Source organism: Bartonella pachyuromydis, assembly GCF_039543065.1.
Classification (GTDB): domain Bacteria; phylum Pseudomonadota; class Alphaproteobacteria; order Rhizobiales; family Rhizobiaceae; genus Bartonella; species Bartonella pachyuromydis.
The window spans coordinates 1-115343 of record NZ_BAABJA010000003.1; the positions used below are offsets into that span (position 1 = coordinate 1).

At 36.2% G+C, this 115343-nt stretch carries 94 protein-coding genes, 6 tRNA genes and 2 pseudogenes; 39 read left to right on the forward strand and 63 right to left on the reverse strand.

Annotation, left to right across the window (positions count from 1 at the left end):
- Positions 1 to 87: 87 nt before the first annotated feature.
- The 6 genes from ABD917_RS03050 to ABD917_RS03075 all read right to left on the reverse strand — a co-directional run bounded on the left by ABD917_RS03050 (position 88) and on the right by ABD917_RS03075 (position 6780).
- A complete protein-coding gene (locus tag ABD917_RS03050) occupies positions 88 to 312 on the reverse strand; it encodes a hypothetical protein (RefSeq protein WP_345118791.1) in 225 nt (74 codons plus the stop codon).
- A gap of 370 nt (positions 313 to 682) precedes the next feature.
- Positions 683 to 1165, reverse strand: coding sequence for a hypothetical protein (locus ABD917_RS03055; RefSeq protein ID WP_345118634.1), 483 nt, complete (start codon positions 1163 to 1165; stop codon positions 683 to 685).
- A 479-nt stretch (positions 1166 to 1644) separates the two neighbouring features.
- Positions 1645 to 3045, reverse strand: coding sequence for an amino acid permease (locus ABD917_RS03060; RefSeq protein ID WP_345118635.1), 1401 nt, complete (start codon positions 3043 to 3045; stop codon positions 1645 to 1647).
- Positions 3046 to 3521: 476 nt separating this feature from the next.
- Positions 3522 to 3887, reverse strand: coding sequence for a hypothetical protein (locus tag ABD917_RS03065; protein WP_345118636.1), 366 nt, complete (start codon positions 3885 to 3887; stop codon positions 3522 to 3524).
- Between the two features lie 417 nt (positions 3888 to 4304).
- Complete coding sequence (hutH, locus tag ABD917_RS03070) at positions 4305 to 5840, reverse strand: histidine ammonia-lyase (protein ID WP_345118637.1); 1536 nt, start codon at positions 5838 to 5840, stop codon at positions 4305 to 4307.
- 863 nt (positions 5841 to 6703) lie between these two features.
- Positions 6704 to 6780 (reverse strand) — tRNA-Arg (locus tag ABD917_RS03075).
- Between the two features lie 257 nt (positions 6781 to 7037).
- Here ABD917_RS03075 and ABD917_RS03080 point away from each other — a divergent pair.
- The gene (locus ABD917_RS03080; protein ID WP_345118638.1) at positions 7038 to 7811 is read left to right on the forward strand and encodes an NAD kinase; all 774 of its coding nucleotides are present in this window, start codon (positions 7038 to 7040) and stop codon (positions 7809 to 7811) included.
- Between the two features lie 145 nt (positions 7812 to 7956).
- Complete coding sequence (locus ABD917_RS03085; RefSeq protein WP_345118639.1) at positions 7957 to 9360, forward strand: DEAD/DEAH box helicase; 1404 nt, start codon at positions 7957 to 7959, stop codon at positions 9358 to 9360.
- 47 nt (positions 9361 to 9407) lie between these two features.
- Here ABD917_RS03085 and gltX (ABD917_RS03090) read toward each other — a convergent pair whose 3' ends face one another.
- The 6 genes from gltX (ABD917_RS03090) to rpiA form a co-directional block, all read right to left on the reverse strand.
- Entirely contained in the window at positions 9408 to 10787 is a 1380-nt protein-coding gene (gltX, locus tag ABD917_RS03090) for a glutamate--tRNA ligase (protein WP_345118640.1), read from the reverse strand.
- A gap of 11 nt (positions 10788 to 10798) precedes the next feature.
- Positions 10799 to 12460, reverse strand: a complete 1662-nt coding sequence (locus ABD917_RS03095; protein WP_345118641.1) for an NAD+ synthase — start codon at positions 12458 to 12460, stop codon at positions 10799 to 10801.
- A gap of 127 nt (positions 12461 to 12587) precedes the next feature.
- The gene (locus ABD917_RS03100) at positions 12588 to 13967 is read right to left on the reverse strand and encodes a class II 3-deoxy-7-phosphoheptulonate synthase (RefSeq protein WP_345118642.1); all 1380 of its coding nucleotides are present in this window, start codon (positions 13965 to 13967) and stop codon (positions 12588 to 12590) included.
- Positions 13968 to 14042: 75 nt separating this feature from the next.
- Positions 14043 to 15434 carry a glutathione-disulfide reductase gene (gene gor / locus ABD917_RS03105; RefSeq protein ID WP_345118643.1) on the reverse strand — a complete coding sequence of 464 codons (1392 nt, stop codon included), beginning with the start codon at positions 15432 to 15434 and terminating at the stop codon, positions 14043 to 14045.
- Between the two features lie 195 nt (positions 15435 to 15629).
- Positions 15630 to 16187 (reverse strand): DUF2059 domain-containing protein, encoded by a 558-nt coding sequence (locus ABD917_RS03110; protein WP_345118644.1) that lies wholly within the window; start codon positions 16185 to 16187, stop codon positions 15630 to 15632.
- A gap of 96 nt (positions 16188 to 16283) precedes the next feature.
- Complete coding sequence (gene rpiA, locus ABD917_RS03115) at positions 16284 to 16988, reverse strand: ribose-5-phosphate isomerase RpiA (RefSeq protein ID WP_345118645.1); 705 nt, start codon at positions 16986 to 16988, stop codon at positions 16284 to 16286.
- A 642-nt stretch (positions 16989 to 17630) separates the two neighbouring features.
- On the opposite strand from rpiA, the pseudogene ABD917_RS08865 reads away from it, so the two are divergent.
- Positions 17631 to 17708: pseudogene (locus ABD917_RS08865) on the forward strand (DUF4102 domain-containing protein); the annotation flags it as partial.
- A 1531-nt stretch (positions 17709 to 19239) separates the two neighbouring features.
- Here ABD917_RS08865 and ABD917_RS03120 read toward each other — a convergent pair.
- From ABD917_RS03120 to ABD917_RS03130, 3 genes are read right to left on the reverse strand one after another with little or no spacing between them, the layout of a single operon-like run.
- On the reverse strand, positions 19240 to 21075 hold the full coding sequence (locus tag ABD917_RS03120; RefSeq protein WP_345118646.1) for an FAD/NAD(P)-binding protein: 1836 nt from the start codon (positions 21073 to 21075) through the stop codon (positions 19240 to 19242).
- Positions 21047 to 22336 (reverse strand): YbfB/YjiJ family MFS transporter, encoded by a 1290-nt coding sequence (locus tag ABD917_RS03125; RefSeq protein ID WP_345118647.1) that lies wholly within the window; start codon positions 22334 to 22336, stop codon positions 21047 to 21049. The genes ABD917_RS03120 and ABD917_RS03125 overlap by 29 nt, the downstream gene beginning before the upstream one ends.
- On the reverse strand, positions 22240 to 23304 hold the full coding sequence (locus ABD917_RS03130) for an NAD(P)H-dependent flavin oxidoreductase (protein WP_345118648.1): 1065 nt from the start codon (positions 23302 to 23304) through the stop codon (positions 22240 to 22242). Before ABD917_RS03130 ends, ABD917_RS03125 begins: the two co-directional genes overlap by 97 nt.
- A 559-nt stretch (positions 23305 to 23863) precedes the next feature.
- Between ABD917_RS03130 and ABD917_RS03135 the strand changes: the two genes are divergently transcribed.
- The gene (locus ABD917_RS03135) at positions 23864 to 24175 is read left to right on the forward strand and encodes a DUF3987 domain-containing protein (protein WP_345118649.1); all 312 of its coding nucleotides are present in this window, start codon (positions 23864 to 23866) and stop codon (positions 24173 to 24175) included.
- Between the two features lie 1760 nt (positions 24176 to 25935).
- On the opposite strand, the gene ABD917_RS03140 is transcribed toward ABD917_RS03135, so the two are convergent.
- The gene (locus tag ABD917_RS03140) at positions 25936 to 28206 is read right to left on the reverse strand and encodes a ComEC/Rec2 family competence protein (RefSeq protein WP_345118650.1); all 2271 of its coding nucleotides are present in this window, start codon (positions 28204 to 28206) and stop codon (positions 25936 to 25938) included.
- 112 nt (positions 28207 to 28318) lie between these two features.
- Here ABD917_RS03140 and gltX (ABD917_RS03145) point away from each other — a divergent pair, with 112 nt between their 5' ends.
- The 8 genes and pseudogenes from gltX (ABD917_RS03145) (at position 28319) to ABD917_RS03175 (ending at position 36708) form a co-directional block, all read left to right on the forward strand.
- Positions 28319 to 29746, forward strand: coding sequence for a glutamate--tRNA ligase (gene gltX / locus ABD917_RS03145; protein ID WP_345118651.1), 1428 nt, complete (start codon positions 28319 to 28321; stop codon positions 29744 to 29746).
- A gap of 214 nt (positions 29747 to 29960) precedes the next feature.
- Positions 29961 to 31256 carry a citrate synthase gene (gene gltA / locus ABD917_RS03150; RefSeq protein WP_345118652.1) on the forward strand — a complete coding sequence of 432 codons (1296 nt, stop codon included), beginning with the start codon at positions 29961 to 29963 and terminating at the stop codon, positions 31254 to 31256.
- 688 nt (positions 31257 to 31944) lie between these two features.
- Positions 31945 to 32100: pseudogene (locus ABD917_RS08870) on the forward strand (amino acid ABC transporter); the annotation flags it as partial.
- A 335-nt stretch (positions 32101 to 32435) separates the two neighbouring features.
- Positions 32436 to 33188, forward strand: a complete 753-nt coding sequence (locus ABD917_RS03155; RefSeq protein WP_345118653.1) for a transporter substrate-binding domain-containing protein — start codon at positions 32436 to 32438, stop codon at positions 33186 to 33188.
- A gap of 410 nt (positions 33189 to 33598) precedes the next feature.
- Complete coding sequence (locus ABD917_RS03160) at positions 33599 to 34351, forward strand: transporter substrate-binding domain-containing protein (RefSeq protein WP_345118654.1); 753 nt, start codon at positions 33599 to 33601, stop codon at positions 34349 to 34351.
- A gap of 77 nt (positions 34352 to 34428) precedes the next feature.
- A complete protein-coding gene (locus tag ABD917_RS03165) occupies positions 34429 to 35148 on the forward strand; it encodes an ABC transporter permease (RefSeq protein ID WP_345118792.1) in 720 nt (239 codons plus the stop codon).
- A complete protein-coding gene (locus tag ABD917_RS03170; RefSeq protein ID WP_345118655.1) occupies positions 35148 to 35855 on the forward strand; it encodes an ABC transporter permease in 708 nt (235 codons plus the stop codon). Before ABD917_RS03165 ends, ABD917_RS03170 begins: the two co-directional genes overlap by 1 nt.
- Positions 35856 to 35934: 79 nt before the next feature.
- A complete protein-coding gene (locus tag ABD917_RS03175; protein ID WP_345118656.1) occupies positions 35935 to 36708 on the forward strand; it encodes an amino acid ABC transporter ATP-binding protein in 774 nt (257 codons plus the stop codon).
- 37 nt (positions 36709 to 36745) lie between these two features.
- Here ABD917_RS03175 and lpxB read toward each other — a convergent pair whose 3' ends face one another.
- From lpxB to ABD917_RS03240, 13 genes are all read right to left on the reverse strand, one after another.
- Positions 36746 to 37909: a lipid-A-disaccharide synthase gene (gene lpxB / locus ABD917_RS03180; RefSeq protein ID WP_345118657.1), complete on the reverse strand. Its 1164-nt coding sequence runs from the start codon at positions 37907 to 37909 to the stop codon at positions 36746 to 36748.
- 2 nt (positions 37910 to 37911) lie between these two features.
- Positions 37912 to 38775, reverse strand: a complete 864-nt coding sequence (locus ABD917_RS03185) for an LpxI family protein (protein ID WP_345118659.1) — start codon at positions 38773 to 38775, stop codon at positions 37912 to 37914.
- A gap of 1 nt (position 38776) precedes the next feature.
- The gene (gene lpxA / locus ABD917_RS03190) at positions 38777 to 39601 is read right to left on the reverse strand and encodes an acyl-ACP--UDP-N-acetylglucosamine O-acyltransferase (RefSeq protein WP_345118660.1); all 825 of its coding nucleotides are present in this window, start codon (positions 39599 to 39601) and stop codon (positions 38777 to 38779) included.
- 23 nt (positions 39602 to 39624) lie between these two features.
- Complete coding sequence (gene fabZ / locus ABD917_RS03195; protein ID WP_345118661.1) at positions 39625 to 40092, reverse strand: 3-hydroxyacyl-ACP dehydratase FabZ; 468 nt, start codon at positions 40090 to 40092, stop codon at positions 39625 to 39627.
- A gap of 1 nt (position 40093) precedes the next feature.
- The gene (gene lpxD / locus ABD917_RS03200) at positions 40094 to 41140 is read right to left on the reverse strand and encodes a UDP-3-O-(3-hydroxymyristoyl)glucosamine N-acyltransferase (protein ID WP_345118662.1); all 1047 of its coding nucleotides are present in this window, start codon (positions 41138 to 41140) and stop codon (positions 40094 to 40096) included.
- A gap of 63 nt (positions 41141 to 41203) precedes the next feature.
- A complete protein-coding gene (gene bamA / locus ABD917_RS03205) occupies positions 41204 to 43600 on the reverse strand; it encodes an outer membrane protein assembly factor BamA (RefSeq protein WP_345118663.1) in 2397 nt (798 codons plus the stop codon).
- Between the two features lie 207 nt (positions 43601 to 43807).
- Entirely contained in the window at positions 43808 to 44950 is a 1143-nt protein-coding gene (gene rseP, locus ABD917_RS03210; RefSeq protein WP_345118664.1) for an RIP metalloprotease RseP, read from the reverse strand.
- 20 nt (positions 44951 to 44970) lie between these two features.
- On the reverse strand, positions 44971 to 45780 hold the full coding sequence (locus ABD917_RS03215; RefSeq protein WP_345118665.1) for a phosphatidate cytidylyltransferase: 810 nt from the start codon (positions 45778 to 45780) through the stop codon (positions 44971 to 44973).
- Between the two features lie 537 nt (positions 45781 to 46317).
- On the reverse strand, positions 46318 to 46878 hold the full coding sequence (frr, locus tag ABD917_RS03220) for a ribosome recycling factor (protein WP_345118666.1): 561 nt from the start codon (positions 46876 to 46878) through the stop codon (positions 46318 to 46320).
- A 37-nt stretch (positions 46879 to 46915) separates the two neighbouring features.
- Entirely contained in the window at positions 46916 to 47635 is a 720-nt protein-coding gene (gene pyrH / locus ABD917_RS03225) for a UMP kinase (protein WP_345118667.1), read from the reverse strand.
- 151 nt (positions 47636 to 47786) lie between these two features.
- Positions 47787 to 48710, reverse strand: a complete 924-nt coding sequence (tsf, locus tag ABD917_RS03230; protein WP_345118668.1) for a translation elongation factor Ts — start codon at positions 48708 to 48710, stop codon at positions 47787 to 47789.
- A gap of 106 nt (positions 48711 to 48816) precedes the next feature.
- Positions 48817 to 49590, reverse strand: coding sequence for a 30S ribosomal protein S2 (gene rpsB / locus ABD917_RS03235; RefSeq protein WP_345118669.1), 774 nt, complete (start codon positions 49588 to 49590; stop codon positions 48817 to 48819).
- Between the two features lie 157 nt (positions 49591 to 49747).
- On the reverse strand, positions 49748 to 50572 hold the full coding sequence (locus ABD917_RS03240; RefSeq protein ID WP_345118670.1) for a cell envelope integrity EipB family protein: 825 nt from the start codon (positions 50570 to 50572) through the stop codon (positions 49748 to 49750).
- Between the two features lie 145 nt (positions 50573 to 50717).
- Here ABD917_RS03240 and ABD917_RS03245 point away from each other — a divergent pair, with 145 nt between their 5' ends.
- Positions 50718 to 51179 (forward strand): RidA family protein, encoded by a 462-nt coding sequence (locus ABD917_RS03245; protein ID WP_345118671.1) that lies wholly within the window; start codon positions 50718 to 50720, stop codon positions 51177 to 51179.
- A 126-nt stretch (positions 51180 to 51305) separates the two neighbouring features.
- Entirely contained in the window at positions 51306 to 51728 is a 423-nt protein-coding gene (locus ABD917_RS03250) for an HIT family protein (protein WP_345118672.1), read from the forward strand.
- A 7-nt stretch (positions 51729 to 51735) separates the two neighbouring features.
- Here the strand turns inward: ABD917_RS03250 and clpA are convergent, their stop codons facing one another.
- Positions 51736 to 54087 carry an ATP-dependent Clp protease ATP-binding subunit ClpA gene (clpA, locus tag ABD917_RS03255; RefSeq protein WP_345118673.1) on the reverse strand — a complete coding sequence of 784 codons (2352 nt, stop codon included), beginning with the start codon at positions 54085 to 54087 and terminating at the stop codon, positions 51736 to 51738.
- Between the two features lie 6 nt (positions 54088 to 54093).
- A complete protein-coding gene (gene clpS, locus ABD917_RS03260; RefSeq protein ID WP_345118793.1) occupies positions 54094 to 54465 on the reverse strand; it encodes an ATP-dependent Clp protease adapter ClpS in 372 nt (123 codons plus the stop codon).
- A 238-nt stretch (positions 54466 to 54703) separates the two neighbouring features.
- On the opposite strand from clpS, the gene ABD917_RS03265 reads away from it, so the two are divergent.
- Positions 54704 to 56050, forward strand: coding sequence for a D-alanyl-D-alanine carboxypeptidase (locus ABD917_RS03265; RefSeq protein WP_345118674.1), 1347 nt, complete (start codon positions 54704 to 54706; stop codon positions 56048 to 56050).
- A 33-nt stretch (positions 56051 to 56083) separates the two neighbouring features.
- On the forward strand, positions 56084 to 56362 hold the full coding sequence (locus ABD917_RS03270) for a hypothetical protein (protein ID WP_345118675.1): 279 nt from the start codon (positions 56084 to 56086) through the stop codon (positions 56360 to 56362).
- 318 nt (positions 56363 to 56680) lie between these two features.
- Here ABD917_RS03270 and ABD917_RS03275 read toward each other — a convergent pair whose 3' ends face one another.
- The 7 genes from ABD917_RS03275 to folE form a co-directional block, all read right to left on the reverse strand.
- A complete protein-coding gene (locus ABD917_RS03275) occupies positions 56681 to 56911 on the reverse strand; it encodes a hypothetical protein (RefSeq protein WP_345118676.1) in 231 nt (76 codons plus the stop codon).
- 434 nt (positions 56912 to 57345) lie between these two features.
- On the reverse strand, positions 57346 to 58743 hold the full coding sequence (locus ABD917_RS03280) for an L-serine ammonia-lyase (protein WP_345118677.1): 1398 nt from the start codon (positions 58741 to 58743) through the stop codon (positions 57346 to 57348).
- A gap of 728 nt (positions 58744 to 59471) precedes the next feature.
- Positions 59472 to 60152, reverse strand: coding sequence for a nitroreductase (locus ABD917_RS03285; RefSeq protein ID WP_345118678.1), 681 nt, complete (start codon positions 60150 to 60152; stop codon positions 59472 to 59474).
- Between the two features lie 350 nt (positions 60153 to 60502).
- A complete protein-coding gene (locus tag ABD917_RS03290; RefSeq protein ID WP_345118794.1) occupies positions 60503 to 61021 on the reverse strand; it encodes a hypothetical protein in 519 nt (172 codons plus the stop codon).
- 110 nt (positions 61022 to 61131) lie between these two features.
- Positions 61132 to 62334 (reverse strand): alpha/beta hydrolase, encoded by a 1203-nt coding sequence (locus ABD917_RS03295; RefSeq protein ID WP_425548544.1) that lies wholly within the window; start codon positions 62332 to 62334, stop codon positions 61132 to 61134.
- Positions 62335 to 62792: 458 nt separating this feature from the next.
- Positions 62793 to 62877 (reverse strand) — tRNA-Leu (locus tag ABD917_RS03300).
- A gap of 141 nt (positions 62878 to 63018) precedes the next feature.
- The gene (folE, locus tag ABD917_RS03305; protein WP_345118679.1) at positions 63019 to 63639 is read right to left on the reverse strand and encodes a GTP cyclohydrolase I FolE; all 621 of its coding nucleotides are present in this window, start codon (positions 63637 to 63639) and stop codon (positions 63019 to 63021) included.
- 125 nt (positions 63640 to 63764) lie between these two features.
- Here folE and ABD917_RS03310 point away from each other — a divergent pair, with 125 nt between their 5' ends.
- The 3 genes from ABD917_RS03310 (at position 63765) to thrS (ending at position 66642) form a co-directional block, all read left to right on the forward strand.
- Positions 63765 to 64193 (forward strand): iron-sulfur cluster assembly scaffold protein, encoded by a 429-nt coding sequence (locus tag ABD917_RS03310; protein WP_345118680.1) that lies wholly within the window; start codon positions 63765 to 63767, stop codon positions 64191 to 64193.
- Entirely contained in the window at positions 64194 to 64547 is a 354-nt protein-coding gene (yidD, locus tag ABD917_RS03315; RefSeq protein ID WP_345118681.1) for a membrane protein insertion efficiency factor YidD, read from the forward strand.
- A 118-nt stretch (positions 64548 to 64665) separates the two neighbouring features.
- Positions 64666 to 66642: a threonine--tRNA ligase gene (gene thrS / locus ABD917_RS03320; RefSeq protein ID WP_345118682.1), complete on the forward strand. Its 1977-nt coding sequence runs from the start codon at positions 64666 to 64668 to the stop codon at positions 66640 to 66642.
- A gap of 37 nt (positions 66643 to 66679) precedes the next feature.
- On the opposite strand, the gene ABD917_RS03325 is transcribed toward thrS, so the two are convergent.
- The 5 genes from ABD917_RS03325 to ABD917_RS03345 all read right to left on the reverse strand — a co-directional run bounded on the left by ABD917_RS03325 (position 66680) and on the right by ABD917_RS03345 (position 70579).
- On the reverse strand, positions 66680 to 67183 hold the full coding sequence (locus ABD917_RS03325) for a MerR family transcriptional regulator (protein ID WP_345118683.1): 504 nt from the start codon (positions 67181 to 67183) through the stop codon (positions 66680 to 66682).
- Positions 67184 to 67387: 204 nt separating this feature from the next.
- Positions 67388 to 67702 (reverse strand): integration host factor subunit alpha, encoded by a 315-nt coding sequence (locus tag ABD917_RS03330; protein ID WP_345118684.1) that lies wholly within the window; start codon positions 67700 to 67702, stop codon positions 67388 to 67390.
- Between the two features lie 78 nt (positions 67703 to 67780).
- Positions 67781 to 68755, reverse strand: a complete 975-nt coding sequence (locus ABD917_RS03335; RefSeq protein ID WP_345118685.1) for a beta-ketoacyl-ACP synthase III — start codon at positions 68753 to 68755, stop codon at positions 67781 to 67783.
- A gap of 79 nt (positions 68756 to 68834) precedes the next feature.
- Positions 68835 to 69869 (reverse strand): phosphate acyltransferase PlsX, encoded by a 1035-nt coding sequence (gene plsX / locus ABD917_RS03340; RefSeq protein WP_345118686.1) that lies wholly within the window; start codon positions 69867 to 69869, stop codon positions 68835 to 68837.
- A 152-nt stretch (positions 69870 to 70021) separates the two neighbouring features.
- Entirely contained in the window at positions 70022 to 70579 is a 558-nt protein-coding gene (locus ABD917_RS03345) for a YceD family protein (RefSeq protein WP_345118687.1), read from the reverse strand.
- A 223-nt stretch (positions 70580 to 70802) separates the two neighbouring features.
- Here ABD917_RS03345 and ABD917_RS03350 point away from each other — a divergent pair, with 223 nt between their 5' ends.
- A complete protein-coding gene (locus ABD917_RS03350) occupies positions 70803 to 71282 on the forward strand; it encodes an outer membrane protein assembly factor BamE (RefSeq protein ID WP_345118796.1) in 480 nt (159 codons plus the stop codon).
- Between the two features lie 52 nt (positions 71283 to 71334).
- On the opposite strand, the gene nusB is transcribed toward ABD917_RS03350, so the two are convergent.
- The 6 genes from nusB to glyA form a co-directional block, all read right to left on the reverse strand.
- Positions 71335 to 71802, reverse strand: coding sequence for a transcription antitermination factor NusB (gene nusB / locus ABD917_RS03355; protein WP_345118689.1), 468 nt, complete (start codon positions 71800 to 71802; stop codon positions 71335 to 71337).
- Between the two features lie 2 nt (positions 71803 to 71804).
- On the reverse strand, positions 71805 to 72263 hold the full coding sequence (locus ABD917_RS03360; RefSeq protein ID WP_345118690.1) for a 6,7-dimethyl-8-ribityllumazine synthase: 459 nt from the start codon (positions 72261 to 72263) through the stop codon (positions 71805 to 71807).
- Between the two features lie 75 nt (positions 72264 to 72338).
- The gene (locus tag ABD917_RS03365) at positions 72339 to 72956 is read right to left on the reverse strand and encodes a riboflavin synthase (RefSeq protein ID WP_345118691.1); all 618 of its coding nucleotides are present in this window, start codon (positions 72954 to 72956) and stop codon (positions 72339 to 72341) included.
- Positions 72938 to 74065, reverse strand: coding sequence for a bifunctional diaminohydroxyphosphoribosylaminopyrimidine deaminase/5-amino-6-(5-phosphoribosylamino)uracil reductase RibD (gene ribD / locus ABD917_RS03370; RefSeq protein WP_345118692.1), 1128 nt, complete (start codon positions 74063 to 74065; stop codon positions 72938 to 72940). The genes ABD917_RS03365 and ribD overlap by 19 nt, the downstream gene beginning before the upstream one ends.
- A complete protein-coding gene (gene nrdR, locus ABD917_RS03375; RefSeq protein ID WP_345118693.1) occupies positions 74058 to 74540 on the reverse strand; it encodes a transcriptional regulator NrdR in 483 nt (160 codons plus the stop codon). The genes ribD and nrdR overlap by 8 nt, the downstream gene beginning before the upstream one ends.
- A 13-nt stretch (positions 74541 to 74553) precedes the next feature.
- A complete protein-coding gene (gene glyA / locus ABD917_RS03380) occupies positions 74554 to 75867 on the reverse strand; it encodes a serine hydroxymethyltransferase (protein WP_345118694.1) in 1314 nt (437 codons plus the stop codon).
- A gap of 318 nt (positions 75868 to 76185) precedes the next feature.
- Here glyA and argC point away from each other — a divergent pair, with 318 nt between their 5' ends.
- Positions 76186 to 77121, forward strand: coding sequence for an N-acetyl-gamma-glutamyl-phosphate reductase (gene argC, locus ABD917_RS03385; RefSeq protein ID WP_345118695.1), 936 nt, complete (start codon positions 76186 to 76188; stop codon positions 77119 to 77121).
- A gap of 26 nt (positions 77122 to 77147) precedes the next feature.
- Here the strand turns inward: argC and ABD917_RS03390 are convergent, their stop codons facing one another.
- The 4 genes from ABD917_RS03390 to hfq form a co-directional block, all read right to left on the reverse strand.
- Complete coding sequence (locus ABD917_RS03390; protein ID WP_345118696.1) at positions 77148 to 78239, reverse strand: COX15/CtaA family protein; 1092 nt, start codon at positions 78237 to 78239, stop codon at positions 77148 to 77150.
- A gap of 119 nt (positions 78240 to 78358) precedes the next feature.
- Positions 78359 to 80131: a hypothetical protein gene (locus tag ABD917_RS03395; protein WP_345118697.1), complete on the reverse strand. Its 1773-nt coding sequence runs from the start codon at positions 80129 to 80131 to the stop codon at positions 78359 to 78361.
- A 140-nt stretch (positions 80132 to 80271) separates the two neighbouring features.
- Positions 80272 to 81615: a GTPase HflX gene (gene hflX, locus ABD917_RS03400; protein WP_345118698.1), complete on the reverse strand. Its 1344-nt coding sequence runs from the start codon at positions 81613 to 81615 to the stop codon at positions 80272 to 80274.
- A gap of 55 nt (positions 81616 to 81670) precedes the next feature.
- Complete coding sequence (gene hfq / locus ABD917_RS03405) at positions 81671 to 81910, reverse strand: RNA chaperone Hfq (protein ID WP_345118699.1); 240 nt, start codon at positions 81908 to 81910, stop codon at positions 81671 to 81673.
- A gap of 724 nt (positions 81911 to 82634) precedes the next feature.
- Between hfq and ABD917_RS03410 the strand changes: the two genes are divergently transcribed.
- The 8 genes from ABD917_RS03410 (at position 82635) to mazG (ending at position 95996) form a co-directional block, all read left to right on the forward strand.
- Positions 82635 to 87185, forward strand: a complete 4551-nt coding sequence (locus tag ABD917_RS03410) for a hypothetical protein (protein ID WP_345118700.1) — start codon at positions 82635 to 82637, stop codon at positions 87183 to 87185.
- A 639-nt stretch (positions 87186 to 87824) separates the two neighbouring features.
- Complete coding sequence (locus ABD917_RS03415; protein WP_345118701.1) at positions 87825 to 90143, forward strand: NADP-dependent malic enzyme; 2319 nt, start codon at positions 87825 to 87827, stop codon at positions 90141 to 90143.
- A 204-nt stretch (positions 90144 to 90347) separates the two neighbouring features.
- A complete protein-coding gene (locus tag ABD917_RS03420) occupies positions 90348 to 90632 on the forward strand; it encodes an acyl carrier protein (protein WP_345118702.1) in 285 nt (94 codons plus the stop codon).
- Positions 90633 to 90642: 10 nt separating this feature from the next.
- Positions 90643 to 91818: a beta-ketoacyl-ACP synthase gene (locus ABD917_RS03425; protein WP_345118703.1), complete on the forward strand. Its 1176-nt coding sequence runs from the start codon at positions 90643 to 90645 to the stop codon at positions 91816 to 91818.
- A 14-nt stretch (positions 91819 to 91832) separates the two neighbouring features.
- Positions 91833 to 93107, forward strand: coding sequence for a beta-ketoacyl-ACP synthase (locus ABD917_RS03430; RefSeq protein WP_345118704.1), 1275 nt, complete (start codon positions 91833 to 91835; stop codon positions 93105 to 93107).
- Between the two features lie 70 nt (positions 93108 to 93177).
- The gene (locus ABD917_RS03435) at positions 93178 to 94206 is read left to right on the forward strand and encodes a zinc-binding dehydrogenase (RefSeq protein ID WP_345118705.1); all 1029 of its coding nucleotides are present in this window, start codon (positions 93178 to 93180) and stop codon (positions 94204 to 94206) included.
- A 3-nt stretch (positions 94207 to 94209) separates the two neighbouring features.
- Positions 94210 to 95142, forward strand: a complete 933-nt coding sequence (locus ABD917_RS03440; RefSeq protein ID WP_345118706.1) for a lipid A biosynthesis lauroyl acyltransferase — start codon at positions 94210 to 94212, stop codon at positions 95140 to 95142.
- Between the two features lie 32 nt (positions 95143 to 95174).
- Positions 95175 to 95996: a nucleoside triphosphate pyrophosphohydrolase gene (gene mazG / locus ABD917_RS03445; protein ID WP_345118707.1), complete on the forward strand. Its 822-nt coding sequence runs from the start codon at positions 95175 to 95177 to the stop codon at positions 95994 to 95996.
- Between the two features lie 66 nt (positions 95997 to 96062).
- On the opposite strand, the gene ABD917_RS03450 is transcribed toward mazG, so the two are convergent.
- The gene (locus ABD917_RS03450; RefSeq protein ID WP_345118797.1) at positions 96063 to 96440 is read right to left on the reverse strand and encodes an iron-sulfur cluster assembly accessory protein; all 378 of its coding nucleotides are present in this window, start codon (positions 96438 to 96440) and stop codon (positions 96063 to 96065) included.
- A gap of 635 nt (positions 96441 to 97075) precedes the next feature.
- On the opposite strand from ABD917_RS03450, the gene ABD917_RS03455 reads away from it, so the two are divergent.
- Positions 97076 to 97152: transfer RNA gene (locus tag ABD917_RS03455), tRNA-Pro, on the forward strand.
- Positions 97153 to 97673: 521 nt separating this feature from the next.
- On the opposite strand, the gene ABD917_RS03460 is transcribed toward ABD917_RS03455, so the two are convergent.
- Positions 97674 to 98129: an Hsp20 family protein gene (locus ABD917_RS03460; protein ID WP_345118798.1), complete on the reverse strand. Its 456-nt coding sequence runs from the start codon at positions 98127 to 98129 to the stop codon at positions 97674 to 97676.
- A gap of 284 nt (positions 98130 to 98413) precedes the next feature.
- On the opposite strand from ABD917_RS03460, the gene ABD917_RS03465 reads away from it, so the two are divergent.
- The 3 genes from ABD917_RS03465 (at position 98414) to ABD917_RS03475 (ending at position 100608) form a co-directional block, all read left to right on the forward strand.
- Positions 98414 to 99331, forward strand: a complete 918-nt coding sequence (locus ABD917_RS03465) for a serine aminopeptidase domain-containing protein (protein WP_345118708.1) — start codon at positions 98414 to 98416, stop codon at positions 99329 to 99331.
- 741 nt (positions 99332 to 100072) lie between these two features.
- Complete coding sequence (cpdR, locus tag ABD917_RS03470) at positions 100073 to 100435, forward strand: cell cycle two-component system response regulator CpdR (RefSeq protein WP_004858948.1); 363 nt, start codon at positions 100073 to 100075, stop codon at positions 100433 to 100435.
- A 98-nt stretch (positions 100436 to 100533) separates the two neighbouring features.
- Positions 100534 to 100608, forward strand: a tRNA-Val gene (locus tag ABD917_RS03475).
- Between the two features lie 1212 nt (positions 100609 to 101820).
- On the opposite strand, the gene ABD917_RS03480 is transcribed toward ABD917_RS03475, so the two are convergent.
- The 5 genes from ABD917_RS03480 to ABD917_RS03500 form a co-directional block, all read right to left on the reverse strand.
- Positions 101821 to 101897, reverse strand: a tRNA-Arg gene (locus ABD917_RS03480).
- Positions 101898 to 101935: 38 nt separating this feature from the next.
- Complete coding sequence (locus tag ABD917_RS03485; protein ID WP_345118709.1) at positions 101936 to 102241, reverse strand: ETC complex I subunit; 306 nt, start codon at positions 102239 to 102241, stop codon at positions 101936 to 101938.
- Positions 102242 to 102328: 87 nt separating this feature from the next.
- Positions 102329 to 102405: transfer RNA gene (locus tag ABD917_RS03490), tRNA-Pro, on the reverse strand.
- A gap of 783 nt (positions 102406 to 103188) precedes the next feature.
- Positions 103189 to 103878 carry a DnaA regulatory inactivator HdaA gene (hdaA, locus tag ABD917_RS03495; protein ID WP_345118710.1) on the reverse strand — a complete coding sequence of 230 codons (690 nt, stop codon included), beginning with the start codon at positions 103876 to 103878 and terminating at the stop codon, positions 103189 to 103191.
- A complete protein-coding gene (locus ABD917_RS03500; protein WP_345118711.1) occupies positions 103875 to 105086 on the reverse strand; it encodes an AI-2E family transporter in 1212 nt (403 codons plus the stop codon). Before ABD917_RS03500 ends, hdaA begins: the two co-directional genes overlap by 4 nt.
- A 169-nt stretch (positions 105087 to 105255) precedes the next feature.
- Here ABD917_RS03500 and purM point away from each other — a divergent pair, with 169 nt between their 5' ends.
- Positions 105256 to 106341, forward strand: a complete 1086-nt coding sequence (gene purM / locus ABD917_RS03505) for a phosphoribosylformylglycinamidine cyclo-ligase (protein WP_345118712.1) — start codon at positions 105256 to 105258, stop codon at positions 106339 to 106341.
- Entirely contained in the window at positions 106338 to 106949 is a 612-nt protein-coding gene (purN, locus tag ABD917_RS03510) for a phosphoribosylglycinamide formyltransferase (protein WP_345118713.1), read from the forward strand. Before purM ends, purN begins: the two co-directional genes overlap by 4 nt.
- A gap of 916 nt (positions 106950 to 107865) precedes the next feature.
- Here the strand turns inward: purN and ABD917_RS03515 are convergent.
- Positions 107866 to 110406, reverse strand: coding sequence for a response regulator (locus ABD917_RS03515; protein ID WP_345118714.1), 2541 nt, complete (start codon positions 110404 to 110406; stop codon positions 107866 to 107868).
- A 209-nt stretch (positions 110407 to 110615) separates the two neighbouring features.
- On the opposite strand from ABD917_RS03515, the gene ABD917_RS03520 reads away from it, so the two are divergent.
- Positions 110616 to 111134, forward strand: coding sequence for a hypothetical protein (locus tag ABD917_RS03520; protein WP_345118715.1), 519 nt, complete (start codon positions 110616 to 110618; stop codon positions 111132 to 111134).
- Positions 111135 to 111188: 54 nt separating this feature from the next.
- Here the strand turns inward: ABD917_RS03520 and dksA are convergent, their stop codons facing one another.
- The gene (dksA, locus tag ABD917_RS03525; RefSeq protein WP_345118717.1) at positions 111189 to 111605 is read right to left on the reverse strand and encodes an RNA polymerase-binding protein DksA; all 417 of its coding nucleotides are present in this window, start codon (positions 111603 to 111605) and stop codon (positions 111189 to 111191) included.
- 327 nt (positions 111606 to 111932) lie between these two features.
- Positions 111933 to 112466 (reverse strand): flavin reductase, encoded by a 534-nt coding sequence (locus tag ABD917_RS03530; protein WP_345118718.1) that lies wholly within the window; start codon positions 112464 to 112466, stop codon positions 111933 to 111935.
- Between the two features lie 143 nt (positions 112467 to 112609).
- On the opposite strand from ABD917_RS03530, the gene rpe reads away from it, so the two are divergent.
- The 3 genes from rpe (at position 112610) to ABD917_RS03545 (ending at position 115231) form a co-directional block, all read left to right on the forward strand.
- A complete protein-coding gene (gene rpe, locus ABD917_RS03535) occupies positions 112610 to 113284 on the forward strand; it encodes a ribulose-phosphate 3-epimerase (RefSeq protein WP_345118719.1) in 675 nt (224 codons plus the stop codon).
- A 10-nt stretch (positions 113285 to 113294) separates the two neighbouring features.
- Complete coding sequence (gene purB, locus ABD917_RS03540; RefSeq protein ID WP_345118720.1) at positions 113295 to 114599, forward strand: adenylosuccinate lyase; 1305 nt, start codon at positions 113295 to 113297, stop codon at positions 114597 to 114599.
- Positions 114600 to 114682: 83 nt separating this feature from the next.
- Positions 114683 to 115231: an RBBP9/YdeN family alpha/beta hydrolase gene (locus ABD917_RS03545; RefSeq protein WP_345118721.1), complete on the forward strand. Its 549-nt coding sequence runs from the start codon at positions 114683 to 114685 to the stop codon at positions 115229 to 115231.
- The last annotated feature ends 112 nt before the right edge of the window (positions 115232 to 115343 follow it).

Genomic DNA, 115343 nt, shown 5'->3' on the forward strand with positions numbered 1-115343 from the left:
ATTTTGCCAAAAGATGTAACCATTTAAAAAGCCCTGTTAGAGAAGAAATATTTCTGCTGATTCTAACAAATCTTTTCAAAATTTTCTTCAATTATTGCGAATCAGCACTTCTTTTCGAGGGGTCTTTTTTGCCGTACCGGCTGTCCAAAGGATCTCTAATTCTAAAAAGTTAAAATCTTTAAAAATTTCTCTTACAGCATCACAATCATTCAAACTCAAGACAAATTTTCTTTGGACACCTTTGAGAATTTCTGCTGTGGTTATAAAATCATTTTTATCAAAGTCTCCGGAGCTATAATACTTTTTCTTCACAAAATAAGGAGGGGATAAATAAAACAAACTTTCGGGCGTATCAAAAAATTTAACAACACATTCTCACCAATAGCTTAAATAGTCGTACCAAGCAATTTTTACCTAACACGCCTCTTCCTTGATAAAACTTCTCGAGATTAGAATTAACGGGTTTCTTCTTGCCAAATTGAAAAGTAATCATAACATTAACAAAATCAGACAGCATATTAACAGGAGAAACTTTATTTAACTAATTGATATTATTATATTATCACACTCTCCCATATGCTATTCACCCAATCAAAGCAATTTTTTAGCCTTCTAAAACTTTTCTCTATTTTAGGAAGAGCGTTATTTTGTAGCTTTCTTCGATATAGTGCTTTTGATCCAGCTATTTTTTAAAAGATGTATGTGATGTTGAAGATTGCTTTTGTATAATTTTTTTTGTCTTTTGATGTTTTCTTTCATTCTCAAAATGCGTTAACAAAGCGCGTTCCTGTTTCGTTGCATTAGACACACCAAAGCGATCATTGTCCATAAACTGCTGATATCCTGCTATCATGAGATTAGTTAAAAGTGAGTCACTTCGTGGAGCTTGTACAAAATAAATCCCCTTTGAATCCTGCAACTTGTAGCGATAACCTGCTTTGGACATGCACTCATAAATTGATGCAAATTCACTCATACGTGAATCCATATTTTCAGAAGAAGCATAAACTGGTTTCCAGCCACATTTTGATAAGGCTTGTTGGATCATAACTCTATCAACACCTGGTTTTTCCCATAATGCCAGCGTTGATGGAGGTGGTTGATTAATGCATCCCGCTGTATTTAAGAGAGCCATGGTGCCCAATAATTTTAAAAATTTCTTCATTTTTTCCCCTCTTTTAATAAATTTATTTGCAATCGATAAAGCTTGTAAGCCTATTAATTCTTTATCCTAGTTTTCCAAAACAATCTAGAGCTGAATTGAATGATAGGGTAAACAAATAATCCTACACAAATAATAAAAGAAGGCGGAAATTATTAATGATCATTAGCAATAAAACTGAAAAGTGTATTATTTATATTGTTTCGAATATTTTTTACAAAAGAGCTACTTAAGCATTTTTAAATACTGCATTGAAAGACGATAGCACTATAGGATGATAAATGAAAAAATTCTTTTCTTTGGAAACAACGTGCATTGATTCTTAGGTTTCTATTTTCTAAGTTCTTCTTATGAAGACTTGGTATACTATATTCGAGTATTGCTTATCTCAGTAAAATGTCCATGAAGCTCTCTAATATTCCCTTAATTTCTGAAGTGCGATTAGAAAATATTTTTCTCCTTTGAAATTTCAATTCGTTTTTTTAATTTAATCCTTGCTCGTATTTTAATTTACCTTGCTTTTTCTTTAGATTGTAAATTTTAAGTACATAGAAACAAATAACAAGCCCAATAATCCAACTAACACCCACAATCAAAACTGGTCGCGTATCATCGAAAAACCATAATAGAATAAAGATAAAAATCATAAATAAAACAGAACACACTGACCCTATCGGCCACAATGGAATTGGAAACTTCAAACCACATTGTGCTTCTTTAGACATTTTAAACCGCATAAAAATTTGCGAAAGTAAAATCATCATCCAAACAAAAACTGTTGCAAATGTTGCCATCGCTGCAATAAGAAAAAAGAGACCTTCGTGGTAAAAATAATTAAGAACAACACCAAGAAGGAAAATGATAAAAATCAGCAAAATAACAAGAATTGGTATACCGTTTCTTGACAAATGTTGAAATTTTTTTAAAGCATAACCTTCTTGCGATAATCCATGTATCATGCGACAAGCACCATACATTCCACTATTCATTGCTGAAATAGCCGCTGTAACAATAACAATGTTCAAAATATTCGCTGCATATGAAATCCCAAGATTTTCAAAAATTGAAACAAAAGGACTATCCATAAGACCAATTTTATTCCAAGGATAAAGGGACATCAGAATAGCTAAAGTCATAATATAAAAAAGCAAAACACGAATTGGAGTAGAATTAATTGCCTTCGAGATTGTTTTATGGGGATCTTGTACTTCCATTACTGCCATCCCTATGATTTCTATACCACCAAAAGCAAAGATAACAACACTAAAACAAGCCAAAAAACCAAACCAACCATTGGGAAAAATACCACCATTTTTCCATAAATTGTGAATACTAACAGCAGAAGAATTTATATCTGTATTCCAACCAAATAAAATTATTGCTATTCCTAAAACAATCATTGCAATGATCGCGATAATTTTAATGGACGATAGCCAAAACTCTAATTCACCATATACTTCTACGGCCGCTAAATTAATTCCTGTAATGATCAATGTAATGCTAAGTGCCCATATCCAAGGCGCAACATGAGGATACCAAAAACCCATATAAGTCGCAAAAGCTGTAATATCAGCTAAACCAACAAGGATCATCTCAAATACATATGTCCATCCCGTTAAAAAACCAGCCAAGGGTGATATGTAATTCGCGGCATAACGGGCAAAAGAACCGGGCATTGGATTATAAATAATCATCTCACCAAGAGCTCGCATAACCATAAAAATAGCTAAACCAGCAATACAATAGGCAATTAAAACACTTGGACCGGCAAGCTTAATCGCTTGTGCAGATCCGTAAAAAAGCCCCGTACCAATAGCTGATCCAAGAGCTAAAAAAATAACTTGACGCTTGTTCATGCCCCGTTTCAATTCATTTGTTGACATTTTTTTCCTTCTTTGTTGAATTTGATAAAATTCGCACTGCAAGCACCAGCCCTGTGATAAATAAAGCTTCATATTTCTTTCACAAATATATTTCTAAAAGCATAGAATACTGGCCCGCCAGACACTTCGTCTTAGCCAATGAAGAATACTTTCATTACGAATGATTCAAGCTTTTTATAACTTACAATTGTGTATCATTTTATTGAGATAACGTGATAATGAATTTTTTTACAATTGTCATTAATTCGTTTCGTATTTTCTATTTTTTATAGAAAACCGAGATTTATTATAATATCCACTCCCCCCTTCTCTTCAGTATACTGAAATAGAATCTCTAAAATTCATACCATCCCATTGAAGTGTGAGTATGTTAAACTTTTTTGTTATTTTAAGAAAACTCTTTCTTATCCATTGATAACAGCAATAAATAATTCATGATAACGTAAAACAACTTCTAATACCAATGTAAAAGTAGCTTACTCATTGAAAAGTGAAGATTGCCAATTATAAAAAGCTTGCGAAAATCTAAGATCCACCCATTTCTTTAAAACTGTAATCGTCTTCAATGCAAATACTCCAAGAAAAGCAGCTATTGTAGCAAAAGTAATTGTTTTAACTTTTTCTCTTATAGTAAATTTATTATCTTCTTGAGCACTTTGATCTGAAGTAGTAGTGAACGCGCTATCTGTCCCCTGAACCAGAATATTTTTCTTTTGTGTATCCATGGTAACGAAAATACTTTCTTGAGATCTACATGCCCAAAGTTTTGCATTAACCTCTATAGTTTGTGAAAAACAAAAAATAGCAGTTATTATAATACATAATATATTGTTTTTGCGCATTTTTTTGTCCTTTATTGTAATATAAAATACAAAAAAACAATTGGTAGATTCATAAAAACATCTAAAAAAAGCAGAATAGCTAATAAAACTGTTAATTTTACTTAATAAAACATATCATAATATATTTCCATAAGGAAAAAATATAATCTATAATTGTTAAATTTCTCTAGAATATTCTAAAAAGTCAGTCTATTAGGAAAACAAAAGTAATAGCTCTCATAAGCTTATATTGATAATATAACATTACAAAAACATAACGCTAAAAAGATAATTTGATACCCTCGACAATACGTATCAATAAATTAAGTGAGTTTGTGCATTTATTTAATTATGCAAAATGTCACCAAATTCCATAAATGTTGTAATGGGGAAAGCTAAGATAAAATTTCTTTCCTCATTGATTTTAAAATAATATCATTAGGGATACAATGGAGGAAAAATTGTTTCTGGTAAAAGAGATAATAATTGCCCCTCACGCACAAGCATATGTGCTTTATGAAGATCTGTAGCCATGTAACGATCTTCTCTAAGAGAGTCAATATTTTTACGTAGATGCTCCATAACAGATTGCAAGAAAGAACTTGTTTTTAAAGGTGCACGGTATTCAATTCCTTGCGCTGCAACAAGCATTTCAATGCCAATAATAATAAAAAGGTTTTCACTCATTGCTAATAACCGACGCGCACCATGGCACGCCATTGAAACGTGATCTTCTTGATTTGCCGATGTTGGTGTTGAATCAACAGAGGCAGGATGTGCCATCTGTTTATTTTCAGACATTAAAGCAGCAGCAGTTACTTCAGCAATCATAAAACCTGAATGAAGACCAGCATTTTGTGCTAAAAAAGCTGGAAGCCCGTAAGAAATTGCTGGATCAACCATAAGAGCAATACGTCTTTGGCAAATGGATCCTATTTCACATAAAGCAAGCGCGATCTGATCAGCAGCAAATGCTACAGGTTCAGCATGAAAGTTTCCACCCGATATTACTGTACCATCACTTAAAATCAATGGATTATCTGTAACAGCATTTGCTTCAATAATAAGTGTTTTGGCTGCTGCGATAAGAACATCAAAACATGCCCCCATAACTTGTGGTTGGCAACGTATACAGTAAGGATCCTGTACACGTTCATCATCACGTAAATGTGCTGCTCGAATTTCTGAACCCTTTAAAAGCTTTTCCAATGTTTGTGATACAGCAATCTGTCCATAATGGCCTCGTAAACTGTGTATATCAGGATGAAATGGTGCTGTTGATCCCATGATAGCATCTGTTGTCAATGCTCCAGCAAGAAGCCCACCACACAATGCCCGATAACTACGGAAAAGACCAGCAAGAGCGAGCGCTGTTGATGTTTGGGTACCATTAATAAGAGCTAAACCTTCTTTTGCCTCTAAAACAATAGAAGATAGTCCTGCTTTTTCTAAAGCCTTCCCTCCACTCATGCGAATATTTTGAAAAAATGCTTCTCCTTCTCCCATCATAACAGCAGCCATATGAGCAAGGGGAGCAAGATCACCAGATGCACCAACAGATCCCTTTTCAGGAATGACAGGAATTACACCTCTTGTAAGCATATTTTCTAGTAAATGTACTAACTTTAAACGAACACCTGAAGCTCCTCTCCCCAAAGAAAGAAGCTTTAAAGTCATTATCAAACGTACAATATTTTCAGCTAAAGGTTCCCCTACACCACAACAGTGCGATAAAATAAGGTTTCTTTGTAAAGTGGCTACATCGCTTGCATTAATTTTAACCGAAGCCAATTTGCCAAAACCAGTATTGATGCCATAAACAGGATCACTTCCAGCAGAAATTTCTGCAATACGCTCTGCTCCTTTTTCAATAGATAGGTGTGTATCGCTGTGAAGTTTGCTTACTTCACCATTAAAATAAACAGCCTCAAGTTCGCTAAGTGTTACCTCACTCGGTTTTAATACGATAGTCATAATTTTCTTTCTTGTTTATTTAAAATATAATACTTAACAGCGTTGTTCTTTATCTATAAAATGAAAACGCTGTAGATACTCTTTGAGAAGAATTCAAACCACTCATGTAAATAAATTCTGCTCATTCTTTTTTATTGATAAACAATAATATCAATCATCTCTCGTTGATTTCTTGGAAAAATCCTTGATATCTGCTTTTTTAGCACTAGCTGAGATTTGCTTTTTTGTTATTTGAAGAATATGTTTGTATCTTTCATATCACAATTCCCCCATAAATATAAAAAAATTAGTAAATTTAGCCATTGTAAAATGTCAATAGAAAAATCTTACTACATTTATACATAATACAAATGATATGTTCATTATAATAAACTATAACTTAAATAAAATTTAATTTTATTAAAGAACCATCAGCATGATACTTATTTTAAAAGAGACATTTTGCAAATCTACGCAAGGTTCTAAAAATGCCAATACTCGTGTAAAAAGCATAAATATTAGCATTACATAAAATAATTTTTCTTCATAATAAAGTTCTACAACAACTTTAATGATTCAATATTTTATTACGCAGAAATGTTACAATATTCTCTAAATAGCACAAACTGAGAAAAGAAAACCAGTTATGCAAAAAAAAATTTATACAATGAAAAAGGTTTTCACTCTGTTTACAGAAAAAAGAGGAATATAAGAAACAACAGTTATTAAGTTTCAATCCATTTCTAAAATAACAAGAAAAAGTGATTGTAAGTGATAAACTCTTTTATAACACATCCGGCCCCTTTATCTGCGTCAATAAAAGCAGCTTTATTCCATCGCAGATCATATCTTTACAAAACAATACAAAATAAAACGAAAAAGTTTGGCGCACCCGACAGAATTCGAATCTGTGACCTCTGCCTTCGGAGGGCAGCGCTCTATCCAGCTGAGCTACGGGTGCTTACAATTGAATAATGGTCTTTTAACTGATCATACTCTCAGCTGCAATGATGAATTCTTATTCTTTTTTTAATATGCAGCTATTATTATGTATCATAATACAATCTTTTTATCCTATCCTGCCATGATATATTAGCTTAAACAAATTAGTTTTCGTACATAATGCTTTTCCTTCCAAAAACGTTTTTTTATGATACAGCTTCAAAACTTCTCCTAAATAGGCTAAAAAATAAACTGTGAATATCAGGATAATTCTTAATGATTACGTTACCAAATCGCTTTCATTTCATTTCTGCAGAAACTGAGGAAGCCCTCAAAGCTACTGATAAATTAATTTCTGTTTACGGTAATTCTTCTTTAGAAGAAGCTGATGTTGTTATTGCAATCGGTGGTGATGGAACAATGTTACAGACAGTACGGGATGTTATGAGCACCGGAAAGCCTATTTATGGTATGAATCAAGGTTCTGTAGGATTTCTTATGAATGAATTTCATGAAAAGAAATTGCCAAATCGTATTGCAGCCGCGCATAAAAAGGAAATCCATCCCTTACGCATGATTGCAGAAGCTGAATGTCAGGGGATTATTGAGGCACTAGCAATCAATGAGGTTTCTCTTTTTCGTCAATCTTATCAAGCAGCAAAAATTCGCATTAGCATTGATGAAAATGTGCGCATGGAACAATTAATCTGTGACGGTATTCTTGTTGCCACACCTGCGGGGTCTACCGCGTATAATCTATCAGCACAAGGGTCTATTTTGCCACTCATGGCTCCACTCATGGCACTTACTCCCGTCAGTCCCTTTCGCCCACGGCGTTGGCATGGTGCATTGCTTCCCAATACTGCGAAAGTACGCTTTGATATGCTTGAAACTGATAAACGTCCTGTGAATGCTGCAGCTGATAATGTTGAAGTTAAATCTGTCCATTCCGTTACTATTTTTACGATGACAGAAGTAACAGCTTCAATCCTTTTTGATTCTAATCATTCATGGGATGAACGTATTTTATCAGAACAATTTCGCTATTAATGATTGTATTATGCTTTCTATGTGTATATGGCTGTTATAGTTGACTTTTTTGTGAAGGCCTCTTAATCCTCCAGAAGAGTGTAAATTAAGTTTTTACGAATAATTCGATAGCGAAATTGAAATCGCAGAGCAATTGATAGAAAAAATGATACCGCCTTTAAACAGTTTTGATGATTTAGGTCTTTCCACAAAGGTTATTAAAGCCATAAAAACAGTGGGATATACAGTTCCAACACCTATTCAGAGTGAAACGATTCCCCATGTACTGCAAAGAAAAGATGTTTTAGGAATCGCCCAGACCGGAACGGGAAAAACAGCCTCTTTTGTTTTGCCTATGCTCACACTGCTTGAAGAAGGCCGTGCAAGAGCACGAATGCCTCGTACTCTCATATTAGAACCAACAAGGGAACTTGCTGCTCAAGTTGAAGAGAATTTTGATAAATACGGGATAAATCATCGTTTAAATGTTGCATTATTAATTGGTGGCGTCTCTTTTGAACAGCAAGATCGTAAGCTTGAACGTGGTGCCGATGTTCTTATAGCAACACCAGGACGTCTTCTTGATCATTTTGAACGTGGTAAATTGCTTCTCATGGGAGTTGAAATTCTTGTTATTGATGAAGCTGATCGCATGTTGGATATGGGTTTTATTCCTGATATTGAACGCATCTGTAAAGTAACTCCCTTTACACGTCAAACTTTGTTCTTCTCTGCAACAATGGCGCCAGAAATCAGCAAACTAACAAAACAGTTTTTACATGCTCCTGTGTCCGTTGAAGTGACAAAAGCATCTTCAACAGCGAGTACAATTACACAAAGGCTCGTCAAATCTGGAAACAAATCATGGAATAAAAGAGCGATTTTACGAGAACTTATCTACAATGAAGGCGATGAACTTAAAAATGCGATTATTTTTTGCAACAGAAAAAGAGATATCTCAGAACTTTTTAGATCGCTTGTAAGGCATAATTTTAGTGTAGGCGCACTACATGGAGATATGGATCAATATTCGCGTACAAACACACTAACCGATTTTAAAAATAATAAGCTTAAACTTCTTGTTGCTTCTGATGTTGCCGCTCGTGGACTCGATATTCCAGCTGTAAGCCATGTTTTCAATTACGATGTTCCCACACATGCTGAAGATTATATCCATCGAATTGGTCGTACAGGACGTGCAAACCGTAGCGGAAAAGCTTTTACCATCGTCACAAACGCGGATCAAAAATATATTAGTGCCATTGAAGAGATGAGTAGCGAAAAGATTGAATGGCTCAATGGAGATCTCTCTACTTTAATAACCGATGATAAACAAGATGATGGCGTTTTAAAGAAAAAACCTGCAAAATCGTCAAAGAAAACGGCTCAAAAGGAACATATAGTTCAGAAGAAAAAATCCTTAAAAGAAGATAAAGAATCTTATGTTCAAACCGTAAATAATAAAGTCAAACCATGTGAACAACATCGTCCTCAAAAAAGTAAGCATAACACCTCCCTTGGATTTGGTGATGATATCCCAGCATTCATGCTCATAAAAATCCGTGATTAAACGGAGAGTTTATCTTTTTGAGAATAACATGTTTAGAAGTACTTCTCTTATTCGCTTTGAAGAGTAAGTCTTTTAATGACTTTTTCGCGTCCTAAAAGTGGCAAAATTTTTCCCATTTCAGGACCATGATCCATTCCAGTAAGTGCCTGACGTAAGGGCATAAACAAAGCTTTTCCACTGCGACCCGTTTTTTCTTTTAATGCTTTCGTCCAAACTTTCCAACTTTCGTCATTTAATGTACCTTCAGGCAAGAAATCCAGTGACTGATGAACGAAGGCACGATCCTCAACCGACACTGTATCAAAATGCTTATCATCATGAATAATTTCCCACCACAAGCTAACGTCATTCACTTTATCAATATTGCTTCTTATCGCATTCCAAAAATATTCCGCCTTTTCTCCATTAATAGAAAGATTTTCAAGGCGTGTTTTAACTTCTGCATAAGTTAATTCATGGACAAGATGACGATTTAAAGAAACAAGATCAGCAGTATCAAATTTTGCAACGGATCTTGATGTGTCTTGTAGGCTAAAATGTTTTAAAAGCGCTGCTTGATGAGGATAGGGATGCACATTTTGCGATGTTCCAATCAAAACCGCAAAACATTGAATAACTATAGATTCAAATCCTTCCTCTCGTAAAGAGCGAATAGAAAGATCATTGTTCCGCTTAGATAGTCCTTTTCCTAAAACTGTTGTCAATAAATTGAAATGGCCAAAGATTGGTAATTCTGCACTAAGAGCTTTAAAAAGAGCAATCTGAACACCTGTATTAGTAATGTGATCATCGCCACGGATAATGTGTGTAATGGCCATGTCTATATCATCAACGACAGATGGCAACGTATAAAGATAACTTCCATCTTCACGAATGAGAACAGGATCTGAAAGAGATGCCAAATCAATTGTCTGCCTTCCTTTTACCGCATCATTCCAGCAAATTTCTGTTCGCTTTGTTTGTAAAGGACTATTTTCAAAATTGGGAAGAAGAAAACGCCAATGAGGTTTACGACCTTGTGATTCAAATAGTTTTTTATCCTCAGCTGTTAATTTCAATGCAGAACGATCATACACAGGGGGCAATTTACGAGAAAGCTGGATTTTTCGACGCCGATCTAATTCTTCTGCTGTCTCATAACAGGGATAAAGAAGACCTCTTTGTTTGAGAGTTTTTGCAATTTCATCATATCGAGGAAACCGTTTAGATTGATAATAAATCTCATCCGGTTGAATATTAAGCCACTCAAGATCAACGGCGATAGCATCAATATATTCCTGTTTAGAACGTTCAACATCCGTATCATCATAGCGCAAAATAAATGTTCCATTCTGCGCTTGTGCATAAAGCCAGTTGAAGAGGGCACTACGGATATTGCCAATGTGAATATAACCTGTTGGAGAAGGTGCAAAACGAACTCTTACCATAAAAACAACACTCAATTCTTATCGCGAAAACGATTGATAATAGGATAACGACGATCACGTCCAAAGTTCTTGTAACTGATCTTTACACCAGGTGCTGATTGTCGCCTTTTGTATTCTGCACTATAGAGAAGATCTTCAATTTTCTCAACCGTTTCGCGTGAATACCCACGTTTAACAATATCACAAACACTCATGTCATCTTCCACAAGAGATCGCAAGATATCATCTAAGATAGAATAAGGAGGAAGAGAATCTTCATCTTTTTGATTCTCTCGAAGCTCTGCGGAAGGTGGCTTTTCTATAATACGAGAAGGAATTACAATTCCCTCTGGTCCCCTTAAATTTGGCAAGTGGTTTTTATTGCGCCACTGTGCCAATGCATAGACCTGTGTTTTATAAATGTCTTTAAGAGGATTAAACCCCCCATTCATATCACCATAAAGTGTTGCATATCCCACAGCCATTTCCGACTTATTGCCTGTTGTTACCACCATTGAACCAAATTTATTTGAAAGCGCCATCAAAACAGTGCCGCGTATACGACTTTGAAGATTTTCTTCTGTCACATCAGATGGTAAGCCTAAAAAAACGGGGGTCATTATATTCAAAAAAGCTTCAACAGGTTGTATAATTGGTAATACCTCATAACGACATCCTAAAAAATCTGTACACTCTTTGGCATCTTGTAACGATTCTTGTGAAGTATAATGATAGGGCATCATTACAGTGCGAACTCTTTCAGCACCAAGAGCATCCACTGCGATTGCTGTACAAAGAGCTGAATCAATTCCTCCTGAAAGACCAAGAACAATATCCTTAAAGCGATTTTTATTAACGTAATCTCTCAAACCCAAAACACAAGCTTGATAATCAGCAGCTAATCCATCGAGAAGATTTTCATTTGGACCAGAAACACATTGCCACCCAGACGCCTTTCGTTGCCAATGAGTTACAGCAATATGGTTTTCAAAATGTTTCATTTGAAATACAATTTTGCCTTGTCCATTTAATGCAAAAGATCCCCCATCAAAAACTAACTCATCTTGGCCACCAACTTGATTAGCATAAATAATCGGTATGCCGGATTGAAGAACTTGCTTACGCATAACTTCTATTCGTTTTAGTGTTTTACCACGTTGATAGGGAGATCCATTAAGGACAAAAATAATTTCAGCTCCTTTATTGGCAAGTTCCGCACAAAGAAAAAAATCATTCCAAATATCTTCGCAAATCACTATTCCTAATCTTATTCCATGATAGAGAAACGGCTCAGGACGAGGGCCTGGGGAAAATAGTCTCTTTTCGTCAAATTCAGCATAATTAGGTAAATCAAACTTCAAGCTTTCAAAAACAATCCGTCCTTCATCAAGGAACACAACACCATTATAAATGTTACCATCATGCCTTAGTGGAAGACCAATAATAATTCCAGGTCCCTCTTTTGTTATCTTAGCTAATTCTTTAACAGCATCTTCGCATGTTTTAATAAATGATGGTTTAAGAACAAGATCTTCCGGTGGATAAGCACTGATAAAAAGCTCCGTGAATAAAACAAGAGCCGCCCCCTCTTCCTTCGCCTGCTGATGCGCCACTATAGCAAGAGAAAGATTTCCCTCAATATCACCGACGACAGGATTTAATTGGGCAACTGCCACCCGAAAATCATTTTTCATAAGCCTTTGTATCATTTCATTTATTTGATGATCATAATACTGTTTAAATCATCAAAAATATTCCTTTCCCAAAAGAATCTGTTTTTCTATAAGTCATAAAAATAAAAAACACGACGCAACTTTTTATCTAACTGTTTGCAGCAAAAGCTATTGAATCAGTATGACGATTTTTTTTAAGAAGTTCAGCGACAAGAAACGCCAATTCTAACGCTTGATCTGCATTTAATCGCGGATCACATTGTGTATGATAGCGATCAGATAAATCTTCTACAGAAATAGCATGTGCTCCACCTGTACACTCAGTTACATCACGACCTGTCATTTCAATATGAATGCCTCCTGGATAAGTTCCCTCCCCATCATGCACTGCAAAAAAATTCTCTACTTCCTTTAAAACATAATCAAAGGGGCGCGTTTTATAGCCGTTGACAGTCACTGTATTACCATGCATTGGATCACACGACCATGCCACCTCACGCTTCTCACGTTCAACGGCACGAATTAATTTGGGCAGATAATGCTGCACCTTATCATAACCAAAACGCGTAATAAGCGTTAACCGCCCTAATTCATTTTTAGGGTTTAAAATATCAATTAACCTTAAAAGCTCATCAGGCTCAAGTGAAGGACCACATTTTAATCCAAGTGGATTTTTAATACCGCGACAATATTCAACGTGGGCATGATCAATCTGACGTGTACGATCACCAATCCATAACATATGGCCAGATGTTGCATACCAATCCCCAGAAGTTGAATCAATTCGTGTTAAAGCTTCTTCATAGCCGAGCAAAAGAGCTTCATGACTAGTATAAAAAGATGTCTCACGTAATGAAGAATTTGTTTTAGAAGTAATCCCTATAGAACGCATAAAATCAATCGCTTCAGAAATACGCTCTGCTAACAATTCATAACGTTCTCCTTGAGGGCTTTTAGAGACGAAACTCAACATCCACGCATGAACATTTTCTAAATTAGCATACCCTCCTTGTGAAAAAGCACGCAGTAGATTAAGTGTCGCGGCAGATTGGCGATAAGCCATAGACATCCGTTGCGGATCAGGAATACGAGAGTCTACCTTAAATTCAATACCATTAATAATATCCCCTCGATAAGAAGGAAGCTCGACCCCTTCTTTACTTTCTACGTCTGAAGAGCGTGGCTTTGCAAACTGACCTGCAATACGACCGATTTTGACAACAGGTTTAAAGCTGCCAAAAGTTAAAACGATTGCCATTTGTAAAAAGACACGAAAAAAATCACGAATATTATCAGCTTCATGTTCTGCAAAGCTTTCTGCACAATCTCCTCCTTGTAATAAAAAAGCCTGACCTTGTGTAACAGCGGCTAATTCATTTTTCAAATCACGTGCTTCACCCGCAAACACCAAAGGAGGATAACTCCGTAGCTTTTGTTCAACATCTGCTAATACAGTTTGATCCGGATAAACCGGCACTTGTTTAATTGGCCTTGCTCTCCAAGAGTTCGGCGTCCATTCTTTTGTCATTTGCACTCTCTCCAGAGCTTACGCGCATAGCTTCATTCTACTGAAGACTTTGCTGCTTACTATAACTTACGCTATTCAACTCTCTATTTTCTTTCCATTTTCATATAGATAACTTGGTTTATACATCGTTACCAATTCCTCTGCCATCGTTGGATGCACTGCCATAGTTGTATCAAAGACATCTTTCGTTAGTTTTCCTTTCAGAGCTATGCCAACAAGCTGTGCCACCTCAGCGGCATTTTCCCCTAAAATATGTGCACCAATAACAACACGGCTTTCACCATCCACAATAAGCTTCATAAACATTTTCTCTGAAGTTCCAGAAAAAACATTGCGCATAGGACGAAAAACTGTACGATAAACTTCAACACGCTTATAATGCTGTATTGCATCCTCTTCTGAAAGACCAACTGTTCCAATCTCAGGTTGTGAAAAAACCGCTGTCGCAATTAAATCATGATCAGGTGTCGTGGGAACATTTTCAAACACAGTTTTAACAAAACACATTGCATCATAAATCGCAACAGGTGTTAATTGAATATGGCCTGTCACATCACCAACAGCCCAAATATGAGGTACATTCGTTGTCATTCTTTCATCAACAACGATTGCACCAAGCTCATTTACTTCTATACCAGTTCTCTCAAGACCTAAACCTGTTGTATTGGGTACACGTCCTGTAGCCAACATAATCTGATCAGCATTAATCGTTTGTCCATTTGATAAAGTAACATCATAACAATCACCTATCGCTTGCACTTTTGAAACTGTTGTCCCATAGACAATAGAAATCCCTTTTTCAATCATTGCATCATTAAGCAATTGTCGTAAATCATAGTCAAATTTACGAAGGATTAGATCACCACGATGGACTAGAGTTGTTTTAACACCTAATTCATGAAAAATATTCGCAAATTCAACGCCAATATACCCACCACCAACAATAACTATTGATTTTGGGAGTTTTTTAAGATCAAAAATTTCATTGGAAGTAAGACATAAATCACTGCCTTTTATTGTTGTACTTGGTGCAACTTTTGCCCCTGTCGCTATAAGAATTTTTTCTGCAGTTATCCGCTCACCTGTTAGAGTAAGCTCTAATGTATGATCATCCACAAAAACAGCACGGCTTTCATAAATATGAACATTATTATTTTGTAGTCCCTTGCGATAAAGACCTTCTAATCTTGATATTTCTGCATTTTTAGCCGCAACTAACTTTTCCCAGCTAAAAACTGGATTTGTATATTCCCATCCAAAACCAATGCTTTTACGAAATTCTTTTGCATATTGTGAGGCATAGACATACAATTTCTTAGGAACACAACCACAAATAACACAAGTCCCCCCGATACGATATTCTTCTGCTATAGCAACACGTTTACCAAGTCCTCCAACAAGACGAGCAGCACGCACTCCTCCAGAACCGCTTCCAATAACGAATAAATCAAAGTCAAAAGATCCCACGAACTATCCCTTCTTATATATCTGCAACAATAGGCTATGATCATTCATTATCAAATAAAAGTGTCTTTATTTTCAAATGCTTCCTTTTTTATAAAGTAACATCCTTTAAAAGCTTACTTTCATTAAAAACGGCGGGAAATCCACCGTTTTTAAACAAACTAGTAATCGCGCATTATTGTAATGATATCAATCAAACTATTTTTTCTTTTCTGAAGAGTTTTGTTTTTCAGGCGTAATAGAACTATCCAAATTTAGTGTTTCAGACATCTCTTTTTTTACATTTTTTATAAGATCCTGCATAAGAACAGAACGCCATGTATCAAACGTGGAATAGGCATCACGTGCAAGATTTGGAACTTCTGTCAAAAACTTCTTACCAGTATCAGACTTATAAAATGTTGTGATTGCATCAAGCTCTTGCTGAGTAAAATATTTTGCATACACATGAGCAATCTCTTTTTCTAAATCAGCGCGTCGTTTAGCCAAAGCAAGTGCCTGCTTATCAACAATATCAGAAATAGCATTTGCCAAATTTGGATCATCACCCATGAGTTCATCTTTGAGATCACGTGCTGCATTTGGTAAAAAGCTATCAAATTGATCCGTTGCACGAATAGCACTAATAGTCTTTCTCGCTGAATCTAAATGCTGATCACTCACACCCTGTGCATGGGATATTCCTACATTCACAACTAAAACAGCAATCGCACCAAAATATACGGCAAAACGCTGATAAGAAAACATTTTTTTCATTAATGATTACCCCGATAACAATTAGAATTCAAATTCATTATTTTATTAAAAATTTCTATATTTTATGTTAGCATATCTTGATGTAAACTGTCTTCTCTAAAAATCAAATGGTTCTAAAATTTTTATTTCTCCATCAGCCATAGCAACAATCGCGCGCGAAGCTAATCCTAAAAAAAGCCCATGCTCAACAACACCAGGAATTGCAAGAAGCGCATCTGATAATAATTTTGGTTGCAAAATACACCCCCAAAACGCATCAAAAATAAAATGGCCACCATCTGTTTTAAAAGGTGTTTCTCCATTCATTCGTAAGACAACTTCTCCAGAAAGCCCTAAACCACCCGCTACTTTTTCTATGGCTTTGCGTGTAGTATGCAAACCAAATGGATTGACCTCAATGGGTAAAGCAAAAGCACCAAGTTTCTTTACAACCTTTGTTTCATCCGCGATGATAAGCATCGCACGAGATGCCGATGCTACAATTTTTTCATGTAACAACGCTCCACCTCCCCCTTTAATGAGAGACATCCCTGGACCAATTTCATCCGCTCCATCAATATCAAGATCTAGTTCAGCTATTTTCTCTAACGTACTGACAGGTATGCCGAATTTACGACAGAGTTGTTCAGAATAGAGTGAGGTAGCAACACCAGTTACACGTAAACCATTTGCAACACGCTCACCAAGAAGGCGAATAAACTCATTTACTGTCGAACCAGTTCCGATGCCAAGCCGCATATCATCTTCAACAAATTCAAGTGCTTTTAAAGCCGCCATTTCTTTTAACTGCTGAACATTCATGAATTACTTTACCTTTTATCTCATAAGTGACAGTTATTAAAATGCAATAACAATGAAGTAGCCTATTACTTCAACCTGCTATAAATTTATTTGTCACCTTTTGGTTGAAGAAGAAGCTCTCATTACTATAAATTATAAAAACAGATGATAAGAGTAAAACAGAATAATTAACAATTTTATCTCTTTAAGAGAATTTATTGATATTTTCATTTTATTCTACACACTTGATGAGTGTGCACACATAAAAACTTTTTTAAAAATTATCAAAATGCTCAAGTAAAAAACATTACTGTTGTCAGAAAATTGGAAACAGTTTCTCAATTTATTAATAATATTGAAAAACACACAACCAAAAAGCATAATCAAAGAAATCTGCCTATTATTTTTTTCTTGCTGTCTGAACATGAAAACGGATAGAAAAATTACAGGTTATGCAATTTTTGTGTATATTGTCTGTGTATGCAAAACATTGATTTATAATGATAATTTATTGTTATTCATTTCATATTGAAGGAAAAACTCAAATAACGTAAGATTTTCTCATTTCAAATCTCTTTATCTTGAATCAATCAAAATCATTCGCTTGCACGTTAAAAACGGGATTAGCGCGTGGATAAAAAGCTATTAAGAAAGGACTAAAAAATGGCTCTTATGAATCGTCTTAATGCAAGGATTGTTGCAATATTAGGAGCTAGAAAATATAATAATGATGCCGTATTGCGTGCGTGGCTCTAATGTGAATTCCCAACTCGAAAAGTAGCAAAATCAAAATTCAACAAAAGCCCCAAAACATCCGAAGAAGAATCTATTATATTATACTGCAAGACCATTTGAATTCCTGTACACCTTACAATTCCGATAACATATCCCATACCCCCGCTACAACACAGGTAACATTCTGAAGAGAAGCACAAGAAAATACGCTCCTTAAGGCTGGTATTCAGCACAAGTTTCTTGCACCTCGACAACTTTAACGTCATATTTTTTAGCTTCTACCCTGTCATGTCTTGACTACAAAACTCATCTTAGCGCATCATATGTCCCTAGCCAATCGTCACATAACCGACAGAAAAAAGGTAAAGATTTGAGAAAAACCTTCAAACTTTTTCATCAGATCTAAGCCATTTAAACTAATGTATCTCATACATTTTCTTCTCCACTAATCAGAGTGGACTCTTCAAAAAAAACCTAGGCACTGCTTACCAACTCCTCTCCTTTACAGCAACAAACTTATAGAAAACGCATTGACATCCTTAATCTAAAAAGCATTTTGTGAATGGAGTTAAGGTAATAGTTCATTTCAAAATTCTCGATATCTCACCGATAAATATGCTCTTGCATATACGCTTATTCACCATATCCCACGTATAAATAAAATTCCATTTTATTGACATTGCACCAGAAAATTATGTTCCATGACTTCAGTTGAAAAGAAAAACATCACAGAAAAAACAGCAAATTTAGATGTGAACAAGAATGTGGTGAAAGCGGAGAGGTAAACTATGCGAGGAATTAAATTAGTGAGCTATCCTTTGATATATGAGATATTTTATCCTATAAAGCTAAATTCACTCTTTGTAAGGTTTTAAGCTCTCTTAAGCGTAGATGAGAGACTATGAGAAAATCCAGAAAAATCCTTGAACAAATTTGCCCATTGCTGGTACAGGATAAAGCAGAAGTGCTTAGTAATCGCGCGCACTTTATTCAAATTAAGAGTGAGACTTACAATGTTGCGACAACCCCAAGGTGATTTATGAGAGGCATTTTTACACCTCTCTTCTCTAGTCCTCTATACACCACACCCTTGTGGTCACAAGCAAGCGAATAAAAATTAATTCAACATAAAGAGACTTTAAACTAAGAGTCTATTACAATATTCGAAATTATGATACAAAGTGTATAGTGATGACTTATCATCATAAATCAATTCATTACCTGAATATTGACCTCACGTAGTTTCCCTTAGTTTAACTTGTTCAGTGCACCTCTGACATGTTGTTTCACTTCAAGAATCGCTCCCATATCCATAAGCATGAACACAGTAGCGAAACTTCTATCCTTTTCGCCTCAATCGGGATATCTTCTACACACAAACAGTTACCCATTCTTATAACGGTTTCTTCAATTTATCAACAATTTACTTTTTCTCACCGATCATCAACATGAGAGTTCCCCAAAATACGCTGCCAAATATCCTTACCACGCTTAAATGTTTACTTAGCGGCTCAAAACACTTTCTGAGGAATTTAATTTACCTAGATATGACATAATTCACTTCTATTTCATTAAACATCTGTTGGATACATTTATCCGAATCCAATAGAAAGCGAGAGTTCACACCTGGTCGTGGCAGAACAAAGGTAAAAAAACAAGGACCTTCAACCGGATTACCCAAAGACCACACATTTTTTCTCACACCTCCATTGAGATCGATAATGTTATAATTTCTATCAATATTTAAGCCACCAGTATGATAGTCTCCATTTACATATTCTGTGAGAAAACCCTTACTAAAGAGGTTTCTAATTAATGGTGAGCGCTCAAGATTTATGTCAAATGGATCTATCCTTGCTTGAATAACAACATCTGCAACTTGAGTCGTTATTTCTTCTGAAAAAGTACCAACAATACGGAAAACAGAATTTTTCTCGTCAATTTCTAAAATAGGTGAAGGACCAAGATCTATACGAAGTAAACCACTATCGATTAAAGCGAGTAACTGCCTGTTCCGCACTAAAGGCGGACCGACAGCTATACGATTCATAATAGGGACAAAATCACTTACAAAACGAGCATGAGACTCTGATGTCAAACCACCCCATTCAACGCAATAGCGCATGGTATCACGCACATCTCTCAAGACATCGGCAGCTGCTTTGACACTGCCAGAAACATTTCCTGCGTAAGCATTTTTGAGATCGTCTTCCAAAAATTCATAGGTATAGCGTTTGTAATCAACAGCATTTTTGAATACAACACCTTGTAAAGGATATAATATTTCGTCAATTTTCCTAAAATCTTCATAGTCAATGCAGGCAGTCTTACCCACGGCATGATAGTATGCCCTCAACATTTCCTTTTTCAAGACTGGAAGAACATCTTCAAAAAAATCAAATTGCTTTTTTTCCTGTCGCAGAGACTTGAAGTAATCTAATGTAAAGAATTCAGCTGTATAAGCCCCAAAGACCCCTTTCTCATTTATGGCTCTAGAAGAAAACGGAAGTCCTTGTCTTGAGAAAAGACTGATGACAGGTTCTCTCCCTGATGGTATATATTCCAAGCGGCCTCTGTTCTCTTTATATCGGCCTCCTCTTCCAACAGTTAGCTCGGCTATAACATCATGCGCCGTTAGTCCCATACCCTGCACCAACACTCGAGCATCAGGGCTAATACTTTCTATCATGGATAAAGGATAAGGAGATCTTATAAACCCTAAGTTGGGATTTTTATGCTTATTTGAAGAAACAAAATCTATTTTTTGTTGCTCATTTTCTGTGAGTATATTAGTACCATGCCCAGTAGTCATAAATATAAATTCAAAGGGCTGCTTATAATCCCCCTCTACCACAACAATAAATTCACGCTCTGATAATGGCTTAATATCAATCACATGGGATCTGATAATGGACACATCAACATTACGCGGCCTGTTTGCTGTCAATAGATCTACAACGAATTGTAAATAATTCCCTAATTCAGCACGTGATAGATAATCATTATCGTCTATAGGTGCTCCAACATCTGAGTCTTCAGCCATATGATAGAAGTTAGAACCTATTTTGCGGATACCTGCATCTTTAGCCCATTGAGCAAATGATGGTCCATTAGTATATGGGCCAGAAACTTCACAAGTTTTATCTAAGAACATAGTCATTTGCGATGCAACTGTATTGACTAATAGATAATCTGCTTGTCTTGGCGAATGAGATCCACAACCATGTTCATTGGGATCAAATATTGTCAGGTTTATATGCACACTACTTATATAACGACGAGCATAGGCATTTATCCTCTCATAAAAACTAATGCCACGCGCTCCAAAACCGATGATAGCACAATTAATGGTTTTTTTTCTGTTTATAGCCATAGTATCTTTCCTGTATAAACCCCACGCATAGAATAAAAAGAAGAAATGACGAAATAGAGAATATTAGAATATAATTCTCTATTATATAGAAAAGCCAAGTAAACATATACGCGGCTATTGCTTGTGATAAGGCGAATGCTGACACTGCTCTGCTCCAGATAATCTGCTGAATTTGTGGATCAGATGAAGACAATTCTCCTATTAAACCAAGATATAAAGGCACAATACCAGGAGTAGCAGCCCCCATAATAAGAGCCGGTAGTAACAACGCGATCTTCAAATCAGGGAACAATAGCAATAGAAACGAGGCAAATAATTGCACAAAATTCATCAAAAAGATCACTGAGCAATACGATGTTTTCTTGGCTGCTATGCCCAATATTATGGTTCCTAAAAACGCACCAAAGGCATAAACTAGCCAAATGATAAAAGCAAAATAGGTTGATGGTATTGTACGAAGCAAAACAAAATTCACAAGAAACAATATATATGGCATAAAGGCAGCAGCGTTTATGCCATATGTTAGATAGATGAAATAATCTATTCGCTTAGACTTATACGACTTTTTATTATGCTCAAAATTCGTGTTGGGTATAAACCGATAAGTTATTATAAAAAATATAAGAGTGATTAAAAAAAGTGCCCCCCAATAATAATATACTTTAATACTTGCTATCATAGGTGTAAACAAAGCAGACAATAGCAAGCCTAACCCCACTCCTGAGAACATTATACCACCAGAACGAGCACGATCTTTGGGATCTATAGCCGATAACAAAAACGGAGCAGCCACAGCTGTTAAAACCCCCCCCGACAAGCCTACAATAAAACGCCATATCATGAACCACAAGCTTCCATATGGATAACAACAGCATAAAAAAGACAGCCCACTCATGAAGAATGCTAATCTCAATGCATATCTTGGAGAAGTGAAGCGTAAAATATAAGGGGATAAAAAAGCACCGATCAAGTAACCTAAAAAGTTTGCAGAACCTACCCAAAAAATATGATTTTCATCAAGCCAGCCTTGGCTTATAAGATAAGGTGTTGCAGGCGTATAAGCAAAGCGTGATAAACCTATGCCAACCAAGGATGCCGCAAATCCACTCAATACGTACTTGACCGTTTTATTCATTATCATATTAGCTTTAGATTCACTTTTGCTTAGCCGTGTATATAGTGAGCATACTCGTTTTCTAACTCTGCGATAATTTGTGCTGCCGGAATAAAACGCGCCAAGAAAGCACTTTGCCCCGCCCAAAAAGGACCTATATCAAGATCTCCTCGTAAAAGCATACTTTTTTGCAGCTGCTTGAAGGCATCATAACCGTAAGGATACTCCGGAATATCCTTATCAGTAATACTCATCGCCCATTGAACAAATGATGTCATTATTGACCGCGCAGGCCGCCCAGAAATGGCTCGCGTCACAACAGTTGGTATAGATTTATCAGACTTCAAAAGATTTTTATGACAATGACTCGCACCGCTTTCGCTACAACCTATAAAGGCACTCCCTAACTGTACTCCCTGAGCCCCCATGAGCATAACGCTCGCTATATCAGCCCCAGTCATTATACCGCCCGCAGCAATTATAGGAAGTGACAAGTGCTGAGACAAAAGCCGAGTCAAGGCATGCGTTGATAACTTCTCGTCGAAATGTGAAAGATTAAATTGCCCTCGGTGTCCTCCTGCCTCAAAGCCTTGAGCAATTATTGCATCCAACCCCTTGACTGCAATTTCTTTCCCCTCATCAAGACAAGTTGCAGTAGCCATAAGTTTAGCTCCAGTCTGTCGAAAGATGTCAATGATATCATCATCAGGGACACCAAAATGAAAGCTAATAATATCAGGAGATTGTGCAGCGACAGCGATAGCTAAAGCCTTATTATTTTTAATAGAGGTGTATATATTCTTAAGAGGAGTATTTAGAATCGTTTCCCCACCTAAAAAATGGTCGTTTAGCTTAGTTCGCCAATGAGAATCCTTTGCTATATCCACACGCAAAAAAGGATCATGACAGAAAAGATTAATATTAAATGGCCGATCAGTTAGTGCTTTCGTTTTTTGAATTAACAAAACTGCTTCATCCGGCCCCAATCCGCCAATAGCTATCGAACCAACCGCACCAGAATTAGATACGGCAGCCGCCATCTCAGGAGTCGATACACCAGCCATAGGTGCTTGTATTATTAAAGAGCGTATATCTTCAGGTAATGTAGCTAACACAGTAGCCCTCAAAATTGATGGTTTGGAAATTTATCACCTATAATGCTTTTGAAACTATAGATGGGAAGTACACGAATAAGAACACCGCTTACTCTTTCTCCACACCGCTTAGCATCAAGTTAGCAGCAAGAAAATTAAAGCTTCGTTCATTTTCATATCCAGTGGCGATATATATAAAAAAATGTACGATTGCAACAATCCATTATCCTGATAAATTGTGATATATACAGTTTTTCTATAACCTTAAGTCTACTTCATTATATTTGTCGTGTTATATCTTATTTGTTCAGCACAGTAGGTAGAAAACTATGAGCAATTTTTTTGATGAAAGCATTATAATTTCAAGAAAAACAAAGAGAACCAAATCACTGTAAAGATCATCCCGTCCTTACTTCATAATACCAAAACCAATTAACAAAAGAATGGTTAAAGCAGAAAAAAAGATGAGTTCATAAAGCGATCAAAAAAGGAGATTTTGAAACAAGCCCGTGCTCTTTTGTCTTAAACCCTCCCTAAAGACAATCCACATGATGATGCCTCTCGTTTTATTGTCAATGATATGATAGTAGAAAAGCTTGGAGAATTGTTAAAAGAAAACTCTCGTGATTTCTTAATGGTTCGTGATGAATTCCTTAGTTTTTTAGCCAATATTGAACGCAAGGAATATCAAACAGACCTTGTTTTTTATTTCGAAACTTTTAATGGAGATGATCAATTTACCTATGACCGTATAAGACGTGGAACCATTTACATATCTCACGCAACCTTATCCATTATAGGGGGCATTCACCCCTCTCGCATTCTGACCTTTATACGCAATGTTTTATATGGCAAAAGCAATGATGGTTTTTTACAACGCTTCCAGATGTAAAGCAAGCGTTAGAGCTTTTATGCCATTGTAACTATATTCGTAAAATTTCTGAAGAAAGTAATCAAAAAGGTGGACACCTTACACTACACTATGGATGGCATCCCTTAGTGAAAACTCATAAGACAGTACAATGAACAATCGTGAAATCTTATAAAGCTTTGAAATATTAGTTTTAGAGTTTTTTGGGGGGCCTTTTATCCAATATCATTTTATTTTTTCAGTAAAAAAATAGAAGTTTATTATATTTCAATATATTAATTTTTATCAACTTTCCAAAAAACAATCTATATCAAAAATGCAAATCGTAAATTCAACTAATAGAATATGTTTTGAGGGGGAGTGATATTTTTTATACCTTCAAAATTACTTCTATAAAGTGAGTCATAAAACTTATCAAAAGAAACGTAAATAATGGATATAATCTTAGTCATCCACTTGAATAAGAGAGTTTATAAATGCTTTTGATTTTTATAAACGTATCAATAAAATACCTCTCTAAAATATTTTAAAATACTAAGCTCAAAATAGAGCTGAGTGAATTGAAATAACTCACATTCTATATTAGAATCTATCAAAAAAATCACAACACTTACTAATTTTATATCAATAATCAAAAGAAATTTGTATAAAGGAAATGTCTATAACAAAACCCGTTTTTTACATTTACAAGCGTTGATTTTTAAAAGCAACTTTTCATAAATGAAATGCTCTTAAGAGCAAATGATAACTGAGTTATAACTGTTACAAAACCTCAGTTTTAAATGTTTTTTTATAAAACATCTCATTTATGTCTCTAAAACGTTTAAACGTTCATTGAAAAGGCTATTATAAACCTCTTGTCATTTTCTACTAAACGTCATTCCTTTATAAATTAACCAATTCAATTTTGATCTCATTATCTTTAGAAGAGAGTATTCTTTAAACAGCGTTGTTTTACTAAAAATTTAGTAAAACCCCATGCCTTTATGATATTATAATGGTTCTGAATTTTGTTTGCTTATCTTTTCTCTTTAAAAGCTGCCCTTAATTTGGGGGTAAGTACTTTTAAACTATAAATATTAAAACGTTTTTTAGTACCATGCCATAAGGTAGATAGTATTTACTGATATGATATTATCCGCCCCCATTTTTTGTAAAAGCGAATATAGTTCCGTTCATCAAGACAACTAGGCACTATAATTATTAAAAGGTTTTTACATCATAAAACACCTATTGTGAATTCCATAACCTTTATTTTCTACTCCGATAAAAAATACCGTAGTTATAAAATCATTATTTTAAAATCCTTTTATGCAATCTTATAAGTTAAACCTATAAGCTTATAAAAGTTTCAAACGGTTATAGCCTTAATAGGCAAGAAGATCTTGCTATAACATCTTTAGATTTTGCGCTCCCCAATTTTGGAGACCGTTAAATTTTGTTTGTATCATGCGATTAACAATCTAATCTTTAAAATAAGATGTGATCTTAAAACGTATGTTATTAAAAATTTCAAACGACTAAATTTTTAACAATGCGATTTGTGCTGTAATAAAAACGTATCATAAAATTTATGAACTGTTATGAATGCTAACTGCTTTTCATTTCATTTGAACATTTACATGTGTTATAATATTCGCATCATGATTTTCTTTTTATGGTTTATTCATACGTGACAATCTTACATAAAAAACGGTCAATTGAATCACGTATAAAAGGGTGGATTCTTAAGTGAAATCATATAAAATAATTGTACTTAATATATTGACTTTATTGTACTCTTATTTATAAAATCCGTTCCCTGGTATATTCCACGGTCTATGAGACCCCATCGAAGACCAAATAATATTTTCATTTTTGGTTACCATAACGCTCCCTCGTGATAACAATTGTTGGAGAGTAAATATTATTTTCGCCTTTTTACTACATGTTTGATTATCCGCTGCAAATGTTTGAATCACAACATCTGTCTCTAAACATTTATCTGTTTTTCCATGCAAAACAATTACTTTTAATCCATTTGCTAAGAGAGATGCACATACATCATTTTCACATATAAATTGTCCATGAAATGGCGGTCCATATTTTGTTGGCTTGATCATCTCATTCACACGAAATAATTTCTTCCATATGGATGTTGTAAATTTAGAAACATGGTAACGATCAATATGTAATTTCTTTTCATCGATAATACCCACCAACTTCATATTATCTGCTATAATGAGTTGTACAGGTGAATGCACAAAACAAACAAAAATACCAGCCAAAATAAAAAAACTAAAAAAGAACCTGATGGGTGTTTTGCAAAAAGCCAGCCCAACTAGGCCTATACTCAATAAAATCAATGCAGATGATGGCATAAAACCAGGATTTAAAACAGGAGAAATAGATCTCATAGCGTGAGCGATTTTTATCACAAGACCAACACCAAATCCCATAATTTGAAGAGGCAGCCATTCAAAGTCCCAAAACATTAAAAGGATTGCGATTAAACCAAAAGGGATGATAAAAATTGATACTATAGGCAAGGCTAAAGCATTGCTCATAATACTTAAAGATGCAATATTAGAAAAATGATAAGCAGCATAAATTCCACTGGCAGTTCCCGCTACAAATGAAGATACACATATTGAAAGTATTGATAAGAGAGCAAAATAAATGACTCCAGCTCCAACATAAGATGGTGTTGTTTTTTTTATACGGTGGGATAACTTTCTACTCCACCAATCAAAAAAGGCAATCAAAGCAGCTGTGGCAGAAAAGGACATTTGAAAGCTAGGACCTAATATTTCGTGCGGCGCAATAGCCAGAGTTATCAAACCTGCAATAGAGAAATTCCGCATTGTCGCAGCAGAGCGATTACATAAAACAGCAACCAACATAACAGCAATCATCACGAAACTTCTCTGTGCCGATACAGCAACACCAGATAAAAGCAAATAAAAAGCTGTCATCATTAAGGCAACAATAGCGGCCAATTTCTTAGTAGAATAATAAGATGAGAAAATCGGAAAAAGTGCTAAAAAACCACGGATAGTCACAAGAACTATGCCGCTCAACAAAGCCATGTGTAAACCTGATATTGATAAAATATGTGCTAATCCAGCCGCACGCAATGCTTCATTTGTCTCATTTGAAATACCAGCTCTTTGCCCCGTTATAAGAGCAGCAGCAACATTTCCTTTTTCTCCGTCAATTGCCTTATGAATTCGTTGTGTTATATTATTTCGTAAATTCTCAATTTTCTGTAAAACTTTATCAAATATTCTGTTAGGCTGCGAAACGGATACTTTAACTGGTTGTCCTAAATAAACGCCTTGAGCACCAATTCCTTTAAAATAATTATGGAAACTAAAATCGTAACCTCCTGGATAAACCGGCCCAGATAATGCACGGATCTTAACTTTTCCATATAGTCCATCACCAATTGCCAATCCATATGGTAAACGTCTTGACGATAAACGAATACGATGAGGGCTGTGGCGTAAGACTGGCCTTTGTGTCCTCAAAACATCTAGGACTAAACGAAACTCTCCACTTTTTCCTGATTCAATAGAAACAATTCTGCCTGTTAAGGTAGTAATAACTTCGCCGCTTAACATTGGTGTAGCTATTCGGTATGTTTCTATTTTTGCAGCTAAAGCGCCCAATACAATACAAAACAGAAATCCTGCCACAATCCAGATTCTCCGATAGAACCGCAAAATATACAATATTCCAACGAAGATACTAATCAGCACACAAAATTGCCCCCAATTTGGCTCATGTTCTAAGCTAAAATAAAAAATAATCCCTATGGAAAAAAAGACCAAAATTAAGGAAAATAGGATTCCCCAAGAGATTTCTTTGTTGATACAATCAATCAACCATTTCCAGAAAAAAGTGATTGCTTCTTTTAAAGGTGTAAAGAAAAAAAAATTTTGTTTATTACAAGTATTGTTATTTGCTTCATAAAGGGTAGAAAAAAAATTCTGCCATATTAGACACGCTGTTTTTCTTTTTGACTTATTCTTTATGGATAGGCTACCCTCAACTTTATTTTGATTAAACATCTGCAAATCCCCACTTTACTTGCAATTCGGCTATTGCCCCCCCTATTACCTATGCTAACATAACACTTCTATAAAGTCTTATAAATATCATCTTATTTAAAGGAAGAGATTCGTGTCTGTTATTACCCGCTTTGCTCCCTCACCAACAGGATTCCTTCACATTGGAGGTGCTCGTACTGCCCTCTTTAATTGGCTTTATGCCAAACATACCGGTGGTAAAATGCTGTTACGGATTGAAGATACAGACAGAAAACGTTCAACAGAAGCGGCTATAAAAGCCATTATAGATGGTTTGCACTGGATGGGGCTTAGCTATGATGGTGCTCCTATTTCGCAATTCGAACGAGCAGAACGTCATCGTCAAGTCGCAGAACAATTGGTAAAAGATGGCAAAGCTTATTATTGTTATGCTTCTCCTGAAGAATTGGCTGAAATGCGTGAAAATGCTCGTGCAGAAGGTCGCCCACCACGTTATGATGGACGTTGGCGTGATCGTGATATTTCAAAAGCACCTCAAAACATCAAACCTGTTATTCGCATCAAAGCACCACAAGATGGGGAAACAATTGTGTATGACCGCGTTCAAGGTAATGTTCGTTTTCCTAATAAAGATCTTGATGACTTTATTATTTTACGTTCTGATGGTTCACCCACTTATATGCATGCCGTTGTCGTTGATGATCATGATATGGGGATCACACATATCATACGTGGTGATGACCATCTCACAAATGCAGCTCGCCAAACAATTATCTTCAATGCAATGGGATGGGATATTCCTGTTATGGCACACATTCCACTTATACATGGTGAAAATGGTGCAAAATTATCAAAGCGTCATGGTGCCCTGGGTGTCGATGCTTACCGGACAATGGGTTACCTTCCTGCTGCTTTGCGAAATTATCTTGTTCGTCTTGGCTGGAGTCATGGTGATGACGAACTGATGTCAATTGAAGATATGATTGCTTGGTTTGATATTGATGATATTAATAAAGGTGCAGCACGTTTTGATCTCAAAAAACTTGATGCTATCAATGGGCATTATATACGCATGAGCAATGATAAAGATCTGTTTGAAGATGCTCTAAGTATTTTACCAGAAATTGAAGGTGGTTTACAAATCTCAGAAAGACTTGATGAACAACGCCGTGTTCAATTTCTAAAAGCTATACCACATTTGAAAGAACGTTCAAAAACATTGTGCGAACTTATTGACAATGCTTCCTTTATTTTTACACAACGGCCATTACAACTTGACGAAAAAGCGCAAATACTTCTAAATAAAAATGGACAAGCCATTTTAAAGGGTATTTGCCTTGCTCTAAAAGAAGTCCACTCTTGGGATACAAAAACGCTAGACGAAACACTTCGCTCTTATGCGCAGACACAGGATCTCAAATTTGGCTCTATTGCACAACCGCTTCGAGCAGCTCTTACAGGACGTCTCACATCTCTTGGAGTTTTTGATGTGCTTATTTTATTGGGACGAGATGAATCCTTTAACCGTATCAGTGATCAACTTGTCACATCCACAGGCTAACAGCATATATCATAGTCTATGAATTCAATAAATCTTCGCGTAGAAACGCTTCTGTAAAATTGCAAATAAAAATATTTTTTAGATTGCATGCGCTCACTTTTAAGGTAAACCTAATTTTGAATATAGAGTAGAAGAAGCTTCAATTATAAATCTTTTACTCTGATGAAGCACAGCATCTTGATTTTTAGGGGAAAGTATCTGAAAGGAATATCTAATGTCTAAGAATAAAGCACACATTATAGTGAATGATAAAAAAGTAGAACTTCCCCTACGTAAAGGTACAAGTGGACCTGATGTCATTGAAATTACTTCTCTCTATAAAGAAACAGATATTTTTACTTATGATCCTGGTTTTACCTCAACTGCTTCTTGTGAATCAAAAATTACTTATATCGACGGGAATAAAGGTTTATTGCTTTATCGTGGTTATCCTATTGATCAACTTGCTGAGAAAGGAGACTTTCTTGAAAGCTGTTACCTTTTACTCTATGGTGAACTCCCAACAAAACAAGAGAAAAACGACTTTGAGCGTTGTATTATGCAGCATACAATGGTTCACGAGCAGTTTGCGCGCTTTTTTCATGGATTTCGTCGTGACTCGCACCCTATGGCCGTCATGGTTGCATGCCTTGGAGCTATGTCAGCATTTTATCATGACTCTATTGATATTACAGATCCTCAACAAAGAATGATTGCTTCTGTTCGTCTTATCTCCAAAGTCCCTACCCTTGCCGCTATGGCTTATAAATACAGTATTGGGCAACCATTTGTTTATCCTCAGAATGATCTGAGTTATGCTGCTAATTTTCTTCGTATGTGCTTCTCTGTTCCTTGTGAAGAATATAAAACCAACCCTATTCTTACTCAAGCAATGGATCGAATCTTTATCCTTCATGCTGATCATGAACAAAATGCCTCTACATCTACTGTACGTCTTGCAGGGTCATCAGGAGCTAATCCATTTGCATGTATTGCAGCAGGTGTTGCATGCCTTTGGGGACCAGCACATGGTGGAGCCAACGAAGCATGTTTAAAAATGCTACAAGAAATAGGTTCTGTTGAGAGAATCCCTGAATTCATCGCACGTGCAAAAGATAAAAATGATCCTTTCCGCCTTATGGGATTTGGTCACCGAGTCTATAAAAATTATGATCCACGTGCAAAAATTATGCAAAAAACCTGTCATGAGGTTCTAAACGAACTGGATATTCAAGATGATCCACTTCTTGATATCGCTATAGAACTTGAAAAAATTGCTCTAAATGATGAATATTTTATTGAAAAGAAACTTTATCCCAATGTCGATTTCTATTCTGGTATCACATTAAAAGCTTTAGGCTTTCCAACAGAAATGTTTACTGTTCTTTTTGCCTTAGCGCGCAGTGTTGGTTGGGTTGCACAATGGAAAGAAATGATTGAGGATCCAGCACAAAAAATTGGTCGTCCTCGCCAACTCTATACAGGTTACAGCATACGTGAATATGTTCCTATCGATAAACGTGTTAATTAAAGACATAAACAATTAATCAAGCCTCAATAAACTGAGGCTTGATTATAAATGAACATGACAGCATTTAAAATGAGTTTTTACAAATCCTAATTTTGAGGTTCTTTTGTAACGTTATCATAGAAGTCATGAAGAAAAATTTCTGATAGATTTTACCTAATAAATTAAGAAAATCCACCTTACTTTTTCTAGATTAGAAAGAACTTTTTCCCCAAAAGAAAAAAATCAACTCAAAATCCTCATCCTATTCAATGAAATAGCATTCTATTATTTCATATACAGATTTAAAAACATGACCAGAACACCCTATTCAAATTCAGAAGTATAATTCTATCGTCTACTTTTGAATCATAGAAAAAATGAAGTGCTTTTTAACAATATATACACTAAATAATTGCTCTTTTCTTCAGAAGATGAAAAATAAGAGAAAACGCGCTTTCAAAATTTTTCTAAACAAAAAGATGTCTTAGCAATGAGTGTTATAGAATATGTTATTTTGTGATTAGCATTCATGCAATCAAAGTATTTTTCTTAAAATAATTGGTTACAACCACTGTTTTATAGAAATAAATTTGAATTTATTAGAGAAACAATTGTTTCTGATATGTTCTAATATTTTAGTATTTCACAATACCATAACAAGAATGATATTTCTTCATCTTTACTAAGGAGCTAAAATCTTTCTATGTGGCTGGAGACTCTAAAAGAAACAAGTTCTCCTATTGCAATACGTAAAAAATAATAGTGACTTGAAAAATAAGTTAATGAAGCAATAAAAGAAATTCGTTTGGATGGAACTTATGACAAAATTATTTTGGCATTCTACATTTACGAGATATCAATATGAATGAAAAGCTAATGCATTCTCTATTTCCCTCAAATATTATTATAACTCTTTGTCAACTATTTTTAAGGAGATGAATATTCATACTTAAACTGAATAATTTTTTGAAACACAAGTTTCATATTATAAGAAATAATAATTTAAGAATACTTTATAATAAATAATCCGTGCAACATAAGCAATGATCTATTGAGCCCCCATATTCGATAATATCAAATCCATTATAATTAAGAGCAAAATACACAACAGTAAATTTTTTGCATTGCTCCAGAAGAGCTTACAGCTTATAAAACACACGACGATCTCATATTTTCCCGCTTATCCAATAGGAGAACATAATGAAATTCTTAGCAGTCGCTCTTATAATAAGCGCGACACTGTTTACCCAATCTGCCCATACTAAAACGTTACAAATTGCAAGTGATGCTTCTTATCCTCCATTTAGTTACATAGACTCAAATAATGAACTCAAAGGATTTGATATTGATATATCTTATGCGCTTTGTAAGAAAATGAATGTTGAATGCATCATCGTTACACAAGACTTTGAAGGAATGATTCCTGGTCTTCTCGCAAAAAAATACGACGCTATTGTTTCTTCTCTCGCTGCTACATGGGAGCGCTTACAGAAGATTGATTTCACAGATCCTTACTATAACACAAAACTCGCTATAGTTGTTAGCAAAGATTCAGAAATTAAAGAGATCTCTGCAGAAGCTTTTAAAGGTAAAAATCTTGGTGCACAATCAAATACAACACAAGCTGCCTATGCAGAAGATCATTATGCCTCTGAAGGAGCAAATATTAAACTCTATCCTACAGTCATAGAGGTGACTCGTGATCTTTTAAGTCATCGGCTTGATATAGTGATCTGCGATAAAATACACGCTCTAAACTGGCTTAAAAATGAAGGAAAAGATTGTTGCAAACTGCTAGGGATTCTAGAAGAAACAAGTTCTCCTATTGCAATTGCAATACGTAAAAATAATAGTGACTTAAAAAATAAGTTTAATGAAGCAATAAAAGAAATTCGTTTGGATGGAACTTATGATAAAATTATGAAAAAATACTTCGCATTCGACATTTATTAGATATCAATACGAATAAAAATCTAATGCACTCTCTAATTTTCCCCCAAATATTATCATAATTCTTTGTCAACTATGTAAGGTAATAACTAAAAAATTAGAGTTTTTATCATTTTTTTTATGCTTAAATTGAAATGCCTTTTTTCAAAGCTAAGCTCTGCATTTCGAATAAAATGATAAAAAAACATCTTATGGTAAACAGCTGCGCAATATAATCAATGAAATAATTATTTCTTTTTCTTATTAAGCATACTCATACTGAGTAAAATGAGTAATTTTTTGATAACGATATTTATTATCATGATAGAAAAACGAACACCAATAAATTTTTGTATTGCTCCTAGAAGAGCTCGCAGACTATAAAATCCATGACGATCTCAAATATTTCCCCGCTTATTCAACAGGAGAATATAATGAAATTCTTAGCAGTCGCTCTTATAATAACTGCAACACTTTTTACCCAATCTGCACATACTCAAACACTGAAAATTGCAAGTGAAGGTTCCTACCCTCCATTTAGCTACATTGACTCAAATAACAAACTCCAAGGTTTAGATATTGATATATCTTATGCACTGTGTAAAAAAATGGATGTTGAATGTACCATTATTATGCAAGACTTCGAGGGAATGATTCCCGGTCTTCTTGCCCAAAAATACGATGCTATCATTGCTTCTCTTGCTCTCACATCAGAGCGTTTACAAAAAATTGATTTTACAGACTCTTACTATAATACAGAACTTGTTGTGATTATTACTAAGGATTCGGAAATTAAAGAGATCTCAGCAGAATCTTTTAAGGGGAAAAATCTTGGTGTACAATCAAATACAACACAAGCTGCCTATGCAGAAGATCATTATGCCTCTAAAGGAGTAAATATTAAGCTCTATCCTACAACAATAGAAGTTAATCGTGATCTTTTAAATCATCGTGTTGACGGAATTATCGTTGATAAAGTACACGCTTTAAACTGGCTTAAAAATGAAGGAAAAGACTGCTGCAAGCTATTGGGAACTCTGGAAGAAACAAAATTTCCTATTGCAATTGCAATACGTCGCAATAATAATGATCTCAAAAATAAGTTTAATAAAGCACTAAAGGAAATCCGTTCGGATGGGACCTATGATAAAATTATGAAAAAATATTTTACTTCCGATATTTATTAAATATCAATCCGAACTAAAATTATACAAACTGTTTATTACTAAGAAACGTTATCTAATTCTTTATAAGGAACACAATGATGATTGAAAATTTAGCATTGCTATCATTTAGCAATGGTGGATGGGGCATGGTTATACTTTCTAGTGCAGGAATAACATTATCATTGGCTTTGTGCTGTGGGATCATAGGACTGCCTTTAGGGCTTTTAGCTGCAGTAATGATTCGATCTAATATTAAAATAGCTAAAATTATAGCAACCCTTTTTTCATCAGTGTTCCGTGGATTACCAGAGCTTTTAACCTTGTTTTTAGTTTACTATGGCTTACAACATATTATTCAAATGGTTTTTGATTATCTCAATATTGAAATAATGTTCAGTATCAACGCCTTTGTCGCCGGTGTTCTAGCACTGAGTATGGTTCTTGCAGCTTTTTCTTGTGAAGTTTGGCTTGGAGCATTCAATATTTTTGATAAAGGTCAATATGAGGCAGCTAAAACTTTAGGACTTTCACGCTCAACAACATTTTTTCGTGTTGTCTTTCCTCAACTCATTCAAAATGCTTTACCCGGACTTTCTAATAATTGGCTTACTTTACTTAAAGATACATCCCTTGTATCAACCATTTCACTGGTTGACCTTATGCGACAAACAAATTTAGCAGTCGCAGCCACCGATAAACCTATACTTTTTTATCTTGTTGCATGCTTACTTTATTTGTTATTTTCAGCATTTTTTTCCGCAATCCTACGTTACCTAGAAACATATACTCAAACAGGATATAGAAAGGTATTAGGCTGATGATCCCTGAGTGGCTTTATTTTCTTTTTAATCCTGCTCTTTTAAATCGTTACAGCCCCAAATTTATTGAGGGCTTTATTGTTACTATTGAGCTTGTCTCTATTGCTTGTTCTATTGGTTTTTTTCTTGGTATGCTTATCGCATTTGTGCGTTTGTCCAATAATAAGTTTTTACAATATGTTGCAAATGCTTATGTCTACTTTTTTCGCGGTTCTCCTTTACTCGCTCAACTTTTTCTTTTCTACTACGGGCTTGGTTCAATGAACAATTTTTGGCAACAAGTTGGTCTCTGGTGGTTTTTTCAAAACGCATGGTATTGTTGCCTTTTCATTTTTGCTCTCAATTCTGCTGCCTATCAATCTGAAATATTTAAGGGAAGTTTTCTATCTGTAACAACTGGACAGCGGGAAGCATCAAAAGCATTAGGATTAAATAATTCTGTAACATTTTTCAGAATTATTCTACCGCAAGCAATGGTTGTAGCATTACGCCCCCTAGGAAATGAGTTAATTTTAATGATTAAGTCCAGCGCCATTGCCTCACTCATCACTATTTATGACTTAATGGGAATTGCTAAACTAACATATTCGCGTACATTCGATTTCCAAGTTTATGTTTGGGCGGCTTTTATCTACCTTCTTATTGTTGCGCTTATTCATCGTTTTGTTGTTTTTATCGAATATTATCTCACTCGGTATTTACGATAAATAAAATGATCACAACAATCCTCACCAAATCAAAATATTAAATTAACAAATTTATTTATCAATGAAAGAATACAACAAAATGAATTTGGAAAATAGTAAGTCTATCCCGATTGCTCAAAAATCTGTGATTTCTGTTCGGAATTTAAATAAATGGTACGGAGATTTTCAGGTACTCTATAACATTAATTTTGATGTTAAAACTGGAGAACGCATTGTGATCTGTGGACCCTCAGGATCAGGAAAATCAACTTTGATCCGTTGTATTAATCAATTAGAAAAAGCCCAAGAAGGTTCAATTTGCATCCATAATATTGATATTCATGCTGCTCCCTTATACCAGCAAAAAAACGTTCTCCGCAAAATAGGAATGGTCTTTCAAAACTTTAATTTATTTCCTCACATGAACGTTATGCAAAATTGTATTTTAGCACCGATGACTGTTCAAGGACTTTCTAAACAACAAGCGCAAGAACGAGCAATTCATTATCTGACAAATGTTGGTATTGAAAAACATTGTCATAAATATCCTTTACAACTCTCTGGTGGGCAACAACAGCGTGTTGCAATTGCTCGTGCACTTTGTATGGAACCTGAAGTAATGCTTTTTGATGAACCAACATCAGCTCTTGACCCAGAAAGTGTTGGAGAAGTCTTAGAAGTTATGGTTAAATTAGCCGATACAGGTATAACAATGCTCTGTGTAACACACGAAATGGGGTTTGCACGTGAGGTCTCAGAAAGAATTCTTTTTCTAGAAAACGGAGCAATTATTGAAGATACAGCTTCGGATGAATTTTTTACCAATCCCAAAAGTCAACGCGCTCGTGAATTTCTTGCTAAAATTAAACATTAATTGTCAACATTATTTTATCTGTACAATTCTAAGCATCTTATTTTTCAAGAAGACGAATAACCGTTCGGGCACCAATAACTCCCGATGGGAGTTTAGTTTTCATTTTTTTCTCCACTATTTCAAAAGCATCGAGTTGTGCCTGTCGCAATAAAGGATTATACAAAAGCTGTTCTATCTGCCTTGCTAACATGCCAGGGCGCAGAAATTCATTAAAATATTCTGGCATAATAGGTTTATCAGCGATAATATTCGGAAGAGCAGCAGTCCATAATGTTATTTTGGGAAAAAGAAATAATTTAGAAAAAAAATCAAATTTATAGCAATGAACCATGGGAATTTTTGCTAATGTCAATTCCAGTGAAACTGTTCCATGTGCAGCAAGCGCAACATCTGCTTGTGCAAAAGCATGCCATTTTGCATCTTCACCAACAACGACTTCTACTATGCTTTTCCAATTCCGTACAAAGTCACGAATTGCATTCTGCAAATGTGGTAAGGTTGGTAAAATAATACGTAAATTCGGGATACGTTGTGCAAGAATTTCTACTACTTCTCGAAAAATCGGCATTAAAGAGCGAATTTCTAAATTGCGTGATCCTGGCAAAAGAAGCAAGGTGGGCGATGATATTTTTTTACCACACAAGTTTTTTTTTTCTGCTTGAACAGCTAAAAGTGGAGAATGTGTCAAAAGAGAATGACCAACATAAGTTGTAGGAGGACCTTCCAAGTCCTGCATAACCTTTTCTTCAAAAGGAAAAACTGCTAAAACATGGTCAACAAATTTGCGCATAGCCTTAGCGCGCTCTGGGCGCCATGCCCAAACAGTTGGTGCGACATATTTAATAATAGGAATAGAAGGTGCTAAAGCACGCACTTTTTTTGCAACCCGATGGGTAAAATCTGGACTGTCAATAATAATTAAACAATCAGGTTGCTCTCGGGCAATAAATTGAGATAAATTGTGAATATGCTGTAACAATAGTGGTAATTTTTTTAATACCTCCCTCAAACCAATTAAAGAAATATCCTGAAAATCAAAAAAACTTTTTAGACCTAACGCCTTTAAATTCCTTCCACCAACACCAATCAAATGAATGTTTCTTCCTGTTTGTTGTGCTAAACAAGAAATTAAATCTGCTCCAAGGAAATCTCCAGATTCCTCACCTGCAATAACAGCAACTTTTAAGAAACAATTATTCATGATTAAAACCTTTCAAAGGTTTCTATAAACAATGAATATTTGTTAGCTTTCTTAATTGTTGTATTCACGGATAATATAAGGCTTTTATTAGCCTCCACCGCGATACCAGATAACCCACTTTTTGCAACATTCATGATTGTTATAGGTCCAACTGATGGTAAATCAACACGATGATCTTGTTGTGGTTTTGCACATTTTACAAGAACACCACCTTTAGGTGGAATCTGCCCTCTTTTTCGTATTTCATAAACCCGCCGCAGCATATTATCGGTTCCCTCTGCTCCCTCTAGTGCAATCACCCTTCCATTGATAGCTACTGCTGCTTGTCCAATATCCAATTGACCTAAAAGTTTTGCTGCTTCTACTGCTAAGAAAATATCTTTTTTTTCTTTTTTCGTAGCGCGTCGTAATGTTAAATTAAATCCTACTGGTGCTAAAAGATCCGGTACGACTTCATGGGCACCAATAACACAAAAACCATATGCTTCAATAACTCCTATCAAAGCTTTTAATAATGCATCATCCCCACCTCTCAAGGCTCCAATTAACTTAGGAAGAGCTAGAAATGTTGTCCAATCAAGTCGCAGTTGTCTAAGCAGTGGCCGCTTTTTTACACCACCGGCTAATACAATATTACAAATTTTAGCTGCTTTTAAGATTTTGACGAGTCGTGCTAACTCTACAATTGATAATGTACAATGCTCATAGCGTTGCAACACAGAATCTGCTTCATTATGCAAAAGCACAAGAAAAGGATTCTGTCCATGTTTTTCAAGTGCTTCAGCGACAGTAACAGGTAAAATACCATTTCCTGCTATAATAGCAGTACGGCCGGAAAGAAAACTTCTAGCACTCGAAACAGGCATTTTAATCCTTGCCTTCTCTTATTTTACTACCTTCAAATTTTGGTGTACAATAAAAGCGTTTACCTTCTTCTTTAATAAAATTAACAACATCAACAACAGGCTGAGAAGTAGAATAAAAAGCAGCAACATCGTTAACACGTTCTTTAAACGGCTTACTATGATCAAAAAGCATAACAACTGCATGACGTAATGCATGAATATCTTTACGCTCAAGGCCTGCGCGCTTCATCCCAATGATATTCAATCCTGCCAATTTTGCATGCACACCAACAGCCGTTCCATAAGGAATAAGATCACCAGATAATGCAGACACACCACCAATAAATGCATGATGCCCAACACGAACAAATTGGTGAACAGCACCACCACCACCAATAATAACATAATCGCCAACAGTAACATGCCCAGCGATCATCACATTATTTGCGAATGTTACATGATTGCCTACATGACAATCATGGGCAATATGCGCATAACAAAAAAACTGGCAATTATCACCCACAATCGTCATTCCTACACTCGAATCTGAGCCTCTATGCATTGTTACGCCTTCACGAATCGTACAATTTTTACCAATAGAAAGCGTTGTATGACCTCCCTTATGTTTACTATTTTGCGGATCTGCGCCTAAAACTGCATGCGAAAATACTTTACTATTAGTTCCTAATGTTGTGTTGCCCATTATCACAACATGACTCATCAAACGGCACCCATCACCAATAACAGCTTCTGAACTAATATGACAAAACGGCCCAATTTCCACATTTTCACCAAGCTGCGCTCCTTTTTCCACAAGAGCTGTTGGATGAATTTTTGTCCCGGACATTTCTAAATTCCCATTAATATCGTTTACTTATCTTGGATAATCATCGCAGCAATTTCCGCTTCAGCGACGCGAACATCCTCTACTTTTGCAATACACGAAAAACGTCTCATACCAGCTCTCTCTTTTAAAAGTTGAACATAAATCTTTAGCTGATCACCAGGCACAACAGGCTTACGAAATTTTGCATTATCAACAGTCATAAGATAAACTAAATTTGTTTTCTTATTCCCTAATTTTAAAAGTGAAATTGCCCCCGCTGTTTGCGCCATAGCCTCTAAAATCAACACTCCAGGCATAACAGGCTTTGCAGGAAAATGCCCCATAAAATGTGGCTCATTAATCGTTATATTTTTAATACCAATAGCCTTTTGTCCATCATCAATATCAACAATGCGATCAATCAATAAAAACGGATAACGATGCGGTAATATTGAGAGCAATTTTTCAATATCTACAGCCTCCAAATTTTTTATTTCTTCGCTGTTGATCATATTAGTGTTTCTCCTTTCTCACTTTGCCAATATTACGCAACGCCGCCACTTCTCGGAACCATTGCTTAAATGGCCGTGCTGGACTTCCTCCCCATTTTTCTCCATCTGGAATGTCATTCATAACACCACTACCAGCAGCAATTTGAACAGATTTACCTATTACAATATGATCCGAAACTCCAACGCTTCCACCAAGTTGAGACATGTCACCTATGGATGTACTTCCAGCAACTCCGCATTGCGCAGCAATAAGGCAATAACGACCAATCTTTACATTGTGTGCAATTTGGACAAGGTTATCAATTTTACTCCCTTCACCGATAATGGTGTCTTCAAATGTTCCACGATCAATCGTTGTATTTGCACCGATTTCTACGCCATCTTCGATAATAACACGACCTAGTTGTGGAACTTTTTCAATTCCAGAAACACTACCAACATAACCAAAACCATCTTGTCCAATGCAAACGCCAGGATAAAGATAAACTCTATCGCCTATTAAAGAACACTGAATTGTTACCTTTGGACCAATATAGCAGTCGCGCCCAATACGGCAATTTTCACCGATAACAGCTGTAGATGAAACAAGAGTTCCTGCGCCAATCTCCACATTTTGGCCGATAACAGCTCCTGCTTCTACACACACATCATGCGCAAGTTTAGCAGTTGGATGAATATGCGCATGCGGTGAAATTTCGCGCTGTCCAAACCACGGCATTGGCTTGATAGAATCAGGAAATAAGATTCGCCCAATCTGAGCAAAATCACGTTGCGGTGTTGAGGTAACCAAAATTGCCATAGTTTCAGGAACTTTAAAAACAATTTCATTCGTACAAAGAACAGCTACAGCAGAACTCCCTACGAGAGCATCAGAAAACTTCCGATGCTCTACAAATACGAGAGAGCCTTTTACAGCACTCTCAAGTGAAGAAAGAGTGTTAATAACTGTATTAGAAAACTCTGAATTAAGAAGTTTTGCCCCTGTTAACTCTGCAACATTAGCAACCGTCAATCGCCGGGACGGCGTAAAAAAAAATGTATCCGCCATCAAAACACTTTCTCTCCCAGCTTATCATATTCTCTTTAGCTTTTCCTCTAAAGAAAATTTAAATCAGAATTTCGTAGAAATACCAAAGTTCAACTTCTGCAAACGGTCCCCCTCCTGTTTCTTTATTGGCCAAGCATAATCAAAACGCAAAGGACCAAACGGCGAATCCCACATCAAACTCACACCCGCAGACGAACGCCAAGCGCTTTTCGTATTGGTAACAGGGGTTTCACCTTCAAAAACAGGTCGATAATTATTTCCATAGAGTGTTGCAACATCTGCGAATAAAGCACCACGCAACCCTAACCCTTCGGGAACAATAGGTATAGGGAACTGCACTTCAGCAGTCGCATTCATATATGTCGTTCCTCCTAAGAAATAGACCTCACCTTTATTAGAAATCTGACGTGGACCTATTCCATTATATTTGAATCCTCGAAGCATATCAGAATTTACCTTAAACATATCGAAGATACGAACACCATCTTTGCCTACTTCGTGAATATAGCCCCCGCCAAAGGAAAACAAACCGACAAAATCCATCTGTTCAGACAATGTCTTGTACATCATTGCTTTACCAGTTGTCTTTAAGAATTTCGCACTTCCGCCAAGCCCCGCATACTCTTGAAGAACACGTACATACCATCCATCATGAGGATTTTTCATATCATCAATCGTATTATAGGTAAAACCATAACTAATTGATGACCTTTTCCAAGGGCTTTGTTTTGCTGCTTGAACAATCGCACCAGAATACTTCCCATATAATTCTTTTATGTCAGATTCTTTATTTAAGTCATAATCTTTACCAAAATCATATTCTTCCTGAACATAAGAATAAGCCAAATTAGCAGATAATTGATCATTAATGGGTACAGAAAATCGAAGTGATCCACCAGTCTGTCGCACATCATATGCCTTATCAGCACGATAAGTACTACGGAAAATATCAACACCTGCAGACAAACGATATCCCAAAAAATAAGGATCAACAAACGACAAATTGTAATTACGGGATTTTTCTTGCCCAGCACCTAAACTCAAACGAACATACTGACCTCGTCCTCCCAGATTACGTTCAGTAACAGATACTTCAAGAGACATACCAGGACTTGTCCCACCCGTTGTGTATCCACCAGACAAAGAAAGATCTCCTGTTGGAGATTCAACAACATCTATCACTAAAGTAACCTGATCAGACTGATCTGTAGGAACCATTGAAATATTAACGGCTTTAAAAAATCCTAAATTTTCTAAACGACGTTTTGCTCGCTGTACTAAAGTTTGATTGTAAGCATCACCCTCATTCAAATCAATCTCACGACGAATGACATAATCACGTGTCTTGTCATTACCGCGTATTTCAATACGTTGGATATAAGCGCGTTGTCCCTGTTCAATGTTATATAAAATTGAAATTGTATGATTTGCTAAATTACGATTCCCTCGTGGTTCAACTCTAGCAAAAGCATATCCCGAATCAGCTGCCTTATTATTGATAATTGCAACGGACTGTTCAATGTCCTCTGCACTGTAAATATCACCAGGCCGCGTTTTAAGAAGCCCCTTTACAGTTTGAACATCAATCCCATCAATATCACTTTCAATTTGAATATCACTAATTCGATAGCGTACCCCCTCATCAAGAACGAAATAAATTTTATATGTATTACTTGCTTGATCAAAAGTTGCTTGAGAAGAAATAACACGAAAATCAGCATAGCCATGATTATAATAAAAACGACGAAGCGCTTCTTCATCAACAGCTAAACGTTCTTCACTATAAATATCCCCTCCCGATAACGCTGAGAATATTCCCGAAGACTTTGTTGAAATCACATCACGCAAACGGCGACTTCCAAAAGCATTATTTCCCTTAAAAACAATATCTCCAATCTTCGTTTTTCGGCCTTCAACAACATTAAATACCACATTTACACGCCCTTTTCCCAAATTAATGGTTTGAACTGTAACAGTGATGTTATTACGACCAACCGTTTTATAAGCCTCACGAATTGTATTAATATCTGTTGAAAGCTTAGCAGAGCTGAAAGGCTCATTCGGCTTTAAAGAAATAAATCGTTTAAGATCATGATCCTTAAGAGATTTATTCCCCTGAAACAAAACTTGATTAACGATTTCATATTCCTTGACAAACACAACCAGTCTATCACTAACCTGATTTATTTTCACATCATAAAATAAACCTAATCCAAAAAGACGCTTCACCGCAGCATCAATATCACCACTAGAAAAACTTTGCCCAGCTTTAATACCTATATTATCCCGAACGGCCTGTGCACTTACAAGCTTATTCCCACGAACCTCAATAGAACGAACCACTGATGCCTGTACTTCTTCAACCATCGCAATTGACATAAAGGCTGCTGCTGGAGCAATCATTCTCATACCTAATACCAACACAGATGCTGCATTTAAAAACTTTGAATTCGTACTCATTGGTTTTTTTACCTTACTCTTATTCCCTAGACCTGATGCCTTAAAAAGCAAACTGCCATAATAACTCTTTTTTCACAGCGAGACTTTATTATCCCTTAATTACTGATTATAGTAAACAATGCCACAATATTTTGCGGACATGGTAAACAACCTTTAATTTAATTTTCCCATTATTACTCAATTTATGAAATGTTTTCCATAATTTAATTAGCTAAACCAACAAAAATAATCATTAAAGATCGCAAAAGTCATAAAGAGAAGGAGAACAAAAAAACCTAAGCGAAAAATAATCTCTTGAATTTTAACAGATACCGGCTTTCTTATAATGACCTCAAATACGTTAAACACCAAATGTCCACCATCGAGTGGCGGAAGAGGAAAAAGATTAACAAGTCCAACACTTATCGAAAGAAAAGCTGCAAAATTCAATAACGAAACAAAACCTGTTTCACTTACTTTCCAAGCAATTTTAACAATCCTTGAAGGTCCACTTATTGCGCAATGATCTTCTTTTCCTCCTATTAAACGATTTATAAAAAAAAATGTTTTGGTAACAATAAATGCGGTACGTTCCATTGATTTTGTTACAGCTTGTACAAAACCATAACGAATATATTTTATATAATTTGGATCTAAACGTGTAGGATTATCAGGATCAATAGGAACGCCTACGCCTATCATACTACTTTGAGTCTTGTTACCAAATCCATCATTTTGTTCGATCACTTTTGGTGTAATCACCGTCGTAAATACGCGTCCTATGCGCTCTATTTTAAATTTTATAGGATCTTTACCATGTGAAGTTACATAGCTCATTAAATCTTCAAAACTTTTAACTTTCCGGCCATCCATTTCAACAAAACGATCGCCTAATCTTAAATCTGCCTGAAAAGCGGGAGAATCTTTTACCAAAGAGCCAACAACCGGCTCAACGGTAACGCGACCATGAAGAAAGAAAAAAAATGTTAAAATAACAATAGCAAAAAGGAAATTGAATAAAGGACCAGCAAAAATCGTGAGAGCTCTTTTCCAAGCATGCGCACAAGCCAATGAACCTTCAACAGTTGGAGAGGACTGAAATAATGATGCATTCTCTCCATCCCCAACAAATTTCACATAGCCTCCCAAGGGAATAAGCGCCAAACGCCACTGTGTACCACATTTGTCTGTATAGCCTAATATTTGGGGGCCAAATCCAAGCGAAAAAGCAGACGCCTTGATCCCACACCACCGACCAATAAGATAATGCCCCATTTCGTGCACAAAAATGATTATCATAATGACAAAAAAAATAGCAAAACCTCTTAAAAGAAAGTCGCCCACGGTGAAGATATGATTTAAAAGTTCCAAAATATCCCCTCCTCATTAAATCATATAAAAAGATTAAAAGGTGTATCCATATCAGATATAAATGAACCAATTAAATAAAGAAGAACAGAAGCTCCTATCAAGCCATCCATACGGTCCATAAACCCACCGTGCCCAGGTAATAAAGAACTGGAATCTTTAACAGAAAAGTGTCTTTTGAGCCATGACTGCCCTAAATCACTCAATTGGGAAAAGATGGATAAAATAAGAACAAGGAACGGCACAAAAAAAGCTGTTAAATTTACATCAAAAAAACGAAAAGCAACCAATATACCGCCAGAAAATCCAACAAACGTACCACCAATTGCTCCAGCCCATGTTTTATTAGGAGAAAATCTAGGAGCTAATTTAGGGCCACCCAATATACGTCCGCTAAAATATCCGGCAATATCTGTTCCCCATACTATCGTAAACAAAAAAATAACAACTTGAAACCCTAACGCTTCATGGCCCCGTAAAAAGGACAAAGCCACAACTGGAAAAGATGCATATAAAAATCCCCCCAAAACCCAACCACTGTTTTTGATAGGCCCAATAGCTAACACTGCTGCCAAAATTATCAGAACACAAAAAAGCAAGGAAGCTGATACATTCAAGAGCAAAAAAGAGCCAAAAATCAAATAAAAAATACTCGCTAATATTTTTTGTGAACTCCGCCATTTCTCCTTAGTGATACTAATCCATTCATAAAGAATAAAACCACCAATAACCCATACAAACAAAAAAAAGAGAATGCCTCCAAACCACGTTAAATATAAAGTAATAAGGCCAAAAACAAAAGCAGTCAGAATACGATAAACAAGATTAGACAAAACAACATCCAAATAATAAAAATAAAAAAGACAAATTCAAAAATTGGCATATGAAAAAACTTTGCCATACTGCGTGTTTATATTCATAGCTTTTTACTTTTGTACAATTTATCACAAACGACTTAGTATACCAAGACGGTACTTATAAGATTAATACTCAATAAAAATAGTGCCAAAGAACCAAGTTTCAGGACAACCCTTTAAAATGTGCTTTCAAAAATGACAGCCAACCTTAAAAAGGAAAAAGCTACGACTATGTGCGTCAATTCTTATGTAGGTCTGATATTTTTTTGCATAAAAGCATTTTTCTATCAAACTTCCAGCATCTAAAAACAAATCGTTTCAAACAACGATTCTTGCTGATAGCACAACATTTTTCATAACGGAAAACAATAGCCAGTTAAGGCATCATCCTTTGTGCGATCTCTCTCCCAAAAACTCCCATACCCTGTATAAATAGCTTACAGGACTTCATTTTCTTGCCTATAAAAGATGTTACACGATACGAATAAATATTTTTAAAATGAAAAAAGCGTCTTAAACGTGCATAATTTCAGCTTCTTTAACAGCTAAAATTTTATCAATATCAGCAATTGTCTCATCTGTTAGTTTCTGAACTTTCTCAGACCAACCATGCGCTTCATCTTGACCAATCTCACCATCTTTTTCTAATTTTTTTAAATTATCCATACCATCTCGGCGAACATGGCGGGTAGCAACACGTGCTTGTTCTGCATATTGATGTGCAATTTTTACAAGCTCTTTACGACGCTCTTCATTTAATTCAGGTAAAGGAACACGTAAATTCACGCCATCAGTAATAGGATTTAACCCCAGTCCAGAATCACGAATAGCACGCTCCACAGCCCCTACCATTGATTTATCCCATACAGAGACTGAAAGCATCCGCGGTTCTGGAACAGAAATATTAGCAACCTGATTTATATGTACCACAGAACCATAAGCCTCAACTGTTAATGGCTCTAATAAACTGGTAGAAGCGCGTCCAGTTCGCAAACCGCCTAACTCATGTTTAAAAGCGGAAATAGCACCATCCATGCGACGTTTCAGATCATCCATAATCGATGTAACATTCATATTTCTGTCTCCTTCAATTATGCTTTTAAGCTTACTCTTATTCCGATACTATTGTAAACCGCCCTGTTCCATTTAACACCTTAGCTAAACCACCCTTTTCATGAATAGAGTACACGATAATCGGTACATTGTTCTCGCGAGCTAAAGTAACAGCTGTTGTATCCATAACAGACAAACCCCATTGTAAAATCTCAACATGTGTCAACTGATTAAAACGCTTAGCTGTAGGATCTATCTTTGGATCTGCAGAATAAATACCATCTACTTGTGTTCCTTTTAAAAGAACATCTGCACCAATTTCCGCTGCACGTAAAGTTGCAGCAGAATCAGTGGTAAAAAACGGATTGCCCGTACCGCCAGCAAAAATAACAACTTTTCCTTGATTCATATAACCTACTGCTTTACGTTGTGAAAAACTTTCACAAATCTGTGGCATAGCGATTGCCGACAATACAACCGTTTCAACCCCTAATTTTGTCAATGATGTTCGTAAAGCTAAAGAATTAATAGCCGTTGCAAGCATTCCCATGTGATCACCCGTCACACGATCCCCACCGTGTGAAGCAACAGCGACTCCACGGAAAATATTTCCTCCACCTATGACAATAGCAACCTCCACCCCCATGGCTCGCACTTCAGCAACATCAGCAGCAATACGATCTGCCACAGAAACATCAATTCCAAAGCTCTGCCCTCCCATAAGAGCTTCACCAGAAACCTTTAAAAGGATACGCTTATATTTTGGCACTAATGTCATTAACAATCTCCCCAAAAGCACATTTATTTTTGCTTTCGACACACTAAGGGCACCACTTTATTATGTGACGCCCTCTCCATAACTACATTTTTTACATCAGTGTTTATAATCAATGTTATGATTTTAAACCTCTAACACTCACCTTAAATAGCTAACCCTTTGCAGCGGCGGCAACTTCTGCAGCAAAATCAGTTTCCTCTTTTTCTATACCTTCTCCTAGCACAAAACGAACAAAGCCTGTTATTTTTGCTGATGCACCAATTGATTTTTCAGCATCTTTTAAAGCTGCTTCAACCGTCATATCAGGATTCATAACAAAAGCCTGAGAAAGTAAAACAACCTCTTCAAAAAACTTACGCATACGCCCTTCCACCATTTTTTCAATAATATTTTCAGGTTTTCCAGATTGACGTGCTTGATCTGAAAAAATCGCTTTTTCACGTTCAATAGCACTCGCATCAACATCTCCAGCTGTTAGCGCTAACGGATTAGCCGCAGCAATATGCATGGCAACTTGGCGCCCAAAGGCAGTAGCAGCCTCCTTATTCCCTGTAGTCTCAATAGCAACCAAAACACCAAGTTTGCCAAGACCATCAGCAACACTGTTATGTATATAAGTAGCAACTACACCATTCTCAACAGAGAGTTTAGCAGAACGTCGAAATGTCATATTCTCGCCAATGGTACCAATCGCATCTTTGATTGTATTTTCCACAGTCTTCTCAGAATTAGGGTAAAGAGATGCAGAAACAGAACCAACTCCTCCCTGTACATCCAAAGCAGCCGTTGCCACATTGCGCACTATGTCTTGAAAGACATCATTGCGTGCTACGAAATCTGTTTCAGAATTAATTTCAACCAAAACTGCACTTGAACCTCTTGATGCAATTCCAATCAATCCCTCAGCAGCCGTACGACCAGCTTTTTTATCTGCTTTTGCTATTCCTTTCTTACGAAGCCAATCAACCGCGGCCTCCATATCACCATTGGTCTCTGCAAGCGCTGCCTTACAATCCATCATACCAGCGCCTGATATTTCCCGAAGTTCTTTCACTTGTGCAGCAGTAATGCTCATATTTTCCTCTTTATCTTGTAACAATGAAAGCGTGCAAAAAGAAAACTCTACGCACGCTTATAACTTCTTCTTAGAAAAACAAACACCTTTAACAGGTATTTTAATACTACTCGGAAACTGGAACCTCATTTTCCAAAACGGATTCCACAGGTGCATCAGCTTGAGCTCCCAAATCAACACCCATTGCCCCTTGTTGGCGAGCAATACCATCAAGAGCCGCACGAGCAAAAAGATCACAATAAAGAGAAATTGCACGCGATGCATCATCATTACCCGGAATCGGATATGTAACATTATCAGGATCGCAGTTGGTATCAATAATAGCAATAACAGGGATACCTAAACGTTTTGCTTCTTGGAGCGCGATATTTTCCTTATTTGTATCGATAACGAATATAAGATCTGGAACAGATCCCATATCTTTAATACCGCCAAGTGCACGATTCAGTTTCTCACGATCACGTTCAAGATTTAAACGTTCTTTTTTGGTAAAACCCTGTGCTTCAGCAGCGAGAATTTTATCTAGCTTACGTAAACGGTGTATCGAATGGGAAATCGTTTTCCAGTTTGTGAGCATACCGCCAAGCCAACGTGCATTAACATAATACTGAGCTGAACGATTCGCAGCATCGGCAATAATCTCAGATGCCTGCCTCTTAGTGCCAACAAAAAGAATGCGGCCACCACGCGCGACTGTATCTGAAACAAGTTTAAGTGCTTGATGCAAGAGAGGAACAGTCTGAGCAAGATCAATAATATGAATATTATTACGCTGACCGTAAATATAGGGAGTCATCTTTGGATTCCAGCGGTGTGTCTGGTGACCAAAGTGAACACCTGCTTCCAAAAGCTGGTGCATAGTAAAATCTGGTAGTGCCATAATTTATCCTTTCCGGTTTAACCTCCGCGGAAAAAGTAGGTAGATCCTACTACCGGCGGACGCTTGCTTTTCTTTCTAGCAAACACCCAAAATCCGCGTGTGGAATAGTGTAAACATACTAATATTTAATTCTTTTTCAAGTCATTTCTACAATTCTTTAATGTTCACATTGATTAAAGTCTTTTCCAGTCTCGAGAAATTCCAGACTGTTCAACTTAGCACGTACCGCAAACGTCCCATAATCCATACGAAGGTCACGCATAACACCATTTTCATATAAGAAAAAACTGGTACGATAGACTGGCAAACCATCTTTTTTTTCCATATCATCAAAATAAGAAATTGTAATAGGCCAAGAGTCTTCTTCATCCAACTTTCCCATTTTCTTTGTTTCAGCATCAGAGTGCGGAAGTGTCTTTTCTCCAATAACGATACTCTCTTTAATAATTTTGTCTGCTTTATCGGTTCCATCAAATACAGTAACATTGTAAAAGTGTTTTCCAGCCTTTGCATTACGGATAATATTCTTTAGTTGCATAACTGGAAATTCAGCAGCTGCAAGTTTGTATTCTTTTTCCTTTGGCTTTTTTAATTTCACTATAATACCATCTTGGACCCGTTCAGCTACCCCTTCGGCGCGATGTACAACCTCTTGCCCAACTTGATCTATAACACTAAAATGAAATGTCCGACTATCAGCCGTTTCATAACTTGTCGTCTGTTGATCCGTTAAACGCACCGGCATATCTTCAATATGAGTACGGCTAATAAAACGAAAACGTGTATTATATCCCTGACATGCTGATCCCGTTAGCTCGTAAACCATTCTCCCCGTCATCCCCGAAATTGTCATTTCATGAGAAACACTATCAAGCTGAAAATCATAAATCGCTCGATGAGGTGCAATAAAAACGGATTCTTCAGCTCTCGTAGTACATAAAAGAAAAACATATAAAATTATTACAAATAACGATCTGATCATTCCCGACATCCAATTCTATCCCCATTGCATAACATCATACAATAAGGCAAAAAAGGTTTGCTTCTCAATTAACCACACATTTCCTTAAATCGAAAAATAGTTTATGCAATAGATATATTTGTTAGAAAGCTAAGGAGTTTTAATCATGACGAATGCTATTGAAGTCCATCTTAAAAAATTAGGGATTACCCTTCCCCAAGCAGCCCACCCCATTGCCAATTACGTAACCTCCTTACAGAGCGGCAACCAACTTTTTATTTCTGGTCAACTCCCTCTTATTGATGGAAAACCAATAGCAATAGGTAAAGTTGGTACAACCGTTAGTGCAGAACAAGCAACAAAAGCAGCGGAAGTTTGTGCACTTAACATTCTTGCACAAATAAAAGCAACTCTCGGTGACTTAAAAAGAATAAAACGCGTGATAAAAATCACCGTTTTTGTTGCTGTAGATCCTTATTTTACCGATATTCCTCTTATCGCTAATGGAGCTTCTGATTTACTCGTTAATATTCTCGGTAAATCTGGAAAACACGCCCGTTCTGCTATTGGGGTCGCTTCTCTTCCTATGAACGTTCCAGTAGAAGTTGAAGCTATCATAGAAATCTAAATCTTTATCGATGCAACATATTTATATCACGCCCTAAAACTTCTTTTTCTAACACTCCAGCAATATTTGCATTCTTTAGTCTTGAAATTAAAGTTCTAAACAAAAAGCATAAAAGGAGAGATTAATATGAAACAAATTTATGATGAGAATAATATTTTCGCTAAATTGATTCGCAATGAAATTCCTTCTGTTCGTGTCTATGAAGATGATGATGTCATTGCATTTATGGATATCATGCCACAAGCTCCGGGTCATACACTGGTTATTCCCCGAAAGGGCTCTAGAAACTTACTGGATGCAGACACTGAAACATTGTTTCCAGTTATTAAAGCGGTACAAAAAATTGCCAATGCTGTCAAAAAAGCTTTTCAAGCAGATGGCATAACAATCATGCAATTTAATGAAGCCGCGAGCCAACAGACTGTTTATCATCTTCATTTCCATATTATACCGCGTATGGAAGGAATAGAACTTATCTCCCATAATAATGTTATTACACCTACAGAAATACTTGAAGAAAACGCAAAAAAAATTCGCGACGCCCTTTAAAGAATTCTTAAACTGTTGAGCTCTTTTTCTTCACACGTTTTTTAGTAAAACGCGTTGTTTTGTTGTTCTTTTCAGCAATAGACATATCAGAAGAAGAAATTTTTAACTGCAACTTCTCTTTTTCTCCGTCCGATTTTTGTGTCAAGACACGCACCATGCCACCATTACGCAATTTTCCAAATAAAATTTCGTCAGCTAATGGCTTCTTAACATATTCTTGTATAACTCGACTCAATGGGCGTGCCCCCATCTGAGAATCGTATCCTTTATTGGCAAGCCAAATCATTGCAGGAGGACTTAATTCAAAACAAATGCCTCGCTCAGCTAATTGTGCTTCAAGCTGAAAAATAAATTTTTGCACAATCTGATTGATAATTAACTGAGATAAAGGAGCAAATGGAATAATCGCATCTAACCGGTTACGAAATTCCGGCGTAAAAAATCGATTAATTGCTTCAATATCATCACCATCACGGTGCACTTTGCCAAATCCAATAGCTGATTTTGCCATATCTGAGGCTCCGGCATTGGTTGTCATAATTAAAATGATATTACGGAAATCAATTTTTTTGCCATTATGATCTGTTAATTTACCATAATCCATGACCTGCAATAAAATATTAAACAATTCTGAATGCGCTTTTTCAATCTCATCAAGTAATAAAACGGCATGAGGATTTTGATCAACAGAATCTGTAAGAAGCCCCCCTTGATCAAATCCTATATAACCTGGAGGAGCACCAATTAAGCGTGCTACTGTATGCCGTTCCATATATTCCGACATATCAAAACGTAACAGCTCAACACCTAAAGAAGATGCAAGTTGTTTTGCAACTTCAGTTTTTCCAACCCCCGTTGGTCCTGAAAATAAATAATTGCCTATTGGTTTGTCTGGCTCGCGTAATCCTGCTCGCGCTAATTTAATTGATGACACTAATGCGGAAATCGCTTGGTCTTGCCCATAAACAACTTGTTTAATTTCTCTTTCAAGTTTGCTAAGTATTTTCTGATCATCGCGAGAAACTGTTTTGGGAGGAATTCTGGCCATAGTAGCAACAGTTGCTTCAATTTCCTTAACGCCTATACTCTTCTTCCGTTGTTTTTGTGGTAAAAGCTTTTGTGCCGCTCCGCTTTCATCAATCACGTCGATTGCTTTATCTGGTAGTCGACGCTCAATCATATAACGTGAAGATAATTCTACGGATGCCTTCATTGCCTGATCCGTATATTTGATCTGATGAAAATCTTCAAAATAAGGCTTTAACCCTTGTAAAATCTTAATTGTATCGGCAATAGAAGGCTCGTTAATATCAATCTTCTGAAAACGGCGTTCTAAGGCACGATCTTGCTCAAAAATTTTGCGATATTCTCTATATGTCGTCGAACCAATACAGCGAATAATTCCCGAAGATAAAGCAGGCTTCAAAAGATTTGCTGCATCCATATTTCCACCCAATGTAGCCCCTGCTCCAATTAAGGTGTGGATTTCATCAATAAATAAAACAGCATCTGGATATTGCTCAAATTCTTTAATAACTTGTTTTAAGCGTTCTTCAAAATCGCCACGATAGCGTGTACCAGCAACAAGCCCTCCCATATCAAGGGAAAATATTGTTGTTTTTGATAAAACTTCAGGAACTTGTTTATCAACAATGCGTTTTGCCAACCCTTCAATTATAGCAGTTTTTCCTACCCCAGGATCACCAACCAAAAGGGGATTGTTTTTTGATCTTCTACATAAAATCTGAATCATGCGTGAGATTTCTATCTCGCGACCGATTAATAAATCAATTTTTCCACTGCGTGCTTTACAATTAAGATCAACACAATAATTTGTCAGTGCACTCGTTCCCTTTTCATCACTGTCTGAAATTTGCTGATCTAATTGCTCCTCCAGCCCCTCAAGTAACATGGACAGCCCCTCATCCCGTGTGATGCCATGTGAGATAAAACGCACGGCATCATAGCGTGTCATTCCCATTTCTTGAAGGAAATATGCCGCATGACTTTCACGTTCAGAAAAAATTGCCACAAGAACATTTGCTCCCGATACTTCGTCTTTTCCTGCTGATTGAGCATGAATCACAGCACGTTGGATAACACGCTGGAAAAATGTTGTTGGTTTTGTGTCTTCATCTGATCTAATTTGTACATCCAATTCTGACTGGATATAATTGGTTAAGCGCTCTCGTAACTCTTCTACATCTACCTGACACGCCTGAATAACTGAGTTGGCATCGGTATCATCAAGCAGAGCGAGCAGAAGATGCTCTAATGTTGCATATTCATGCCGTGCTTGTGTAGCAATTGTTAATGCGCGATGCAAAACCTCTTCAAGACTAGGTGTAAAAGATGGCATAATCCCTCACTTTCGCTCCATTACACACTGTAATGGGTGCTCATTTTGACGCGCACACTCCCTAACTTGTATTACTTTCATCTCAGCCACTTCATAACTATAAGTCCCGCATTCTCCTGCCCCATTCTGATGAACATTTAACATAATATGCGTCGCTTCTTCGAAGTTTTTTTTAAAAAAATTCTCTAAAATAAAAACAACGAAATCCATAGGAGTATAATCATCATTAAGTAAAAATACACGGTATAATCTAGGTTTTTGAAGCTTTGCTCTCATCTTTGGCAAAATAACGGCAGCCTCTTTGCTTGCATCCCAATTCTTGCCTTTTTCATTTTGCATAATACATGCTATAGAATTCATTGCTAGCTTCTGTACCATTATTGTTTTCCGTGGAGCATATTTTTTAATTTTAAGTTCTTTCATAACTATTGCAATAGCTGTTTGTGTAAAGAAGAAAATTTTCCTTTATGGTTATGAGATTTAAGCCAAATATGAAAATTTCCAAAATAATTTTTGTAAATAAATTAGTAATACCATTCGTCTAAAATGTACCAGTAAGCTGTAAAAAGGAGTTTTACAGATTTTTTAGCGTAAATGGAGAAATAGGATACTGCAAGTGTATATTAACTGCCCAAAAATTATACGTTGCTATAAAAAAATAGCCATTGCTTTTATTATTTTAGCTCTTTCTTACTCTTGGGCATTAGCCACTCCTCCAGAAGCATACCCTGATAAGTATGCTGCTATCGTTATAGATGCAAATACAGGAAAAACCTTATTTCAAGCCAATTCAACGCTAAAGCGTTATCCTGCTTCTTTAACAAAAATAATGACATTATACATGCTTTTTGAAGCTATGCATACGCGTCGAGTAACACCCAATACACCAATTCCCGTCTCACAATACGCAGCAACACGCCCACCAACAAAAATCGGCTTTAAAGCAGGCCAGACAATTTCTGCAGAAGCTGCAGCAAAAGCCCTTATTACAAAATCAGCAAATGATGTTGCTGCTGCCATTGCAGAATATCTCGGTGGCAGTGAAAAAAAATTCGCTCGGATGATGACTGCTAAAGCAAAAAAACTTGGCATGAACCATACACATTTCGCGAATGCTTCAGGGCTCCCAGATACGCGTAATTATTCCACAGCAAGAGATATGGCAACTTTATCATTAGCCCTACGCAAACATTTTCCACAGCAGTATAAATTGTTTAAAACAAAAAGTTTTACTTTTCGTGGACATACAATTAACAGCCATAATAGACTCGTTAATACGATGAAAGGCGTCGATGGAATTAAGACAGGATATACACAAATGTCAGGTTCTAATTTAGCATCCTCGATGCGCCTTGAAGGACGTTCCATTGTTGCTGTTGTTATGGGAGGTAAATCCTCTAGCGCACGTGATAGACATATGGCTGACTTATTAAGCCAATACTTGCCCAAAGCTAGCCAGATGAAAAATAATGGACAGTTAATGGCTTCTGTACACTATAACTTACCCTCTGGAGTTAATATTCCTATCCCCTCCACTAAAGCTGAACCAACCAATTTCGATGATGAAATTTCTACGATGTTGACGGCATTTGCAGAACAACCACGAAATTCCAACACGGCAATAGCTGCAGTAAACCAAGCAATTATACCAATTCCTAACCCTCAGAAAATGATGTCCGTTGAAACTAAAATTGTTACAGCTTCTTTATCTACAAATGCTGGATGGGCCGTTCAAATTGGTTCTCTTCCAAGTCAAGAACAAGCACAAACTCTTCTCCAAAAAGCAAAAAATGTAGCCTATTCCGCTCTAAAAAATACATCTTCACATATGCAACTGTTTGAAAAAAGCGGACGTCGCTATTATCGTGCACGATTTTTAGGATTTCAATCAAAAAAAGCCGCATTTAATGCCTGTTCTACGTTAAAGAAAGCAAATTTTAACTGCTATACTGTAACCTACTAAAAGTTTTTGGATTTCACATTTAAGGATAGTATCATGATACATAATGCTCTTGCTTCATCCAATAAAAAAGAAAAATTATTGAAGCAATCATCCTTCCCCTCATTACGCTCTCTTCACAATGCTGTGACAAAACTTACTGGTTTAAAGTCTACTCCAGCAACATTAGATACACGCTCTCTTGTCAATCTTCTCGTTTGCCAAACAATGCGCAATCGTCGTCTCGCAATGCCTCCTGTACGTATTCATTTGCGTGTCGCTAGCCAAACCAGTAATGTACCTATTAAAATTCACCTAGGTGCAACAAATCTTTGAATCCATAAGTAATTTTTATAAGAAATATTTTCTTAATAAAAATATGAGTGCATTGCCTAACATCTTAAAAATACTGGAGTAGGTGCCTTCTGCCAATTAATAAAAATTGTACTCAGCAAATTTGTTTAATTCTTTACTGAGCTTTATCAATAAGGATGTTTTTTATAAAGTAAACAAAAAGTACCAAATATTATCTTGCTTTTTGATTTGATTATTCTTTATATTTTTATGGGAAAAAAATTATCCTATTGAAATGCAGCTTTGAAGCATTGATGAGAGAGTATCGTAATGAAAACTCTTCTTTGATAAAATATAAGTTCAGCCAAGTAGTAATAAATACTGCATAACATTTCTTGAATCAGCTTCTAAACACGTATTCTTTTCAAGATAAAAGAATACGTGTTTAGAATATAATTTTTGATGTGCCCATTCCCCACTTTTCTCTGTCACGCATGAAGCATATACTGTAATATTGACAAAGATAATACTATTATTTTCAACACTCATTATCTCATCATAAATCTTGTCCCAGCAATTTTTTGCGCGCACGCCAATTCACCTTTCACACTGCAATCAGATGAATGTTTCTGACTATTAGTGATAGTGAATGAAAAAGAAATATATTATCATACTAGGTAGCATTAATGTGATATAGAAAAAACAACTTAATAACAAAAAATTAATTTACTCGCTCTTAATATATCTTTATAAAAACAACTCACCGTTTTACCACTTGAATGAGAAGCAAAAGTACAGAAATAGATTCTATTCTAAAATCACCCAAATTGAACTAGTAAAAAGTCTTTACTTTCGCATCATAAAATAAAATCATTGTGTAGATAAAAACTATTTAGAAAAAAATCGGTATACTTTCTTATAAACTATCTTAATATGAAAATCCCTGCAATATATTAAAAGCTAACTCGTTCACAGGCGATAAATACTCTCTAGAGAATTTACCAGATTAAATATCTATTGACGCTTTAACAAGATATTGCATTGACTGCGAGACCAGCTTTACTCGTTTCCTTATAACGTTCACTCATATCATGCCCCGTCTGACGCATTGTTTCTATACAGGCATCAAGAGAAACAAAATGTTCTCCATTACCATGTAACGCAAGGGAAGAAGCTGTCACAGCCTTAACAGCCCCCATCGCATTGCGCTCAATACAAGGAACTTGTACAAGACCTGCAACTGGATCACAGGTCATTCCCAAATGATGTTCAAGTGCAATCTCCGCTGCATTTTCAATTTGAGCTGGTGTTCCCCCCAATGCTGCTGTCAACCCCGCCGCAGCCATTGAAGATGCTGTGCCAACTTCTCCTTGACACCCCACTTCAGCACCAGAAATAGAAGCATTATGTTTGATGACACCACCAATAGCTGCTGCCGTCAACAAAAAATTATATATTCCTTCTCGATCTGAATCATCATAAAACTGAAGATAATAACGCAAAACGGCTGGCACAACACCAGCAGCCCCATTTGTTGGTGCTGTGACAACACGACCACCTGCTGCGTTTTCTTCATTCACCGCTATAGCATACACCGAAAGCCAATCGTTTGCCCAAAGTGGGCAATTGCGATTTTTTTTTCGATTTTCCAAAAGTGTCTCGTGCAACTTTTTAGCACGTCTTAAAACACGCAATCCACCTGGCAACTCACCTTCTTGTGAAAGCCCTCTATTAATACAATTTGTCATGGCTGAAAAAATATCATCAAGCCCACTATTAAGAGCAAAACGTTTCATCTTTGTTTCTTCATTTATGCGCTTCATTTCAGCAATTGAAAGTCCTGATTTTTCTGCCATTGATAACATTTTATACGCAGAATCAAAAGGATATGGCACTTCAGATACTTCTGATTGTATATGACTATTCAAATGGCTTAATTCATCTTCAGTTACAACAAAACCACCACCAATAGAATAATAAACCTGCTGCAAAAGGATATTTCCATGAATATCAAGCCCTTCAAAGCTAAGACCATTAGTATGTCTAGGAAGAGTTTTTTCTCGTTCAAAAATAAGATCTTTCTGTACATCAAATTGATAAGCAGGATGCCCCTCTGGTTGCACCTTTTTTTCACGTGCAACCTTTTCTAACAGCTGCTCCATGCAGTCAGGATCAACAGTTGCTGCCTTTTCCCCCAAAAGCCCTAATATAATAGCTCTATCTGTAGCATGACCAATTCCTGTAAAAGCCAAGGAACCGTGAAGATAAACACGTATACGAGAAACTGCAGAATCCAACGACCGAAAAAGACTCCACGTAAGAATCTCTTGTAAAAACATATTAGCCGCAGTCATTGGCCCCATAGTATGCGAACTGGAAGGACCAATACCAATTTTAAAAAGTTCGAAAACAGATAAAAACACACATCACCTCAAAACTACACAGAGTCTAAGTATATGCCTTTTTATCATATTTGTCCCATTTAAAATCAAATGGCGAGATAAGCTAAAAAAATGACAGCAACAAATACAAACGTTGCTCTTCTTGCCACTACCCAACACTTACTTTCTAGAGCACTTTCCATAGATAACCTTTAAAATGGACAATGATTTTAAAAACAACCACTCCCTTAATTCTACAAGTCTAGTAAAATAAGTGTTAACATGCAATATTAAAATTCAATAAGAATGATAACTTCCCACTAAAATATTTTTACAATGCCAAAGTTCTTTTAAAATTACACTCATTTTACATTTAAAATAATTTTCATAAAGATATTTGTATAACCTATTGATTTATAGTTATTAATCTTATTTCAAGTTAAATTAGCTAAAAATATTTTTTGCACATCACAAGCAAAATTGGCATGTGGGTAAAACATCTCTTATAAACGCTCCCAAATGCAAGATTATAGCGATATATCAAAGTTAACAAAGAATATGATAAAGCCCCAACCTTCTATTTCATAAACATAAAGATAGCATTGCTCAATGAATTTATGCACTATACCATTCACAAATAGCACCATAAGGTAGGCCTGTATGCATTGAGTAATGACTCTTTTTAAAAAACGCGTGAATTTACAACACGATGGTGTTTTGTTTTGCATAAGAAGTTGATTTTCACCTTTACAACTTTACTTCTTCCCCAATTAAATAAAACGTACAAAGTTTTCGATTGGCTCGCGTTCAGTCTCAAAATTATTTTCTGGAGCACTCATATCACGATAGCCAAGTGCCATACCACAAATAATATGACGCTCAGGAGGAACAGATAAAAATGTACGAATTTGTTTATGGTAATCCGCAAAAGCCGCTTGAGGACAAGTATCTAATCCAAATCCACGGGCCGCTAACATAAGAGTCTGCATAAACATACCCAAATCAAGCCAGCTCCCCATTTCCATATCATGATCCATTGTAAATAAAAGTCCTACAGGCGCCCCGAAAAATGAAAAGTTCCGCGCTTTCTGGAGAAGCATTTTTTCCTGCTCACCTTTTTGAATTCCAAGGCTCTTATAAAGATCCAAGCCAATTTTTTGACGCCTTGAAAGATAAGGTTCACGCCATCGACGTGGATAATAATGATATTCACGCTCTCCTTCTACTCCTGAAAGTACAAGGTGTGAAAGTTCTTGTCCTAACTTTTCTAATACTTTCCCTGTAAGAACAATGACTTGCCATGGTTGAAGATTTGTTCCAGATGGTGCACGAGCCGCAAATTTTAAAATTTCTTCAATCGTTTCCTGCAAAACTGGTTGGTTAGTAAAAGCGCGAATCGATTTACGTGACAAAATGGATTGAAAGATATTGATAGAAGAATTATCCGTCATTGTTTTTACTTTCTCTGGAGATAGCATTCTCTTTTTTATTGCTACAGCCTATTATTTTAATAAACATTTTTAATGTAACGTAAGGAATCCCCAAATGAAAGTGAGATAAGATACTTTTACAAAGCACATTCTTTTTTGTTAATTTTTCTCATAATTGACTTCTTTCAAGCACTGCTGAGAAAAACCATTCAAAGTGTAAACAAACGATCTCATGATTTTACGATGAAAGAAGTTAAAAGGTTTTGTTATAAAAATTTCATAGTAAGAATCGATTGCGTTCTTAAAGAGCTCTGATTTTTTGACATGCTGTTTTTTATAAACTAAAAATGTGTTTTACTAACGTGTTTTATTCAAAAACTCTCTTTTTCTGAGCTTGAGTATTCTTTTTCGAAAAGATGAGGGCTTTCAACAATAAGCTTTTTTCGTGCTTTTTGTAACTGCTTAATAACCTCGTCAATTTTTGACGAAGAACAAAAAGCTTCTTGGCTATTTAATAGATGCTGCTTCTCCTTTCCCTCATAAAAACATTGCATTTGAGATTGCAATATTCTCATCTCTTGAAAAAAAAGGCGTCCAGTTTCCTTAAAACTACTATTAAGCGCAAAAAGTTGATCTGCAATTGATAGTAAAATTTGTTTTAAAAAGCGCTCATTTTCTTGGCGTTTCCGATATTCTAAAATAAGAGCTTGGCTTATTTCATCCAGCTGTTTTTTTGTAGAATCAATTTGGCGTAATAAATTTGGTTTCTCCCCCATATGACCTTCTCTCGCCTTTAAAAGTATAGTATGAATATCTAATAACTGAACTGCGGAATGAGATAAATAATCAACTAATGTAGGCGTATTGGCATAGCGCTTTTGTTCAACCATCATAAACTCACCTAATGACTGGTTTTTGCATTCATTCCGCTATTCAGTTTTTATTCTACAAAGCTATTCTAAAGAAAGTGCTAAAAACCTTACTCGCAATTCATTTATATTTAGCGTTTTCCCATTCTTTCCGTACCTATATGTGGAGTTAATGGAGATAATAAACGTACAGGTGCGTAAAAGATAAGATGTGTTGTTTTTTCTATTACACTACTACTATCAGCAAGAAGCGCCTGACTAGGTGATAACTCTGTACCCTGCATAATTGTTGAGGCCAAAGACCCTTCTCGAGAAAGTGCCATCAATGTCGGTGAAGATGCAAAAACATCATGCGTTCCACCATCAACATGAGAAAAATCAAGAACAGCTATGCCATTTTTACGCAACATTTCAATATCTGAACCATCTCCCAAACGATGATGACCACCAGTAAGACGCCCTGAAACAGCAAGCGCTTTATCTGCACGGGATACCAAAATAGCGGTTGGTTGAGGCAATTTTTTAATATCATTAAGCTGACGTTCAAACACATCAATATCAATATCTGGCGCTGCCATTAAAAAACTTGTAATACGACGAATAGGTTTATATTTTCCCTGTAATGCTAAAGTTCTAAATGCTTCCATAATGACGAAATTGCCCATAGAATGTGCAATCACAGAAATTTGATCTGCATTGGTTTCGCTAATGAGTGTTAAAAGCTCTATAAGTCCGTCGCGGGCAAAATTGGCACTATCACGGTCATAAATATAAAGAGGAACTGATCCAGCAGAAGGCCACGAATAATGTACAGTGACAACATTTAAAGAATAATCATATGTAAATTGAGCAGTACGAAATGTGCCATCTGCAAAATTGTTATTATAACCATGGATAAAAAGAAAAATCTCTCTTTTTCCTTTTGTTTTTTTTGCTAAAGCAGCATTTAATTGCTGTTTAAATTGTTCCTTGTTATCGTATTTTTGTAATGCCACTGCTGCAAAATATTTATCGTGCGTAGGTTTATAAGAATTTATTTCGACAAGCCCTTTTACATGTCGTTGAGGAATGCCTACATCAACGCGGTTGTAGTGCACTTTATTTGATCTCTCTGCTCCATAAGGTTGAGAGTAATTATTTTGTATCATACGACTTGTTGCAACATACACCGGAACAATAGCTTTTGGAGGGATTGGTTTTTTTTCAACTTCCCGTTGTGCTGCTATCATAGATGGTGTCGCATTCACCCCATGCCAAAGCACAGCCCGCGAATCACCACATGCTGTTAGTAAAGACATACAAACCAAGAACGCTAAACACCTTAAAAATACCATGCCTCTTACTAACACCACTCAAGCCCTCTTAAAAAGATTCAACACCCCACGCCCCAGAAAAACAAAATTTCTGCTACCCTGAAATAAAACCATTACTAAGAGTACACGAAGATAACACATAAAGAAACCCCCCTCTACAATGCATAAAAGAGCTTTCTTTAAAATATGAAGAGAATTCGTATTTGCTACAAAGAACTTAAATGATGCACTTTGATAAGCTGCAGTTCAGATCCATCTACATACTCGTCTTTAGGAAATTTTTTTACAGATAAAGCAGATAATCTATCACGTGTTCTTGCTTTCCTAGTCACTTTTTAAATCACCTTTTGAATTGCACTTTCGGCAGATTCATCAGATATCAAAATCGCATGTAAAAAACAATTAATTAAATAAAAACAATTACTTGTAAACAAAATAAGATAAATACCAATATTAAGCATATTGCAGAAAATTCACAATGGTGCGGTCGAGAAGACTCGAACTTCCACGGGCTGCCCCACAGCGACCTCAACGCTGCGCGTCTACCAATTCCGCCACGACCGCACATAGTGACGTAAAAAATTTTAGTTTTTTGGCTTTAACAAATCACAACGCAAGGTACAAGCCTATTTTCACTTTCTCACGATTTATTTCACTCAAATAATACCGTATAGTCCAATGTAAATTATGAGAATATAGGTTTTACTATAAACTTTGCACCATCATCATAAAATTAGCCTGTATAGCTTGATCTTCTTCATAACAACCATAAAAACGTCTGGTAACAGTTGTAGATCCTTGCTTTTGAACTCCTCTCATAGCCATGCACATATGCTCCGCCTCAATCAATACCGCAACACCACGTGGCTGCAGATGCACGGCCAAAGCATCAGCTATTTGAGCTGTCATAGCCTCTTGGGTTTGTAAACGACAAGAAAAAATATCTACAACACGTGCAATTTTTGAAAGACCAACAACCTTTGTATCAGGAAGATAGCCGATATGAGCTTTTCCAACAATTGGAATCATATGGTGCTCACAATGCGAATAAAAAGGAATATTTTTCACGATTATTGCATCATTGTATCCCGAAACTTCTTCAAAAACCGTGCCCAAAACTTCTTCAACGGATTTATGATAACCCATAAAAAGTTCGCGATATGCTTTAGCCACACGTCTTGGAGTATCTAAAAGCCCTTCTCGATTTGGATTTTCCCCTATCCATAAGAGCAATGTACGAATCGCTTCTTCCACCTCTTCGAAGCTTGGACGCTCCTCTTCAGATAACAATAACTCTCTCGTATCTCTTTTAACAACATTATGCATCTAAAAACTCCAAGCTTACTTTACACAAAACATTTGCTACATATCTATTTCATTTTGTATAATCTCTATATAAGAGAATGAAAAGCTTAAACAATCACCTCTCTCGAGATTTCAGGGAATAGCGCATGATTGACAATATCTATAGTAATAAAATACTTGAACATGCCGCGCATATAAGTAGAATTGGACGCCTTCACAATCCAGATGCAACGTCAAGAAAATATGCGCGCCTTTGCGGTTCGACAATCACTGTAGATTTAAAAGTAGAAAATAATATCGTTACCGACTTTGCCCATGAAGTGCATGCATGTGCACTAGGGCAGGCTTCAGCTTCGCTTTTAGCATCTCATATCATAGGGCAAACAACACAAAATCTAAAAATGTTACGCGAGATTATCTATTGTATGCTAACGCAAGATGGTCCTACTCCTCAAGATCCTTTTAAAGCCTTTTCTTGCTTACAACCCATTAAAGACTACCGAGTGCGTCATGATTCAACAATGCTTCCCTTTGATGCTATGATAGATTGTATTAAACAAATTGAAGAAAAATAAATGCTCAAATTACAGTTGCAACAAAAAAAGAAAAAAACACGAAATTATATGGATCCTTGGAAAAAAACACCAGGGCGATTATTGGGTATTTTCTTGATACGTCTTTATCAAATAACATTCTCCAGTCTCATAGGAAATCAGTGTCGCCACGCACCAACCTGTTCAGAATATACTTATGAAGCAATTGCACGCTATGGACTGTGGGTTGGTGCATGGATGGGGCTTTTTCGTATTATACGTTGTGGCCCCTTTGGAACATATGGATTCGATCCAGTTCCTACCTCTCTTGAAAGCTCTTATTGTTTTTATAAACCTTGGCGTTACTGGAAAATTTATAAAAAACACAATAAATAATTCTTTTCTTTTTTTATACGTATTGATAAAAAAACAGACTATAGACTTTAATAAATGATGACTAATTTTTACGAAACCATTCGCAATCGTTGGCGGAATTGGTTTAAAGGGGTGTTTTATGTCTTGCTCTATTTCTCTTTCTTTTCCTGATGGTTCAAAACGTGATTACCCCACCCAAATGACAGGATTGGAATTGGCAGAATCCATTTCTAAATCACTTGCCCAAAAAGCCGTCGCCTATAGTCTTAACGGAATCATTCGAGATTTATCGGATCCATTAGAACAAACTGGTCAAATAGAAATTATTACTCGAGAAGATCCACGTGCTCTTGAACTCATACGTCATGATTGTGCACATATTCTAGCTGAAGCAGTACAGGAACTTTTTCCTGAAACACAAGTGACAATTGGCCCAGTTATTGAAAATGGTTTTTATTATGATTTTGCACGCCAACAACCTTTTACATTGGAAGATCTCACTGTCATTGAAAAGAAAATGCGTGAAATTATTCAACGTAATAAACCTTTTAGAAAAGAAATTTGGTCTCGTGAAAAAGCAAGAGAGATTTTTTCTCAAAAAGGCGAACTCTACAAAGTTGAGCTTATTGATAGCATCCCTGAAAATCAAGATTTGAAAATCTATTATCAAGGCGATTGGTTTGATCTTTGCCGCGGACCACACATGCAATCTACTGGGCAAGTTGGCAATGCCTTCAAATTAATGAAAGTAGCAGGAGCTTATTGGCGTGGTGATGCCAATAATCCAATGCTAACAAGAATTTATGGTACGGCATTTGCTAATGAAAATGACTTAAAAGCCTACCTACACATGCTAGAAGAAGCTGAAAAACGTGATCATCGCCGCTTGGGACGTGAAATGGACTTATTTCATTTTCAAGAAGAAGGACCGGGCATGATTTTTTGGCACAAAAAAGGCTGGAAAATGTTTCAGAATTTGATCAACTATATGCGTAGGCGTCTTGATGATCATCAATATGCTGAAGTCAATGCACCACAAGTTCTCGATAGATCACTTTGGGAGATATCTGGCCATTGGGGGTGGTATAAAGAGAATATGTTCAAAGCGATTCCAGCCGCTGAGGATTGGGATAATGAGAGTATTTACGCTCTTAAGCCTATGAACTGTCCTGGTCACGTGCAGATTTTTAAACATGGTTTAAAGTCTTACCGCGATTTGCCTATCAGACTTGCTGAATTTGGTATTGTCCACCGTTATGAGCCTTCAGGCTCTCTCCATGGTCTTATGCGTGTACGCTGCTTTACCCAAGATGATGCGCATATTTTCTGTACTGATGAGCAATTGGCCGATGAATGCCTTAGTATTAATGATTTAATCTTATCAACTTATGCTGATTTTGGTTTTAAAGAAATTAGCCTCAAACTTTCAACACGTCCCGAAAAACGGGTTGGGTCTGACTCATTGTGGGATCATGCGGAAGATATCATGAAATCCGTTCTCAAAACGATTGAAACAAAATTTACAGGACGAATCAAAACAAGTATCCTACCAGGTGAAGGTGCATTTTACGGTCCAAAATTTGAATATACACTAAAGGACGCTATCGGTCGTGAATGGCAATGTGGCACAACACAAATAGACTTTAATCTTCCTGAACGTTTCGGTGCATTTTACATTGATAAAGATTCAGAAAAACATCAACCTGTTATGATCCATCGTGCTATTTTCGGATCAATGGAGCGTTTTCTTGGTATATTAATCGAAAATTTTGCTGGACATATGCCTCTATGGCTTGCTCCTGAACAAGTCGTTGTGGCAACAATTACATCAGAAGCAAATGAATATGCACAAAAAATAACTGCAAAACTTAAAGCTGTTGGGCTTTCAGCATCATCAGATCTTCGTAATGAAAAAATTAACTATAAAATACGTGAACACTCTTTACAAAAAGTTCCTGTGATTTTGGTATGTGGAAAACGTGAATCTGAAACAAATAGTGTAAACATGCGCCGCTTAGGAAGCACGGATCAAGTTCTCTTATCTACAGAAGAAGCGATTAAGCAACTCACAGATGAGGCAATACCACCAGATCTGCGCCGTTTACTCAACGCCTAAAAAAGATAAGAATACTCTAAAGTTAAGGAAATGGTTTTTATCGTGCCCTATCAAGCACGCGTTTGCATTCAATGAGTTCAAACAATGTTTCTTGCAATAATGCTTTGTCGGTTTTATTTTTGTGAACATTAACAGAACCAACTGATGCTTCTCCCTCATTTCTCATAAAACCCAAAAGTCCAAAAGAAGACCTTTTAGGCTTATTGTTGCTAGATTCAACAGTTTGTCCCCCATGTTTTTTTTCTATTACAACATCCATAGCATCAAGATTGCCATTCCCGAATGCAGTAACAAAAGCAACCCCATTCTCTTTTAAAAGGCGTTGTACACCCTTTATCGTATACCCCTGATCATAGAGTAACCGCTTAATACCATTGAGCAAATCAACATCAGCTGGACGATAATAGCGCCTTCCTCCCCCACGTTTCATTGGTTTAATCTGCCTAAAACGTGTTTCCCAGAATCTTAGCACATGCTGAGGAAGCTCCAACAACTCAGCCACTTCGCTAATTGTGCGAAAAGCATCGGAGCTCTTATCCATTTTACAACACCTTATCTAAAACATTACGAATGATTTCATGAAAGACTCAATCAATTCTCAATTTCTCAACAAGATTAGTCAAAAATAGGACCACACTTGACGACATTTAAATTTAAAAGCCTTTTTAATAAAAACGCAAAACTTAATTTTATACAGATTTTTTAATAAACGTTAAACTTTTTAATAACGTTTATTTATACAGTATCATTTTTTTTGTCTTGCACGATGCGAATCGAGAATTCTTTGCTTAAGTATATTCGCAGCCTTAAATGTCACCACACGTCGTGGCGAGATAGGTGCTTCAATACCGGTTTTTGGATTGCGCCCAACACGCTCATTTTTACTACGAACTTGAAAAGTCGCAAAAGAAGACAATTTAACTGCCTCACCTCTGACCAATGAATTGCAAATTTCATCTAGAACCAATTCAACCAAAGCTGCCGATTCAGTGTGTGACAAGCCCACCCTTCTACAAACTACGCTCGCTAAATCTGCACGCGTCACTGTCTTACTTGTCATTATAACCACCTATTTCAAATATTAAAAATTACAAAGTGACTTATACGTTTTATTCAAATATGGTCAAGCGACTATAATCTACCAACGAATAAGAATTGCTCCCCATGTAAACCCCCCTCCCATAGCTTCTAACATGATGAGATCTCCTTTTTTAATTCTTCCATCATCAACAGCTGTTGTTAAAGCCAATGGTACCGATGCTGCAGATGTATTACCGTGTTGATCAACAGTAATCACCACTTTATCTATGGCAATTCCCAATTTTTTAGCAGATGCTTCAATGATACGTTTATTGGCTTGATGAGGCACAAACCAATCCAATTTTGAAGCATCCACACCAGCAGCCGCAAAACAATCATCAACCACATCCGTTATCATACCAACTGCATATTTAAAAACCTCTCGTCCTTCCATGCGTAAATAACCTGTTGTTTTTGTTGTCGACGGACCACCATCAACATACAGCTTATCTATATACACACCATCAGAGCGTAATCTTGTAGACAATATGCCACGCTCCAAAGCACCCTCCCCTTCACATTTGTGTGCTTCCAAAATAGCAGCACCCGCACCATCACCAAATAAAACACATGTTGTGCGATCTTTCCAATCTAAAATTCGAGAAAATGTGTCAGATCCGATAACTAAAATTCTCTTAGCTGCTCCGCAGCGCAAATAAGCATCTCCTGTTGTTAAAGCAAAAATAAAACCGGAGCAAACAGCTTGAATATCAAAAGCGAATCCATGGCGCATTCCCAAAGCACGTTGAATTTCAACAGCAGAAGCAGGAAAAGTATGATTCGGGGTTGACGTTGCTAAAATAATACAATCGATGTCTTTGATTGTTAAACCAGCATTTATAAGTGCCGCTCGCGCAGCCTCAATTCCTAAAGAAACAGTTGTCTCACTGTCATTGGCAAGATAACGTTGGCGTATTCCTGTACGCTGAACAATCCATGCATCTGATGTTTCAATAAATTTCGCAATATCATCATTCGATAAGCTTTTTTGAGGCAAAGCACTTCCTACACCTCGCATAATGGATCGAATCATTCGTCCCTAACCTTTTCTTGATATTCTCTACTTATATTACAAAAGCTTATCACAATCCCCCTCCATTCATTTCATTTTCTTAATCAAAAAGTGTTTCTTTATTCTCATGAAACCATCGTAAATCAGCAGTTATTTTCTTTAACAGTTTATTATGAACCATCTCATAACCAACACGGATAGCAGAGGCAAAACCGTCAGCATTAGCGCTACCATGACTTTTTATGACAACTCCATTCAAGCCTAAAAGAACGCCACCATTCACCCTATCGGGATCCATTTTATTTTTCAGTGTACGAAAAGCGCTCCGCGATAAAAAATAACCCAAAGATGCTACAAGAGAACTTCGCATTGCGGAGTTTAAGATCTCTGCTATCTGTCGGGCAGTTCCTTCTGCTGTTTTCAAAGCAATATTGCCAGAAAATCCTTCTGTTACAACAACATCTACTGTTCCCTTTCCAATGTCATTTCCTTCAACAAATCCTTTATATTCTAACCCATCTAATTGCACTTCACGCAATATCATTCCAGCTTTTTTAATTTCATAAAGGCCTTTAACCTCTTCAACCCCCACATTTAAAAGCCCAACGGTTGGTTTTTCAGTGTGATATAAAGCACGAAACATACCGGCTCCCATAACCGCCAAATCAACCAACTGACTAGCAGAGGCACCAATTGTGGCTCCAATATCCAAGACAATACTCTCACTACGCAGTGTTGGCCAAATACCCGCAATCCCTGGACGTTCAGCTTCCGCCATCATTTTTAAACAAAAATAAGACATTGCCATAAGCGCACCAGTATTACCGGCAGAAACACAAGCATCAGCTTCACCCTTTTTTACCGCTTCAATTGCATACCACATTGATGATTTACCACGCCCATTACGAAGCGCTTGGCTTGGTTTCTCATCCATACGGGTATAACTTTCTGTGGGGTAGAAATGCGACACAGACGCTAAACGAGGGTATTTTTTTAAAACTGGCTCAACAACATCTTCAATGCCGTAAAACAGAAAATAAACATCTGGCAAATGTTTTTGTACAATTGCGGCTCCTGCAATAGTTGCTTCTGGACCATAATCACCGCCCATGACATCCACAGAAATTCTAATCACGCTTGCATATCCTACATCTCATTTACGCGTTTCAAATGCCTATCACAATTTTTTGCTATTAGAACAACAAAAAAACATGTTCCGCGAAAATAATTCCGCAAAATAACGTTTTTATACTAATAACAATAGGCAAATTTTTTATGTTTTTACAATTACTTCCAACTTTTCAAAACAGAAAATGGCGATATTTTTTTTTCAGATGTTTCTCCATTTTCAATCATATGCATCTTAACTCCTTCTTTGCGCGGATAATGATTAATGGATAACTCAAAAAATTCTTCCATGATAGCACCAACATCAATTTTATCGCCATAAAACACTTCCGGCATATCTTGCCCCTCCGCATCTAAAAACAATTCCCCTGTATCCTCCAAGATGTTAGGTTTCAATAAATTTGAATCTTCAGGAACAAAAACAACCTCAATATTTTCACGGAGAACACTCTCTATTGGCTCTAAAGTGACAACACATAGCTGTATTATACGTGCCTGCAATAGGCCTTTTATACGTACCCCACGTTTTTTCCACGGAAAAATATGAAACTTTCCCTCACAAGACTTTACTTCAACGAGAGCATGATTTTTAGCTAAATGCGCACATTCTCGCTGATTTGCACAAATATGAACCCTTATGCCTTTCGCAGGGAGAAAGCGCACTGATACTGGATAAGCCAAAGCAAATGTCATTTGAGGAATATTTTGAACATTCATTGGCAACTCCCGAATAGGAAAAATATAATATATTGCGCTTTTATTTAGCCAAAACACATTTCATTCATTTTTTTCTTTTCTAAAGAAATTCTGTATGGCATAATCCATTTTATAACAGGGAAACTCAATGTAAGCTACGGTAGATTAAGCTAAAATGAGAAAAAACTTGAGGTTGCCTTCTGGTAGTATATCTAAGTGTAAAAGGGAGATACCATTGTTTCAAATTCCCCAGAGAGTGGATTTAATCAAACGTAAATTATTGATTGGTCTGTCAATAGCAAGCATGGTAGCAGTTGCGGGTTGTAGTGTTCTTGATTCCTCAGGGACAAGTCAAATATATCAAGAAGGTTACGTTCTTGATAAAAATGCTCTTAATTCCATTGCCATTGGATCAAGCCAAGAGCAAGTTCTGCTCACGTTAGGAACACCCTCGCTAAAAACAAAATACGACAATGAAATCTTTTACTATATCTCACAAACGCGCTATCGTGGGATGCAATTTATGAAAACAAAAATTATTGATCGTAAAGTTTTGGCTATTTACTTTAACAAAAATGATCAGGTTACTAAGATAGCTAATTATGGTCTACGAGATGGTCAAGTGTTTGATTTTATTGCGAAAACAACGCCAACTGCAACAAAAGAGCAGCCTTTTTTAATTCAAATTATAAAAGGTCCAGCGAACTTACCTATCCATAATTAAATTATAACAGTCTCTATACAATCCTGATAACATCAGGATTGTAGCGTATTTTTTAAGTACGGACTTTTTTTGCCATGCTGTCAAGAACCGCATTGACAAGTTTTGGTTCATCACCTTCAAAAAACGCCTTTGCTATATCGACATACTCGTCCACAACAACAGCAATAGGGACATCTTGGCGATTGATTAACTCCCACAGACCTGCACGCAAAATTGCACGCAGTATAGAATCAAGACGGGAAAGTGACCACTCTGCAGAAAGCTGTTGATGGAGCATAGGATCAAGTTGTTTTTGATTCTTTACAACACCAGTAATAATAGCCAAAAACCATTGAAAATCGGCATCAAGATACTGATCACCATCAATATCTTTTCCTAGACGATAAGCCTCATATTCAGCAGCGGTTTCCATCACACCAGAACCGACTATATCCATTTGATAAAGTGCTTGAACTGCAGCAAGCCTCGCTGCTCCACGTTTATTCGCTAAACGGGCATCTCTTCTTTTCTTATCAGACATATTTACTGATTATCTCCAAATCTCTTTTTTAGAGTGATCATACATAAAGCAGCTTCAGCAGCAAAACCACCTTTATTTTTTTCATCTTCTCTCGCACGCACCCATGCCTGTTCTTCATTTTCCACAGTCAAAATACCATTTCCAATAGCTAACTTTTTATGAACAGTTAAATCCATCAAAGCACGACAAGAATCATTAGCAACAATTTCAAAATGGTATGTTTCGCCTCGAATAACACAACCAAGCGCCACATAACCATCGTAAAATACCTTATTATTTTTTTCAGCAAAAGCTATTGCAGCTGGTATTTCCAATGCTCCAGGAACTGTTACCATATCATAGCTTGCTCCAGCTTTTTGCAAAGTACTTACTGCACCTTTCAAAAGCGCATCAGAAACTCCATCATAAAAACGTGCTTCAACAATTAAGAGATGTAATGGCTTATGTACTTCTTTTATCATAACAGAATCCCAATAGAAAAATAAATCAATGTCTTTAGGATCATAAAATTCCAAAAACTATCAGAAACTTTCAGTTTATTGATCTTTCATTTTGAAACCAGAAAACTTCGCAGCATAACGAGCAAACTGATCAATTTCTAAGTTGATCTGATCTCCAATTTTAGCTTGTCCCCAAGTCGTCATTTCGAGTGTATGACGAATAATAAGAACATCAAAAATACAATCCTCAATACAATTAACCGTCAAAGATGTTCCATTAAGTGCAATAGATCCCTTATTCACAATAAAGGGGGTAAATTGTGTTGGAACTTTTAAGAAAAAACGAACTGCATCACCTTCATTTTTCTGATCAATGATAAGAGCGAGGCCATCAATATGACCAAAAACCAAATGCCCTCCCATTTCATCACCTAATCGGAGTGAACGCTCTAAATTAATACAAGTCCCTTTTTTCCACCCTGCAAGATTGGTCAAACGCAAAGCTTCTTCCCAAGCCTCCACAGCAAACCAACTGATATTAGCGTGTTTTAATCCTTTCTCAACAATTGTCAGACAAATTCCCGAACAGGCAATCGATGCACCAATTTCTAGGCTTTCTAGATCATAGCGTGTAGAAATATTTAAACGCACGCCTTGCCTTAAAAATTGAAGATCTTCAACACAACCAATATCCGTTATAATCCCTGTGAACATAATGTCTTACGTCTCCATTTATAAAAACGATCATTTCCAAACATTCTTGTTTCAACTTCATGAAACTGCGAAAGATAATTTCCAAAATGAGGCGCTTCAATACGATTTTGTCCTAAAATAACAGGCGCATAAAAGCATATTAAATGATCCACACAACCAGCATTTAAAAACTTTTCCCCCGTTTTGACTCCTCCCTCCAGTAAAACACTCTGAATTCCACGTTGATAAAGGAACTGTAAAATTGCAAGGGGTTGCATACAACCATTGCTCAATTCTACCGAATATACAGACACACCGGACATTTCTAATGCATTTTTTTTGCTTTCCTTGGCAAGATTCACATCACAAATAACCCATGTAGGAATTCTTTTTGCTGTTTGCACAACTTTTGCATCAAGGGGAATAGATAAATCTGCATCTAGAATAATACGTATAGGCGAACGCATCTCCATCCCTGGCAAACGACAATTCAATTGTGGATCATCCGCTAATATAGTACCAATACCAACAAGAATAGCATTATTTTGAGCACGCAGAATATGCGTATGCGTATGAGAAATCATTCCACTAATTTTTATCCCCCCCTGCCCCTTTTTTCCCACACCGTTATCAGCAGAAATGGCCATTTTCAGAGTAACAGCACAACGTTGCATCTTCCTTATACACCAATGCGTGCATAATGCTTCAAAAGCCTCTTCGGCCAAAATGCCTTCAACAACTTCAATTCCAGCCTTACGTAACAGAGCAATACCACGACCATCAACCCGTTTATCTAAGTCAGTAAGAGCAATAACAACTCGTGAAACACCTGAATCAATGAGTGCATTTACACATGGTGAGGTTTTTCCATAATGTGAACACGGCTCTAAAGTAACATAGGCAGTAGCACCACGTGCTAAAGAACCCGCCATACGCAAAGCCTGCACTTCAGCATGAGGTCTCCCATCTACGGCGGTTACACCATAACCAACAATATATGCTCCCGCATTATTATTGTTTTGCACAATCAATGTACCAACCGAAGGATTCTCACCGGTAAGACCGACATGACGCTCTGCCAAACGAATAGCTGCTGCCATAAAACGCTTATCTTGCATTTTTTTATTCATCAAAACAAAATTCTGTATCCGTTATACTTTTCGACAACTCGTCTATAACATCGTGAAAATCGCTTGCATTACGAAAATCTCGATAGACAGAAGCAAAACGGATATAGGCAATATCATCAATTCTTTTCAATGCTTCCATCACAAGAAGACCAATTTTCTCCGAAGCAATTTCTGGTTCTCCCAAACTTTCGAGTTGACGGACAATACCAGAAATCGCTCGTTCAATATGCTCAGGATCAATATTTCGCTTACGTACAGCTATATCAACTGAACGCATTAACTTATCACGATCAAATGGCTCGCATCGTCCATTTTTTTTAGAAACCAAAAGCTCGCGCAGCTGAACGCGTTCAAAAGTTGTAAAACGACCACCACAAACAGAACACACACGCCGACGACGAATCACCGCCCCCTCTTCGGCTGGACGCGAATCTTTAACTTGAGTATCCTCATATTGGCAGTAAGGACAGCGCATCTCTTTTGTGTCCTTAACAAGTGCTAAGATAAGAGTAAAGAGGAAACTGATTTGTTATATTTTTCACCTTTTCCTTAACAGCCATTTCAACGGCATTATTATCCTCATCACTTTTTGCTGTCCCAAGACCATCAAGAACTTCTGAAATCAGGTTAGCAACTTGAATAAATTCTTTTTCTGCAAAACCACGTGTTGTCGCAGCAGGTGATCCAAGACGAATTCCTGAAGTTATTGACGGTGTTTCAGGATCAAAAGGAATACCATTTTTATTACAAGTAATATTTGCTCGTCCCAAAGCCAATTCGGCACGTTTTCCTGTTACATTTTTGGAACGCAAATCAACCAATAATAAATGATTATCTGTACCACCAGAAACAATATTAAAACCATTACTCTGTAATGTTTTTGCTAAGGTTTTGGCATTGGCAACAACATCAGCACTGTAACTTTTGAAAGAAGGTTGCAAAGCCTCCGCAAATGCAACAGCCTTAGCTGCAATCACATGCATTAAAGGACCTCCCTGAAGACCAGGAAAAATCGCTGAATTAATTGTTCTAGCTAAAGCTTCATCATTTGTTAATATCAAACCACCTCGAGGACCACGCAGTGACTTATGCGTCGTCGTCGTTACAATGTGTGCATAGGGAACAGGAGAAGGATGAACACCACCAGCAACCAGACCTGCAATATGGGACATATCAACAAGAAAATAAGCACCAATTTCATCTGCTATTTCGCGGAAGCGTTTCCAATCCCATAGACGCGGATAAGCCGAACCACCCGCTATAATAAGCTTGGGCTTACGTTCTTTTGCAAGGCGTTCAACTTCCTCCATATCAAGAATCTGATCTTCTTGACGCACACCATAGGAAACAACATCAAACCATTTTCCAGACATATTGACAGATGAACCGTGAGTTAAGTGACCACCAGCATTCAAATCCAATCCCATAAATGTATCACCAGGCTTGAGCAAAGCTAAAAAGACAGCTTGATTCATTTGGCTACCAGAATTAGCTTGAACATTTGCAAAAGCAGCACCAAAAAGCTGCTTTGCTCGTTCAATTGCTAAATCTTCAACGACATCAACAAACTGACATCCCCCGTAATAGCGTTTTCTTGGATAACCTTCTGCATATTTATTTGTCAAAACTGACCCTTGTGCTTCAAGAACCGCCCTTGAAACAATATTTTCTGAAGCAATCAACTCAATTTCATGTTGTTGACGCTCAAATTCTCCCCTAATTGCATCAAAGATTGCAACATCGGCGGTTTGTAAATTATCATTAAAAAAGCGCTTTTGTATGTCATTTCTCTGCTGATTCATAAAATATGTTCCTAAAATTAAAAAATAAATTCATTAAACGATAACACAGCAAACTACGTAAACAAAATATCTTAAACCACATTCACTTTAAAATGGTGCAAATTTTATTTTATTCCCCCACTATAATAAACGAAAATCTTTTCCTTCACAAAATAATAAAAAATGAATATTAAGTTTTTCTTCATTCCTTTTTATTTTGTAGCATTTCTTTACAAGAAAAATGATTAATAACTTTAATAAATTCAATAATTTAATTTAGTAATCATTTATAATATGATAAGCTGGATATGGCAAAAAAAATCATTTAAGGCAAAAAGAATGACAACAAAAGTTTTCATTGACGGTGAACATGGAACAACTGGATTACAAATACAAAAACGACTAGCGAAGCGTTCGGATTTTAAATTACTCTCTCTTGCTCATACAGATCGACATAATATTGATATTCGACGAGACTGCCTTAATCAAACTGACATTGCTATTTTGTGTCTCCCAGATGATGCAGCACGCGAGACTGTTAACGCGCTTAAAAATAATAAAAAAGTGAGAATTATTGACAGTTCAACAGCCCACCGTATTATGCCAAATTGGGTCTACGGTTTTCCTGAAATGACTGCGGGACAAAAACAACACATCCAAGCAGCACATTACGTGACCAATCCTGGTTGTTACCCTACCGGTGCAATTAGCTTGATTCGTCCACTCCGTGAAGCTGGCCTGCTAGATACCTCATATCCGATATCAATTAACGCAATATCCGGTTATACTGGTGGTGGAAAACAATTGATTGCACAAATGGAAAACCAATCTCAACAAAATGATATTCAAGAAAATTATTTTATCTATGCTCTCAATCTTGAACATAAACATGTTCCAGAAATTAAACTCTATGGACAAATCAGTAAAACCCCTATTTTTGTACCAAGTGTTGGTCGTTTTCCCCAAGGAATGATCGTAAATATTCCACTCCACCGCCGTTTATTTACAAAATCAGCCAACTGTTCTGATCTGCGAGAAATTTTTGAAACCCATTACGATGGACAAAATATTATAACAATTGCATCACAAGAAGAGACGGCAACTCTCACCAAACTCGACCCAGAATACTTAGCACATAAAGACGAGATGAAACTTTTCATTTTTGGCAATGACCGCGAAGGTATTTTCAATCTCTGTGCCCTCCTGGATAATTTAGGAAAAGGCGCAGCCGCAGCAGCTATTCAAAATCTCGACTTAATGCTGTTAGGAAGTTAAACTTTTCTTGTCTTTATACAAAGCTATTATTCAACAGCACGATATGCTCCTTTTGTCGCACGCCAATGTGCAACAGAAAAACATAAGACTACTAACGCAACACTTTGGTGAATAAGCCCTAAGCTTATAGGCACTTCATGGAGTAAGGTGAAAATACCCAAAAATGCTTGAATAGAAATCATAATAGATAGCAAAAATGCACGACGCGAATGTGTTGAATTTGGAACACTCTTTCGCAGATACAAAGCATGAATAACTGCCATAACGAATAAAAAATAAGCAAAAAAACGATGGACAAATTGAACTGTTAAGGGATTTTCGAAAAAATTGCGCCAAATAGGAGTATGTTGCAACAATCCATCAGGAATAATCTGATCATCCATAAGGGGCCATGTATTATAAACTTTTCCAGCATGGAGCCCTGCAACCAAAGCACCTAAATAAATTTCAATCAAAATAAAAACAACAAGCCATCCCGCAAAATATTGTATCCTTTGGTCTGCTGGTTTTTCGGAATATTCTGCGAGCCCTCGTGATAAATAAGTAACAAAAATAATAACAAAACAAGCTGTTATAAGATGAAATGCCAAACGATATTGGCTCACGCTGGTCAAATTACTTTGGCCAATACCTGAAGCAACCATCCACCAACCAATGAATCCCTGAAATGCAATAAGAACCGGAACAATAGTAAGTTGAAGTAAGATATTTTTTTCAACGCGCTTAGTCGTCCAAAACCAAATTAAACCGAATAAAGCGACAAGACCAACAAGACGCCCTAAAACCCGATGTGCCCATTCCCACCAAAAAATTACCTTAAAGGCACTTAACGTCATATCACTATTAAGTAGCTTATATTGCGCTATCTGTTGATATTTTAAAAACTCTTCTTGCCATTGGTCTTCACCAATTGGCGGAATAACACCGTGAATCGGCTTCCACTCAGTTATCGATAACCCTGATCCCGTCAAGCGGGTAGCCCCCCCCACTAAAACAATTGCCAAACAAAGGAATAAAATAGAATAAAGCCACAAGCGAATTTGTTTTCTATTTTTTTTCTGCAATGGTGTCAAAACTCTCTCATTCAATCTCTTTATGCTCATCTCTGATTGCCCCACGTCTCTCTCCAATCATAACCCACTTCAAAACTTAAACATTAAAAATCTCAGCCATTTTAAAGTATGTACTACAACTTTAGCACAAGACAAGGGTAATACTATAATATGCAATTCATATTCTATGGTATAGATGATGCAACCACACGGTAAACAGTTTTTGGAAATTGACGCACCATTTTTAATATCCAATCCTGTTCATCAAGAGCAACACTACAGATATAATGGTCTGTTAGCCTTGCAAATTGTTCAACCCCATATTTTGGTTCGCTCTCCATCTCTAAAAGAATGAAATCATAATCTTTTTTAAATTCTTGTAAGAGATTGGGAATATCATTTGAAAAATCTTGTGCAGATACAGCACTCGTTAACCCTTGAGGAAGAATATCAACTCCCGTGTCATAATCACGATAAATAACATCCTGTAACTGAGCATTTCCTGTTAAAATATCACTCAATCCTCTATGTGGACCAATGACTTTCTCTATTTGTTGACCAGAAATATCCACCAACAAAATCGTTTTGTGCTCTTTGATGAGATGAAGAGAGAGTTTTGCTGCTGTTCGTGCAGCTTCTGGTCCAATGATTGAAATAAGCACTGCAGTGTGACGCTTCAGAAAATCAGATAACCCCTCTATTGTAACAAAAAATTCAAGTTCTTTCATTCTTTCAGATACGAAAGTACTTTCACTATTTTTATGATTTTCTCTTAGTTTATTTTTCCTTATCATAGGATATTGACGAAACAACAATACCCCTCCCAAAAGAGTAATTAAACTCGTAAAAACACTGATAATAAAATTTTTCCCATAAAGATCCATAAAAGGAATTTCTGTTAATGTTGTTGGTACAACCACCTGAACCTTTATGTTTTGCAAAAGAGAAAAATCCTTACTCATCTCTTTGCTTTGCAAAGCTACTACAGCTCTTATTCTATGTTCGAGCTCATCAAACATTTGATTCAAAGATTGGGATTGATCTTTTGCAAAAAAACTCATCCTTTTTTTAAGTTGTTTTTCAAACTCTATTGCAAGAATCTCATCTGAGTGAAATTGATGAACGATTTGCAAAATTTTATTTTCTAATTGCTGAGAAACCGCCTCTAATTCTGCCGTCATTGCTTTAATTTGAGGATGTGTCCAGCCTAATTGCACAACCATATGCGCTCTTTGCGTTTCTAAAAGATTACGTTTAGTTTCTAATGCAGAAATCATAGGGTGACTTGCAATAAATGATAAAGACAGTAAAGACTGTCCATTCTCGCGCGCTATACTAATAGTAGAATTCAAACTCGTTAAATGAATACGCTTTAAAGTTGCTTCCGTTAACTGCACAGAAAGATCATGAAGCTCTGTTTGTTTTACATTGTGATAAACGAAAGAATCAACAGATGAACGAAATCCATGCACAATATCGAAAATCTCATTCTTATCATATTGTTGAGTCGTTTTCTGTTCCATTAACAATAATTTTTGTTTCTGTTTTATGATTGCTTTTGAAAAGGCGGAAAACCAAACCTCTAATCCATGTTGAGCAGATTCAAGTGTTTCTGCTTCAAAAATAAGATCAAAGAAATTACCATTGCGGAATAAACGAATATTTTCACGAAAATCTTTCTCGCGAGAGTTTCCTAAAGAAAAACTCTGTAAACTTGAATTGTTTAAAATTATGGGCTGAGATAAGAGAAAAGCAATAACATTATTTTGTTTCTCAATTGGCAAAGGCTTTCCTATAGAATCCGATATTGAAAATGTTAAACTTGCGCGATAAACTCGTGGCTGAACAAAATAATACATCCAAACCAAAGATGTACAAAGCACTGCTAACAACAAAACAACAAAAATGTTTTGCAATACTGTGCGTACCAACAGTTTTCTATCGCACTTAAGAATCATCTTTATTTCAACCAGAAAAATACTTCATAATTTTTACTTAAGAGAAAGTAGTAACTATCCTCTTAACTTGAAGTCATATTATTTTGTGATAAGAAAGTCGTAAAATTTAAGAAAAATATTCAATAATAGCTGAAAAAACTTTAGTTCAGATTTTGTTTGATATGCTCTAAGCGTTTTTTTGCTTCACAGGTAAGTACTGCTCTAATGGTAACAGAACCATCATCATGCCCTTCCTGCATGATCTCACCAGAATTTTCATAAAACCAATCAATAAGCGACATTTGATGAGGTCTTAAAAGACATTCAACCTTTTGTATTTCTCCAAAAATTCGCTTTTCAATTGCTGTTGATAATTGATCTAACCCATCGTTCATGAGCGCTGATACCATTACCGCAGGATTTAATCGTGTTTTTGCGTTTGTTTGCAAAACATTTAACGCCTGCTCATCCAATAGATCAATTTTGTTCCAAACTTCTATGATACGTTTTGTATCATCAATATCAATACCAAGACTTGAAAGTACTCTCAAAACATCCTGCGCATGTACACGATGGTCAAAATCAGACATATCTCTCACATGAAGAATGAGATCCGCTTCAACAACTTCTTCAAGAGTTGCTCTAAAAGCGGAAATCAAATGCGTTGGTAAGTTAGAGATGAAACCTACCGTATCAGACAAAAGAATAGTTTGTCCATGAGGAAGAACAACTTTACGCAAAGTTGGATCCAGTGTTGCAAACAACATATCCTTTGCCAAAACATCTGCACCACTTAAACGGTTAAAAAGCGTTGATTTTCCTGTATTGGTATATCCAACTAAAGCAACAATAGGATGGGATGTTTTTTTTCTTTTAGCTCTATGAAGAGCACGTGTTTTAATAACTGTTTCTAATTCACGGCGAATCCGAATAATTTTCTCTTGCAAAAGACGTCTGTCTGCCTCGATTTGTGTCTCACCAGGTCCTCCTAAAAAACCACGACCACCACGTTGCCTTTCCAAATGTGTCCAACTACGCACAAGCCTGCTTTTTTGATAAGACAAATGTGCCAATTCAACTTGTAGAACCCCTTCTTTTGTTCGCGCACGCTTCCCAAAAATTTCAAGAATGAGAGCCGTTCTATCGATAACTTTACAATGCCATAACTTTTCTAAATTACGCTGCTGCACTGGCGTTAAAAAATAATCTACAATCGCAAGTTCAATAGAAGATTCACTTATATACTGAGCGAGTGCCTCTACCTTACCTTTTCCAAATAAAGTTGCTGGACGAAGCGTAACAATATTAATCGTCTCATGATAAACAACTTCCAACCTTACAGCTCGGGCAAGCCCTAAGGCCTCTTTAAGCCGAGACGATATTGAATCCCCACTTGCGGTATTTTCACTTTTGTCTTCTTGATAAACCGGTACCAAAACAACAGCACGAACTTGTTTTTCAACACGCGAAGGAAAACCCACAAATCTCTTATTTTCATTTGTCATGTCAACCAAGCACTTTTAAACATAGGATAAGAGATCTCAAAGTGAAGTGGCTTGTTTATTCAGAATTTTCTCCTTCAAACATCTGCACAGATTGCCCAGGCATAATTGTAGAAATAGCATGCTTATAGACCAATTGCGCATGTCCATCACGACGTAAAAGAACACAAAAATTATCAAATGAAGTTACAATACCTGTTAGCTTAACGCCATTTACAAGAAAAATTGTAAGAGAAATTTTTTGCTTGCGCACCGTATTTAAAAATACATCTTGCAGGTATTGTGATCGCTCTGCCATTATTCTTACACCTTTATCTCGAATTGCATTAGAATACCCGTGCACGCATATCGACTGAAAAATATCCAATTGTCAACGCAACAACCTCAAAATTTAGCCAAAGACACCCTACTATCAAGAAAAAACATCTCTTTAAAGATAAGGAGTACAACAACCTATAAAAACATTAACGAATACGCAATTTTTCCAACTTTCACTTTTTAAAATACCATGAAAAGATAAGTTCCTTTTTTTATGTCTCGCAACATTACACATACTATACACTTTAAATCATGTGTACTTTAAAAAACGCATAATAGTAAATTTCCCCCATTAGAATCAATAGAAATTATCAGAATGAGAGCATGATTCGTTAATTTTATCGAAAAAAATGCAATGATTAGGTATATATCCACAAATGGACTTTCTTACCGCAGACTTTTTAAAAATATCGTATATAACTCACATGAAATTGCCCTTAACACAAATATAACAAGCTTATAATTCTACCTGTAAAGCAGAGTTGTGAACAATATTTTCATTTTGTTTAAATCAAACAATAGTTTGTTTTTATTAAACTTTACAACACTTTTAAACAAGTTAATGCACTGCGTTAACTTTAATCTTGATAAGTTTTTAAAAATTTTCTTGGGGCATATTCCTTTCTAAATAATTAACAGCTAGTATGTCAGAATATCTGAAGAAGGAGGTATCCTTTTTGGGTCTGTAAGAGTACGAGGCAAGTATGGCACGTAGAACTAAGTTACAAACATTTGAAATTGAAGTCGAAGAAGCTCTCTCAAAAGCTATGAACTTTGACTTTGATAACGCGGAGATTGAAACAATACCATCTAATAGTTCTGACAATGTCATTACTGTAGATGAGCTCATTCAAAAGATTGCAATGGCAGAAGAAGAAGTTTTCGCTGAAAATGGCACTTCAACTCTTATTTCCAATATTCATGATAGTGCTGTTGTTGATGAATCCGTTGTTGAACAGCTTTTTGCTCCCAAATCTGGATCTGAACTTGCAGGCGGAACTGTTCGTAATAGATTATTATCCACACAACTTCTTCCTGCTAATGATGATATAACAACTCCTTTAAATTTTGAATTATTAAAGCAACGTTCTACCTCTCGAATTTACTGGTGTACAACAGCACTCAGTGCTTTATGGGCAACAGGAAGTGCTATTATAGCTCATAAGCTAGCTCCTGCTGGACTCAATTCCTTATCGGATATTACCACTTTTGTTACCTCTCCAGCTGGGCTAGCTGTAACAGCTGGAACAGTAATTCCTATCCTTATATCTTGGGGATTTGCTCAACTAACAAAACGCTCCAATGAATTGCATAATATTGCTCTTCTCATGACCAATGCTGCACAACGTTTGAGTGACCCACAAAATATCTCTGAAAAACAAGCTATTGCTATAGGACAAACTATTCGCGAAGAAGTAGCGGCCATGAATGAGGGGATTGAGCGCACCCTTGGACGTGCTGTTGAACTTGAAGCAATTATACAAGGAGAAGTTCATAACCTAGAACAAGCTTATGCTGAAAATGAATCGCGCATTCACACACTCATCAAAGAATTAAGTAATGAACGTATAGCTATCTTGAACCATGCTGATCGAGTTCAGTCAACAATTAAAGGAACACAAGAGCAACTGAATGATGAATTTGGCTTGGTTACCTCCAAAATTGTAACCAATGTTGAAAAGCTTGCGCAAACTCTTTCCCAAACTTTACAAAAACAGGGGGAAGATCTTGTTGAAAGGCTTTCCTATGCTGGTGATGGCGTAACGAGTCAACTCGTTGAAAAATTTAATCAAACCACAACACAGATTCAGCAAAAAAATACAGAATTTTTTCATGAATTAGGAAAAAATTTTGATAGTTTCTCAAAACGTTTTAATAATAATGAAAAGCAAATAGAAAAAACTTTTAATGAAACTGCTGCTAAAGCTGAAGGGCATATTGCTAAGATTGCAACGCATATACAAACAGCAACAGAGCAAACTCTCCATAATGTTGATGAAAAGTTTAAAATATTAGATAAATCTATTATTGATCGCAATAATCAGTTTCTACAAAATTTTGATGAAAAAGTTATACAGCTCGATGAGAAAGCATACAAACTCTCTTCTAAATTTGACAACATAACTTCAGAAGCAATTGAAGCTTTTGAAAACCGTTTAGCAAGTGTTGATCTTTCTCTTAAAGAACACAGCAATTCCATAATTGAATCCTTCATAGCACGCAGTCAAACCCTAGAAGATAATGCTGAAAAACTTGGTAATTTCTTAGAAACTCATGTCTTGCAGATTAATGAAAATCTCCAAGAAAGAACGGCTGATATTACCGAAGCCTTTACAAATGGACGTGAGACTATACTCTCTGCAATCGATGAGAGCAAAGAGAAATTAAAAGAAGAAGTTCAACATATCGATAGTACTATCGTTGATATCATACAAGAGTGTTCGCAAGACTTTAAATTGCAACTTTCTGATCAAAGATCTCTCATGGCAAACATGCTCGACAACGAAAAGAATAAATTTGCCGATACGTTGAAAACTCAAATAGGTATCTTAGCGCAAAATACTTCAAATCTTGGAAAGGTTTTGATTGATAATGCTCGAATCGTTGATCAGCATGCAGAAAATCATGTTGCAAATATCGTTCAATGCACAGAAAACTTACAAAAAGTCATTGCACAAAGCTGTAATACAACGAAAGATGCTTTAGAAGCACAAGCTAGAAATATTGATATTCGTGCCGATGCACTACGTGATTCTCTGGCGATTAATAGTTTTTCTCTTAACGAGGTTCTTGCCGATCAAACACGTATACTTGAACAGCGGATGGAAACGATTCATAATCTCATTGCCAAAAGTGACATACATGTTGATGCTGCATTAAAACAGCAAATAGATCTTGTTGAAGATGCAATTGCTGCTAATAGTAAAAACATTACCGAAACTGTTCAAGGTCATATCAAAAATCTCGAGGGACATGCTGAAATTCTAAAGAATACTCTCTCTCAATCTAACGGAACATTCTTTGAAGCCCTTGAAACACGTATAGGAACACTTGATGAGAGTTTAGAAAATCATACCCGCCAAATTTTTGAGCGTGCAACCAACCTAGAAGAAGCATTTTCCGCAAAACTTGGTCAAGTATGTGAAACTATAGAGATGCAGACATCTGCCCTTGAAAAACACTCTGATTCATTACAAACATCTATCATTTTTAATAATGAACAAAGTCAAGCGATTCAACAAGCTCTAGAAGCAAGTGTTGATAATATACGGATTACCTTGGAAGATTCCGTTAACACAGTTACAAATAGCTTGCATGATAAAGCTGTAGAAGCCTCCGATATTCTTTCTTCTACAAGTGAACAAATAGTTTTATCTGTAGAGAATGTTACCACAAAAGCAGAAAATATTCTCTTAGAATCTGGAACCCGCATTGTATCAAATGTTAAACAAACAGTTTATGATACCAGTGAAAAAGTTTTATCCGTTCTCTCTGAGCAAACAGCTCATACACTTGAGGCCTTCACAACGGCCAGTCATAATGCACAAGCATTGTTGAATGAAACCATTCACACTTCAACAACAGAAATTGAGCACGTCCTCAATGAGCGCTGCAATGTTCTTCATCACTCCATGCAAAATCTAAAAAATAATTTAGGATATCAACTTTCTGATGTAAGTGATCGTTTGGAAGAAGCAAAAAATCAAACAGCTACTCAAATTTTAGAACATGTTGGAAAAATTACAGAACTGACAAGCCATTTAAATCAAGCAGCGCGAAATACTACGGAATCAATTGGTTGTTTAACACATCGTCTGGGCGAACAGCTCTCCCTTTCAACACAAGAAGCTGAACAAAGGATTTATGCACACAATGAATCTTTAGTGAATAGCTTGGCACAGACCAACTCTGAAACTCTTCAAACAGTAACTGCTCTAAAAGATGATCTTATCGATAATGTATCATCCATCGTTGCACAATTGAATCAATCAATTGGCAATTTCCACGAGAATAATAATGTTTTATTATCAACAGTTCAAAATATTGACGGTCAATTTAGCGAAGCTGCAAATAATTTTTTCCGCAATACTAATCAAGTAGCAGAGCATTTATCAGCCTCAAATCAAGCGCTCCATAACAATGTTGAGGTTCTGCAAGGACTTTCACAAAATACATTTGAACAAATTAATCATATAACAAGCCGTTTTGGTGAACATGCTAAAACACTTTCTGAAACTATTCATGTTCTCGAGCAGTCCGAAAATTCACTTGGTGCAACCCTTGAAGAAAAACGCAATATGCTCTCTGCATTAAGCGATTCACTTATTTCAAAATCTCATGAAATTAATCAATTGATTGTGCATTATGAAAATGTTCTCAACCTAGCACTAGAGCGCACGGATAAAAATGCGCGACACTCCACCCATTCGCTTCAAGAATCACTAAACCAGCTTATTAATGAAGCTTCAGTGCGTTTTTCAGGAGCAGCAAAAGATATACGTCGCTCCGCAGATGAAGTTCGTTTAGAGCTTTCAAGAATTAACAACGATATTAATGAGAATGTTCAAAAACTTCCAGAAAAGACAAAAGAAACAACGCAAACAATTCGCACTGCTCTGAATGAACAGATTACAGCGTTAAAAGACTTGGTAAGCATTATACAAAAAAATGCCCATGAACAGATAATGTCGACGCTTCCTCCATCATCAACACTTAAGAAGAGTGATAGTCTTTCTTCTGAAATTGTTAAAAAAATAGTGCCTCCTAAACCTGTTTTGCAACAAGATCAAAGCAAAAAACGGCAAAATAAATGGGTGTCGAATCTCCTAGAAAGAGCTTCACGTGAAGAAACTTGGTATGATGAAATGCCTGATGACACTGTTTTTGCACCGGTACAAACTAAAACACATTCTGCACATGAATCGCTTAATTCTTTAGCAGCGAGTATAGTACAAACCATGAACCATAATGCTGTTGTTGAGCTATGGGATCATTATCGCCGTGGACAAAAAAATATCGTAACAGAACGCCTTTATACGTTAAATGGAAAAACGATATTTGAAATGATTAAGAAAAAATATATGAGTGATATTGATTTTAAACGCTCAGTTAACCAGTATATTATGGATTTTGAAAAGCTATTACGTGATGGATCGCGGAGTTCTGGTTCTTCCAACGCAATTCGGAAGTACCTGATATCGGATACTGGAAAAGTCTATACTATGCTTGCCCATGCAAGTGGGCGCATTCAATAGCCAGCAATAAAAGTGGAAAAAATATTTTTCCACTTTTTCTTTTTTTGTTATTATGACTATTCTCTATCGTATAATGTATTTGTAATGTTGTGTATCAAAAAGGTTGGGGAAATGGTTGATATGAAACTTTCTATAATATTTTAAATAATTTCCCTATAAAGCAGCATAATACGACAGGATAAGTATAACTCCTGATACTTGTTTTATTTCCCTTTCATTCCTTCATTTTTCTTGTCAACAATAATAGTCTGTAAATCTTATCTTCACTTTATAGAAACCTCAAGAAAGCATATATTTATGACAATTCGGTTCAATGAATAAGCGACTCTCCTCTATTCTTCTCAGCCAGCATTGCAAAAAAAACAACGGCTTGGTAATGTAATCACTCGTAATATTTTACTTATTTTTAAACTGGCTAATTTCTACGAGCTTTTGTTAAGGAGTGAACACCAAATTGTACTGATAGCAATGAACTTGTTTAATAAGGGCAAATACAAAGAAACATCAGACTGATTAACGATCTAGGAAAATTTTCTCATGTATTTTTATACTTTAGAAAAATGAGGATCTATCAGGGGAAAAAACTTATCGTAGATGGAATAACTCATATAAACATACACTAACCTGGATACCGTAAAAATGTCTACAGAACGAAATAGTGATTTCAGTTTACAAAAAGCTGAGCTTGACAGTGCGGCGCTTTTTTATCACCAACATCCCAAACCTGGGAAATTGGAAATACAAGCGACAACACCTCTTGATAATCAGCGTGATCTAGCTCTTGCTTATTCTCCAGGTGTTGCAGCGCCATGTCTTGCAATTCATAAAGATCCCAATCTTGCCGCGCAATATACTGCTCGTTCTAATTTAGTCGCGGTTATATCAAATGGGACCGCTGTTCTTGGGTTGGGAAATATTGGTCCACTAGCTTCAAAGCCCGTTATGGAAGGAAAGGCTGTTTTATTTAAAAAATTTGCCAACATTGACGTTTTTGATATTGAAATCAATGCACCCACCATTGATCAAATGGTAGAAACTGTATCTGCCTTAGAGCCTACATTTGGTGGTATTAATCTTGAAGACATAAAAGCTCCAGAATGTTTTGAAATCGAAGAAAAACTTCGCTCTCAAATGAATATTCCCGTTTTCCATGATGACCAACACGGAACTGCCATTATTGTTTCTGCTGCCGTATTAAATGCCTTAAATCTTTCAGGAAAAAAAATTGAAAATGCAAAAATAGTTTCCTCAGGCGCAGGTGCCGCAGCTTTAGCTTGCATTAATCTTTTGGTTCGTCTGGGAGCAAAAGTTGAAAATATTTGGCTTAGCGATTTAGAAGGAGTTGTTTATGAAGGTCGCGAAACACTCATGGATCGCTGGAAAATCAATTATGCACAAAAAACGAATGCACGAACATTATCCGAGATTATTGATAATGCAGATATTTTTTTAGGTGTTTCAGCGGGAGGTGTTTTAAAACCTGAATATTTAAAAAAAATGGCTCCAAATCCACTCATTTTAGCGCTTGCCAATCCAATACCAGAAATTATGCCAGAAGAAGCACGTTCTGTAAGGCCAGATGCAATGATCTGTACAGGACGCTCTGATTATCCAAATCAGGTTAATAATGTTCTCTGTTTTCCCTATATTTTTCGTGGTGCATTAGATGTTGGAGCTACTGCAATTAATGAAGAAATGAAAATGGCTGCAGTTCATGCAATAGCGGCTTTAGCCCGTGAAGAAACTTCAGATATTGCAGCACGTGCATATTCAAAGAAACCACCCAGTTTTGGTCCAGATTATCTCATTCCCTCCCCCTTCGATCCACGCTTAATACTACGCATTGCACCTGCTGTTGCTAAAGCTGCAATGGAAACTGGTGTAGCGATTCGGCCAATTGAAAATATGGAAGCCTATTATGATATCCTCAATCGATTCGTATTTCGTTCTGGATTAACAATGAAGCCTGTTTTTGCAGCAGCAAAGACAGCAAAACGTAAACGTGTCATCTATGCCAATGGTGAAGATGAGCGTGTGCTTCGAGCAGCGCAAATTGTGCTTGAAGAACAAACTGCAATTCCTCTTCTTATTGGCCGACCTCATGTCGTAGAAGCAAGATTAAAGCGCTTGGGTTTAAGAATTCGCCCCAGCGTAGATTTTGAACTTACAAATCCCGAAAATGATCCACGTTTTCGTGATTATGTTAATTTATTTCTTCGTTATACGGGAAGACGTGGCGTCTCTCCTGAAGTTGCAAAAACAATTGTCAGAACCTCAACAACAGCAATTGCAGCCCTCGCCGTGATGCGTGAAGAAGCTGATGCAATGATTTGCGGCTTAGAAGGGCGTTTTGAGCGTCATCTTGAACTCATTGAACAAGTTATTGGACTTGATGCCAATATTCGTCATTTTTCTGCTGTAAGTTTACTTATTTCTCCGCGTCGGACTCTTTTTTTAACGGATACTTACGTTAATGAAGACCCTTCTGCAGAAGAAATAGCAGAAATGACAGTATTGGCCGCACAAGAAATTGAAGCTTTTGGTATAACACCCAAAGCGGCATTATTATCACACTCAAACTTTGGTTCAAAAAATACAGAAAGTGCACGCAAAATGCGCCGTGCAACCGAAATTCTTGCCAAATTATACCCCAATTTAGAAGCCGATGGGGAAATGCACGGCGATGCTGCACTTTCTACAATTTTTCGTGACCGTGTTTTCCCTGATTCACGCCTCAAAGGGGAAGCTAATTTACTTGTCTTTCCAACACTTGACTCCGCTAATATAACACTTAATCTTGTGAAAAATCTCACCAATGCACTTCATGTTGGCCCTATTTTGATTGGAGCCTCACGTTCTGCACACATCTTAACACCTTCAGTAACTTCACGAGGAGTGGTAAATATGACAGCTCTTGCCGTCCTTGCTGCGAATAGAAAAACTTCTAGTACAAAGTAAATGAAAATAACTAAATTTCACAGTAAAATTCTAAATTTTGCAAAAATATTGAAATGTATAATTTCACGCACTGCAAATGTATTTGCCTTATGAGAAAGACAGCAGCATTCTAAGATTAAGTCTTTTTTTTGCAGGGAAAAAAGGCTAGAAGAATTGTGTTAAGTGTATTTTGAATTTATCAACTTTATAATAAGGAATTGTACATTGTCCTCTACGTTTGACAAAGTTGCTGATATTATTGCAGAAATCAGTGAAATTGATCGCAGTATAATTACACCTGAAAGCCATACGATTGATGATTTAGGAATCGACAGTCTTGATTTTCTGGATATTGTTTTTGCTATTGATAAAGCTTTTGGAATTAAAGTTCCTTTAGAGCAATGGACACAGGAAGTCAACGAAGGTTCTGTAGCAACAGAAGAATATTTTGTTCTTAAAAACCTTTGTACAAAAATTGATGAACTCGTTGCCTCAAAACAGGCGGAATAATTCTTTTATTATGCATAACCAAACTGTATTTATCACTGGTATAGGACTTATAAGCTCTTTGGGTGAAGGGGTTGATCAACATTGGAATCTCTTGAATGATTCAACATGCACACCAAATCTTGATTGTAAAACTTTTCCACCCTACCCTGTCCATATATTACCTGAAATTGATTGGAATTTACAAATTCCCAAAAAAAGTGATCAACGGCAAATGGGCACGTGGCAACGTCTTGGTACCTATGCGGCAGGCCTTGCTCTTGATGATGCAGGTATGAAAAATGATAAGCAGTTAACATCGACAATGGATATGATTGTTGCAGCAAGTGGAGGAGAGCGTGATATTATCGTTGATACACAAATTCTCTCACAAGCGCGTACAACATCTGATCATGCTTCCATGTTAAATTCGGTTCTTTCGACTGAGCTTCGTCCAACTTTGTTTTTGGCACAACTCTCAAATCTTTTAGCTGGAAATATTTCGATTGTGCATAAAGTAACAGGTTCTTCTCGTACTTTTATGGGGGAAGAAGGCAGTGGGTTGTCTGCACTTCAAATTGCCGCTGCTCGTATTCGATCAGGACAAAGCACCCATGCGCTGGTAGGAAGTTCTTATAACGCACAAAGTTATGATATGTTACTGGCCCATGAACTTGGAGGTCTCTTAACACGAAATGGCTGGACACCAGTATGGGACCGTAGCAATTATCCTGGTGGTGGAATTATAACAGGTTCTGGCGGCATCTTTCTAGTCCTTGAAAGTGGAAAACAAGCAAGAAAACGTAATGCACATGCTTATGCTGAAATTAGCCAAATCATCACGGATCAAATAGATAGAACAAAAGTGTCACTTGAAGAATCGATTATATCAATGTTGAAAATGGTAGAAGCGAATTCTGCTTTAGCTATTTCCGCTGCCTCAGGCTCTCATAAAGTAACCAAAGCGGAACAAAACGCTCTTGATTCTACTGATATGTTTTACCGTGGTATTACAACATTATTTGGTTATATGCGAGAAGCACAATTTCTTTTAGCACTTGCACTTGCTGCACTTGTTGTTGACAAAAAACGTAGTTTCCCAGCATTAAGTGCACATGAAAAACCTTTTTCTAAAGAAGTACGTGAAGCGTTTGTTACAACCATTGGCATTAGAAGAGCTGAAGGTATAGTTCGCTTAACTACTGCTTGAGGAGAATTTCTATAGTGAAATATAATGATTATTTTGGACGTCCACTTGTAGCAATAACTGGAGCAGGAGTTGTAACATCACTGGGACAAGGCAAGCAGGAAAATTGGCAAAAATTAACAAGTGGTGTTAGTGGTATCCATAAAATAACACGTTTTTCCATTAAAGGGTTAAATACCCATATTGCTGGAACAGTTGATTTTCTTAGAGAAAGTATGCTTGGTGCTTCAGCTCTCTCTGAAAAACTCGCTGATCTTGCTGCAGAAGAAGCTTTAGAGCAAGCTGCTCTTGATAAAACAAATTTTAATGGACCTTTATTTTTAGCTGCTCCCCCTGTTGAGCTTGACTGGACAGCGCGTTTTGCCCTTGATCAAAAGAAAACCTCTATTGAGGAACCTTCTTATGCACACCTTTTAGAAATCTGCCGCTATGACCTCTATGAAACACTTTTTGAAACAACACAATTTGGGGCAATTGCAGAAAAGCTGCAAAAAAAATTTGGTACAAAAGGACTCCCTGTCACACTTTCCACTGCTTGCGCATCTGGTGCAACAGCAATCCAATTAGGTGTTGAAACTATTCGACGAGGAGAAACGAATCGGGCACTCACAATTGCTACAGATGGTTCAGTTTCTGTTGAATCTCTTATTCGTTTTTCATTATTATCTGCTCTTTCGACACATAATGATCCTGCAGAAAAAGCAGCAAAACCCTTCAGTCGTGACCGCGATGGTTTTGTTATGGCAGAAGGATCAGGCGCTCTCGTTCTTGAATCTCTCGAAAGTGCCCTAAATCGCAATGCGACAATTTTAGGAATTCTAGCTGGCTGTGGAGAAACAGCCGATGATTTTCATCGTACACGTTCAAAACCCGATGCATCTCCAGCAATTGAAGCCGTTCGCAAAGCCTTAGATGATGCGAAAATAACCATCAATGAAATTGATTATATTAATGCACATGGAACCTCGACACCTGAAAATGAAAAGATGGAATATCTCGCATTATCAACAGTCTTTGGCGATATTTTAAAGCATATTCCAGTTTCTTCTAATAAATCAATGATTGGCCACACATTAACTGCTGCTGGCGCCATAGAGGCTATTTTTTCGCTTTTAACAATTCAATCAGGGATCCTTCCCCCTACAATCAATTATGATGATCCTGATCCTGCTATCCCTTTAGATGTTGTTCCAAATCATAGCCGTAAAGCTTGTATTAATGCTGTTTTGTCAAACTCATTTGGATTTGGTGGTCAAAATACTAGTCTTGTTATCACAGCCTATAAAGGATAATCTTTTCAATATTGATCTAATTTTTTCATACGTAATCTGATCACCTAGATACATTAACATGGGGATAATAATGCGTGCACTGCAACTCTTAAATGAGCGCCAGCTTGAACTCACCAATATTGCTTCACCACCACCACCTCCTCCCGACGAAGTAACAGTCCGTATAAAAGCCGTTGCTCTTAATCATATTGATGTATGGGGTTGGCGTGGTATGGCTTTTGCTAAAAGAAAAATGCCACTCATAATTGGTGCAGAAGCTTCTGGTGAAGTGCTTCAACTGGGAAGTGATGTTGAAAATTTGCAAATTGGACAGATCGTCTCAATTTATGGTGCACAAACCTGCGGAATATGCCAAGCCTGTTGTGAGGGACGTGATAATCTTTGCAGCCATGTAAAAGGCGTTTACGGTTTTCATCTTGATGGATTTGCCTGTGAACTTGTTAATTTGCCAGCACGTCTATTGGTCCCTGCCCCTTTAGAATGTGATGAATTACAAGCAGCTGTTGCTCCAATTACTTTTGGCACTGTAGAACATATGCTTTTTGATAACGCAAAACTACAAGAAGGAGAAACAATCCTGATACAGGCTGGTGGTTCTGGTATTGGCTCAGCAGCCATTCAACTCGCCAAACAGAAAAGATGTACAATTATCACAACTGTAGGTTCTGATGAAAAAATTGCAAAAGCACAATCGCTTGGCGCTGATCACGTGATTAATTACCGTAAAGATCGTTTTGAAGGTATTGTGCGTAAATTAACCAAAAAGCAAGGCGTTGATGTTGTTTTTGAACATGTGGGAGCCGACACATGGAGCGGTTCTCTGTTATGTATGAAGCGAGGAGCACGTTTGGTAACTTGTGGTTCTACTTCTGGAGTCACAGCTCCACTCAATCTTATGCATCTATTCCAACAACAATTAAAAATATTCGGTTCATTTGGCTGTCGTATAGAAAATATGCAAAATGCCATGCAAAAAATGGCACAAGGCATTGTACACCCTGTCATTGATACAATTGTTGGATTTGATGAAATTGATACAGCTTTAAAACGAATGGAAAGCCGTAATGTTTTTGGTAAAATTATTCTTAAAATCGATTAAGTTATGACGAAATTTTATATTAAAAATTTTATTTATCCTATTAAAATTATAGCAAAAAAATCATTTTATCTTTTGTGGGGATATTTACTCATTGGTTCTCTAAATATTTTAAAATATTTCCCGCCTAACATAGGATTTTCTTGCTTTTCTTGGTTAGCAAGAACATGTGGTCCCCTTCTACACCGCCATCAAATTGCTCTGGCAAATCTTAGAGCTGCTTATCCAGAAAAAACTGAAGCAGAGCTCCAAGCAATTGCAATAGAAATGTGGGAGAATATAGGATTATTTTTAGCTGAATATATTTTTCTTGATAAAATTTTTGATTTTGATCCTCATGCAGAGCAGCCAGGTTTTATTGAAGTTAAGGGTATTGAAATATTTCAGCGATTAAAAAATGAAAAAAAACCGCATCTTTTTTTTACAGCGCATACTGGAAATTTCGAACTTCTCCCTATTTGTGCCCAAAGTTTCGATCTTGACGTTACAGTGTTATTTAGACCACCCAACAATCCCTATATTGCCAAACGCGTCCTTAAAGCTCGAAAAACTTCCATGGGGCATCTTGTTCCATCCAAAGCTGGTGCAGCTTGGGCATTAGCAGCTAAGTTGGCAGAGGGTAAAAACGTTGGTATGCTTGTTGATCAAAAATTTCGCCGTGGTGTTTTAGGAACATTTTTTAATAGGCCACTTAAAACGAATCCTTTAATTGTAAAACTTGCACGACAATATAATTGTGATATTTACCCTGTACGTTGTATTCGTCTTTCTGGAAGACGGCATCGTTTAGAATTATACGAACGTGTGAAACTTCCACTTGATGAAAAAAACGAAATTGATGTAGCAGCTTCCATACAAAAATTAAATGATATTGTTGAAAGTTGGGTACGTGAATATCCAGGGCAATGGACATGGTTACACAGACGTTGGGATAATTGATATATCCATAAACCTTTATAGGAGAGGCATAAATGATCGCCTCAAAAGATGTTAATGATCTTATTGCAATTGTTACAGCATTACGAAATCGTGAGAGCGGATGTGTCTGGAATATAAAACAAACATTTGAATCCCTCATCCCCTATATGCATGAAGAAGTTCATGAAGTTATCGATGCAATTGAACGAAAAAACCGAACAGATCTTTGCGATGAGCTTGGTGATCTCCTTTTACAGGTCGTCTATCATGCTACAATCGCTCAAGAAGAAGCGAGCTTCACTTTTGGAGATGTTGTTTACGCAATCACCACAAAAATGATTCGTCGTCATCCTCATGTTTTTGGGAATGAGGAACAAAGAAAACGTGGTTTTATAGCAGAAGAATGGGAACATATTAAAAAAAGAGAACGGGTTGAGCAGAAAGAAAGAAACAAAGAATCAAACATATCAGACGATTTTACAACAAGCATTCTTACCAAAGTAAAAAAGGTTCAGCCCGCAGACCAAGAAGCACTTGCTTTACAAAAAGAAGCTGCGAAAGTGGGATTTGATTGGCATGAAAGTCATAAAATTTTTGCAAAAATCGAAGAAGAACTCAATGAACTCAAAAAAGCAATCAAAGATGATAAAATATCAGATATAGAAGCAGAATTCGGTGATCTTTATTTTGTTCTGCTCGATCTTGCACGCCACTTAAATATTGACTCACAAAAAGCATTAAAAAAAACAAATACAAAATTTCGCAATCGTTTTGCCTATATCGAAGAAAGCCTATCCACACAATCTAAGACATTAGCCGAAGCATCGTTGAATGAAATGGAAGATCTTTGGAATAAAGCTAAAATTGCGAAATAAAAAAATATCAAATTTTACAAATCTGAAAAATGATTGCCTGAATCACTTAATAAAATCTTACAGCACTCAACTGGCTTTATATGTTTCATTTAACTGATTTTGCAAAGCAGGACGAAGCTCTACTGATTCACCACACCCACATGCTGAAACTTGATTAGGATTTTTAAAAACAAACCCAGAACGAAGTGTCGTCACTTCATAATCGACCTGTGTTCCTAATAAGAATAATACGGCATCATGTGCTATAAAAACACGAGCACCATTTACTTCGACAACATCTGCCTCTAATTTCTCTCCCCTTACAAGGGTAATGGTATATTCCATCCCCGCACAACCGCCTTTCTTGATGCCAATAAGAATACCCCGTGCATCTTTTACATCCATAATCGCTTTAACACGATCTATCGCTGCTTGCGTTAAAGTTATTATCGAAAAACGACTCATCATTAACTCTTTTTTTGCTCAACAAACATATTTGAAATATGTTTTATCTCCAATATATGATTTATTTTGTATATTAGAAATAAAACAACAAGATATAAATTGAATGTTTTGATCTTTTCTTATCGGAATAAAAGACTCATATTCAATAATTTGCATTTATAGTTATACGACCTGAGATTTCTACTTTATAACCATTTTATCTCATAAAAAATAAAGAAAAAACTCTTCAATGTCACGTATTTACCATTACATTAATAGAAATAGTTATCTTTTTTAGAATCTCTGATGAACAAACAAAAGCCTTAAAAAGCTACCACTTTTACTCTTGTATCTACTAAGTCCTATTAAATATCAGAAAAAATGAATATACTTAATATGCACAGAAAATTTATCCTATGTTTTCATAAACCGCGTACAATAATCCAATGAGTCTGTATAAATAATAACTACCAAATCAATGAAACTGAGGACTACACGACTTAATTAGCTAGCTTAATAAACAAGAAAACATTGAAATACAAAGTTTCGTTTTACGAATATAAGCTTTTTAAAAAGAGCAAGAGCATTTTAGATTTTGTTCTGTTTATTTTTTTCTTGCCTTTAGATGGGCCGTCGTTTAGTCGTTTTACACTGTTCGGAGCGTAGCGCAGCCTGGTAGCGCACTTGACTGGGGGTCAAGGGGTCGTGGGTTCGAATCCCGCCGCTCCGACCATTTTTATTAGAAAACCCTCAAAGCAATACAAAATGCACCTATTGTAGCTTATCATTGGATTTTGCATATAAAAGCCTTTTAAAGATATTTTTTTTGAGATTTCATAGACTCTTCAAAAATCTTTTAAAATTTTCCCTTACTTTTGCTACCAGATTTTGGTTTTATCATTTCCCCCCCCTTTAATGAAAAAAAATAGCTATAAAAACAATGAATTCTTACCTTTTTCTAATTAATCTTACTCCCCCATTATTACCAAACACAGTACCACACTCCACAAATACAGTATATGCCCCTTTTTGTGAATGAAATCACTATTTCATGATGCAGAAGATAAAGTTTTTACAAAATGCTCTATTTTATCAATTTATATTAGATGGTTATCATGAGAGTTTAGAATAAAGAGTAAAAGTCTTTCTTTTAATAAAAAACTTAAAAACGCGAGACTTTTGTCTCGCGTCACTTTGTTATCTTTTAAAATTTATAAGCATTCAGCTTTCTTAGCTAAAAGTACTTTACATCTACTATGTGTTATCATTTTGCATGACAGATGATGATGTCTGCACTGCTATTTTTTTAGGTTTTAGCTCAGCAGGCATTTCTCTTTTAAGCTGAATATGAAGAAGACCATCGCCAAGTTCTGCTCCGATAACCTTAACATGATCAGCCAAATGAAAACGCCGCTCAAAAGCACGCGAAGCAATACCTCGATAAAGGAACTCTCGTTCTTCATCATCTTTTTCAGTTTTTCTCGCACCCTTAATAATGAGCTGATTACAATGCATTTCAATATCAATTTCATCTTGAGAAAAGCCAGCAACAGCCATAGAAATTCTATAAGAATCTTCGGTTAAACGCTCAATATTATAAGGTGGATAGGAAGAGACATCATCGAGTTGTGTCCTAGAATCAAACCAGTTTAAAAGATGATCAAAACCTACTGTGGAACGATAAAATGGTGAAAAATCTACTTGACGCATAAACATTGCCCTCCTTTAGAGCGACTATAATTTATAAATTGACTCACACAAAGTTTCCAAATAGCCAACTTTCCCGTGAACCCACAGTCCCATTATGGCAACCGCACTATTTATCTGGTAATCGTTCTATGATATTTCAACTCTTTCGTAGTTTAAGTTTATAAAAATACATAAAAAGCAATATAAATACTGTTGTCTAACTCTTCATCATCATTACATAAATAGCAATTTTCTCGTTATTTCATTTTGTACTAAACTGCAAAATGCATTGCAAAGGATGTCAATTGGAAACACCTCTTTATCCTACAAACCGGAATTCTACTCCTGCCAATATCCTTCATGGTTACCTTAAAATAGCCACGGATCGCAAAATTCGTTTTGCTTTAACATATCCTGAAAGAAAAAAAACTAAGGGAACAGTCGTCATTCTCGAAAGCTATAGAAATACTTTAGAAGAATATTTTTTATTAATGAATGAACTTTCTATACGCGGTTTTCATACGGCGATATTTGACTGGTTTAAACAAGAAAAATTACCATTCAATCTCAAAAGACAAAATAAACAGTATTATTTTGATATTAACAATGATATTAATGACTTAGATAAATTTCTTAAAAAAATTCTATACCCTGATTTTCCACCACCTTACTATATGCTAACCTATGGTATAGGCGGTTTGATAGCACTGAGTGGATTAGATCTTCTTAACCATCAGTTTAATAAAATGCTGTGTGTTTCTCCTCTTTTTGCTCCTTTGGGCAACAAAACAAATGGCTTCCAACATAAATTAACACAATTTCTTTCTGATGTAGGTCTTGGCTTTTTACCAGCTAAAGGTGGAAAAAAATTCACACAAACAAAACAAAAAAACAAACGATTAGGACAGGCACATAAAGCAACTTTTTTCCCTATTAAGCCTCCAACATCCCAATGGATATCCTCAGTGCTTAATGCAATTGATTCTATGAAAAAAAATATCCTTCATGGGCATTTAAAAATTCCAACATTGTTTATCCTCGCCAATCAAAACAATATTGCTAATAACATTGAGGTCCGACAATTATGTCAACAGGTACGTTTAACAGAAAGTATCACCATTACAGGTGCTGAACTTGATACAATTATGTATGAAGAAAGTTATAAACAACAATTTTGGGCTGCATTTGATGCATTTATTTCCACGAATCTATCTATGAAATAACAATTCCTAATAAAATGCTTTCACTTTCAAATTGAAAATACGAAAAGCTCGTATAGTTTATAAAAATCCATTTATACAATCAAAAAATAAAAATTTCAAAGCTTATAAATAAATGGTCATTTGAGATATGAATGTAACAATTATATAAAATTAATACGAATTGCAACTTAAATAATAAATAAATTTTAATATACTATCACACAGTAATCATTAATAATATATAAAGTATATTATTGTTATTTTTTATATTAATTAGAGATAATATAAGTTTTATCAATTTTAAAAATATTCATAATACTCACACGTTTTACAGTAGATTCATGGAATAATTTTGCAAAGAAAAAACAACCATAAAGTTTTGTTCTATCATATAACTTATCAAAATTAAAAACAGAAAATCAACATAACTCCTCTTTTGCTTTCCCAATACATTTATAAAGCGAATACTCACATAAATCCCTAAAAGAAGTGATAATCAGCATAAAAAATGAAAAAGATGAACAAATGACAATTAATTGCGTTTAAGATATTCAGACACAGCTTTTCTCTTTCAATGCTACATACATTTTGAATTTAACTAACTTACAACAAATATATTGTATTCTTGACAAGAATGTAAGAATTAACCATTTTGCCATTCATTCCAATTATGAGAGTTTTATCATCTTTTTTATAAATATTCTCTATTATATAATTGGTGTGGCAAGAAACTCTGACGAATGGAGCCATTGGAACATAATCATGAAACGAATCCTGCTTGCAGAAGATGATAACGATATGCGCCGCTTCCTAGCTAAAGCCTTAGAGCGTGCAGGCTACGAAGTCGCTGATTTCGATAATGGTGCTAGCGCATATGAACGTTTACAAGAAGAACCCTTTTCTCTTCTCCTTACTGATATTGTAATGCCAGAAATGGATGGAATTGAACTTGCACGACGTGCTACTGAAATCGATCCTGATTTACGCGTAATGTTTATTACAGGATTCGCAGCAGTTGCGCTCAATTCAAATAGCGATGCTCCTCCTGATGCAAAAGTACTTTCTAAACCATTTCATCTGCGCGAACTCGTGAATGAAGTTGAAAAAATACTGATCGCGGCTTAAAAAGGTGTTTTTTCAAATTATTCGTGTCTGATTAAATAGAAAATTAAATTAGGCATTGACGTTTGTAATTCTATGTGGTGTATGCAACGTCATTGAATGGGCGTGTAGCTCAGCGGGAGAGCACTACGTTGACATCGTAGGGGTCACAGGTTCAATCCCTGTCACGCCCACCATCTAGTTTTATGATACAAAAAGTTGTTGATCTCTCATATCTTTTTTAAAGGTTAGGGGTGCTAGAATAAAGGTACGGAAATAGGATTTTTTATATTTCTCTACAAAGCATGTTCTTTGTGATAACTTTTCCTAGTAACTCTTTGCATTATGCTAAATTCTATTGTGAAATATTGTGCAATATTACAGACATACGAATAATTTTATCGACAATGAATTAGAAGATTTATTGTAATCCTTATTACAACAAACATCTTCCTCTGTTCCAAAAATATTGTTGTTCTCTATTTTAGCCTATGGGGCTGAATCTAATAACCAGAGGATCTTTCAAAAAAGATATCGTTTATTATCGGAAGAACTATAACGAATCAAAATTTCTTTCTATTTTGATAATAATAAAAGCTCTCAGGTAAGAATAGCTTTTTGCTCTCATTGAATCGGGCAATAATGATCGCAAGAAATAAAAATATTTTTAATCTGTTCCAATATGGAAATATGACAACATTATCTTACCCTTTTCTCTACTTTAAAGGTATCTTGTAACAACTTAAAAAAACTTTTCAATTAAGTGATCTATAAGACTCTTTTAAACAGATATTTTTCTTTGAATGCAAACTCACTCCTTCTTAAGACAGAAGGATTTTATGTTATGGTCAGAAAAAGATGTCAACCAATACTGCCCTGTTATGGAATAGCTAGACACACATGAATATATCTAAATTGATGTCCTTTAATAGGTTCATGCTAAGATAGTGCAGTTATAATAAACTAATAAGCTGTCAAAGATTATATCATTCATCTCAAAATAGGAAAAGCCAATTTAGAATAAATATTTTTTTCTATTTTAGCACAATAAGCAGAAAATCGTTAATTTGATTCCTTCAGTGATGAAACATCCATTTGTAGAAAAGGCAAAATAGACACATTCTGGAAATATCTTAGGATCATCTGTTTCACGAAACATGTATACACATGTGCGCAAATAACAAAATCTGTACACCATTCGAGAAAATAAACAGCAACATGCGCAGACAATACGGGCGTCGCCCTATCACAACTTGAAGTACTTTTGGCTGAACAAAAACAACCTCACGTCACTTTATACTAAAAGTTCCAATAAAAACTTTTAAAAGGTTTTGAGCGCAAAAAAACAAGTTAATAGAATAAAAAGAATATAAATTCCTAAACTTTCGTATAACCCATTTGTCTAAACATGGTGATCCCGACAGGATTCGAACCTGTGACCCACGGCTTAGAAGGCCGTTGCTCTATCCAGCTGAGCTACGGGACCAATTGATCATTCTCCTACTCAAAACAACACCTTTAAACTCAATGTGTCCAAGGTTGCTGCCTATCACTACGAAAATTATCAGAATATGAAACAGCACGCCGAATCGACCTATGCGTTTTCTCTACACGGTAAGAAATAGCATTTCTGCGTGCAAAAGCAATTGCTTCTTCCTTGCTATTAAAATGGATTTTTACTTGATTACTTATATCAGCGGTTGCCGTATATCCCATAAGAGGCTCAAGCATTTTTGCCTGTAATGGCTCATATTGCAAAATCCAAAAACCAGTATTTCTTCTACCTGACTGCATAGCCGTCTTCGCAGGACTATAAATACGTGCAATCATAGCTACTTTCCTTCAGACCATACAACACTTGAATGATAATCTCTCACCACAAACCGATTGTAGCATTCCCCCACATAAAATCAAATATGGTCGGAGCGATAGGATTCGAACCTACGACCCCCTGATCCCAAATCAGGTGCGCTACCAAGCTGCGCTACGCTCCGCCATTTACATTTACTTGATGCACATTTCCTAAAATTTTCACAACAGAAGTGCAAGAGAAAAACACGTTTTTTTTTAAATTTTATTGTATTTCTTTACAAGAAAGAATTTTAAAATTTTTTATTATATATTCATTGACAGAAATAAAAAATGCTTTCTATAAAAAAGGAATCCAACTGAGGATAACAAACAACTCACTTTTCTATGAAAATTTTATATTCTTACATTGCTTTAAGCAACGATTTCACGACATCAGGAATATCCAATAAATATAACCTTAACATATTAGCTCAGCATCACAAAAAAATTCCTAAATACACAAAATTACACAATCCCAGTTTTATTTATTAAAGTGTTAAAAGGAATCAAAAGAATTGAGAATTTCTTATTATCATTCTCTTTAACTCATTATTTTTGTTTTTTTAGTTCTATACTTTTTTAATAAAAACAATACGTAAACTAGAAAATAAACATCTTTCTTAAATTACAAAAATTTTGTTATCGAAAATAATGAGAGCACGTCTAAATGCACTTTCAAATGTTTGATATATTTGTAAACACTATAAAAAAATCATAAAAAAAATTTAAAGCCATTTAAAAAATATAGAAGACATATATCATTTTAAAAATATTGTTATACGAAAAACAGACAAATGAAAGCCCCCTGCTTTATTCACTTTGAGACAGATGTCAAAAAGTAAAAACTTAAACCACTACATTTCTAACTTCACACTATAATGATAATAGAACAAAAGCAGTTTTATTAAACAGTTTGTAAAAAACATTTATAGAATTTTCATATTAAGGACTTCACTAATGATAGCACGCGTTACTTTGCGTTTTCGTTGTAACGTTAAGTGATCAACAGAATCAATAACACGGCGCAGTGCGAATAAAGAACGTTCACAACGGCTTACAAGATAGTGAACAGCATCCGGATGAACAATAATCTGCTTATCAGAAAAAAGTTTGAAAGCAACAGCTGTTAACAATGCGTCATCAGGCTGATTAATCGCAACTAACATAACCGAATTAAGGCGACTTTTTAAATCATTTAGTTTTAAATTCCATGCTGATGGTACTGTACGAGCAGTTATCAACAAAGTAGCTTGACGTTCATCTAAATTTGCTTGCTTAATACTGTTCATTAAATGAAAAAGCCCTGTCTCACTAATTTCTCCCGCATCAATATCTTCAATTAAAAATGCTCGCCCTAGAGAAGCCATTGCAATAGCTTGATCAATTTCATTGCGACGAATACTTAAAGCATTTGTTTTTTGCATCCACACGCTAGAAAAGTGTGTTTTTCCAGATCCTTCTTTTCCAACTAAAACTGCAATAGGGAAGGCCCAATCTGGCCAATGATCAATGAGCTGAAAAGCCATACGATTACTTTCCGTCACCACTAAATCATCAAATTGGAAAATCGGATTATGAGGAAAGTTTAAAGGTAATTGTATTTCACGCCCATTCATTCTAGAGGCTCCGAATTTCCACTTCGTGAATACATCTGAGAATTAAGATAAGTATGAAGAGCAAAACGAACCAAAACAGCAACAGCTGCTGCCGCAGGAACAGCAACAAGCATACCAGTGAAACCAAAGAGTGAAGAAAAAGCAAAAAGTGCAAACATCAACCACACAGGATGTAATCCCACGGATGACCCCACAAGTTTTGGTTGGAGAATGTAGCCTTCAACAAACTGACCAATTAGAAAAAGAACCATAACAACAATGATCCATCCCCAATGACTTGGGTAGAATTGCACCCACGCAACACCAACAGAAAGAACAAAACCGCTCATCGTACCAATATAAGGAACAAAGCTGATAAGGCCAATAAACATACCAATCAAAAGACCAAAATTAAGTCCTGTGACAGTCAAACCAATAGCATAATATCCCCCCAAAATAAGACAAACAGTTCCTTGCCCACGAACAAAACCGGCGATAGCTCTATCCATTTCATGAAAAATACTGCGCACGGTTTCAAGATGATCACGCGGTATCAACGAATCAATTGTTGCAACCATACGGGGCCAATCTAATAACATGTAAAACGTCACGACAGGAGCCACAACAAACAAGCTAACAAGATTAACGATAGATTTTCCTGACTTTAAAAGTGAATTCAAGAGAGAAGCAATAAAGTCAGAACTTTTTCCTAAAAGTCCTTTAACATTACTCTGTAACTCATTTGGATCACTTCCAAAATAGCGCCTTACCCAATCAAAATCATGCTCAACGAAAAAAGTTTGAATACGATTAACATAAACGGGTAAACCATTACTCACAAATTGTTGTATTTGCCAGCTGATAATAGGAATCAAAATAATTAAAGCCGCAACAAAAACAACAACAATAAACAAAGTAATGAGGATAGTGCCAAAAACACGACGAATACCAAATTTTTCAAGCAATTGAACAATAGGATTAAGAAAATAAGCCAACACAATTCCTGCTACAAAAGGAAGCAAAATGGAACCAAAAACAAACATAAAAAGAACGAAAAAAAACAGTGTACCAAGCCAGAAAAAAATTTGTTTTTTCATATTATTTGATAACGGCAATTGAGTATAAGCTGGCACATAAGTCTTATAACGATCACGAGAATTGTTCTCACTCACTTTTTTTTTCATAAGCTGCCAAGAAGATTGTCCCTGATTATCTGATATCTCGCTCATAAAATATCCTAAAAAAAACTCTCCACAAAGATTATAAACTTCTTCAACATGCGCTACAAGTGAAGTTGCTTATTTTCTTAAAATGGTAAATATCAATATCTCTTGCAGAGATAACTCTATCATGGCATTGCATAACATCAAAAGCTGATTTTTCACAAGGAAGGCTCCAATGAGCAATCAAGATATCATAAATGATAAATCCAAATCTGGTCTTACCTACGCAAAAGCCGGTGTAAACATTGATGCGGGTAATGCTATGGTAGAAAAAATTAAACCCTTCATACGCGCTACAAAACGAGCAGGAGCAGATGGAGAAATCGGTGGCTTTGGTGGCCTCTTTGATTTAAAAGCGGCAGGTTTTACAGATCCTATTCTTGTAGCTGCTAATGATGGTGTAGGAACAAAGTTAAAAATTGCCATCGAAAGTGGTATTCATGACACAGTGGGAATTGATCTTGTAGCTATGTGTGTAAATGATTTACTCGTACAAGGTGCTGAACCTCTCTTTTTTCTAGATTATTTCGCAACGGGTAAGCTTGATCCTGAACAAGGTGCTGCAATCATTTCTGGTATTGCAAAGGGATGTAAACAAGCAGGAACAGCCCTTATTGGAGGAGAGACTGCAGAAATGCCGGGTATGTATGCACAAGGAGATTATGATTTAGCTGGTTTTGCTGTAGGAGCATGCGAACGTAGTGCATTACTCCCTTCAAAAGATCTTACAGAAGGTGATATCATTTTAGGTCTTAATGCTTCTGGAGTTCATTCTAATGGCTTCTCTCTTATAAGGCGAATCGTTCAACAGAATCATCTAAAATGGGAAGATCCAGCCCCTTTTAATTCTCAAATGAGTCTTGGTAGAGAATTGCTCACACCAACACGTATTTATGTAAAATTGCTTCTCCCTATCATGCAAAATTACAAGGGGATCAAAGCCCTTGCTCATATCACCGGTGGAGGTTTTCCTGAAAATATTCCACGAGTACTCCCACCTTCTCTCTGCGCTGAAATCAATCTTTCTAACATGCATGTTCCAACTGTCTTTTCATGGATTGCCAAACAGGGTAAAATAGAAAAAACAGAGATGCTACGAACATTTAATTGCGGCATTGGCATGATTATTATTGTAGCGCAACAAGCAGCTGAAAAAATTACGCAAGCGCTTGAAATACAAGGAGAAACAGTTACAAATCTTGGTGTTTTAACAAAACGCCAAGATAAAAGAATATGTTATAAAGGTGCGCTTTACTTATGAAAAAACGAATTATTGTTTTTATTTCTGGCAACGGATCCAATATGGTTTCCCTTGCTAAAGCTTGTGAGCAAAAGGAATATCCTGCAGAAATCGCCGCAGTTATTTGTGATAATCCTCGTGCTGCTGGTATTGAAAAAGCTCGTCACAATAACTTATCCGTTCATATTGTTGATCGCAAAAGCTATCCAACAAAAGAAGCCCATGAAGAAGGTATTTTTACAGTTTTAACCCAATATCAACCGGATCTTCTCTGCTTTGCAGGCTATATGCGCCTCATCTCATCACGTTTCGTAAAACTTTATGAAGGGCGAATTTTAAATATTCATCCTTCTCTTTTACCTTCATTTAAAGGTTTAAATACCCATGAAAGAGTCTTACAAGCAGGTGTTAAAATCACTGGTTGTACTGTTCATCTTGTTACAGAAGACATGGATGCAGGAAAGATTCTTGCTCAAGCGGCTGTTCCAGTCTGCCTAAATGATACTCCTGAAAGTTTAGCACAAAGAGTTCTTAAAGCAGAACATACCCTTTATCCGCAAGCTTTAAAAACCTTCATTGAAGGGGAAAATAAAACTGTAGATACTCGACAACAACTTTTATCCCTTTAAAATATGTTATTGAGTATTTTCCTATATCACACTTAAAATATGCCTTCAATTCCGCCATTTGGGATGTACAATAGCAAATTCATTATCTCTGCGAATAATTTTTGTGCGAAACGTGTGAGCTTTTTAAAATTATTAACAGCCCTCAAATTACTTTTATTTACTTAATTCACTATTTTACGTACTATGTTTATCTCTTCAAAATACTCTCAATTTTTATCTAAAAAATCTTTATATAATATCCCCTTCCCTACTCTAAAGAACACTGATTCTAAACCATAACAATCTATAAATAGTTGAGATTCTTTTTGTGGATTTTAACTATGATAACGGATTGATATCATAATGATAATATGTCTTCATTGATATTGAATGAAAACCTCGAGCCCCCTAACATTATTTCATTATAAATCTCTCTCATGCTAAAATCAATCAAATCATTCGCTTGAACATCACAAACGGTAAAAGCGTGTAGATAAAACCGTACAAAAAAGAAATAAAAATGTCTCTTATGAAGCCATCTCAAGAACAAAGAGAGGTCGCAACATTAAAAGCTAGCAAATAATATAATGGGAACAGTTTACTACTTCACAAGCGTGAAGGTGGTAATAGTCAATGGACTTTACAATATAGTATTTATATCGGTAACATCATGAAATGAACTTGAATGAATTAAGAAATGTCTCTTTAAAAAATCGTATGAATATGTAACAATAATGACGTTCTGTTTTATTAACCACTTCATGTGCTTTACTATCGGTGTTACGGACACACTATACCCTATAAACAGTTATCTCTATATCTCACAAAAAAACACCTAATATATAAACTTTTACATATTTCATCCTATTACATTCTCCCTAAACAACAATGTTTTATCGCAGAATAAGATAATTTCTCTATCACGTAATTTTGCATTTTATTGCGCAAGTGTTTCTTTAACTGTTAAAGCTAATTGCTTGAGTGTAAATGGTTTAGATAGAAAACCAAAAATAGCGTCTTGAGGAAGATTTTTAGCAAATGCATCTTTTGCATATCCAGAAACAAAGAGAAATTTAATATCAGGATAATTTCTACGTACTTCTTTGAGCAACGTTGGACCATCCATTTCTGGCATCACCACATCAGAAACAATAATATCAATTTTCCCTTTATTTTCTTCAAGAACTGTGAGTGCTTCCACTCCACTTGCTGCTTCTAAAACAGTATAGCCTCTCATTTGCAGTGCTCTTATTCCACCCATTCTGACAGCATCTTCATCTTCAACTAACAAAACAGTTGCCGATCCTGTTAAGTCTGTATTTTTTTCTTGCTCTTCAGCTTTTTCAATTTGTGGCGAAATCTTTCCACTCTTATAAGGAATGTAACGAGGAAGAAAAATATGAAATGTTGCTCCTTCACCTTCTCTACTCTCACAATAAATATAGCCACCTGTTTGCTTAATAATTCCATAAACCATGGATAAACCAAGCCCTGTTCCTTTTCCCACTTCTTTTGTTGTAAAAAATGGTTCAAACATTTTTTCTTGTATCGCAGATGATATACCAGTTCCTGTATCTGAAAGAGACAATTGCACATATTCACCAATTCCAAAACCAACATGATCAAATTCAGCACTCTGTTGTTTTGTAATATTGTTTGTTGCAATGGTGACAACCCCTCCATTAGGCATGGCGTCACGCGCATTAATAACCAAATTCATAATCACACGCTGAAAAGATGCTTGATCAACTTCAACACTCCATAAATCTCTTCCATGAATAATTTTTAATTGAATGTTATTACCTAAAAGAGGTAAAATAAGATTGCGAATATCTGATAAAAAGTCTGTAAAATCAACTTCTTCAGGTCGAAGTGTTTGCTTTCTAGAAAAAGCGAGAAGTTGCTGCACAAGTGCTGCTGCACGGTTAGCATTATTTTTAATATTGATAAGATCAGCATGTGCAGGATCAGAACTGCGATGTGTATTCAAAAGAAGATCACACGACATTAAAATTGCTGTTAAAACGTTATTAAAGTCATGTGCAATACCACCAGCCAATTGCCCCACAGCCTGCATTTTCTGACTTTGCATCATTTTATCTTCAAGTGTTTTTTGTTCCGTTGTTTCTATAACAGAGACAATGATAAAATCCTGTAAAAGATCATCGTAATACGACCTTATAGGCATAACATGAAGGCGCAAATAGCGTTCTTCATTATTTTCTAAAACGGTTTCTATGGAAACTTTATAATTTTTATTTGTAGTAATTTTCTGAAATGCGCGTTCTAGCTGTGCATGATCGCGATACGATATAACATTGTAAAGATTGAGAGTTTTATCTGTACATCCCATAAGTGATGAAAAAGAATTATTCATGTGAACCCATTGTCCTTTTTGATTCACCACCGCTATTGCAAAGGGACTTACATCAAAATACTCCACTAAGGCACTGGGTAATCTTAATTGATCATCATTCTCTCGCTTTTGTATTTGCTGTGGAATTATTACAATACGATAAATAACTTCATCCTCTGAAAGAGAAGAAACACACATAAAACAATTCAATATTTTTTTTATGCCGGTCTCTGTATTTAAACATAATGAAAACCTATAGGGCAAAGAGTAACCTGAGCTTTGATATTTATTATTTTGCAAACAAATGTCACTCCAAGGACTATTTTCTCCAACACTTTTAAATAACTGATCAAAACTATATTGACCAACACAAAAATTTGCCAAATCAATTGAAAACCATTCAGCAAAAATCGCATTTACATAAAGAACTATTCCTTGTGCGTTAACAGATAAAAAACCAACGGGTGCTTGATCTAAGTGATTGATAGCTTCTTGAAGATTAGAGAAAAAAACTTCACGACATTCCTGCAAGTGAGAAATATCGGCAATACGCCAAAATAAAAACTTTTTTCCCTCCTTTGTGATCGGTTGAACAGAGATATTATACCAAGTAGCCTTTTTTTGTGTAGAATGAGCAAAAATTGATTGTTCAACTCTTAACTCTTCCTGCGCAGCAAGATGATTGCAAGCTGCAACCTTTAAGCGATACGCCAATGCACCAGCTCCTGGAAGATCAGCAATAACCACATAACAAGAAGACTGAGGATTATAGGTAAAAATTTTTCGATAATTTTGATTAGAATAATAAACAAAACCAGATAAATCAGAGACTATAATTGCCTCATCACTGCTATTAAAAATGCTAAGATCAAACATATCGTGCGGCAGCATGGCATTATACCTTAAAAACCCTATTCCACCTAAAACAAGTGCAACAACACCTATAACCGCCAAAGCTAAAAAAAACACCACTCCAGCCTTTTGCAAAAAGCTCTGTGGATAAAAAAAACCTACCCCCAAAAAAATGAAGAGAACAACTATAATAAAGACAATGCTAAGAGTCACACCTCCTTGGTATCTAGAAGATGATGATCTTTCACTATTTTCAAAACCTTTATTCATCTCATTTTGCCCTGATTATAGTTATTACTTAGCGACAAATTACTTTTATAATCATTGTTATAAAATATACACTATGATAATATCGTCCCAAAACAAATCACTCAATTTAAAAAGATCTTTTTTATATTATTCAGAGAACCTTTTAAGGGTGTGTTTACAAAGTTATCTCAGTAAAAGTAATATTTCCATTCCAAAATGGGAGAAATTTTATGGTTATCTGGTTATCAAACCAAATAGGTACAACCGCCGCTAACATAATCATAAGCTTTGTGTTTTGTGTAATAATATGCACAGCTGTTGCTATGATTATCCTTTTTGTAAGTCGTTTAAATAGAAAGAAACTCCGTATCAATGGAAACAAGCATCCACCGCGATTAACTCTCTGTGAAACAATTGCTATCGATCGTACACGTCATCTTGTTTTGGTAAGGTGTGATAATAAAGAGCATTTGCTTCTTGTTGGCGGGCCCACAGATATTGTTGTCGAAGCCAACATAAATAATACATCACTCATAAAAAAGATAGACGTACAGCCAATATTAACAACAACAGAAACCAACCGAAACAACAGCCCCACAGAAGAAGAAAGATTTTTAGATAAAAGAGAACATACGCAGAGCAACACCACTGGCCCTTTTATGAAACAACATGTAGAAGATTCAGCAATTACCGCCGAAATCGAAGGACGGCAAGAACCATCTTTATTTATCCCTTCTCAAAACAAATGAAACGCTCAATTTTAGCATTGAACGTTTCATGTGTTGGGGCCATTGCATTCGATTTTAATCGTCTCGATAAACTCTTTCTCGTCGTTCATGACGTTCTTGTGCTTCCAACGATAAAACTGCAATTGGCCGAGCTTCAAGACGCTTTATACTAATAGGTTCACCAGTTTCCTCACAAAAACCGTAAGTTCCATTATCAATGCGCTCCAAAGCAGCATCTATTTTTGAAATGAGTTTCCTTTGACGATCACGAGCACGTAATTCAATTGTACGATCAGTTTCGCAAGAGGCTCTATCCGTCAAATCGGGTTGACCAACATTCTCTTCTTGCAAATTTTCCAAAGTCTCACGAGCTTCTTGTAATATGTCATTCTTCCAAGAAACTAATTTAGCACGAAAATACGCCTTTTGCCGTTCATTCATAAAAGGCTCATCTTCACTAGGGCGATATTGATCATCAATCTCTTCGCTCATGCCATAAAAACCTCCATATATGGTATGTGCGGACTATATATTGTGCAACACCACTCAACACAAGTGTAAAATGCTTTTTCTATCTATTTTAAAATGTGTTTAAAGCCACGGGGGTATGTCTCCACGACTTTTTTTGCACAACATATACTCTCTTCGACATAACCAGTTGGTCAGGGCTCTTCTTCCCCCTTTTTAGTCATGCCTATAAACCATAAATACAGGAAATGTAGATATTCAGTATCATATAAAATAATATCTACCCAATAATTGGACTAAATCTTACTGTATTAACAATAAATTGTCTCACTATGTAAAAAACAAAACCGTTCATAAAGATAGAGTGTGATATTCACGATTCAAATACATCAAAGCATCTTTTTCTTGATTACGGCTGATAGCAACAACTTCACCAATCAAAACACAATGCGTTGCATGTTCATGCCAACAAATTAAACGACAGTCAAAAGACGCTAAAGCATCTGAAAGACTAGGAGCACCAGTCAATAAAGTCTTCCATTGTGCTATATTAAAACGTTCATTTTGTGTAATATTGGAACGCCTAGAAAAAATGTCCGCTAGTGGACGATGTTTGCCCGCTAAACTATTCACACAAAAGTTCCCATTCTCCATAAACAAACGATTTTTGAGATTATGCCGCATAAGGCAAACAAGAATAGTTGGGGGATCATCAGATAAAGAGCAACACGCTGAAACCGTCACCCCGCGTCTTCCTCTCATACCATTTGTGGTCACAATATGCACAGCCCCTGCAAAATGACTCATAGCATCGCGATATTCTTGCGAAGAAACAGTAATATTATGTTGAAGTTTAGGCATTAAATGTGTTGTATGATTTGACATATCCTTCACTTATACAGCTTTTAAATTCCCAATAATCTTTCCACAAAAAGATTTACACCATGTATTTTCTTTTTCGTCATAACACAAAAAATATTTTAGTATACACAATGACATGATAACAATAGCCAATCAAGGAGATCTTCATGCCCCATTCTCACCTCATTTCACCTTCGCTCTTGGCTTGTGATTTCTCCAAACTTGGTCAAGAAGTATTAGATGTCATTGATGCTGGTGCTGATTGGCTCCATCTTGATATCATGGATGGCCACTTCGTTCCCAATATCACTTTTGGTCCAGAAGTCGTCAAGGCTCTCCGCCCATTAACCAAAGCAATATTTGACGTTCACTTAATGATCACACCTGTAGACCCTTATTTGGAAGCTTTTGCAAAGGCTGGTTCAGATATTATAACCATTCACGCCGAAGCAACTCCCCATCTTCATCGTTCACTCCAAACAATTAAAGCAATGGGGAAAAAAGCAGGAATTGCCCTTAATCCAAGTACACCAGAACATATAATTGAGTATTTGCTTAATCAATTAGATCTTATTCTCATCATGACGGTCAATCCTGGTTTTGGAGGACAGAACTTCATTCCAGAAATGGAAGATAAAATCAAACGTATAAAAAGCATGATTTCCAAAAGACCTATTGATCTTGAAGTTGATGGTGGTATCACAGTTGATACAATCGGGATAACGGCAAAAGCTGGCGCAAATGTCTTTGTCGCAGGCTCTGCAATTTATAAAGATGGTAACAAAGAGCTCTACAGAACACGCATTCATGCATTGCGCCAAGCCGCAACTCTCTCACAATAAGGAAAAAATTATGATAACACGTTATTCCCGTCCTGAAATGGTCACAATTTGGTCACCACAAACGAAATATCGTATTTGGTTTGAGATTGAAGCACATGCCTGTGATGCGCTAGCAGAACTAGGGGTTATTCCAAAAGAAGCAGCAAAGATCATTTGGGAAAAAGGAAAAGCAGCCGAATTTAATGTTAATCGTATTAATGAAATTGAGGTAATAACCAAGCATGACGTTATAGCATTTCTAACCCACTTAGCTGAATTTGTTGGTCCAGAAGCACGTTTTATTCATCAGGGTATGACCTCATCAGATGTTTTAGATACAACACTTAATATTCAACTGATGCGTGCCAGTGATATTTTGCTAAAAGACATAGACCAACTCCTTGAAGCATTAAAAAGACGTGCTTGTGAACATAAAGAAACAATTACTATTGGACGTAGTCATGGTATTCACGCTGAACCAACAACATTTGGTGTCAAATTTGCTCTTGCATATGCTGAATTTTCTCGGTGTCGCAAACGCCTTCTTGCAGCACGTGAAGAAATTTCCACTTGTGCTATTTCAGGTGCCGTAGGCACTTTTGCAAATATTGACCCGCGCGTTGAAGAACATGTAGCAAAAGCATTGGGACTGCACCCTGAACCTGTTTCCACCCAAGTTATACCACGCGATCGTCACGCTATGTTCTTTGCAACTCTTGGTGTTATTGCTTCATCCATTGAAAGATTAGCTATAGAAATACGTCATCTACAGCGAACAGAAGTTTTGGAAGCAGAAGAGCATTTTTCACCTGGGCAAAAAGGTTCATCGGCTATGCCCCATAAGCGGAACCCCGTTTTAACCGAAAATCTAACTGGATTAGCACGTATGGTGCGTGCATTTGCAATACCTGCCATGGAAAATGTAGCGCTTTGGCATGAACGAGATATTTCCCATTCATCTGTTGAGCGTTATATTGGACCTGATGCTACCATTACCCTTGATTTTGCTCTTGCTCGACTCACGTCCGTTATTGAAAATTTAATCGTCTATCCAGAAAATATGCAGAAAAATCTCAACAAATTCCGAGGACTTGTTCATTCACAACGGGTGCTTTTAGCACTTACACAAGCTGGAATGAGTCGTGAAGATTCTTATCGAATTGTACAACGAAATGCGATGAAGGTTTGGGAACAAGGAAAAGATTTTTTAGAAGAATTGCTCCATGACAAAGATGTTACAAAAGTTCTCGGTGAAGAAGAACTTCGTGAAAAATTTGATCTTTCTTATCACACCAAACATATCAATACGATTTTTCAACGCGTTTTTGGCAAGTAAAAAAAGCATATATTCTACATAAGCAACAAGTGTATTGTCTTTGCCCTATGAGACAAAATTTGTAATGATGAAGGAAATGATTGGTGAAAGCAAATCAACTCGATATTCTCATTATTCCTGGCTATAAAGGGTCGTGTCCTGATCATTGGCAAACACGATGGGAAAAAAAATTGTCTACAGCCCGTCGCGTTCAACAAACCCATTGGTCAAAACCTGTTTGTGAAGAATGGATTCATGAGGTAAAAAACGCCATTTCACAAGCGCAAAAACCCGTTATGATTATTGCTCACTCATTAGGAGTTCCTACAGCTATACATGCAACACAACAAAATGCAGAAAAAGTTTGTGGCGCTTTTTTTGTTGCACCTCCAGATGTAAACAATGAAAAAATACATCCCAAACATTTCATGACATTTGGTCCCTATCATGGTAAAAAATTACCGTTTCCCTCTGTTCTGATAGCCAGCCGAAACGATAAATTTTGTCAATTCTCAGTAGCAGAAAAACTTGCTGATGATTGGGGAGCACTGTTTGTTGATGCGGGACAATCTGGCCACATTAATGCAGAATCTGGACATGGTCCTTGGCCTGAAGGACTTATGATTTTCTCTCACTTTCTTGCAAAAATCTAGTTCAAGAAAAACTATTGTCTTCACTCTATATCTGTAAGTTCCATAACTTTTTGCTTAGAACTCCAATGACAAAAAATGTAAGAAGTGTTATAGCAATCATTGAGAATTTCTG

Bases quoted from the DNA above. Each gene is read 5' to 3' on its own strand.
- ABD917_RS03335 (WP_345118685.1), bottom strand. From the start codon at position 68,755: ATGATTCGATCCATTATGCGAGGTGTAGGAAGTGCTTTGCCTCAAAAA.
- hdaA (WP_345118710.1), bottom strand. From the start codon at position 103,878: ATGAATGGGCGTGAAATACAATTACCTTTAAACTTTCCTCATAATCCG.
- hflX (WP_345118698.1), bottom strand. From the start codon at position 81,615: ATGACAAATGAAAATAAGAGATTTGTGGGTTTTCCTTCGCGTGTTGAA.
- folE (WP_345118679.1), bottom strand. From the start codon at position 63,639: ATGCATAATGTTGTTAAAAGAGATACGAGAGAGTTATTGTTATCTGAA.
- ABD917_RS03410 (WP_345118700.1), top strand. From the start codon at position 82,635: ATGGCACGTAGAACTAAGTTACAAACATTTGAAATTGAAGTCGAAGAA.
- dksA (WP_345118717.1), bottom strand. From the start codon at position 111,605: ATGAGCGAAGAGATTGATGATCAATATCGCCCTAGTGAAGATGAGCCT.
- ABD917_RS03440 (WP_345118706.1), top strand. From the start codon at position 94,210: ATGACGAAATTTTATATTAAAAATTTTATTTATCCTATTAAAATTATA.
- ABD917_RS03330 (WP_345118684.1), bottom strand. From the start codon at position 67,702: ATGACAAGTAAGACAGTGACGCGTGCAGATTTAGCGAGCGTAGTTTGT.
- clpA (WP_345118673.1), bottom strand. From the start codon at position 54,087: ATGCCATCTTTTACACCTAGTCTTGAAGAGGTTTTGCATCGCGCATTA.
- ABD917_RS03060 (WP_345118635.1), bottom strand. From the start codon at position 3,045: ATGTCAACAAATGAATTGAAACGGGGCATGAACAAGCGTCAAGTTATT.
- ABD917_RS03500 (WP_345118711.1), bottom strand. From the start codon at position 105,086: ATGAGCGAGATATCAGATAATCAGGGACAATCTTCTTGGCAGCTTATG.
- ABD917_RS03345 (WP_345118687.1), bottom strand. From the start codon at position 70,579: ATGAATGTTCAAAATATTCCTCAAATGACATTTGCTTTGGCTTATCCA.
- purB (WP_345118720.1), top strand. From the start codon at position 113,295: ATGATAACACGTTATTCCCGTCCTGAAATGGTCACAATTTGGTCACCA.
- frr (WP_345118666.1), bottom strand. From the start codon at position 46,878: ATGAATGTTACATCGATTATGGATGATCTGAAACGTCGCATGGATGGT.
- ABD917_RS03520 (WP_345118715.1), top strand. From the start codon at position 110,616: ATGGTTATCTGGTTATCAAACCAAATAGGTACAACCGCCGCTAACATA.
- yidD (WP_345118681.1), top strand. From the start codon at position 64,194: ATGCTCAAATTACAGTTGCAACAAAAAAAGAAAAAAACACGAAATTAT.
- ABD917_RS03295 (WP_425548544.1), bottom strand. From the start codon at position 62,334: ATGGTATTTTTAAGGTGTTTAGCGTTCTTGGTTTGTATGTCTTTACTA.
- ABD917_RS03530 (WP_345118718.1), bottom strand. From the start codon at position 112,466: ATGTCAAATCATACAACACATTTAATGCCTAAACTTCAACATAATATT.
- purN (WP_345118713.1), top strand. From the start codon at position 106,338: ATGAAAAAACGAATTATTGTTTTTATTTCTGGCAACGGATCCAATATG.
- rpe (WP_345118719.1), top strand. From the start codon at position 112,610: ATGCCCCATTCTCACCTCATTTCACCTTCGCTCTTGGCTTGTGATTTC.
- bamA (WP_345118663.1), bottom strand. From the start codon at position 43,600: ATGAGTACGAATTCAAAGTTTTTAAATGCAGCATCTGTGTTGGTATTA.
- ABD917_RS03270 (WP_345118675.1), top strand. From the start codon at position 56,084: ATGATACATAATGCTCTTGCTTCATCCAATAAAAAAGAAAAATTATTG.
- ABD917_RS03485 (WP_345118709.1), bottom strand. From the start codon at position 102,241: ATGATTGCACGTATTTATAGTCCTGCGAAGACGGCTATGCAGTCAGGT.
- cpdR (WP_004858948.1), top strand. From the start codon at position 100,073: ATGAAACGAATCCTGCTTGCAGAAGATGATAACGATATGCGCCGCTTC.
- ABD917_RS03290 (WP_345118794.1), bottom strand. From the start codon at position 61,021: ATGGTTGAACAAAAGCGCTATGCCAATACGCCTACATTAGTTGATTAT.
- gltX (WP_345118640.1), bottom strand. From the start codon at position 10,787: ATGGTAAGAGTTCGTTTTGCACCTTCTCCAACAGGTTATATTCACATT.
- clpS (WP_345118793.1), bottom strand. From the start codon at position 54,465: ATGGTACAGAAGCTAGCAATGAATTCTATAGCATGTATTATGCAAAAT.
- ABD917_RS03155 (WP_345118653.1), top strand. From the start codon at position 32,436: ATGAAATTCTTAGCAGTCGCTCTTATAATAAGCGCGACACTGTTTACC.
- ABD917_RS03085 (WP_345118639.1), top strand. From the start codon at position 7,957: ATGATACCGCCTTTAAACAGTTTTGATGATTTAGGTCTTTCCACAAAG.
- ABD917_RS03365 (WP_345118691.1), bottom strand. From the start codon at position 72,956: ATGTTCACAGGGATTATAACGGATATTGGTTGTGTTGAAGATCTTCAA.
- ABD917_RS03165 (WP_345118792.1), top strand. From the start codon at position 34,429: ATGATTGAAAATTTAGCATTGCTATCATTTAGCAATGGTGGATGGGGC.
- ABD917_RS03170 (WP_345118655.1), top strand. From the start codon at position 35,148: ATGATCCCTGAGTGGCTTTATTTTCTTTTTAATCCTGCTCTTTTAAAT.
- gltA (WP_345118652.1), top strand. From the start codon at position 29,961: ATGTCTAAGAATAAAGCACACATTATAGTGAATGATAAAAAAGTAGAA.
- ABD917_RS03140 (WP_345118650.1), bottom strand. From the start codon at position 28,206: ATGTTTAATCAAAATAAAGTTGAGGGTAGCCTATCCATAAAGAATAAG.
- ABD917_RS03435 (WP_345118705.1), top strand. From the start codon at position 93,178: ATGCGTGCACTGCAACTCTTAAATGAGCGCCAGCTTGAACTCACCAAT.
- lpxD (WP_345118662.1), bottom strand. From the start codon at position 41,140: ATGGCGGATACATTTTTTTTTACGCCGTCCCGGCGATTGACGGTTGCT.
- ABD917_RS03460 (WP_345118798.1), bottom strand. From the start codon at position 98,129: ATGCGTCAAGTAGATTTTTCACCATTTTATCGTTCCACAGTAGGTTTT.
- mazG (WP_345118707.1), top strand. From the start codon at position 95,175: ATGATCGCCTCAAAAGATGTTAATGATCTTATTGCAATTGTTACAGCA.
- nrdR (WP_345118693.1), bottom strand. From the start codon at position 74,540: ATGCGCTGTCCTTACTGCCAATATGAGGATACTCAAGTTAAAGATTCG.
- tsf (WP_345118668.1), bottom strand. From the start codon at position 48,710: ATGAGCATTACTGCTGCACAAGTGAAAGAACTTCGGGAAATATCAGGC.
- ABD917_RS03325 (WP_345118683.1), bottom strand. From the start codon at position 67,183: ATGGATAAGAGCTCCGATGCTTTTCGCACAATTAGCGAAGTGGCTGAG.
- ABD917_RS03055 (WP_345118634.1), bottom strand. From the start codon at position 1,165: ATGAAGAAATTTTTAAAATTATTGGGCACCATGGCTCTCTTAAATACA.
- ABD917_RS03310 (WP_345118680.1), top strand. From the start codon at position 63,765: ATGATTGACAATATCTATAGTAATAAAATACTTGAACATGCCGCGCAT.
- ABD917_RS03285 (WP_345118678.1), bottom strand. From the start codon at position 60,152: ATGACGGATAATTCTTCTATCAATATCTTTCAATCCATTTTGTCACGT.
- ABD917_RS03515 (WP_345118714.1), bottom strand. From the start codon at position 110,406: ATGAATAAAGGTTTTGAAAATAGTGAAAGATCATCATCTTCTAGATAC.
- ABD917_RS03100 (WP_345118642.1), bottom strand. From the start codon at position 13,967: ATGACAAAAGAATGGACGCCGAACTCTTGGAGAGCAAGGCCAATTAAA.
- lpxA (WP_345118660.1), bottom strand. From the start codon at position 39,601: ATGTCCGGGACAAAAATTCATCCAACAGCTCTTGTGGAAAAAGGAGCG.
- purM (WP_345118712.1), top strand. From the start codon at position 105,256: ATGAGCAATCAAGATATCATAAATGATAAATCCAAATCTGGTCTTACC.
- ABD917_RS03185 (WP_345118659.1), bottom strand. From the start codon at position 38,775: ATGCCTGTTTCGAGTGCTAGAAGTTTTCTTTCCGGCCGTACTGCTATT.
- rpiA (WP_345118645.1), bottom strand. From the start codon at position 16,988: ATGAATGTTCAGCAGTTAAAAGAAATGGCGGCTTTAAAAGCACTTGAA.
- ABD917_RS03175 (WP_345118656.1), top strand. From the start codon at position 35,935: ATGAATTTGGAAAATAGTAAGTCTATCCCGATTGCTCAAAAATCTGTG.
- pyrH (WP_345118667.1), bottom strand. From the start codon at position 47,635: ATGACATTAGTGCCAAAATATAAGCGTATCCTTTTAAAGGTTTCTGGT.
- ABD917_RS03135 (WP_345118649.1), top strand. From the start codon at position 23,864: ATGATAGTAGAAAAGCTTGGAGAATTGTTAAAAGAAAACTCTCGTGAT.
- ABD917_RS03095 (WP_345118641.1), bottom strand. From the start codon at position 12,460: ATGAAAAATGATTTTCGGGTGGCAGTTGCCCAATTAAATCCTGTCGTC.
- ABD917_RS03080 (WP_345118638.1), top strand. From the start codon at position 7,038: ATGATTACGTTACCAAATCGCTTTCATTTCATTTCTGCAGAAACTGAG.
- ABD917_RS03240 (WP_345118670.1), bottom strand. From the start codon at position 50,572: ATGATCAGATCGTTATTTGTAATAATTTTATATGTTTTTCTTTTATGT.
- ABD917_RS03110 (WP_345118644.1), bottom strand. From the start codon at position 16,187: ATGAAAAAAATGTTTTCTTATCAGCGTTTTGCCGTATATTTTGGTGCG.
- thrS (WP_345118682.1), top strand. From the start codon at position 64,666: ATGTCTTGCTCTATTTCTCTTTCTTTTCCTGATGGTTCAAAACGTGAT.
- lpxB (WP_345118657.1), bottom strand. From the start codon at position 37,909: ATGAATAATTGTTTCTTAAAAGTTGCTGTTATTGCAGGTGAGGAATCT.
- ABD917_RS03415 (WP_345118701.1), top strand. From the start codon at position 87,825: ATGTCTACAGAACGAAATAGTGATTTCAGTTTACAAAAAGCTGAGCTT.
- argC (WP_345118695.1), top strand. From the start codon at position 76,186: ATGACAACAAAAGTTTTCATTGACGGTGAACATGGAACAACTGGATTA.
- hfq (WP_345118699.1), bottom strand. From the start codon at position 81,910: ATGGCAGAGCGATCACAATACCTGCAAGATGTATTTTTAAATACGGTG.
- hutH (WP_345118637.1), bottom strand. From the start codon at position 5,840: ATGACTATCGTATTAAAACCGAGTGAGGTAACACTTAGCGAACTTGAG.
- ABD917_RS03250 (WP_345118672.1), top strand. From the start codon at position 51,306: ATGAAACAAATTTATGATGAGAATAATATTTTCGCTAAATTGATTCGC.
- ABD917_RS03160 (WP_345118654.1), top strand. From the start codon at position 33,599: ATGAAATTCTTAGCAGTCGCTCTTATAATAACTGCAACACTTTTTACC.
- ABD917_RS03065 (WP_345118636.1), bottom strand. From the start codon at position 3,887: ATGCGCAAAAACAATATATTATGTATTATAATAACTGCTATTTTTTGT.
- ABD917_RS03395 (WP_345118697.1), bottom strand. From the start codon at position 80,131: ATGATTCTTAAGTGCGATAGAAAACTGTTGGTACGCACAGTATTGCAA.
- rpsB (WP_345118669.1), bottom strand. From the start codon at position 49,590: ATGGCACTACCAGATTTTACTATGCACCAGCTTTTGGAAGCAGGTGTT.
- ABD917_RS03425 (WP_345118703.1), top strand. From the start codon at position 90,643: ATGCATAACCAAACTGTATTTATCACTGGTATAGGACTTATAAGCTCT.
- glyA (WP_345118694.1), bottom strand. From the start codon at position 75,867: ATGAATCAGCAGAGAAATGACATACAAAAGCGCTTTTTTAATGATAAT.
- ribD (WP_345118692.1), bottom strand. From the start codon at position 74,065: ATGAATAAAAAAATGCAAGATAAGCGTTTTATGGCAGCAGCTATTCGT.
- ABD917_RS03360 (WP_345118690.1), bottom strand. From the start codon at position 72,263: ATGATAAAAGAAGTACATAAGCCATTACATCTCTTAATTGTTGAAGCA.
- fabZ (WP_345118661.1), bottom strand. From the start codon at position 40,092: ATGATCAACAGCGAAGAAATAAAAAATTTGGAGGCTGTAGATATTGAA.
- ABD917_RS03245 (WP_345118671.1), top strand. From the start codon at position 50,718: ATGACGAATGCTATTGAAGTCCATCTTAAAAAATTAGGGATTACCCTT.
- ABD917_RS03450 (WP_345118797.1), bottom strand. From the start codon at position 96,440: ATGAGTCGTTTTTCGATAATAACTTTAACGCAAGCAGCGATAGATCGT.
- ABD917_RS03120 (WP_345118646.1), bottom strand. From the start codon at position 21,075: ATGGCTATAAACAGAAAAAAAACCATTAATTGTGCTATCATCGGTTTT.
- nusB (WP_345118689.1), bottom strand. From the start codon at position 71,802: ATGTCTGATAAGAAAAGAAGAGATGCCCGTTTAGCGAATAAACGTGGA.